Genomic DNA, 115,343 nt, shown 5'->3' with positions numbered 1-115,343 from the left:
GCAACGAAGCTGTAGGAGCTAATGTCGTGGGCAATTTTGAAGCCTTCACGCGTTACGGCGTTAACATAGTCGCCATCCAGCTGATCGCCAGGTGCAAAACCAATAGAGTGTACGAAACCGTCAAATTTCGGCCAAACTTTACCCAGTTCAGCGAACATGGTGTCGATGCTGGCATCTTCGGCAACATCGCACTGCAGAACGATGTCAGAACCTAATTGAGCGGCAAATTCTTCTACGCGGCCTTTCAGTTTGTCGTTCTGGTAGGTGAATGCCAGTTCAGCTCCTTCGCGGTGCATCGCCTGAGCGATACCGTAGGCGATGGACAGTTTGCTGGCAACACCGGTTACCAGAATGCGCTTACCGGAAAGAAAACCCATAGCTTTAATCCTTATTGTTGATGCTTGTTGTGCCTGAAAATCAGGCGATTCGTCGTTTTAGTAAACAGTACGAACAGATAAACGGTTATTATAATCAACCTGGCTGTGGGTGGCTATAGTTGCGCTTTCTGTACCGGAGAGAATCAGCAGTCCAGAGCATTTTGCGACGCCTGCAAGGGGCCGATTGTGGAAATATCTTATAGCGTCTGGCTTTAAAACTATTCGTATTACTTCCGGTAAGTTTGATGATAAAACAGACGCGGATTTATCAGGTCCGGCGTTTGTTGTGTCATCGGCGATTAATAATCTGGCGCCAATCAGTCGCTGTCTTATCTCTGACAAATAGCCCCAATTTAATATTGTCAACTATCTTCACAGAATCTCCACAATCTCTTCATTATCAGAATATACACCATGAATAAGATAAAAATACTTTCCCTCACTTTGGAGAAATGTATAATTGGCAAAAATGAGAATGATCGTTCTCACTAAGTGGAAGGACAGGAGACAGAAATGACCAGCAAGCTGGAGATACGTCACAAACAGCGTCAGGATGAAATCATCAACGCCGCCCGTCGGTGTTTTCGTCGCTGCGGTTTTCACGCCGCCAGTATGTCGCAAATTGCCAGCGAAGCTCAGCTTAGCGTGGGTCAGATATATCGTTACTTCGCCAATAAAGACGCCATTATTGAAGAGATGGTTCGCCGTATCATCGACTTTCGTATTGCCCAGATGGACATTGACGCGCGTACCGATCACTTCCCGGAAGTTCTTGCTTTGCGGAAATCCTTAAATGAGGACGACGACGCGTTGATGCTGGAAGTGGCTGCAGAAGCCACACGCAACCCACGGGTGATGGCGATGCTCGAGGAAGCTGACGCCAGAATGTTCGCTAACGGTTGTGCACATATGAAAAGAATGCATCCCCATCTTAGCGATGAGCACATTCGTTGCTGCGTTGAAGTGCTTGCCACCATGATGGAAGGTACGGTTTATCGTCGCTTAACACCGCAAAAAAGCGATCCCCAACGTCTGCAAAAAATATATCAGGACATTGTTAGCATGTTGATAAATTAATAAGAAAAGAATTAACCGATAGTGGGGGATATTAATCCCCCTTATTTCATTGCGAAATTCATTTCGCGATGCGGGTCGTTATATCTGAATATCCCTGGCATATCCTCATTGATTTTAATGGGGAGGGTATTGTTCACCCTGGAGAAAATAATGAAGTATATAGCAACGTCTGTAGTGGCAATGCTACTCTTATCTGGTTGTGATAATACGCAAAATAACAATTCATCCCCGTCGGAAACAGAAGTGGGCGTTGTTACGCTCAAATCTCAACCGGTTTCGGTAGTCAGTGAATTAACCGGGCGCACCAGTGCGGCACTCAGTGCTGAAGTACGTCCGCAGGTTGGGGGAATTATCCAGAAACGCCTATTTACTGAAGGCGATTTAGTTAAGGCCGGACAACCATTGTACCAAATTGATGCGGCCAGTTATCGGGCGGCATGGAATGAAGCCCAGGCAGCATTACAACAGGCACAGGCACTGGTAAAAGCCGATTGCCAGAAAGCGCAGCGTTATGCCCGACTGGTGAAAGATAACGGTGTGTCACAACAGGATGCTGATGATGCTCAGTCTACCTGCGCACAAGATAAAGCCAGTGTTGAAGCGAAAAAAGCCGCACTGGAAACCGCGCGCATTAATCTTGACTGGACCACGGTAACCGCGCCGATTTCGGGGCGTATTGGCATTTCGTCGGTGACCCCTGGCGCACTGGTGACCGCGTCGCAGGATACGGCGTTAACGACTATTCGTGGTCTGGATACAATGTATGTCGACCTCACTCGCTCCAGTGTCGATTTATTACGTCTGCGTAAACAGTCACTGGCGACCAACAGTGACACCATGAGCGTCTCACTTATTCTGGAAGATGGCACAACCTACAGCGAAAAAGGGCGTCTGGAACTCACCGAAGTCGCTGTGGATGAGTCTACCGGCTCGGTGACATTACGGGCGATTTTCCCCAATCCACAACAACAGTTATTACCAGGCATGTTTGTTCGCGCTCGTGTCGATGAAGGCGTGATGGAAGACGCTATTCTCGCGCCTCAACAGGGCGTCACGCGCGATGCTAAAGGCAATGCAACTGCGCTGGTGGTGAATAAAGACAATAAAGTAGAGCAGCGAACGCTCGAAACGGGAGAAACGTATGGTGATAAATGGCTGGTGCTGAACGGCCTGCATAACGGCGACCGACTGATTGTTGAAGGTTCTGCAAAAGTCACTTCAGGGCAGACGGTCAAGGCTGTTGAAGTTCAGGCTAATGGAGGCAACGCCTGATGTTTTCGCGCTTTTTTGTTCGTCGTCCGGTCTTTGCCTGGGTTATCGCCATTTTGATTATGTTGGCGGGTATTCTGGCCATTCGCACATTACCCGTCGCGCAATATCCTGACGTTGCGCCGCCGACCATAAAAATTTCAGCCACTTATACCGGTGCTTCAGCCGAAACGCTGGAGAACAGTGTGACCCAGGTTATCGAACAGCAACTCACCGGGCTGGATAATTTGCTCTATTTCAGCTCAACCAGCAGCTCTGATGGTTCGGTCAGTATTAATGTGACCTTTGAACAAGGTACCGATCCCGACACTGCACAGGTTCAGGTGCAGAATAAAATTCAGCAGGCTGAGTCACGCTTACCGAGTGAAGTGCAGCAAACGGGCGTCACAGTGGAAAAATCACAAAGCAACTTTTTGCTGATTGCTGCCGTGTATGACACCACTGACAAAGCCTCCAGTTCGGATATCGCCGACTGGTTGGTCAGTAACGTTCAGGACCCGCTGGCGCGCGTTGAAGGTGTGGGGAGTCTGCAAGTTTTTGGAGCTGAATATGCTATGCGCATTTGGCTTGACCCGGCCAAACTGGCGTCTTACTCGCTGATGCCTTCAGACGTGCAAAGTGCTATCGAAGCGCAAAACGTGCAGGTTACTGCCGGGAAAATTGGGGCATTGCCCTCGCCGAATACTCAGCAACTGACGGCGACAGTACGTGCGCAGTCTCGTTTGCAGACGGTGGATCAGTTCAAAAATATTATCGTGAAAAGCCAGTCAGACGGCGCAGTTGTTCGCATAAAAGATGTGGCTCGCGTCGAGATGGGCAGTGAAGATTATACCGCGATCGGCAAACTTAACGGTCACCCGTCTGCCGGGGTTGCTGTAATGCTTTCGCCCGGTGCGAATGCGCTGAATACGGCGACGCTGGTCAAGGATAAAATTGCAGAGTTTCAGCGGAACATGCCGCAGGGATACGACATCGCATACCCGAAAGACAGCACTGAATTTATTAAAATCTCCGTAGAGGACGTAATTCAGACACTGTTTGAAGCCATCGTACTGGTGGTTTGCGTGATGTATTTATTCCTGCAAAACCTGCGTGCCACACTGATTCCGGCGTTAGCTGTCCCCGTCGTTTTGCTGGGCACATTCGGCGTTCTTGCGTTGTTTGGTTATTCGATTAATACCCTGACGTTGTTTGCAATGGTGCTGGCGATCGGCTTGTTGGTGGACGATGCCATTGTGGTGGTGGAGAACGTCGAACGCATTATGCGTGACGAAGGGTTGCCCGCGCGTGAAGCCACGGAAAAATCAATGGGCGAGATTTCTGGCGCACTGGTTGCTATTGCGCTGGTGTTGTCAGCCGTATTCCTGCCGATGGCCTTCTTTGGGGGATCTACGGGAGTAATTTATCGTCAGTTTTCGATAACCATTATCTCCGCAATGCTGCTTTCCGTGGTGGTGGCATTGACCTTGACTCCCGCGCTGTGCGGTTCCGTCCTTCAGCATGTTCCGCCGCATAAAAAAGGCTTTTTCGGCGCATTTAACCGCTTTTACCGCCGTACTGAAGATAAATATCAGCGAGGCGTAATTTATGTCCTGCGCCGTGCTGCCCGAACGATGGGTGTTTATGTCGTGCTGGGTGGCGGAATGGCCCTGATGATGTGGAAACTGCCGGGCAGTTTCTTACCCACTGAAGACCAGGGCGAAATCATGGTGCAGTACACGCTGCCAGCTGGGGCGACCGCGGCTCGTACAGCAGAAGTGAATCGCAAGATTGTTGACTGGTTCCTGGTAAACGAAAAAGCAAATACCGATGTCATCTTTACCGTTGATGGTTTCAGTTTTAGCGGCAGCGGACAGAATACCGGGATGGCGTTTGTCTCGTTGAAAAACTGGTCACAACGTAAAGGGGCAGAAAATACCGCCCAGGCTATCGCCTTACGGGCAACCAAAGAGTTGGGGGCAATTCGTGATGCAACGGTATTTGCCATGACGCCGCCTGCAGTTGATGGTCTGGGGCATAGCAATGGCTTTACGTTTGAATTAATGGCAAGTGGTGCGACTGACCGCGAAACCTTGCTTAAAATGCGTAATCAGTTGATTGAGCAGGCTAATCAAAGCCCTGAGCTGATTTCTGTACGTGCCAATGACCTGCCGCAAATGCCGCAATTGCAGGTAGATATCGATAACAATAAAGCCGTATCGCTGGGGTTGAGCTTAAGTGATGTCACCGACACGCTGGCAAGCGCGTGGGGCGGTACTTATGTGAATGACTTTATTGACCGTGGTCGTGTGAAGAAAGTCTACATTCAGGGCGACAGTGAATTTCGTTCTGCGCCGTCAGATTTAGGAAAATGGTTTGTGCGCGGTAGCGATAACGCCATGACACCGTTCTCTGCTTTTGCCACTACGCGTTGGATCTATGGCCCGGAAAAACTGGTGCGCTACAACGGTTCTGCGGCCTATGAAATTCAGGGCGAAAACGCGACTGGCTTTAGTTCCGGCGATGCAATGACAAAAATGGAGGAACTGGCAAACAGTCTTCCTGCGGGAACGACCTGGGCCTGGAGTGGTTTGTCATTGCAGGAGAAACTGGCCAGTGGTCAGGCATTAAGTCTGTACGCAGTCTCTATTCTGGTGGTTTTCCTCTGTCTTGCAGCCCTGTACGAAAGCTGGTCAGTTCCGTTCTCGGTCATTCTGGTGATCCCACTGGGGCTTCTTGGCGCGGCGCTGGCGGCCTGGATGCGTGATTTAAACAACGATGTTTACTTCCAGGTGGCGCTATTAACCACTATCGGCTTGTCGTCGAAAAACGCCATTCTGATTGTGGAATTTGCTGAAGCGGCAGTTGCTGAGGGCCATTCCCTGAGTCGGGCGGCATTACGCGCGGCGCAGACTCGTTTACGCCCAATCATCATGACCTCGCTGGCGTTTATTGCGGGGGTAATGCCGCTGGCGATGGCGACCGGCGCAGGTGCGAACAGCCGTATCGCCATTGGTACGGGCATTATTGGCGGTACGCTGACCGCTACGTTGCTGGCTATTTTCTTTGTTCCTCTGTTTTTTGTACTGGTGAAACGTTTGTTTGCCGGTAAACCGCGCCGTCAGGAGTAAGTTATGTTGCGTCGTTCTCTTATTTTTCTGGTGCTGTTGAGTGCGGGATGTGTCTCGCTCGATCCTCACTACAGCACGCCTGAATCCCCAATCCCGGCGACCTTGCCGGGAGCACAGGGCCAGGGAAAGGCAATCAGCCATGACTGGCAGCAGGTGATCCACGATCCCCGATTGCAGCAGGTGGTGACCATTGCTCTGAACAGTAACCGCGATGTGCAAAAAGCGATAGCTGATATTGACTCCGCACGGGCGCTCTATGGGCAAACTAATGCGTCGTTATTCCCGACGGTGAATGCGGCCTTAAGTTCGACCCGCAGTCGTTCGCTGACGAATGGTACGGGAACCACTGCCGAGGCTGACGGCACGGTGTCCAGTTTTACGTTAGATCTGTTTGGTCGTAATCAGAGTTTATCTCGGGCGGCGCGGGAAACCTGGCTTGCCAGTGAATTTACAGCCCAGAACACCCGTTTAACGCTGATTGCTGAAATCAGCACCGCCTGGCTGACCCTGGCGGCTGATAACAGCAATCTGGCCCTGGCAAAAGAAACGATGGCCAGTGCAGAAAACTCATTGAAAATTATCCAGCGCCAGCAACAGGTTGGCACGGCGGCAGCGACAGATGTCAGTGAGGCGATGAGTGTTTATCAGCAAGCGCGCGCCAGCGTTGCCAGCTATCAGACACAAGTGATGCAGGATAAAAATGCACTGAACTTACTGGCAGGTACAACGCTTGCGGAAAATCTGCTACCGGGAACACTGGAAAGCCTGCCGGAACAGATGATAAGCCTGGTTCCTGCGGGAGTGTCATCTGACGTTCTGCTGCGTCGCCCGGATATCCAGGAAGCGGAACATAATCTGAAGAGCGCCAATGCCGATATTGGCGCCGCGCGGGCTAACTTTTTCCCGACGATTTCGCTGACTGCCAGCGCTGGTGTTGGCAGTGACGCATTGTCATCGCTGTTCAGCCACGGAATGCAGGTCTGGTCATTTGCGCCATCGGTCACATTACCGCTGTTCACCGGCGGTAGTAATCTGGCGCAGCTTCGTTACGCAGAAGCACAAAAGCGCGGGCTCATTGCCACCTATGAGAAAACCGTTCAGAGCGCATTTAAAGATGTCGCTAACGCACTGGCGCGGCGGACCACGCTTGAAGAGCAACTGGATGCACAGCGCCAGTATGTTAAAGCTGAACAACAAACGGTCGATGTTGGCTTGCGTCGCTATCAGGCGGGTGTTGGTGATTACCTGACCGTGTTGACGGCACAGCGCAGCTTGTGGAGCGCACAGCAGGAGCTGCTGGCATTGCAACTGACTGATTTTACGAACCGGATCACGATCTGGCAGTCGCTGGGCGGCGGCATGTCATCACTCAAGTAAGGAATAGTATGGCTAGAGTCTCTCTTTCATGGGCGTTGATTCTTGGTCTTTTAGCCGGTATCGGCCCGATGTGTACCGATCTTTATTTGCCGGCATTGCCGGAGATGTCTGAGCAACTGGCGGCAACCACGACCATAACGCAATTAACGCTGACTGCATCACTGATCGGTCTTGGCGTCGGACAACTGTTATTTGGCCCTCTGAGCGACAAAATAGGGCGTAAACGTCCGTTAATCTTGTCGTTGCTATTATTTATTGTTTCTTCCATTTTGTGCGCGACAACGAACAATATTTACTGGCTGGTGGTCTGGCGTTTTATTCAAGGGATCGCGGGGGCAGGTGGTTCGGTGCTCTCTCGTTCTATTGCTCGTGACAAATATCAGGGAGTAACGCTGACCCAGTTCTTTGCGCTGTTAATGACGGTGAATGGCCTGGCACCGGTGTTGTCGCCAGTGCTGGGCGGTTATATTGTCAGCACGTTTGACTGGCGCACTTTATTCTGGGTGATGGCTGAAATTAGCACCGTACTGTTGCTGGGCTGCCTGTTATTTATCAATGAGACATTGCCAGAAAATAAAAGGGGCTCTTCATTGCTATTAACCGGACGAAGCGTGGTGCAGAACCGCCGTTTTACGCGCCTTTGCCTGATTCAAAGTTTTATGCTGGCAGGCTTGTTTGCGTACATCGGCTCTTCGTCGTTCGTGTTGCAGAAGGAATTTGGCTTTAGTCCAATGCAATTTAGCCTGGTGTTTGGCCTTAACGGCATCGGACTTATCATCGCTTCATGGATCTTCTCGCGCCTGGCGCGACGAGTTAACGCGATTATATTGCTGAGAGGTGGCCTGATAGCGGCAATTTTGTGTGCATTGCTCACGGTCTTATGCGCATGGATACAATTGCCCATTCCGGCACTGGTGGCATTATTTTTCACCATCGCATTTTGTAGCGGCATCGGCACTGTTGGCGGGGCAGAGGCTATGAGTGCAGTAGGGACGCAGGAATCTGGAACGGCGTCTGCGTTGATGGGGATGAGCATGTTTGTCTTCGGCGGTATAGCCGCGCCATTGTCGGGGCTTGGCGGAGAAACACTGTTAAAAATGAGCCTGGCAATTACGGTGTGTTATACGCTGGCATTGCTGGTTGCTCTCACCAGAATCGACAATCAAAAGTAATGAATACCTCATTCTGACGGGGATTTCCCCTGTCAGAATGAGGTGCCGAATACTAACGATCTTTACGCCACGCATCCGCCGTCAATGCTTCGCCAAAATGACCGGCGATCAGCCGTTTGGTGAGTTCATGCAGCGGCGATGCCAACACATCCGCAGTGCTACCGCGTTCGACAACTTCTCCCTGATGCATGACCAGCACCTGGTCGCTGATGTGCTTCATCATTCCGATATGCTGGGTAACATAAATATAAGAAATACCCTGTTTCTCTTGTAGCTCCAGCATCAGGTTAATTAGCTGCGAACGCATCGACATATCCAGCGAGGCGAGGGCTTCATCGGCAATAATCACTTTTGGGCGCAATATCAGCGCGCGCGCCAGACCAAGACGCTGTTTTTGCCCGGGGGCCAACATATGCGGATAGTAACTGACGTGATCCGGCAGCAGTCCGACCATACGCATTGTTTCAATAATCTGTTTGCGGCGCTGTTCTGGTTCCAGGTCTGTGTTCAAACGCAGTGGAAAATCAAGGATCTGCGAAATACGTTGACGTGGATTCAATGAAGTCGACGGATCCTGAAAAATCATGCGAATACGCTGACTGCGGAAGGAATAATCGCCAAAATGCAGCGGATGATCGTCAATCAATAACTCGCCGCTGGTTGGCTCAATCATTCCTGCCAGCATCTTTGCCAGCGTCGATTTACCGGAACCGTTCTCACCAATAATCGCCAGTGTCTGGCGTTCACGCAGCGTAAAGCTCAATGGTTTTACCGCTTCGACTGTCTGACGGCGAAACCAACCGGTCCTGTAGCGGAACGTTTTGCTTAAATTACGCACTTCGAGCAGAGTTTCTATCATCTCACTCTTTCTCCATGTTCAGCGGGAAATGACAGGCATAGAGATGATTTTTCGCCCCCATCAAACGTGGCGTCACAATGCATTCTCGTTGTGCATAAGGGCAACGCGGCCCCAGACGACAACCAATCGGTAATTGTTCCAGCAGCGGGATTGCGCCCGGCAGGGTATTGAGGCGGCTTTTATGCGGCATCGCACTGCCAAAGTCCGGTATTGCACGGATTAGTGCCTGGGTATAAGGATGATGTGGCATTGTCACCAACTCCTTACTTGGCGCGGTTTCCACTGTCTGGCCACAATAAAGCACGTTGATTTTATCCGCCCATTGGCTAAGCATTTGTAAGTCATGGCTGATAAGCAAAATAGTGGTGTTGCTGTTTTGGTTGAGACGCGTCAACAAGCGGAAAATTTGCGCCTGCGTTGTTGGCTCCATCGAGTTGGTCGGTTCGTCGGCAATCAGCAGACGCGGTTGATTTGCCAGTGCGATGGCAATCATCACTTTCTGGCATTCACCTTCGGTCAACTCGTACGGGAAACTGCGCATCGCATCTTTATGATCTTTAATCCCCACGCGGTGTAGCAACTCAATGGCGCGACGTTTGCGCCAGCCAAAACGCTGCCACCAACGGCCTTTATAGGTCCAGGCCGGGATGTTCTGCATCAACTGGCGACCCACACGTTCTGAAGGGTCAAGACACGATTGCGGTTCCTGAAAGATCATCGACACGTTGTGTCCAACCAGTTTGCGCCGTTCGCGTGCGGAGAGACGCAGCAAATCGATATCATCAAAACGCATTCGGTCAGCGGTAACACGCCAGTTATCTTTATTCACCCCACAAATCGCTTTCGCAATCAAACTTTTGCCGGAGCCGGATTCGCCAACAAGACCGCGAATCTCGCCTTCGGTTAAGGTCATACTCACGCGGTCGACGGCTTTAACCCACTCATCACCGGTTTTAAATTCAATGGTCAGGTTACGAATATCCAATAATGGCATTATTCCACCCCCGCAATAATCGCACGACGAACGCCATCGCCAAGGAGGTTAACCAACAACACGCTAATCATAATTGCCGCACCTGGCAGCATTACGGTCCACGGGGCGACATAAATCAGTTCCAGCGCGTCACCAAGCATCGCGCCCCATTCAGGCGAGGGGAGTTGCGCGCCGAGGTCAAGAAAGCCCAGCGCGGCGATATCGAGAATTGCCATCGACAATGCGCGAGTGATCTCGGTGACCAGTCCGGCGGTGATGTTAGGCATCACCGCAAACCAGAGAATATTCAGCGTCGTTGCGCCATCCAGACGGGCGGCGATAACGTACTCTTTTTCCAGTTCGTCATGAACCATGCTGTAAATCGAACGTACCATACGCGGCAGCAGTGCCAACCAGACGGCAAACATGGCGTGCGATAAACTCGGTCCGGCAAATGCTACTACGATAATCGCCAACAGCAGGGACGGAATCGCCAGCAAAGTATCCAGAATATGGTTTAGCACCGCTGACCGCAGACCGTGCGTTGCACCGGCGAAGGTGCCAAGTACCAGACCACAAATCGTCGCGGCGAGCGTCACCACAAATGCGCCCCCCACGGTAGGTGCTGCGCCACTCAATAAACGGCTTAAAACGTCGCGTCCCAGGTCGTCGGTCCCAAGGAAGAACGAGACTTCGCCATAGCGTGACCATGACGGCGGCAACAATTGATAACCAAGAAATTGCTGGTCGATGCCGTAAGGCGCAAACCAGCTACCAAAAATACACAGCACCGCCAGCCCCGCGCAGCCGTACAGGCCGACCATCGCAGCGGCGTCTCCATAGAATTTGCGCCAGGCAGTACGCAGCGTGCCCGGCGGGCGCTTTTCGCTGTATACGCTATCGTAAGGCATACCATTCCTTATGTTTCAGAGGGTTAGCCATGGCACCCAAAATATCAGATATCACGTTAATAATAATGACCAATGAACCACACACCATCACTCCGGCGGAAATGGCTGCGTAATCCTGCTGGCGGATGGCGTTAATTAACCAGCGCCCTAAACCCGGCCAGCTAAAAACCATTTCGGTGATCATCGCCAGCGTCAGCATGGTGGAAAACTGCAAGCCCAGGCGAGGAATAACCGGAGGTAACGCGTTATGCAGCACGTGGCGACGCAAAATAGTAAAGCGCGACAAACCGCGAGTCGCCGCCGCTTTCACATAGTTTTGGTCATAGACTTCGATGGTGCTGATACGCATCAATCGGATCACTTCAGTTGTTGGCGCAACCGACAGGGTAATCACCGGTAGCACCATATGGCGAAGTGCGCTCATGATCATTTCGTCCCGCCACGGTGAGTCCGAAAGCCAGGCATCAATTAACGCAAAGCCGGTAATTGGTTTCACTTCATAGAGCAGATCGAAACGCCCTGAAACGGGCAGCCAACCTAGCGTGAGTGAACAAAACAGCGTCAACAGAAGCGCCAGCCAGAACACCGGGATGGAAAAGCCCAGCAAGGCGATGGCGTTGATCAAGTTATCCTGCCACTTATGGCGTGTAATCCCGGCAATCATGCCCACCGGGATCCCGACAATCAGCGCAAAACCGAAGGCGAGGATGCACAACTCCATCGTTGCCGGAAAGACTTCTTTTAACTGTTCGGCAATAGGCTGGCCGTTAATGCTGGAAACACCAAAATCCCAGTGGATCAGGCCATTAAACCAGAACACCCAGGCATTCCACAGTGACGCGCCTTGTAACGGCGCGTGTGGCGTGAAATAGCTCAAACTGAAGCCAACAAAGGTCAGCAGGAATAAGGTGACGATTAATAACAAAATACGACGTAAGGTGAAGATAATCATGGTTTTTTCACCTCTTCTTGCTTCTCGCGATACACCCCCGCGAAGGAGGCGTTACCGAACGGGCTCAGTACCAGACCTTTAATATCGTAACGGTAGGCCTGCAAGCGCAGTGATGAGGCCAGCGGCAGAATGGGCAGTTCCTGCGCCAGAATGCTTTGCGCTTCATCATAGGCTTCAATACGCGCCGCCAGTTGCTGCGAGGAGAGGGCATTACGCAACACACTGTCGAATTTCGGATCGCACCAGTGGGCAAGGTTGGTTTGCGAGTGAATAGCCGCGCAGCTCAGTAACGGACGGAAGAAACTGTCCGGGTCGTTACTGTCCGTCGCCCAACCAGATAACGTCAGATCATGGCTCATATCCATCAACCGCGCCTCCTGAAAACGACCTTCTACCGGCACAATCACCACTTTCACGCCAACCTGCGCCATATCCGCCTGAATCAGTTCGGCAGTTTTCAGCGGACTGGGGTTCCATGCCTGCGATCGTGTCGGTACCCACAGTTTCAGCGTTAAGTTTTCCAGCCCCAACGCTTTCAGTTGTTCGCGCGATTTCGCTGGGTTGTATTCAGTAATTTTAGCCTCGTTGTCATAAGCCCACGAGGCACGCGGTAAAATAGAGGCCGCAGTTTCAGCCGTACCATAATAGATGGATTGCATCAGGCGCTGGTTATTGATTGCCAGTGCCAGCGCATGGCGGACAGCGGGATTATTTAGCGGCGGTTTGGCGGTATTAAACGCCAGATAGGCGACGTTCATCCCCGGGCGCAGCGTTAAACGCAAACGCGGGTCGTCGCGCAAAATGGATAACTGGCTGGCGGCAGGCCAGGCCAGAACGTCGCATTCACCGGTCAAGAGTTTCGACAATCGTCCGGTACCGCCGGAGCCTAAATCCACCACCACCTGCGGCATCAACGGTTTGCCACGCCAGAACTCATCATGACGTTGTAAGCGAATATATTGCCCGGCGCGGTATTCCGACAATTGATACGGCCCGGTACCGACCGGTTGACGGTCGAGTTGTTCCTGGCGATCTTCTTTCTCTAATTTCTGGGCGTATTCTGCAGACATTACCGACGCATAGTGGGTCGCCAGGTGCCATAAGAAGGATGCATCCGGCTGGGCGAGACGGAACTCAACGGTATGATTATCCAGCTTGCGGACACTTTTAACGTTATCGGCAAATTGCAGACTGTCGAAATAGGGGAAGTTACTGCCGTTGACGTTATGCCACGGGTTATTGCGGTCAAAAATCCGTTGGAAGGTAAACACCACATCATCGGCATTCATTTTGCGAGTGGGAGTAAACCAGGCGGTTTTTTGAAACGGGACATCGCGACGCAGGTGGAAGCGATAGGTCGCGCCGTTGTCGAGCACTTCCCAGCTTTCGGCAAGTTCCGGCATCAGGCGATAGGTATACGGATCGACATCCAGCAGTCGATCATAAAACTGGGCGGCAAGGGTATCGACAATTAACCCACTGCTCGCTTTGGATGGGTTAAAGGTGTTGACTTGCCCGCTGACGCAATAGACAAAACCGCTGTCGCGGATATCAGCATGCGGGGGGGATTCAGGCGCGGCTATTGCCTGACCACTCACAAGTCCAGCAATCACCAAAAGAGACGATAATACCTGGCGCATAATATTAAGGGATTTTATGTAAAGAGGCTATCTTACTAATATTTAATGACATTTGCCATTACCGTTTGTGTTCAGGGGTCGTAATGAGGGCCGTGTGGTTGGTCGTTGAACAGGTGGCGTCGCCATCTGTTCAACATTCGTACCCGTGATTTCACTATAACTATAACTCACAGAACAACTTAGCGAAGAGCAGAGCGGTACGATCGTGAGAAACCCATTAAAGCAGGCTGCAGTGCATGTCATTTTTAGCCGGATGCGGCGTGAACGCTTTATCCGGGCAACGATACTGACCGAGCGTCTGCAATTAAATAATTATTCATTACCCCATTGATTCAAAAACTCTGCGATTTCATCAATGCGCGCGGGATTAATCCCCGCTTCAGCGGCCATGTCATGCTGGGCTTCTTCGCTGATCTCTTCATTATTCATCAAACGGGTGAGTAGTAACTGGAAGTAGTGGGCCAGCGGTGAGCGTTCTGCGTCTGCGACAGGTTCTGCGCATTCAGTCGCGTATTCATCGGCAATATCAAAATATTTTAATGGGATAAAGTGGTTCATTGTTTGCCCCTGGAGTTAATGCGCTAAGCATAAGGGCGGATGATAGCACTCGTGATCCGGGTCATACATCTTTTTATAGTTAATGGCGCGGCGCATTACCCTCAGGCAGGATAATGCGCCGTGCATCCTGGATATTACGTTTCGCTCACCGGCGTTCTGTCACCTTCGTACAGCGGCACTTTGCGATAGCGGCGGATCAGATACCACAAATATGCGCCGCCTAACGAAGCCCATACCAGACCCAGCGTCAGCGAGGTGGCTTCGAGGTTAATCCACAGCACGCCCACCGTCAGCGCGCCAACCAGCGGCATTAATAAATAGTGGAAGTGTTCCTTCCAGCTTTTATTCATTCCTTTACGCCGCCAGAAGTGGTTGAACACCGACAGGTTAACGAAGGTAAACGCTACCAACGCGCCGAAGTTAATTAACGCTGTGGCGGTAACTAAATCGAAGAACAGCGCCGACATCGCGACAATTCCGACCATGATGACGTTCAGTGCCGGAGTCCGCCATTTCGGATGCACATAGCCAAACACGCGCTCCGGAAACACATTGTCACGCCCCATCACATACAACAGACGCGACACGCTGGCGTGTGATGCCAGGCCAGACGCTAACGTGTTCACAAACGTAGTGCAGAGGAAAATCGACTGGAACAGCTTGCCGCCGACGTACAGCGCAATTTCCGGCAGTGCGGCGTCCGGGTCTTTAAAGCGGCTGATATCGGGGAAGAACAGCTGCATAAAGAACGACGCCGCGATAAAGATAACGCCACCGTAGACCGCCGTCAGGAAGATGGCTTTCGGGATCACGCGTGCGGCGTCTGGCGTCTCTTCCGAAAGTGTGGTCACCGCATCGAAACCGAGGAACGAGAAACAGACAATCGTCGCCCCGGTAATAATCGGGATCAGGTGCGCGTTCTCGCTGATAAACGGCTGAAGTGACCAGACGGTACCAACGCCTTCTCCTTTATGCAGTCCCTGAACCACCAGGAAGATAAACACCACCATGATGGAGATTTGCACCAGTACAAACAGGGTATTGAAGTTAGCAACCAGATTGACGCTCTTCAGGTTCGCGGCAGTTAAGATGGCGACGAAGGTTACCACCCACACCCACGGCGGCACTTCCGGGAAGAGGGCGGAGAGATAGATTTTCGCCAACAAGACGTTGATCATCGGCAAAAAGAGGTAATCCAGCAGCGATGACCAGCCGACCATAAAACCGACGTGCGGGTTAATCGACTTTTGCGCGTAGGTATAGGCCGAACCTGCCTCCGGGAACTGGCGAACCAGTTTGCCGTAGCTGATAGCGGTAAACAGCACGCCCGCCAGCGCCAGCAAATAAGATGCCGGAACGTGACCGTCGCTAATACCGGAAACGATGCCAAACGTATCGAACACGGTCATTGGCGTGAGATAGGCCAGACCCATCATCACCACCTGCCACAACTTCAGTGATTTTCGCAGACGGGTTTTGCCAGGTTGCGCAGCAATATTCAGTGGTGAATTAATAGCCATAATTGCTGCCTCCCCTGCGTAATAAGGTTTGAGGTCGTGTCGACCTGAAATCAAACCTTTTTAGCAAGGGAAGCAAAGGGGGCGGAGTCCAGTCAGTCGCAGGGAGGGCGCACACGCAGCCTCCCTCGCCATGCGGGGATTTAATCATCGGCATCATCTCATTTCCTCGTCACAGTCTTAATCGTTAACGGAAGCCCGTTGCCGCCTGCGCTCCATAACGCGACATCCGGGAAATGTCTGGATTACCAGCAAATGTCAGGCCTGGCTCCGCTCAGGCCGATGAAACAACCCCGCAAGGGGTACTATGCGTTTTTCAACATCCACTCAATTTCTGTTTCTGTGATGAGGCGCTCAAACTGCAACAACTCATCATTTTTACAGGCGTGATACACATGGCAAAAACGCTCGCCTAAATAGCGGCGCAAATGATCGTTCTCGATAAACTCCCACAGGGCATCGCTCTGGCGAATCGGGAAGGGTAAGCCTTCCTGCTCCAGCCCGTTGCCTTCTACTTCTTCCTGCAACGGCAGTTCGTTATCAAGGCCATGCAAAATACCGGCAAAAATCGCCGCCATCACCAGGTACGGGTTGGCATCGGCACCCGCCACGCGATACTCCACGCGGTGATTATGACGATCGCCGCACGGAATACGCAGGGCGACGGTGCGGTTGTTATGGCCCCACGACGCCTGCGTTGGCACATACATGCCTGGCTGGAAGCGGCGATAGGAATTCACGTTCGGCGCCAGCAACGCAATTGATGACGGCATCAGGTCGATCATCCCGGCGAGCATCTTTTTCAGCAGCGGCGAATCTTCGCCTTCTGCGTCAGAAAGCACGTTCTCGCCACGATTATTTTGCATACTGATATGGATATGCATCCCGCTGCCCGCGTGCTCTTCATACGGCTTCGCCATAAAAGTGGCGTGCATCTTATGCTTTTCTGCCATCAGGCGCACCAGGCGTTTTAGTGCCAGCGCATCATCGCAGGCTTCCAGCACGTTATCGGTATGGTAAAGGTTGATTTCAAACTGGCCCGGCGAGGCTTCGGCGACCGCACCATCTGCCGGAATCAGCTGTAACTGCGCCAGTTCATCAATATCATTGAGCACATCGGCGAAGTGGTTGAGGTTATCAACCGAGTAAACCTGGCTTTGTGTATTGCGGTCATCGGTGCCGGGCGCGCAGGGCGGTTGCAGATACCCTTCAGCGTCGCGCTGACGATCCAGTAAATAGAACTCCAGCTCTACCGCTACAACCGGGAACAATCCGCGCTGGCGTAGCTGCTGCCACAGGCGGTTAAGTACGTTCCGCGGCTCAACGTCAAAGGGAGCGCCATCTTCATCGACCATGGTCAGGAGTATCTGACCGATAAACTCTGGATCGGCGGCAGAAGGGGTTAAGGTACCGAGTATTGGCACACAAGTACGATCTGGTTCACCCATTTCCTGACCCAGGCCCGCTTCTTCTACTACATTGCCCAGAATATCCATTGCAAACACCGAGGCCGGGAAGTAACACCCTTTCTCCAGCTTCTGCAGACTTGAAACAGGAATGCGTTTCCCACGGAAGCAACCATTCAAATCAGTAAGTAAAACATCAACATATTGTGTATTCGGGTAGCGCTCCAGGTAGCGTTTCACTTCCTGCGTAAAGGCGCTACCCCGCCTCTCTTCTGACTGCTGAACAAAGTTCTCTACTTCAACGATATTGGTTTCCATGATTCTTCGCCTTTGGTTTGTTTTCCGCTCGTTAGCAAAGCGTAAAATATAATGACCACTATTCGAATCTGTATGCAAACTAAATGTTTGTCAAATGTTAAATTGAGTTTGCAAAAATGAAAACCCACTGCTAGATTGAAAAAATATTGAACATAAAGGTCATTAAAACCGCAGTAATGGCGATAATTTAGTCCACTTTGTGAGATTGAGCATGGAAAATATAATGAACAATCCGGTTATCGGTGTCGTAATGTGCAGGAACAGGCTTAAGGGTCATACGACCCAGACTCTGCAAGAAAAGTACCTGAATGCCATCATCCACGCGGGCGGTTTGCCGATTGCGCTGCCACATGCGCTGGCGGAACCGTCATTACTTGAAGAACTGCTGCCTAAACTCGATGGCATTTATCTTCCAGGTAGCCCCAGCAATGTGCAGCCGCACCTATATGGTGAAAACGGCGATGAGCCTGACGCCGATCCCGGGCGTGATCTTCTGAGCATGGCGTTAATTAATGCCGCACTCGAAAGGCGCATCCCCATTTTCGCCATCTGCCGGGGGTTACAGGAACTGGTGGTAGCAACAGGTGGTTCGTTGCATCGCAAACTGTGCGAACAGCCTGAATTGCTGGAACATCGTGAAGATCCCGAACTGCCGGTGGAGCAGCAATATGCGCCGTCGCACGAAGTTCAGGTTGAAGAGGGGGGATTACTGTCTGCATTGTTACCTGAATGTAGCAACTTTTGGGTAAACTCTCTGCATGGACAAGGGGCGAAGGTCGTTAGCCCGCAGTTGCGTGTTGAAGCTCGCTCGCCGGATGGCCTGGTTGAGGCGGTGAGCGTCATCAATCATCCTTTCGCGCTGGGCGTACAGTGGCACCCGGAATGGAACAGTAGCGAGTACGCGCTTTCGCGTATATTGTTCGAGGGCTTTATCACCGCTTGTCAGAACCATATCGCTGAAAAACAGCGACTCTGACCACTACAGTTAAGGAAATGCAAATATGAGTGATGAGGGACTGGCGCCAGGAAAACGCTTGTCAGAAATCCGCCAGCAGCAGGGGCTTTCACAACGTCGTGCCGCCGAACTCTCCGGGCTGACTCACAGTGCTATCAGTACGATAGAACAAGATAAAGTCAGTCCTGCCATCAGTACGCTGCAAAAGCTGCTGAAGGTGTATGGTCTGTCACTCTCGGAATTCTTTTCCGAGCCGGAAAAACCTGATGAACCGCAGGTCGTCATTAATCAGGACGACTTAATTGAAATGGGCAGTCAGGGTGTGTCGATGAAGCTGGTGCATAACGGTAACCCGAATCGCACGCTGGCGATGATCTTTGAAACGTACCAGCCGGGCACAACCACTGGGGAAAGAATCAAGCATCAGGGTGAGGAAATAGGCACTGTACTGGAAGGTGAAATTGTTCTGACCATTAATGGTCAGGATTACCACCTCGTCGCGGGGCAAAGTTATGCCATTAATACCGGCATCCCGCACAGTTTCAGTAATACGTCGGCAGGCATTTGCCGAATTATCAGCGCCCATACGCCCACCACGTTTTAATCTTTTTGTTCTGTAAGCCGGGTAAGCGCAATGCGCCCGGCAATCCATAAAGAATGTCGCCAGAAATAAACGGGCATGCGGCCCGGGGATCTCTGCGCCCTGACGTTCACAAACTGCATATATCTGATAGACGTGAAACAGGAGTCATAATGAATTTTCATCATCTGGCTTACTGGCAGGATAAAGCGTTAAGTCTCGCCATTGAAACCCGCTTATTTATTAACGGTGAATATTCCGCTGCGGCGGAAAATGAAACCTTTGAAACGTTTGACCCCGTCACTCAGGCACCGCTGGCGAATATTGCGCGCGGCAAGAGTGCCGATATTGACCGTGCGGTGAGTGCGGCGCGCAGCGTATTTGAACGCGGTGACTGGTCGCAGGCCGCCCCGGCAAAACGTAAAGCAGTGCTGAATAAACTCGCCGATTTAATGGAAGCCAACGCCGAAGAGCTGGCGCTGCTGGAAACTCTCGACACCGGCAAACCGATTCGCCACAGCCTGCGTGATGATATTCCCGGCGCGGCGCGCGCCATTCGCTGGTACGCCGAAGCGATCGACAAAGTGTATGGCGAAGTGGCGACCACCAGTAGCAATGAGCTGGCGATGATCGTGCGTGAACCGGTCGGCGTGATTGCTGCCATCGTCCCGTGGAACTTTCCGCTGTTGCTGACTTGCTGGAAACTCGGCCCGGCGCTGGCGGCGGGGAACAGCGTTGTCCTGAAACCGTCTGAAAAATCACCGCTTAGCGCGATTCGTCTCGCCGGGCTGGCGAAAGAAGCAGGCTTGCCGGATGGCGTGCTGAACGTGGTGACGGGGTTTGGTCATGAAGCGGGGCAGGCGCTGTCGCGTCATAACGATATCGATGTTATCGCCTTTACCGGATCGACCCGTACCGGGAAACAGCTGCTGAAAGATGCGGGCGACAGCAACATGAAACGCGTCTGGCTGGAAGCGGGCGGCAAAAGCGCCAACATCGTTTTCGCCGACTGCCCGGATTTGCAAAAAGCGGCGAGCGCGACAGCCGCAGGTATCTTCTACAACCAGGGCCAGGTGTGCATCGCCGGAACGCGTTTGTTGCTGGAAGAGAGCATCGCCGATGAATTCTTAGCCCTGTTAAAACAGCAGGCGCAAAACTGGCAGCCGGGGCATCCGCTTGATCCTGCGACCACCATGGGCACCTTAATCGACTGCGCTCACGCCGACTCGGTGCATAGCTTTATTCGGGAAGGCGAAGGCAAAGGGCAACTGCTGCTGGATGGTCGTAATGCCGAACTGGCTGCGGCCATCGGCCCGACCATCTTTGTGGATGTGGACCCGAATGCGTCCTTAAGTCGCGAAGAGATTTTCGGCCCGGTGCTGGTGGTCACGCGTTTCACATCAGAAGACCAGGCGCTACAGCTTGCCAACGATAGCCAGTACGGGCTCGGCGCGGCGGTGTGGACGCGCGACCTCTCCCGCGCGCACCGCATGAGCCGCCGCCTGAAAGCCGGTTCCGTCTTCGTCAATAACTACAACGACGGCGATATGACCGTGCCGTTTGGCGGCTATAAGCAGAGCGGCAACGGTCGCGACAAATCCCTGCATGCCCTTGAAAAATTCACCGAACTGAAAACCATCTGGATAAGCCTGGAGGCCTGAAATGACCGAACATACCAGTAGTTATTACGCCGCCAGTGCGAATAAATATGCGCCTTTCGACACGCTGAATGAGTCAATCACCTGTGATGTTTGCGTGGTTGGCGGCGGCTATACCGGGCTTTCCTCCGCGCTGCATCTGGCAGAAGCGGGCTTTGACGTGGTGGTTCTCGAAGCCTCACGCATCGGCTTCGGCGCCAGCGGACGCAACGGCGGGCAGCTTGTAAACTCCTACAGCCGCGACATCGACGTTATCGAAAAAAGCTATGGCATGGACACTGCCCGTATGCTCGGCAGCATGATGTTTGAAGGCGGCGAGATCATTCGCGAGCGCATCAAACGTTATCAGATTGACTGCGACTACCGCCCCGGCGGCCTGTTTGTGGCGATGAATGATAAACAGCTCGCGACTCTGGAAGAGCAGAAAGAGAACTGGGAACGCTACGGCAATAAACAGCTGGAGCTGCTGGATGCCAACGCCATTCGTCGTGAAGTCGCCAGCGATCGCTATACCGGCGCGCTGCTGGATCACAGCGGCGGGCATATTCACCCCCTGAACCTCGCTATTGGTGAAGCCGATGCCATTCGTCTCAACGGCGGGCGTGTGTATGAGCTTTCTGCGGTCACGCAGATCCAGCACACTACGCCCGCCGTGGTGCGCACTGCCAAAGGCCAGGTGACGGCGAAGTATGTGATTGTCGCCGGGAATGCTTACCTGGGTGATAAAGTGGAGCCGGAACTGGCGAAACGCAGTATGCCGTGCGGCACTCAAGTGATCACTACCGAACGGCTTTCCGATGAGTTAGCCCGTTCGCTGATCCCGAAAAACTACTGCGTTGAAGACTGTAATTATCTGCTTGATTACTACCGTCTTACCGCCGACAACCGCCTGCTGTACGGCGGCGGCGTGGTCTACGGCGCGCGCGACCCGGATGACGTTGAGCGTCTTGTGGTGCCGAAACTGCTGAAAACCTTCCCGCAGCTGAAGGGCGTCAAAATCGACTATCGTTGGACGGGCAACTTCCTGCTGACCCTGTCACGGATGCCGCAGTTTGGTCGCCTTGATACCAACATCTATTACATGCAGGGCTACAGCGGCCACGGCGTGACCTGTACCCATCTTGCAGGGCGCTTGATTGCCGAACTGCTGCGCGGTGACGCTGAGCGTTTCGACGCCTTCGCCAATCTGCCGCATTATCCGTTCCCCGGCGGGCGTACGCTTCGCGTGCCGTTTACCGCGATGGGCGCGGCTTATTACAGCCTGCGCGATCGTCTGGGCGTTTAATTTCCGATTAACCGTGAAGAGTCAAAAGGTGTGAAACATGAGCAACAATGAATTCCATCAGCGTCGTCTTTCTGCCACCCCGCGCGGGGTTGGCGTGATGTGTAACTTCTTCGCCCAGTCGGCAGAAAACGCCACGCTTAAGGATGTTGAGGGCAACGAGTACATCGATTTCGCCGCAGGCATTGCGGTGCTGAACACGGGGCATCGCCACCCTGAACTGGTCGCAGCGGTGGAGCAGCAACTGCAACAGTTTACCCACACCGCGTATCAGATTGTGCCGTATGAAAGCTACGTCACCCTGGCGGAGAAAATCAACGCCCTTGCCCCGGTGAGCGGGCAGGCTAAAACCGCGTTCTTCACCACCGGCGCGGAAGCGGTGGAAAATGCGGTGAAAATCGCCCGCGCCCATACCGGACGCCCTGGCGTGATTGCGTTTAGCGGCGGCTTCCACGGTCGCACGTATATGACCATGGCGCTGACCGGAAAAGTCGCGCCGTACAAAATCGGCTTCGGCCCGTTCCCCGGTTCGGTGTATCACGTGCCGTATCCGTCAGAACTGCATGGCATTTCGACGCAAGATTCCCTTGATGCCATCGAACGCTTGTTTAAATCGGACATTGAAGCGAAGCAGGTGGCGGCGATTATTTTCGAACCGGTGCAGGGCGAGGGCGGATTCAACGTGGCGCCAAAAGAGTTGGTTTCTGCGATTCGCTGCCTGTGCGACGAGCACGGCATTGTGATGATTGCCGATGAAGTACAAAGCGGTTTTGCGCGTACAGGTAAGCTGTTTGCGATGGATCATTACGCCGATAAGCCAGACTTAATGACGATGGCGAAAAGCCTCGCGGGCGGCATGCCGCTTTCGGGCGTGGTCGGTAACGCGAATATTATGGACGCGCCCGCGCCGGGCGGGCTTGGCGGCACCTACGCCGGGAACCCGCTGGCGGTGGCTGCCGCGCACGCGGTGCTCAACATTATCGACAAAGAATCACTTTGCGAACGCGCGAATCAACTGGGCCAGCGCCTGACAAACACGCTGATTGAGGCCAAAGAAAACGTTCCGGCGATCGCGGCAGTACGTGGTCTGGGGTCGATGATTGCAGCAGAGTTTAACGATCCGCAAACGGGCGAGCCGTCCGCGGCAATTGCACAGAAAATCCAGCAACGCGCGCTGGCGCAGGGGCTGCTACTGCTGACCTGCGGCGCGTATGGCAACGTGATTCGTTTCCTGTATCCGCTGACCATCCCGGATGCGCAATTCGATGCGGCAATGAAAATTTTGCAGGATGCGCTGAGAGATTAATACGCATAAGCAGGGTCAACACAATAAGGCCTGATGCGCTGCGCTTATCAGGCCTACAAACGACGTATTGATTATGTAGGCCGAATAAGGCGTTCACGCTGTATCCGGCAAGTTGTATTGCCCAACTCCGCTAAATCTGGTGCTTTTTCAACAACGCGCGGAACTGATGATAGGTTAACCCCAGCAATTCAGCCGCGCGTTTCTGGTTATATTTCCCCTGTTGCAAACTGAGTTGCAGCAACTCTTTTTCCTGCTGCATCTGAAACTCACGTAAATCCAGCGGCAGCGTCGGAAGCGAAGTGGTTTCTGAAACGGCAATGGCTTCTTCAGGTGGACGCCGTTTAAAGGGATCAATAATGATGTCATCAAGCGGATAATCGCTGGTGCCGTGGCGATACACCGAACGTTCCACCACGTTTTTCAATTCACGAATATTTCCCGGCCAGCGATAATTCAGCAATGTTTCTCTGGCGTGCTCGGTAAAACCCGGGAACAGAGGCAGCTTGATTTCCCGACACATCTGGATGGCAAAGTGCTCTGCCATCAACATAATGTCGCTTTCGCGCTCGCGCAGTGGTGGCAGTTGCACTACATCGAAAGCCAGCCGGTCGAGCAGATCAGCGCGAAAAGTACCTTCATTGACCATCGCCGGGAGATCGGCATTCGTCGCGCATACCAACCGCACATTCACCTGCAATGGCTGGCTGCCGCCAACGCGCTCCAGTTCACCGTACTCAATCACGCGCAATAATTTTTCCTGCACCATCATCGGTGCTGTAGCGAGTTCATCAAGAAATAGCGTACCGCCGTCGGCACGTTCAAATCGCCCCGGATGTCGTTTTTGCGCACCGGTAAACGCACCCGCTTCGTGACCAAACAGTTCGGAATCCAGCAGATTTTCATTTAACGCCGCGCAGTTAAGGGAAATAAACGGCCCTTGCCAACGGGAGGAGAGATAATGCAGACGGCTGGCGATCAGCTCTTTACCGGTGCCGCGCTCGCCGATGATGAGCACCGGTTTGTCCAGCGGTGCGAGATGCGAAACCTGTTCCAGCACTTCGAGAAAGCTGTTCGCCTCACCGAGTAAATTATCTTTGTATTCTGCCATGATGAAATTCGCCACTTGTTAGTGTAATTCGCTAATTCATCCTGGCATGTTGCTGTTGAATCTTCAATCAGATCTTTATAAATCAAAAAGATAAAAAATTGGCACGCAAATTGTATTAACAGTTCAGCAGGACAATCCTGAACGAAGAAATCAAGAGGACAACATTATGGGTATTTTTTCTCGCTTTGCCGACATCGTGAATGCCAACATCAACGCTCTGTTAGAGAAAGCGGAAGATCCGCAGAAACTGGTGCGTCTGATGATCCAGGAAATGGAAGACACGCTGGTTGAAGTGCGTTCTACTTCGGCGCGTGCGCTGGCGGAAAAGAAACAGCTGACTCGCCGTATTGAACAAGCGTCGGCGCGTGAAGTTGAGTGGCAGGAAAAAGCCGAACTGGCGCTGCTGAAAGATAGAGAAGACCTGGCGCGTGCGGCGTTAATTGAAAAACAGAAACTGACCGATCTGATTAAGAGCCTGGAACATGAAGTGACGCTGGTGGACGATACGCTGGTGCGTATGAAGAAAGAGATTGGCGAGCTGGAAAACAAATTGAGCGAAACTCGTGCTCGCCAGCAGGCATTGATGTTGCGTCATCAGGCCGCAAACTCGTCGCGCGATGTGCGTCGTCAGCTGGACAGTGGCAAACTGGATGAAGCGATGGCCCGTTTCGAATCTTTCGAGCGCCGTATCGACCAGATGGAAGCAGAAGCAGAAAGCCACAGCTTCGGTAAACAAAAATCGCTGGACGATCAGTTTGCCGAGCTGAAAGCTGATGATGCAATCAGCGAGCAACTGGCACAATTAAAAGCCAAAATGAAGCAAGACAATCAATAATAACATCCAGGCGGCGTCCGAACACGCCGCCGCTCATCCCTTAAGGAGTACTTATGAGCGCGCTATTTCTGGCTATTCCGTTAACCATCTTTGTGCTGTTTGTTTTACCGATTTGGTTATGGCTGCATTACAGCAACCGCTCCAGTCGTGGAGAGCTTTCGCAAAGCGAACAACAGCGATTAGCGCACCTGGCTGATGAAGCAAAACGGATGCGCGAGCGTATTCAGGCGCTGGAATCCATTCTTGATGCTGAACATCCGAACTGGAGGGATCGCTAATGGCGGGTATTAATCTCAATAAAAAATTATGGCGTATTCCACAACAGGGCATGGTTCGCGGGGTCTGTGCCGGGATTGCTAACTATTTTGATGTACCGGTAAAACTGGTACGTATTCTGGTGGTGCTATCGATTTTCTTCGGTCTGGCGCTGTTTACCCTGGTTGCTTACATCATTTTGTCATTTGCGCTTGATCCAATGCCTGACAACATGGCGTTTGGTAAACAACAACCTTCCAGCAGCGAATTGCTGGATGAAGTCGACCGTGAACTGGCGGCCAGTGAAACGCGTTTACGCGAGATGGAACGTTATGTCACTTCCGATACTTTCACGTTACGTAGCCGTTTCCGTCAACTGTGAGGAAAGTTATGAATACTCGCTGGCAACAGGCCGGGCAAAAGATGAAGCCTGGTTTCAAATTAGCAGGCAAGCTGGTACTTCTTACCGCACTGCGCTATGGCCCGGCGGGTGTGGCTGGTTGGGCGATAAAATCAGTTGCTCGCCGACCGCTTAAAATGTTGCTGGCTGTGGCGCTGGAACCGCTGTTAAGTCGGGCTGCCAATAAACTGGCGCAGCGTTATAAAAGGTGAGGGGAGTTCCGCAAAAATTGTTAGATCTCAGGCGTATAATGGATGGCAATTTTCATCCATAGAAGGATACTTATATGTTTAAAAAAGGCTTACTTGCTCTGACTCTGGTGTTTTCACTGCCTGTTTTCGCCGCTGAACACTGGATAGATGTTCGTGTTCCAGAGCAGTATCAGCAAGAGCACGTTCAGGGGGCCATCAATATTCCCCTGAAGGAAGTGAAAGAACGCATTGCCACCGCCGTTCCGGATAAAAATGACACCGTGAAAGTGTATTGCAACGCCGGACGCCAGTCCGGGCAGGCAAAAGAGATCCTCAATGAGATGGGATATACCCACGTTGAGAACGTCGGTGGCCTGAAAGACATCGAAATGCCGAAGGTCAAAGGTTAATAAATTATTGCCTGAGCGGTGTAAATAACGCCGCTTATTCATTTGATAAATCAAAATTAACCCACATTATTATCTCCAGTATCTAATCCTTTCTACGGCTTTCTGGCACAGGACAGCAATGAAGCGACTTAAAAATGAACTTAATGCGCTGGTGAATCGGGGTGTCGACAGACACCTGCGACTGGCCGTTACTGGACTTAGCCGCAGTGGCAAAACGGCGTTTATTACCGCGATGGTAAATCAGTTGCTCAATATTCATGCCGGAGCACGTTTGCCGCTATTAAGTGCGGTGCGTGAAGAGCGCCTGCTGGGCGTAAAACGCATTCCCCAGCGTGACTTTGGCATTCCGCGCTTCACCTATGATGAAGGGCTGGCGCAGTTATATGGCGATCCTCCCGCCTGGCCGACGCCAACGCGCGGCGTCAGTGAAATCCGCCTGGCGCTACGTTTTAAATCGAATGATTCACTGCTGCGTCACTTCAAAGACACCTCCACGCTGTATCTGGAGATTGTGGATTATCCCGGCGAATGGCTGCTCGACCTGCCGATGCTGGCGCAGGATTACTTAAGTTGGTCGCGCCAGATGACGGGCTTACTTAATGGTCAGCGCGGCGAATGGTCGGCGAAATGGCGAATGATGTGCGAAGGTCTGGATCCGTTAGCGCCTGCCGACGAAAACCGGCTGGCAGACATTGCCGCCGCGTGGACCGATTATCTCCACCACTGTAAACAGCAGGGGCTGCACTTTATTCAGCCAGGGCGCTTTGTTTTGCCTGGCGATATGGCAGGAGCGCCCGCGCTGCAATTTTTCCCGTGGCCTGATGTCGATGCCTGGGGCGAGTCCAAACTGGCGCAGGCCGATAAACACACCAACGCCGGAATGCTGCGCGAGCGGTTTAATTATTACTGTGAGAAAGTGGTGAAGGGGTTCTATAAGAATCATTTTCTGCGCTTTGACCGCCAGATTGTGCTGGTGGATTGCCTGCAACCTCTCAACAGTGGGCCACAGGCATTTAATGATATGCGTCTGGCGCTGACGCAGCTGATGCAAAGTTTCCACTACGGGCAGCGTACCCTGTTCCGGCGTTTGTTTTCGCCGGTTATCGATAAGCTATTGTTTGCTGCCACTAAAGCGGACCATGTGACCATCGATCAGCACGCCAATATGGTTTCATTACTGCAACAACTGATTCAGGATGCCTGGCAAAATGCGGCGTTCGAAGGGATCAGCATGGACTGCCTGGGGCTGGCGTCAGTTCAGGCGACCACCAGCGGCATGATTGAAGTTAACGGTGAGAAAATCCCGGCGCTGCGCGGTAATCGACTCAGCGATGGCGCACCGCTCACTGTCTATCCTGGCGAAGTTCCCGCACGTTTGCCCGGTCAGGCGTTCTGGGATAAGCAAGGCTTCCAGTTTGAAGCGTTTCGTCCGCAGGTAATGGATGTCGACAAACCGCTACCGCATATTCGTCTTGATGCTGCGCTGGAATTTTTAATAGGAGATAAATTGCGATGACCGAACCGTTAAAACCACGTATTGATTTCGACGGTCCGCTGGAGGTCGATCAGAGTCCAAAATTCAGGGCGCAGCAGACCTTTGACGAAAGTCAGGCGCAAAATTTTGCCCCGGCCACGCTCGACGAAGCGCAGGAAGAAGAGGGGCAAGTTGAAGCGGTAATGGACGCCGCGTTACGTCCGAAACGCAGTCTGTGGCGCAAAATGGTGATGGGTGGGCTGGCTCTGTTTGGCGCAAGCGTTGTCGGTCAGGGCGTGCAGTGGACAATGAACGCCTGGCAAACTCAGGACTGGGTGGCGCTGGGCGGTTGTGCCGCTGGGGCATTGATTATCGGCGCTGGCGTGGGTTCTGTGGTAACAGAATGGCGGCGCTTATGGCGCTTGCGCCAGCGTGCGCACGAACGCGACGAAGCACGCGATTTGTTGCACAGCCACGGCACGGGTAAAGGCCGCGCATTTTGCGAAAAACTGGCGCAGCAGGCGGGAATCGATCAGTCACATCCGGCGCTGCAACGCTGGTATGCCTCAATCCATGAAACGCAGAACGATCGTGAAGTGGTTAGTTTGTATGCTCACCTGGTCCAGCCGGTTTTAGATGCCCAGGCGCGGCGCGAAATCAGCCGTTCGGCGGCGGAATCGACGTTGATGATTGCGGTCAGCCCGCTGGCGCTGGTGGACATGGCGTTTATCGCCTGGCGCAATCTGCGTTTGATTAATCGCATCGCCACGCTGTATGGCATTGAACTGGGGTATTACAGCCGTCTGCGCCTGTTTAAACTGGTCTTGCTGAATATCGCTTTCGCGGGTGCCAGCGAACTGGTGCGTGAAGTGGGGATGGACTGGATGTCGCAGGATCTCGCCGCGCGCTTGTCTACTCGCGCCGCTCAGGGAATAGGTGCCGGGTTACTGACCGCACGACTGGGGATCAAAGCGATGGAACTTTGCCGCCCGCTGCCGTGGATTGACAATGACAAACCACGTTTGGGTGATTTCCGTCGTCAGCTCATCGGTCAGGTAAAAGAGACGTTACAAAAGAGCAAAACGTCCGGCGAAAAATAGTGCACATTCGGGCGCTGATCGGATAGCTTTACGCCGAAGTGCCCGTTTATCCATCGTTGTGTCAATGTTTGTTGACAGAAACCTTCCTGCTACTCGAATAGTGTCATATCATCATATTTATTGTTCTTTTTCATGTGAAGGTTCCCATGCGTCTGGAAGTCTTTTGTGAAGACCGACTCGGTCTGACCCGCGAATTGCTCGACCTACTGGTGCTAAGAGGCATCGATTTACGCGGTATTGAGATTGACCCAATCGGGCGGATTTACCTGAATTTTGCCGAACTGGATTTTGACAGTTTCAGCAGTTTGATGGCGGAAATACGCCGTATTGCGGGCGTTACCGATGTGCGCACTGTGCCGTGGATGCCTTCCGAGCGAGAACATCAGGCGTTGAGCGCATTGCTTGAAGCATTGCCTGAACCCGTGCTTTCTGTCGATATGAAAAGCAAGGTGGACATGGCAAATCCGGCGAGCTGTCAGCTATTCGGGCAAAAACTGGAGCGCTTACGCAATCATACCGCTGCGCAATTGATTAACGGATTTAATTTTTTACGTTGGCTTGAGAGCGACCCGCAGGATTCACATAACGAACATGTAGTGATTAATGGACAAAATTTCCTGATGGAAATAACGCCTGTCTATCTTCAGGATGAAAACGACCAGCATGTCCTGACTGGTGCGGTAGTGATGCTGCGCTCAACAATCCGTATGGGCCGTCAGTTGCAAAATGTGGCCGCCCAGGATGTCAGCGCTTTCAGTCAGATTGTTGCCATCAGTCCTAAAATGAAGCATGCGGTAGAGCAGGCGCAAAAGTTAGCAATGTTAAGCGCACCGCTGCTGATCACGGGTGATACCGGCACGGGTAAAGATCTCTTTGCTTACGCTTGTCATCAGGCAAGCCCGCGTGCGAGTAAACCTTATCTGGCGCTGAACTGTGCTTCTATTCCAGAAGATGCTGTTGAGAGCGAACTCTTCGGGCATGCGCCGGAGGGGAAAAAAGGATTCTTTGAACAGGCGAACGGCGGTTCGGTTTTGCTGGATGAGATTGGCGAGATGTCGCCACGAATGCAGGCAAAATTATTGCGTTTTCTCAACGATGGCACTTTCCGTCGAGTAGGGGAAGACCACGAAGTGCATGTGGATGTGCGGGTAATTTGCGCGACGCAGAAGAATCTGGTCGAGCTGGTGCAAAAAGGCGTGTTCCGCGAAGATCTCTATTATCGTCTGAACGTGTTGACGTTAAATCTGCCGCCGCTGCGGGACTGTCCGCAGGACATCATGCCGTTAACCGAGCTGTTCGTCGCACGATTTGCTGACGAGCAGGGAGTGCCGCGTCCGAAATTAGCTGCGGATCTAAATACCGTGCTTACGCGTTATGCATGGCCGGGTAACGTGCGGCAGTTGAAAAACGCCATTTACCGCGCACTGACGCAACTGGAAGGTTATGAACTGCGTCCGCAGGATATTTTGCTGCCGGATTATGACGCTGCAACTGTAGCCGTTGGTGAAGATGCAATGGAAGGTTCGCTGGACGAAATCACCAGCCGTTTTGAACGTTCGGTATTAACCCAGCTTTATCGCAATTACCCCAGTACGCGCAAACTGGCAAAACGTTTGGGCGTTTCACACACCGCGATTGCCAATAAATTGCGGGAATATGGATTGAGCCAGAAGAAGAACGAAGAATAAGTGAGATAAATGCCTGATGGCGCAATACCATCAGGCATAATAATTTACGCTTTCAGTACCGAGAGAGCTGCTTCGTAATCCGGCTCGGTGGTGATTTCATTTACCAGCTGGCTGAAAATCACATTATCATTTTCATCAATTACGACAACCGCACGTGCCGCCAGACCTTTCAGTGGACCTTCAGCGATCTCAACGCCGTAAGCTTGCAGGAATTCAGCGTTACGGAAAGTGGAGAGAGTGATAACGTTGTTCAGACCTTCCGCGCCGCAGAAACGAGACTGGGCAAACGGCAGATCGGCGGAGATGCACAGCACAACCGTGTTGTCGATTTCGGTTGCCAGTTGGTTAAACTTACGTACTGATGCGGCGCAAACACCGGTATCAATGCTCGGGAAAATGTTCAGCACTTTGCGTTTACCTGCAAACTGACCGAGGGTGACGTCAGACAGATCTTTTGCCACGAGAGTAAAAGTCTGCGCTTTGCTACCCGCTTGCGGGATGGAATTGGCGACTGTAACCGGGTTGCCCTGGAAATGAACGATTTGTGACATGATTATCTTTCCTGTTTACATATAGTTAACGTCACGCCTAGTTTATGCTAACTGTCAATAACACAGCAATCGCTATTTGCGCTTAATCCGCAGACCACCGCAGCAACAAGGAGTAAAGATGAGAACCGTTAAGGTATTTGAGGAAGCCTGGCCGTTACATACCCCGTTTGTTATTGCGCGGGGAAGCCGCAGTGAAGCGCGCGTGGTGGTGGTTGAACTGGAAGAAGATGGCGTTAAAGGTACGGGCGAATGTACGCCTTATCCGCGCTATGGCGAAAGTGATGCCTCAGTTATGGCGCAAATAATGAGCGTAGTCCCACAACTGGAAAAAGGGCTGACGCGCGCAGAGTTGCAAAAAGTTCTGCCTGCCGGTGCGGCGCGTAATGCGCTGGATTGTGCGCTGTGGGATCTGGCCGCAAGACAACAGCAGCAGACGCTGGCTGTATTTACCGGTATCTCTCTTCCTGAAACGATCACCACTGCGCAGACGGTAGTGATCGGTACGCCGGATCAGATGGCAGGCAGTGCCGCAGCACTATGGCAGGCTGGGGCTAAGCTGCTAAAAGTGAAGCTGGACAATCATCTTATCAGCGAGCGGATGGTGGCGATTCGCGCGGCAGTGCCGGATGCGACGTTAATTGTTGATGCTAATGAATCCTGGCGTGCGGAAGGACTGGCGGCTCGATGCCAGTTGCTGGCCGATTTAGGCGTCGCAATGCTGGAGCAACCTCTCCCGGCTCAGGACGATGCGGCGCTGGAGAATTTTATCCATCCATTGCCTATTTGCGCGGACGAAAGTTGTCATACCCGCAGCAACCTGAAGGCGCTGAAAGGGCGCTATGAGATGGTTAATATCAAGCTTGATAAAACCGGCGGCCTGACGGAAGCGTTGGCGCTGGCAACAGAAGCGCGTGCACAAGGTTTCAGCCTGATGTTGGGCTGCATGTTATGCACCTCACGCGCCATTAGCGCAGCATTACCGCTGGCGCCGCAGGTCAGCTTCGCCGATCTCGACGGGCCGACCTGGCTGGCGGTGGATGTGGAACCGGCTCTTCAGTTTACGACCGGCGAATTGCATCTTTAGGATGCCAGCGCAGTAAATTCGCCATCGCAAAAAGATATTTTTCGCTGGCTTCATCGGCGGAGATGGGGGGAAACTCAGCAGTGATACAGTGCAAGTTCAGGTCTGCACACCAACTGCCAAAGGATCCGGGGGTGTCGTAGCCGACGCTGGTTACCAGCGGCAATTCAAACGCCTGGGCCAGCCATTCACCTAATTCGCTGTGTCTGGGATCTTCAATACACGCCAGCGGATCGTGGAACGAGACGACCCAGGCGGGCTGAATGCGGTGAATGAGTTGGCATAACGCCTGGGTTTCAGGTTCGGAGCCGGGTTTATCTCCGGTCAGCAAGACAACGTCGCGCTCTTCGGCGGCACTGTTCCAGCGATAAACCGTTTCACCTTCCTTCCAGTTCGCCGCGGGAAAGTTTCGGTTTAAATCCACACCATTAGCATTGGCACGTAGACCCAACTGGCAACCGTCGGGATTCACACACAGCACCACATGATGACGGCGCAAAGACGGTGTTAATGTGCGTAATGCGCAGGAGAGGGCGACGACGGAAGAATTCTCATCGCCGTGGGTACCAGCAAGAATCAAACCACTTTCGCTGCTGGCGGCATGGGCGGGAAACCAGAGCAGCGGCGCACCCAATAATGAACGTCCGTAATGTTCAGTTCCTGGGGGGAAAGCGCCCCGTTCGGCGCGTGGGCGAGTCACGGTCATAATCGTCTCTGACAATAGAAGTATTACAGGCAGTGTTGTGCAAATTTTGTGGATTATCAAATCCTTTTCGACAACGATATGTTATCGATCTTTTATCACTTTTTTGCCGGAAGTTATTTGCATTTCTTCAAGGAGAAACAAATAATTACGCATCAATATTAACGTCGGTTTGAGGGTAACTTATGAAGCACTCTGTTTCAGTAACTTGTTGTGCGCTGTTAGTCAGCAGCATTTCTCTTTCGTATGCTGCTGATGTTCCGAGCGGCACAGTACTGGCAGACAAGCAGGAGCTGGTGCGTCATATTAAGGATGAGCCTGCATCATTGGATCCCGCGAAAGCGGTTGGTTTGCCGGAGATTCAGGTGATTCGCGATTTGTTTGAAGGACTCGTGAATCAGAATGAAAAAGGGGAGATTGTCCCAGGCGTCGCCACCCGGTGGAAAAGTAATGACAACCGTATCTGGACCTTTACCCTGCGCGATGATGCTAAATGGGCAGATGGCACACCGGTTACAGCGCAGGATTTTGTCTATAGCTGGCAACGTCTGGTAGACCCGAAAACGTTGTCCCCATTTGCCTGGTTTGCCGCGCTGGCGGGGGTAAACAATGCTCAGGCGATTATTGATGGTAAAGCCACGCCTGACCAACTTGGCGTCACTGCCGTTGATGCCCATACCCTGAAAATCCAGCTTGATAAGCCATTGCCGTGGTTTGTTAATTTGACGGCCAACTTTGCCTTCTTCCCGGTGCAAAAAGCCAACGTTGAAAGCGGTAAAGATTGGACGAAACCAGGGAAACTTATCGGCAACGGCGCATATGTGCTTAAAGAACGCGTGGTGAATGAAAAGCTGGTGGTTGTACCGAATACCCATTATTGGGATAACGCAAAAACGGTACTGCAAAAAGTGACTTTCCTGCCGATTAACCAGGAGTCCGCTGCCACGAAACGTTATCTTGCAGGTGATATTGATATCACTGAATCCTTCCCGAAAAATATGTATCAAAAGCTATTGAAGGATATTCCTGGACAGGTTTATACGCCGCCGCAGTTGGGGACTTATTATTATGCCTTCAATACGCAAAAAGGGCCGACGGCAGATCAACGCGTTCGTTTGGCATTAAGTATGACGATTGACCGCCGCCTGATGACGGAAAAAGTATTAGGCACAGGTGAAAAACCAGCATGGCATTTTACGCCAGATGTTACTGCCGGATTTACGCCGGAGCCTTCGCCGTTTGAACAAATGAGTCAGGAAGAACTGAATGCGCAGGCAAAAACTTTGTTGAGCGCAGCCGGTTATGGTCCGCAAAAACCGCTGAAGCTTACGCTGTTGTATAACACTTCAGAAAACCATCAGAAAATTGCGATTGCCGTAGCGTCGATGTGGAAAAAGAATCTTGGTGTGGACGTCAAATTGCAAAATCAGGAATGGAAAACTTATATCGATAGCCGTAACACCGGTAATTTTGACGTTATCCGCGCATCATGGGTAGGGGACTATAATGAACCGTCTACCTTCCTGACGCTGTTAACGTCAACGCACTCGGGAAATATTTCACGGTTTAATAATCCGGCATACGATAAAGTGCTGGCCCAGGCATCGACTGAAAATACCGTTAAAGCGCGCAATGCCGATTACAACGCGGCAGAGAAAATTCTCATAGAACAAGCGCCTATTGCACCGATTTACCAGTATACCAATGGGCGATTAATCAAACCGTGGTTGAAAGGTTATCCAATTAATAACCCGGAAGATGTGGCCTATAGCCGCACAATGTATATTGTGAAGCATTAATATGATGTCATCTGGCGCGTTTATGCGCGCCAGATTTAACAACCCCGATAAAATACCTTCTTTTTTAAAATCCCCCCTATAAAAATCACACCCAAGATAATTATTTGAATTTTTCTGCTAATGTCCAGCATAAATAATAATCAAATATTTTATTTAAAAGGTGTATTACATACTCCCAATATAAGCTGTGCTTTACTTTTCTTTACAACGCAAGACGTATTGCGTTCCTTGTAAAAATTTTCATTCACAAACAGACATACAGCTAAAATGGGGTGGTAAAATGAAAAAATCCTTAGCTATTCCTTTAGTTATCTCGTTATTACTCCTTCATTATCCTTCTTTAAGTCTGGCCGCAGAATCACTGCCCGATGCCACGTCGTTAGGGCTGGAAAACTTAACGAATGATCTCTCACGACAAGAATTGTTTGTAAAAATACTGGAGTCGGATCCTTCTCGTGATAAAGAGTTTGATTCCTTTGCGGTAAAAAAATATTTTAAATTTCCGGCTGATGTTGCTTACGATTCGGTATTGAATCAACCACGACCCAGTTCTTTATTTGGTGTGGATATCAGCCATCATAACGGTAAAAACTTCCCGATCGAACTGTTGGCAAAAAATAAGTCTGTGTTCTTGTATATGAAGTCCAGTCAAGGAACGCGTTATATTGATCCCGAATTTGCCGGTTTCTGGCAACGGGCCGGGGCTACGGAACGGGGAGTAAAATTACACCGTGGAGCATATCATTTTCTTTCCAGCGGCACTCCGGCAGACGACGCTGAAACATGGGGACGCAAGCAGGCGATGACGTTTGTTAAAATTATTAAAGCTAACGGGGGATTACGTGCAACGGATATGCCACCGGCGGTGGATGTTGAGTGGGATGTAGATTCATCAACGGGTAAGGACCGCTGGCAGAAGCGTAAACCCACTGAAATAATCACGATGATCAAGGCATTCACCGCGCAGGTAGAAGCCGATTTAGGCCGTAAACCGGTTATCTACACTGCGCGGGCGTGGTGGAAAGATGCCGTCGGCGGAGAAAAAAGTTTTGCCCAGGTTGCAGAACATAATCTGTGGCTGGCTGATTATTCTAATCAGGCACAGGCCAGCGAAACGCCGCGTTCAATTAACCAGACAAAATGGGCAATCTGGCAGTTTACCGATGCTGCGCAGCTTAATTTGGGATCAAGTCAGAAATTCGATGCCAGTATATACAAGGGCCCAACCGCTGAGTTTTATTCCACTCTGGGTGTGCAGGAGTTTTAAATCATGAACAGGCGATGGCCAAATTTATGTAAAACGGTCCTGGGGCTGTTAATTGCAGGAATATCACTGGGAATGAATGATGTCCGCGCAGATGACATTTGCAAAAATGGCGCAATGGTCCCTGATGAATATTGTCATTTTTTTGTCCACTATGGGCCAGAGAACCCAGGGAAACTGGATATCCGGATCAGTGATGCGTTAAAAATACCCGATCAGGATGCAGCGAAAACTCGCTCCATCGGGTTGATTATTGCAATTTCAAAATATCCACTATTACACGCAGATATTCCGGCAGCCGCGGTGGATGGCCAAAGAATGGCTGATTTTCTGATCAACGGACAGAAGTTTGATGAGGTTATTCTACTAAGAGATCAGGAAGCTTCATTAGATAATATTAATTATTTTTTAAAGGAATATTTACCTGCCAGAGGGATGATGTTTGATAAGAAAGCTCGCTTGTTAATTGCTTATTCAGGTCATGGTCGTTTTGGCACTCAAAATGGTAATTCTGATAAAGCCCCTGCATTTGTATTGAGCAACGCTACGGATATTGATGGTTCAAAAGGGATGTATGAAATGCCAGCTCTGAACACACAACTTAATATTCTGGCAAAGCGTTATTTCCATGTTCTGACTTTAGTCAATGCTTGCTTTGGTTCTGGCTTGTATGGCATGACTATCGGCGCGGGTAATTCTAACTCGTACAGTAATCCTGGTGCCTATGCAATAGCTGCCGGTGATGATAAAACAGAGGTTTACTCACTGGAGGCAAAGCGCGGTAGTGTCTTTTTCGATACAATTATCAAAGGAGTAACGAATGGCGTTGCCGACGAACGTTTTGGTAAGTCGTATATGGTAAAGGTAGATGGAAAAAAGGAATACTACGCAGGAATAACCAGAACGTTGAGTTTATTTATCTATGTTAATGATCAATATTCAGATATTAATGAAAAACTGGATGAACAAGGTAAGGGATTACATTTAAGCGATGCCTGGATAGGTGCAACAGAAATGCCCGCGGGTCCTGGGGGATTCTTCTTCATCAATGAACCTGCGGCAAATCGTCTGGATAATAAGACTCAGCTGGCTGCGGGTAAAGCAGGGGAGTTTACGAATATTGATGTGGCCTCATTCTCGATTGATAAGTCAGCCCCTGTCCCCGCAGATAATCAGGAAAAAGATAATAAATCGATTGAGATTCCTTATGGCCCCGTAAGTGCAATTCCCAACCGTCCTGACATACGTATTTTTAAAACGCCGGAAATTTACCCGATTCACGGGCATGATATTTCTTCTAACGATGGTGAAATAGACTGGAAATTATTCCAGGAAAAATCGTCTGCGCGTTTTGTTTATGCGAGAGTGGTTGGCTGGAGAGGCCCCGATTCATCATTTAAGTCTCACTGGAAACAATTAGCTGATTCCAAATTTGACCGTGGAGGTTATTTCAAATTTGATTTTTGTCGCACACCTGAGGCGCAATTGGAAACAGCAAAAAGTCTCCTGCCCGCAGAGCCGAAAATGTTACCGCCCGGTATTTTGTTGGTAAATCCTGAAGGTGAAGATACAACTCAACTAAACTGCTTTAAAAAATCGGGAATGGCTAATGCACGGAATGATATTTTACGTTTTGCCGATTTAATCTACCAAAATTATCATAAAATACCCATATTTTATGGAAATCATAATAATCTGTCACATTTTATGGATAGCCGATTCGAGCAGTATATGGTGTGGATGGGGTATTGGGGACAAGCTGGTGTGAAGCTTGAAGGACGCAATCCCTGGACGCTTTGGCAATATTCAGGGAATGAAACGGTGCCGGGGATCGGTCACAGCACGGAGTCTGAAGTTTTCTTTGGTACTGAGGAACAATATGTTCAGTTTAAAGCTGGCGAGAATAATGTCGCGCTGGCTGCTGTTAATTGAATAATAAATAAGACTGGATGGCGAATAAACATATCGCCATCCAGTTTCTGCAGGTTATTACTTCACCTGTTCTGGTAGTGTGTTATTCTCCATATACAATGTCTGGCTGGGGAAGGCAAAATCTGCGCCATGCGACTGTACAATATCGATAATTTTCAAATATACGTCCTGCTGGGCAGCAAGCCATTCGGCCCAAACCGTGGTTTTGGTAAAACAATAAACCATAATATTTAGCGACGAATCGGCAAACTGGTTGAAATAAACCAATAGGGTTTGCTGCTGGTCGATGGCGGGATGATTTTTAAGCATTTCGCGTACCGCTTCGACAATAACGCCCACTTTAGCCGCATCTTCATAACGTAAACCAATGGTCGTAGTAATACGACGGTTGGTCATTCGTCCTGGGTTTTCTACGCTGATCGACGAAAACAGTGAGTTCGGCACGTACAGCGGACGATGATCAAATGTGGTGATTTTAGTCATTCGCCAGCCAATTTCTGCCACCGTTCCTTCGATATTTCTGTCAGGAGAACGGATCCAGTCGCCAATACTAAAGGGGCGATCAAAATAGAGCATAATGCCGGAAAAGAAGTTACTCAGAATGTCTTTACCGGCCATACCCACTGCAAGGCCACCAATACCGCCAAAAGTCAGCAAGCCTGAAAGGCTCATGCCGAAATGTTCGCCATAGAGCAGAACAATGACGATGATAATGCTGATTTTAATGATCCGCGACATAATCCGTGCACTGGTAATATCGCGGCCTTTTTTAATCTGCTTCCGTTCAAACTGATTGATTAGAAGGAATAACTTAACCGTCAGGATAAGGGCTATCAGCGACGTACAGATAAAATCAACGGCGTCCGGTGTGATAAATTTGAGTTTGTAGTTTTCGATGACATAATTAATGATGCTACCAACAGCACTGATAATTATGGTGTAGATTAAAAATTGCACTGCGTGGAATAAGAATCCTTTTCTTTTATGATTTCCACGGCGAAACCAAAAGCTCATAAGAATCAATGCTGCGCAACTACCGAAAATAATGACCAGATTAAGCGCATTATTTGTAAACAGTTCAGCGATCATTGTTTTATCAGGCTCCTCCAGATTGTTGACGTCATGCCGGAAACCCCTGGCGGGGTTATTTTATCGCGATAATTCATGCATATCATCAATAGACAGGGAAGGAAGTAGCAACATTAGCTAATTTATCAACGAGTTGATGATATGTTACGCGACAATCTATTGCTTTCAGAGCAGACAACACCAAAATGTCATGGTATTGTTACACACAAGTAACAAAGGGTTTATCTGCAAAAGGATTACATTATGATCATGGCGAAACTGAAGTCAGCGAAGGGGAGAAAGTTTCTCATAGGTTTGTTGGCGGTTTTCATTATTGCGGCGTCGGTAGTGACTCGCGCGACTATCGGTGGTGTTATTGAACAATACAATATCCCGCTGTCCGAATGGACGACATCAATGTATGTGATTCAGTCATCGATGATTTTTGTCTATAGTCTGGTCTTTACCGTGTTACTGGCAATCCCGCTGGGTATTTATTTCCTTGGCGGAGATGAGAAGTAAGTAAAAGAAAAGGCCCGTAACTTCGGGCCTTGAAAGCAAGTGACGAACGATTAATCGTCGTCTTCGTCATCCAGTTCGACAGGTGTCTGGTATTGGTCGGGTTTAATCACCAGCAGGTCGCAGCGAAGATGATCAATCACTTGTTCCGCCGTATTGCCAAGGAATGCCGCAGAAATACCAGTGCGTCCTACGGTTCCCAGAACCACAATCCCTGCCTGTAAATGCTCCGCTAAATCGGGAATCACTTCTTCCGGTAGACCTTTTTCGACATGCGTCATTTTCTCGTCAATGCTGAATTTCTGCCGCAGGGCTTTCATCGCCAGTAAATGTTGCCCGCGAATAGCATCGTTATAAACGCTTGGATCAAATTCCGGCAGTTCAATCGCAATATTGATGGGGGTTACTGGATAAGCACCAACCAGATGTACCTCGGTGTGGTTGACCTGGTCCGCCAGTTCGATCGTCTCCTTCACCAGTTTTTCATTGAGCGCATTATGATACGGCTCTTCGCTGGCGAGATTCACCGCCACCAGTGCCTTACCCCCTTCCGGCCACGGTTGGTCTTTCACCATCCACACCGGGCTCGGGCATTTGCGTAACAGGTGCCAGTCTGTTGGAGTAAAAATCACCGCTTCCAGGCGGTCATGTTGGTGCGCCATTTTTAGCACCAGATCGTGCCCACCGCTAAGTACTTCCTGAATGATGGCTTCGAAAGGACGGTTATGCCAGACCACTTTAATTTCAATGGGAACGCCAGCGTTAAGATAATATTTCGCCTGCTCGTGGATCCACGCAGTACGCTGACTAATGACGCCCTGACGCATGGCGGTCCGCTCGTCCGGGGAGAGTAGGGTAGTCATCTCGTATGAGAAGTCATAAATAGGCAAAAAGGCTTTAATTTTGCCACCAATCCGTTGATGCAAATAAACAGCTCGCCGTAATGCGGGTTGATCGTCCTGATTAGGATCGATAACAACAAGCATGTTCTGATACATAGCCATACAGAGTCTCCTTACAACAACTGTCAATGCAGTTTGTATTAAAAGAGTAACCTGGATCTGGTGAATGAAACAGTGATGAACCTTCTGCCAGATCAATAAATGAGAAAAATTTAATGATATGACAGAAGGATAGTGACTTATGCGGAAAAATCAGGCGACGTTGCGTGTATGACCGGCTAGTTGGGCCAGCGCATCGTTATTTTCGATGGTGATATATTTACCTTTAACTGCCAGCATGCCGCTTTTCTGGAAGCGCCCCAGCAGACGGCTGATGGTTTCTACCGTCAGGCCCAGATAGTTACCGATATCGCCACGAGTCATCGTCAGGCGGAATTCACGAGGGGAGAAGCCGCGTTGGGCAAAACGACGGGACAGATTATAGATAAATGCAGCCAGACGTTCTTCGGCATTTTTCTTCGACAACAGCAGGATCATGTCCTGATCGCCTTTAATTTCGCCGCTCATCAGACGCATCATTTGTTGGCGCAAATTTGGCATTTTACCGGACAGATCGTCCAGCGTTTCGAACGGAATTTCACACACCATCGAGGTTTCCAGTGCCTGGGCGAAGCTTGGATGATGACCGCTGCCTATGGCATCGAAACCCACCAGATCGCCTGCTAAATGAAAGCCAGTGATTTGCTCGTCGCCTTGCTCTGTAATGGTATAACTTTTAATCGTACCGGAGCGGATGGCATAAAGCGATTTAAGTTCATCACCAGCCTTAAACAGCGTCTGGCCTTTCTGAATAGGCTTCTTTCGCTCAATGATATTATCAAGCTGATCAAGCTCATGTTCGTTGAGTGTGAACGGGATGCAAAGCTGACTGATGCTGCAATCCTGGCAATGGATAGCACAACCGCCAGACTGAATGCGCCGTATAATTCGCTTTTCCGGGATCATAGGTCTGCTCAAGCCGTAATTGATATTTGTCAATTTTAACATCTTTTTAGGGAGCAAGTAAGTCTAAGCAAACCTTAACAGCGGAGAATTCCGATAATAGATGTAAATTTATGTCTATCTAATTGAAAAACCTTAGATTGTTAAGGGTAACTTTACGTAAAACTGTGAGCAAGCAGGCACAAATTGCTTAATGTTTACAGTAAAAGATAACCTTCATGGCGCAATAGCCACTCTTTTCGCTGCACTCCGCCTGCATATCCTGTCATCGTGCCGTTTCGGCCAATGACCCGGTGACAAGGCACCACAATACTGATCGGGTTTGCACCGTTGGCTGCGCCGACGGCACGCGCGGCCCCTGGGCGGCCTAGTTGTTCTGCCAGTTGACCGTAATGCATTACCTGTCCACACGGGATAGTCCGTAGCGTTTTCCATACTTCCCGTTGAAATGGCGTACCGCCGGTGGCAGTGGGTAGGGAATCAATAATGCTTAGATTACCGGCAAAATAATCACGAAGTTTATCGCTTAACCCGCCGGGATTGGTGGCGGAAATACGCTCATAACCTTCTTTGCGATAATGGATGTCCAGCAATTGCACCATGCGATCGCTATACTCTTCCCACTCAACCGCCCGCAGACGAAATTGTTCATCGCAAATAACCCACAGAGGACCCAGTGGCGTGGCAATTTTTTCTTCAAGTAATCTCAGCATCCGTTCTCTCTTAAGATAAATGTGGGTAAACCCCCGGACTAATCAGCAGACCGACAAGATACCACGCAAGCAACATTAGCAGCCATACCACAAGAAGATAAGAGGGTACGGTACGACTAATGAATAGTAGGTACCTGGATTAGTTTCCGGTTTGAACGATAGCGCTGAAGTGGATTTCCGGGCTAAATGCGTCTGCCGCTTCGTTACTTCTCCCGACACCAGCGAGAATGTGGTTTTCTGCAATGCAGACAAATGAATAAAAAAATAGAGTCTGTCGACATCCGCCAGACTCTACAGTACACACAGCAGTGCATCCGCGTCTTGAATCCGGCCTGCTTCCTGTCAGCCGGTGACAGTGTTATAACGGTTTTGCCCATCAGTTGCCAATTTTCTTCAGTGACAGATTTCACGAAAATATAAGTTAAAACGTTCATCTCGTGATTGAATAATCATGCATCGTTAATCGACTGGTGAATTTAGCGGGTGATTAACCTGTGCGGCGTTTAAACATATTGCAGAATGATTTGCTTAAGTATATTTCAGGCGAAGTGCAACAAATTGCCGTCATCATATATTGGTTGCTTGATGGACAAATCGCCTTAATTAGGGCCTGTGCAGGCTCACTCCCGGCCTAAACTGTTCGATACTGCAACCAGGCTGGTATAAAATGCCCCGCCTGCGGAGACACTAGCCTGTATGGAGCAAGATGTTGCTTCAACTTGCGAAGTGAACAATGCAGCAAGCATCAGATATATGAACAATTAACTCGTCCGGATCACGACGTGCGAAGGTACATAGGAGGTTACATGAACCTTGACGACAAATCGCTGTTTCTTGACGCCATGGAAGATGTCCAACCACTGAAACGCGCTACTGATGTCCACTGGCATCCTGTGCGTAACCAACGCGCGCCACAGCGTATAGACACGCTGCAACTTGATAATTTCCTCACCACAGGATTTCTCGACATCATCCCGCTAAATCAGCCCCTGGAATTTCGTCGGGAAGGTTTGCAACATGGGGTGATCGATAAGCTACGCAGCGGCAAATATCCGCAACAGGCTAGCCTGAATTTACTTCGGCAGTCGGTGGAAGAGTGCCGCAAAATGGTGTTTAGTTTTATTCATCAGGCGCGGGCGGATGGTTTGCGTAATGTACTTATTATTCACGGCAAAGGCAGAGAAGATAAGTCTCACGCCAACATTGTCCGTAGTTATGTCGCACGTTGGCTGACAGAGTTTGATGATGTACAGGCTTATTGCACCGCGCTACCGCATCATGGCGGCAGCGGGGCGTGTTACGTTGCACTGCGTAAAACAGCGCAGGCGAAACAAGAAAACTGGGAGCGTCACGCTAAACGCAGTCGATAATTCATTGACGCTTCCGCGCTAGTGAAAATATCAAGCCGCCAGTACGCGGTTGCGTCCGTCATTTTTCGCCCGATACAACGCATCATCTACGCGTTTAAACAGTTCATCGATGCCTTCATTGCCTTCGTGATGTGCCACGCCAATGCTGACCGTAAAACGCGGTAAGCCAGAAATACTCACTTTTGCCACGCTCAATCGGATAGTTTCAGCGAGAGAAATTGCGGTATCCAGCGGAGTTCTGGGTAATAACAAGACGAACTCTTCACCTCCCCATCGAAACACCATATCGCCTTTGCGAGCGCAGCTTTCGAGCGTACGTGCCAGAGTGCATAAAACTTCATCACCTTTCTGATGACCGTACAGGTCATTAATATGCTTAAAACGATCGGTGTCGATAAGCAGCAAACTGTAATCCTGAGCGATTGCGAGATGCTGCATCTGGCCTTGCTCGGTGATGTGATAAAATTGTCGGCGGTTAAGTAACCCCGTCAACGCGTCATGGTGAGCCGCGTGTTCCAGTTGTTGTTCCAGCCTTTTTTGCTCGGTAATGTCATGCACGATGCATAACATTAACTTGTCGCCATAAATCTCAATTGGCCCGGCATAAGTTTGCACATGGCGAGTGGAACCATCTGCCAGCTTATGGACAAAGTTAAGAGGTTTATGTCCGCCGGGTAAACGTGAAATTTCATGCATGACAGGCATCACACGACGCCCAAGAATATTAATTTCCCAGGTGTGTTTCTGACAGATTGTTTCATGGTTATAGCCATAGAAATTGAGTGCGGCCACATTGGCGTCGACAATTTGGCCATCACGCGAGGGATCTATCAACAGCATTGGCGCGGAATTAGTCAGAAAAAAACGCGCATAAAACCCTTGTTTTTTACGCTGATAATTTGCAGATCGGCTGGCTTTTAAGCCCAGACTTGCGGGTGTCTCCATCCCTTCAAATATGATCACTTCCCCAGTATCACTAATCTCTTTGAGGGTTAACCGACAGCTTAGTGCTGTCTCTTCACCATTACGCTTGACCGTGAGAATTTCTACAATATCGAGTTGGTTATGCAGGTCTACGAGATATTTTGGTAGTTCGTTTTGGGAGGAGACGGAATAGAGGCCGGTTCGTAGCTGACTAAAAGTGAGTTCTTGCATCAACAGTTGCGCAGCGCTATTGGCATAAATTAACCGTTCCTCGAAGGGGGAAACGATCCAGACAGGACTGGTTAATAAGTCCAGGGTATTGAAGTTGTGCGTAGTCATTGAAATCCCGTTATTTTTATCAATTTTCTATTGTTATCTGATCGCAAAAATGCCACCACAAATGATCAGATAATTCTGATAATGATAGACGCTATTTAACACTTTACCCCTTTTCTAATCATGAAAAGTATTTTGCTTTCTGTATTTAGTTTTGACAGGATTTTATTAATCATTTCAGGGTAATGGGGTGAGGAGATGTTGCGTAAGATAACCAGAAGACTAGACTACAAAATAAAGCATTGATAATGGAGGCACTGTGGAAACGATTAAGGGAGCGGACATAAATGTACCGGATGCAGTATTTGCCTGGATGTTGGATGGTAAAGGCGGCGTTAAACCGCTGGAAAATACAGATGAGATAGATGAAGAGCATCCCTGCTGGCTCCACCTTAATTATGTGCACCATGACAGCGCGCAGTGGCTGGCAACGACGCCATTGCTCCCAAATAACGTGCGTGACGCGCTGGCAGGGGAAAGCACGCGACCCAGAGTCAGCCGTCTTGGTGAAGGGACGTTGATTACGTTGCGCTGCATTAATGGCAGTACTGATGAACGTCCCGACCAGCTGGTTGCCATGCGTGTTTATATGGACGGTCGGTTCATTGTCTCGACCCGACAACGTAAAGTACTGGCGTTAGACGATGTAGTTAGCGATCTGGAAGAGGGGACCGGCCCGACTGATTGCGGAGGCTGGCTGGTGGATGTGTGTGATGCATTAACCGATCACTCCAATGAGTTTATAGAGCAACTGCACGATAAAATTATCGACCTGGAAGATAATTTACTTGATCAACAAATTCCGCCGCGCGGTTTCCTGGCACTACTACGAAAACAACTCATTGTTATGCGTCGCTATATGGCGCCGCAGCGAGATGTTTATGCTCGCCTTGCCAGTGAGCGCCTGCCCTGGATGAATGACGATCAACGGCGCCGAATGCAGGATATTGCTGACCGTCTTGGGCGCGGTCTGGATGAGATTGACGCGTGCATTGCGAGAACTGGCGTGATGGCGGACGAAATCGCCCAAGTGATGCAGGAAAATTTAGCCCGCCGTACTTACACAATGTCATTGATGGCAATGGTCTTTTTACCCAGTACATTTTTAACCGGGCTATTTGGCGTTAACCTCGGCGGTATTCCCGGTGGAGGATGGCAATTTGGTTTTTCGCTTTTTTGTATTCTGTTAGTTGTTCTTATTGGTGGTGTTGCTTTATGGTTGCATCGTAGTAAATGGTTGTAACAAAAGCAATTTCTCCGGGTTTCTGTATACAAAAACGCCGTAAAGTTTGAGCGAGGTCAATAAACTCTCTACCCAATCAGGGCAATATCTTTCACGCAGGTGAATGCAACGTCAAGCGATGGGCGTTGCGCTCCATATTGTCTTACTTCCTTTTTTGAATTACTGCATAGCACAATTGATTCGTACGACGCCGACTTAGATAAGTCGGCTTTTTTTTGTCTGTTATCTGTCAACGTCTACCCTTTAAGAGTCTACCCAATGACCAAAGGGAAATATGATGACACTCATTTATTTGCAAATTCCTGTCCCTGAACCGATTCCTGGCGATCCCGTCCCAGTCCCCGATCCAATCCCTCGTCCACAACCTATGCCCGACCCGCCGCCCGATGAAGAACCGATTAAATTGTCGCAACGTGAGCGTAGATCTGCGAGGATACGCGCCTGCTAACTTTGCGCTGATGACCACGAGAATAGATTGTGACCGCTTTTTCTACCCTGAACGTTTTGCCTCCCGCCCAGCTCACTAACCTTAATGAGTTGGGTTACTTAACCATGACACCGGTGCAGGCCGCCGCACTTCCGGCGATCCTTGCTGGAAGAGATGTTCGCGTGCAGGCGAAAACCGGCAGCGGAAAAACCGCGGCATTTGGCCTCGGGTTGTTACAGCAAATTGATGCGTCGCTGTTTCAGACTCAGGCTTTAGTGCTGTGTCCGACTCGTGAACTGGCGGATCAAGTCGCAGGGGAGTTACGTCGGCTTGCGCGTTTTCTACCAAATACCAAGATCTTGACCTTATGCGGCGGTCAGCCGTTTGGCATTCAGCGCGATTCACTGCAACACGCGCCGCATATCATCGTGGCAACGCCGGGGCGTTTGCTGGATCACCTGCAAAAAGGCACTGTTTCGTTAGATGCGTTGAATACGTTGGTGATGGATGAAGCCGACCGTATGCTGGATATGGGTTTTAGCGACGCAATTGATGAAGTCATCGGTTTTGCGCCAACTTCTCGCCAGACGCTTCTCTTCTCTGCCACCTGGCCGGAAGCGATCGCCGCGATTAGCGGTCGTGTACAACGAGATCCCCTGGCGATTGAAATAGACACAACAGATGCTCTGCCGCCTGTTGAACAACAATTTTATGAGACATCCAGCAAGGGCAAAATTCCGTTGTTGCAACGGTTATTAAGTTTGCATCAGCCAGCGTCTTGTGTGGTGTTTTGTAACACCAAAAAAGATTGCCAGGCTGTGTGTGACGCACTGAATGAAGTAGGGCAAAGTGCATTGTCGTTACATGGCGATCTGGAACAGCGCGATCGCGACCAGACGTTGGTTCGTTTTGCCAACGGTAGCGCTCGTGTGCTGGTAGCGACCGATGTCGCTGCGCGTGGTCTGGATATTAAATCGCTTGAACTGGTGGTGAACTTTGAGCTGGCGTGGGATCCTGAAGTTCATGTGCATCGTATCGGGCGTACGGCGCGTGCCGGGAATAGCGGTCTGGCAATCAGTTTCTGTGCGCCAGAAGAAGCACAGCGCGCCAATATCATTGCCGACATGTTGCAGATGAAACTTAACTGGCAAACGTTACCAGCCAGCAGGGACATTGTGTCGCTGGAGGCAGAAATGGCAACGTTGTGTATCGATGGCGGGAAAAAAGCCAAAATGCGTCCGGGTGATGTATTAGGCGCGCTGACAGGAGATATCGGGCTTGATGGTGCGGATATTGGCAAAATCACCGTGCACCCAGCGCATGTCTATGTCGCAGTGCGACAGGCGGTTGCTCATAAGACATGGAAGCAGTTACAGGGCGGCAAGATTAAAGGAAAAACTTGCCGGGTACGGCTGTTAAAATAACGAAATGTTGAATTGCCTGATGCAAGGATAAACATCTTCTTCGGCATTGCCGGATGCGACGCGGACCGCGTCTTATCCGGCCTACATGAGTAGCCCGATAAGCTTGCGTATCGGGCGCTATTCTGATTATTTCACTTCAACCACATTCAGGCGCAGTTCATCCAGCTGATTTTCGTCTTCTTCAGGCTGCCAGCCCGCCGGTTGTAGTGGGAGCTCTTCGCGATCAAACGCCAGATCACCGCCGTTAACCACTTCTGAACCGTGGGTAATGCCTTTGAAATCGAAAAGACTGGTATCGCACAGATGAGACGGCACCACATTCTGCATCGCGCTGAACATGGTCTCGATACGTCCCGGATAACGCTTATCCCAGTCGCGGAGCATATCGGCAATCACCTGACGTTGCAGGTTAGGCTGTGAACCGCACAGGTTACATGGAATAATCGGGAACGCTTTCGCATCGGCAAAACGCTGAATATCTTTTTCGCGGCAGTAGGCCAGCGGACGAATCACGATATGTTTGCCATCATCGCTCATCAGTTTCGGTGGCATCCCCTTCATCTTGCCACCGTAGAACATATTTAAGAACAGCGTTTGCAGGATATCGTCGCGGTGGTGACCCAGTGCGATTTTCGTGGCTCCCAGTTCTGTTGCGGTGCGATAAAGGATACCGCGACGCAGACGAGAGCAGAGCGAGCAGGTGGTTTTTCCTTCAGGGATTTTCTCTTTTACGATCCCGTAAGTATTCTCTTCAACAATCTTATACTCAACGCCCAGCTTATCGAGATACTCCGGCAGGACGTGTTCCGGGAAACCTGGCTGTTTCTGGTCGAGGTTAACGGCAACCAGCGAGAAATTGATTGGCGCGCTTTGCTGCAAATTACGCAGGATCTCCAGCATGGTATAGCTGTCTTTGCCCCCGGAGAGGCAAACCATAATGCGGTCACCATCTTCAATCATATTGAAGTCAGCAATGGCTTCGCCCACGTTACGACGCAGACGTTTTTGCAATTTGTTCAGGTTGTATTGTTCTTTCTTACTAATTTCTTGATTTTGCGACATTTAATAGCGACTCAATTCGTTATATGGCATCAGAAAAGTATGCGTCATGCCGGAACGCCCAGCATAAGAAATCTGATATAAAAACTGTGGCGTGTATGGTACGGATTAGAGGGGAAAATGTCAGCACATTTGCGAAATGAATCAAAAAGCCCGCAGCGGTCTGCGGGCGTTAGTGTTAGCGCACGACCAGCACTGAGCACTCTGCGTGACGTACTACGGCAGCGGCGTTAGAGCCGAGCAGGTAGGTGGTGATATCCGGTCGATGAGAAGCAATGATTATCATGTGAGCAGGGATTTTTTTCGCCATTTCCAGAATACGGTCTTTTGGCGAACCTTCTTCAACATGGACATGCACTCTGTCAGTCGGCAGTTTGAATTTTTTAATGACTTCTTCCAGTTGCGATTTGGCTTCCGCTTTCAGGTCATCCATTGCCGGTAACTCTGCGGAATACGCTAATCCCAGAGAGGCATAGTAGGGTAGCGAAGGTATTACCGTCAGGAAATGAACCTCTGCATCATCAATCTTTGCCTCTGCCTCAACGTGGCTAATCACACGTTGAGTTAATTCTGAATCTGAAATATCGATAGGGACAAGAATCGTTCTGTTCATAAAACCTCCTGTTTTAGTATCCGCATAAAGTGTAACGCCAGATGACTCATTTTGTGTAATGACGGAGTTCACATTTTTAATTTAGATCAAGGGAGGATAAATATGAAGAAAATGCCCGCCAAACGGCGGGCAGGCAAGATTAAAACTGGTATACCAGACCTAAAGCAACGATATCATCGGTAGAGATACCGTTCGCAGCGTAGAAGCTGTCATCCTCATCTAGTAGGTTGATTTTATAATCAACATAGGTGGACATGTTTTTGTTGAAATAATATGTTGCGCCAACGTCGGCGTATTTAACCAGATCTTTATCGCCATCAGTACCGACCAAATCGTTGCCTTTAGACATCAGGAAGGAGACTGCCGGACGCAGGCCAAAATCAAACTGATACTGGGCAGTAACTTCAAAGTTCTGGGTTTTGTTGGCAATCGTATTTGCTGAATTGCCGTAAGGCGTCATGTTACGGGTTTCAGAGTACATGGTTGCAAGGTAGATATTGTTAGCATCGTATTTTGCCCCTGCCGTCCATGCGTCAGCCTTATCGCCTTTTGCAGTAGAGAATTCAGCCTGTTGGTTGGTACGATCAGAACTGGTATACGCAGCACCAATGCTCACCCCCATACCTAAGTCGTAGGTAGAGGAGATACCGAAACCGTCGCCATTGGCATTCTTAATATTACGACTGCCACCGTTTGCAGTACCTTCTTGCTCATGACTAACCTGGTTTTCGTTCGCTCCCTGATACTGCAACGCAAAGTCCAGGCCATCAACCAGACCGAAGAAATCGGTGTTACGGTAGGTCGCGACGCCGTTTGCACGACCGGTCATATAGTTATCGGCTTTGGTATAAGAGTCGCCACCGAATTCAGGCAGCATATCTGTCCAGCCTTCGATGTCGTACATCACACCATAATTACGACCATAGTCAAATGAACCGAAGTCACCAAATTTCAGACCGGCAAATGCCAGACGAGTCCAGGAGTCGCCTTTATCATTTTCAGAGCCATTAGCCTGAACGTTATATTCCCACTGACCATAACCGACCAGTTGATCGGTAATTTGAGTTTCGCCTTTAAAACCAAAACGCACATAAGTTTGATCGCCATCACTATTCGCATTATCAGAAAAATAATGCAGGCCATCGACTTTGCCGTACAGGTCTAATTTATTGCCGTCTTTATTATAAATTTCTGCTGCATGTGCAGCACCTGCGGCGAGCAGGGCAGGGATTAAGAGCGCCAGTACTTTGCTTTTCATTGAATAAATCCTTTAGTTATTTTATTTGCCTTAATTTCCCCTGTTTGGGGAATGAAAACATCCTAAAGGAGAAGTTCAGTTAGCAGATAAATATCATTTGTTACGCCTTAAGTAAAACCTTAATCAAATAATTCTATGGAAATAGTAATAAGTTTGATGAATGTATCGCTGGGGAATCATGCAAAATAAAAATTATACATTTAATAAAGCATGGGTTATTCTGCGCGGGTTATATGCCTTTATTGTCACAGATTTTATTTTCGGTTGGGTCATTGCATTACTAATGTTTTTCCAACGAATAAAAAGACAAGCCCGAACTTTCGTTCGGGCTTTTTTTTGAATTGGATAATAGTTATCCAGAAAGGTTACTCGGTGCTATTTTTTTCCGCCTTTCCGGCCATTTGTGCCAGGAAGTCATAACGTTTTTGCAAATCAGCGGCGGCATCCTTCCATAACTGTTCTGCCACTTCCGGCTGTTGCGTGTTCAGACGGCGGAAACGCTGCTCATGAAGAAGCGTTTCTTCCAGAGCTTCTGAAGGCGGGCGGGAATCCAGCGCCAGCGGCAGTTTACCTTCATCGGCTCGACGCGGATCAAAGCGATACAGCGGCCAGAAGCCCGTTGCGGTGAGTTGACGCATCTGGTCGTGACTTAATGCCAGGTCATAACCGTGCTCTTCACATGGGCTGTAAGCAATAATCAGCGATGGCCCCGGATACGCTTCCGCTTCCTGTATCGCTTTCACCGTCTGGTTGAGTTGTGCGCCCAGAGAAATCTGCGCGACATAAACATGACCGTACATCATCATGCTAACACCAAGATCTTTGCGTGCTTTGCGTTTGCCATGTTCACCAAACTTAGTTACCGCGCCAAGCGGGGTAGCTTTCGACGCCTGACCACCGGTATTGGAATAGCATTGCGTATCCAGCACCAGGATGTTGACGTTCTCCGTCAGACTCAACACATGATCCAGACCGCCAAAGCCGATGTCGTAAGCCCAGCCGTCACCACCAATCAGCCAGATTGATTTCTCCACCAGCGCATCTGCGTCACGCAGCAGTTCATGCGCTTCAGCCACATCTTTGAGTTGCTGGCGCAGAGCCGCGACTTGTTCGCGACGAACGTCTGGCGTGGCGTCTGATTTCAACGCAGTCAGTAACTCAGCAGGGATTTTGTCAGCAAATTGCTCCAGCAGACGCAGCACGCGGACACGGTGTTGATCGACCGTCAGGCGGAAACCAAGGCCGAATTCGGCATTATCTTCAAATAGCGAGTTCGCCCATGCCGGTCCACGACCGTTGGCATCAGTGGTATATGGCGTGGAGGGCAGGTTGCCGCCGTAAATAGAAGAACAACCAGTAGCGTTGGCAATCAACATCCGATCGCCATAGAGCTGAGTGAGCAATTTGATATACGGCGTCTCACCACAACCGGAGCAAGCGCCAGAATATTCAAACAGCGGAGTGATCAACTGCGAAGTACGAATATCAATACGTTCCAGTTTGCTGCGGTCGATTTCTGGTAAATTCAGGAAGAAGTCGTAATTGATTTTCTCTTCTTCCACATGTTCCAGACGCGACATCATATTGATGGCTTTGATCTCTGGATTTTGTCGGTCTTTCGCCGGGCAAACTTCTACGCACAGGTTACAACCGGTGCAATCTTCCGGTGCCACCTGCAACACATATTTCTGCCCGCGCATATCACGAGATTTTACATCCAGTGAATGCAGGCTGGTCGGAGCGTTTTCCATCGCTTCGGGCGGTACGACTTTCGCGCGAATGGCAGAGTGTGGGCAAGCGGCGACGCAGTGGTTACATTGAGTACAGAGTTCCTCTTTCCAGATAGGAATCTCTTCGGCAATGTTGCGTTTTTCCCAGCGAGTAGTGCCCATCGGCCAGGTGCCGTCTGGTGGTAGCGCTGAAACGGGGAGGGCGTCGCCAAGTCCGGCGAGCATCGCAGCGGTAACCGTTTTGACAAAATCAGGTGCGGCATCAGATACGACTGGTGGACGGTTGGCACTTTGCGGATTTACCGGTTGCAGTGGTACTTCTTCAACGGACTCGCGCGCCAGCGCCAGAGCTTGCCAGTTGCGTTCCACCAGATCCTGGCCTTTGCTGCTGTAACTTTTGGCAATGGCGCCCTGCAATTCTGCGAGGGCGCTGTCGCCAGGCAGAATTTGCGTCAGGTGGAAGAAAGCCATCTGCATGACGGTGTTAATGCGAGCTGCCAGCCCACATTCACGGGCGATTTTCGCCGCGTTAATCACATAGAAACGCGCTTTTTTCTGATTCAACACAGCCTGAACTTCTTGCGGCAGTCGCGACCACACTTCATCTGCGCTGTACGGCGTGTTGAGCAGGAAAATGCCGCCAGGTTTTAAACGCTCAGCCATTTGATATTTGTCGATAAACTGCAACTGGTGGCAGCCAACAAAATCAGCCTGGGAAATGAGATAAGCGGAACGAATCGGCTGCTCGCTCACGCGAAGGTGAGAAACCGTCAGGCCGCCCGCCTTTTTGGAGTCGTAAACAAAATAGCCCTGTGCGTACCACGGCGTGGAATTACCGATAATTTTGATATTGTTTTTAGTTGCGGAAACGCTGCCGTCGCTACCCAGCCCGTAAAAGAGTGCTTCCAGTTTTGCGGAATTCGGCAGAGTATTTTCCGGCAATGGCAGCGACAAATTGGTCACATCGTCATAAATACCAACCGTAAAGCGCGCTTTCGGTTTAGCTGCGTTGAGTTCGGCGAATACCGCCAGTACACAGTCTGGGCCAAATTCTTTGGATGAAAGACCATAGCGCCCGCCAATGACGCGTGGCAGTGTTTCGCGCTCGCCATTATTAAAGGCTTCAGCCAGCGCCGTCATTACATCCAGATACAGGGGTTCTGCCTGCGCACCAGGCTCTTTGGTGCGATCCAGCACCGCCACAGTACGTACAGAGTTCGGCAATGCTTGCAGTAAGTGTCTGGCGGAGAAAGGGCGGTAAAGTCGCACTTTTAGTACGCCCACTTTTTCGCCATGGGTCAGCAATTCGTCCACGACTTCTTCACAGGTGCCGATGGCCGACCCCATCAGGATAATTACCCGTTCCGCTTGCGGATGACCATAATACTCAAACGGCTGATACTGGCGACCTGTAGCGGCAGCGAAATCAGCCATCGCCTGTTCAACATGGTCATAGACCGCGTTGTACCACGGGTTAGTGGCCTCACGTGACTGGAAGTAAGTGTCCGGATTAGCCGACGTACCGCGGATTACCGGATGTTCCGGGTTAAGTGCGCGAATGCGATGAGCATCAATTTCTGCCTGGGGCATTAGCTCAAGAATAGTGTCGTCAGCCAGTGGGACAATTTTGTTGATTTCGTGGGAAGTTCTGAAACCATCAAAGAAATGAATAAATGGTACGCGGCTTTTCAGCGTTGCGATGTGCGAAATGAGAGCAAAGTCTTGGGCTTCCTGCACGTTTGCTGCACACAGCATGGCGCAACCCGTCTGGCGCACCGCCATCACATCTGAATGATCGCCAAAAATAGAGAGCGCATGAGTGGCCACAGTACGCGCTGCCACATGCAGTACAAACGGCGTTAGCTCACCTGCCAGTTTATACAGCGTCGGGATCATCAGCAGTAAACCCTGCGACGATGTAAATGATGTCGAAAGAGCGCCTGTTTGCAAAGCACCATGCACAGTTGCGATAGCGCCAGCTTCTGACTGCATTTCAACCACACGAGGTGTATCTCCCCATACGTTCTTCAGGCCGTTTCCGGCCCAGGCATCAGCCTGTTCAGCCATCGTGGAACTCGGGGTAATAGGGTAAATGGCGATAACTTCACTGGTGCGAAATGCCACCGAAGCTACCGCGCCATTTCCGTCAATTGTGATCATACGACACCCTTACATTGCGCAAATGAGGGGCGCACGAAAAAGCTGCGCGCCCAGTAGTAATCTTTTAATTTTAGCAAATGGCTTTCTGCTGCATTTTCGCTTTTGTGTTCTCTATATCAGCGTAATGAATGTTTTGATCAAATCCCGGGCAAAAAAATAGCCACAAAATAGTAAAAAAACGTTGCAATTCACATACAGTTCTCGACGTAGCCGCCTGAGCTGCCTATTATTACGGCGGTTTCGTTGGACTTAAAGATTTGAGGAAGTAAAGATGCGAGTAATGTTGTGCGTAGGGGCTGCCGTTTTATTGTTGTCGGCGTGTAGTAGTGAACCTGTTCAGCAGGCGACCGCGGCGCATGTGGCCCCAGGTTTAAAAGCGTCAATGTCGAGTAGTGGAGAGGCAAATTGTGCAATGATTGGCGGTTCGCTTTCCGTTGCCCGTCAACTGGATGGTACAGCGATCGGGATGTGTGCATTGCCCAACGGCAAACGCTGTAGCGAACAGTCGCTTGCCGCCGGAAGTTGTGGTAGTTATTAATTCATTAAATCCGCCAGCTTATACGTTAATGTCTGTTTTGCGGTCGCCAGCGTTAACTGATTCGCGGTCAGATCCACTTGCGCACCTTCTTTCAGCATTTCGCGGATGGTGTTATCGAGTTCGTTAAGCTGTGGATTGGCACACATCATACGAGTCATTGCCAGTCCTTTAACTTTTAGTTCTCCGTCCGAAAGTTTACCTTCGCCGCTAAAGCGGTTGCACATGTTGCCAGAAATCATCATCTTTTCACCAAAGCTGATTTCTGGCGGGTTTTTCTCGCTGGCAACAGGTTGACCATTTACACTTTCCAGTACGAAACGGTGATGTTGTAACTGTTCTGGCGTTACAGCAATTTTGTCATTACTTACACATCCCGCCATCAGCAGGCTTAGCGCGACTAGCGCGGCAACTTTCTTCATTTTAGTTCTCTACTTAAGGTATAAATTTGGTGCTGTTTGCCGGATGCAACGCTGATTGCGTCTTATCCGTCCTTAAAACATATTTTAAGAATAGAAGATCAAATATCTTTGAGGATTATCTGAATAAGCTCCCCTGTATGACAGGGGAGCAGTGAGATTAAACCAGTTCGTTCGGGCAGGGTTCGCCTTTTTCCAGATTGCTCAAGTTTTGCAGCGTTGTCTGGGAAATACTGGTCAGGGCTTCTGCCGTCAGGAACGCCTGGTGTCCGGTGAACAGTACGTTATGGCAGGCTGACAGACGACGGAAAACATCATCCTGAATCACATCGTTGGATTTATCTTCAAAGAACAGATCGCGTTCATTCTCATACACGTCCATTCCCAGCGAGCCAATTTTCTGGTTTTTCAGTGCTTCAATCGCGGCTTGTGAATCAATCAGCGCACCACGGCTGGTGTTGATGATCATTACGCCATTTTTCATCTGATCGAACGCCGCCTCATTCAGCAGGTGGTAGTTCTCCGGCGTCAGCGGGCAGTGCAGGGAGATAACGTCTGATTCAGAGAACAAGGTCGGCAGATCGACATATTCCACGCCGAGTTCCAGCGCCGCCGCACTTGGATACGGATCGAATGCCAACAGACGCATACCAAAACCTTTCAGTATACGCAGCATTGCCACACCGATTTTACCGGTGCCAATCACCCCCGCCGTTTTACCGTACATAGTAAAACCAGTAAGCCCCTCCAGAGAGAAGTTGGCGTCACGGGTACGCTGATACGCGCGGTGAATACGACGGTTCAGCGTCATCATCATACCAATCGCATGTTCAGCGACGGCTTCCGGATCGTAAGCCGGGACACGCACCACTTTGAACCCCAGTTCTTTTGCCGCATCGAGGTCGACGTTATTGAAACCGGCACAGCGCAGGGCGATATACTTAACGCCGTGCTTTTTCAGCTCTTCCAGCACCGGACGGCTGCCGTCGTCGTTTACGAAAATACATACTGCTTCGCAACCATTGGCGGTTTTTGCCGTTTTTTCCGTCAGCAGAAAGTCAAAAAATTCCAGCTCAAAGCCAAAGGACTCGTTCACCTGTTGCAGGTACTTTTTGTCGTACTGTTTTGTGCTATATACGGCGAGTTTCATAAGACTTTCTCCAGTGATGTTGAATCACATTTAAGCTACTAAAAATATTTTACAAAATTTAAAATTTAATTGAAAGTTATGGCGATATTGAAAATTCCAGGAACATCTATGCTTAGTGTAGGCGCAACCTTCAACTGAACGGTTAAACATGCCACAATACCTGTATTGACTGCTTAATTTTTCGCTAAATCAGGATATTAACTACCCATGTTGGGTAAATATAAAGCCGTTCTCGCGCTGCTATTACTGATTATTCTTGTGCCGTTGACGCTGCTGATGACGCTCGGGCTGTGGGTTCCCACGCTGGCGGGTATCTGGCTACCGCTCGGTACACGCATTGCATTGGATGAAAGCCCACGCATTACGCGTAAAGGTTTAATTATTCCCGATCTCCGTTATTTGGTGGCGGATTGCCAGTTGGCACACATCACCGATGCCAGCCTTTCGCATCCCAGCCGCTGGTTATTGAACGTCGGTACAGTAGAACTTGACTCCACTTGCCTGGCGAAATTGCCACAGGAAGAACCCTCGCCAGCCGCGCCGAAAACTCTTGCGCAGTGGCAATCCATGCTGCCTAACACCTGGATCAATATTGATAAACTGATTTTTTCACCCTGGCAGGAATGGCAGGGAAAACTCTCTCTATCGTTGACCTCCGATATCCAGCAACTCCGTTATCAGGGCGAAAAAGTTAAATTTCAAGGCCAACTTAAAGGGCAGCAACTCACGGTCAGTGAACTGGATGTTGCCGCCTTTGCAAATCAGCCTCCAGTAAAACTGGTGGGAGAATTTACCATGCCGCTTGTGCCGGATGGGCTTCCGGTAAGTGGTCATGCTACAGCAACGTTGAACCTGCCGCAGGAACCGTCACTGGTGGATGCCGAGCTGGAGTGGCAGGAAAATAGTGGGCAATTGATTGTAATGGCTCGAGATAACGGCGATCCGTTGCTCGATTTGCCGTGGGAAATTACCCGTCAACAGTTGACCGTTAGCGATGGTCGCTGGAGCTGGCCGTATGAAGGTTTTCCCCTGAGTGGGCGGCTGGGTATCAAAGTCGACAACTGGCAGGCAGGGCTTGAGAACGCGTTGGTTAGTGGTCGACTGAGTGTGCTGACCCAGGGGCAAGCGGGCAAGGGTAACGCTGTGCTTAATTTCGGCCCAGGAAAATTAAGCATGGATAACAGTCAGATGCCGCTGCAACTGACCGGTGAAGCGAAGCAGGCAGATCTCATTTTATATGCTCGCTTACCTGCTCACTTAAGCGGAAGTCTGGCTGACCCAACGCTGGCCTTTGAACCGGGCGCATTATTACGCTCTAAAGGGAGAGTCATTGATTCGCTGGACATTGACGAAATCCGCTGGCCGTTAGCAGGTGTTAAAGTGACGCAACGTGGTGTGGACGGTCGCTTGCAGGCCATTTTGCAGGCTCATGAAAATGAATTGGGCGACTTTGTGCTTCATATGGATGGGCTGGCGAATGATTTTCTCCCTGACGCAGGCCGCTGGCAGTGGCGTTACTGGGGCAAGGGCAGTTTTACCCCAATGCACGCCACCTGGGATGTTGCAGGAAAAGGTGAGTGGCAGGACAGCACGATTACGCTGACCGATCTCTCAACCGGGTTCGATCAGTTGCAATATGGCACGATGACAGTGGAAACACCGCGCTTAATTCTTGATAAACCCGTTGTCTGGGTGCGCGACGCCCAGAATCCGTCTTTTAGTGGCGCGCTTTCGCTGGATGCAGGACAAACACTTTTCACGGGCGGCAGTGTGTTACCGCCATCAACGTTAAAATTTAGTGTCGATGGGCGCGATCCGACGTATTTCCTCTTCAAAGGGGATTTACATGCTGGTGAGATTGGTCCGGTACGGGTGAATGGTCGCTGGGACGGTATTCGCCTGCGCGGCAACGCCTGGTGGCCTAAACAATCACTGACCGTATTCCAGCCGCTGGTGCCACCAGACTGGAAGATGAACTTACGCGATGGCGAGTTGTATGCCCAGGTGGCATTTTCTGCTGCGCCTGAGCAGGGCTTCCGTGCGGGTGGGCATGGCGTGTTGAAAGGTGGCAGCGCGTGGATGCCAGACAACCAGGTCAACGGTGTCGACTTTGTTTTGCCATTTCGTTTTGCCGACGGTGCGTGGCACCTGGGAACGCGGCGGCCTGTGTCATTACGTATTGCTGAGGTGGTTAACCTGGTGACGGCAAAAAATATCACTGCCGATCTTCAGGGCCGTTATCCGTGGACCGAAGACGAACCCTTGTTACTGACCGATGTGAGTGTTGATGTTTTGGGCGGTAACGTGCTGATGAAACAATTACGTATTCCGCAACACGATCCGGCGCTGTTGCGACTGAATAATCTCTCTTCCAGTGAACTGGTTAGCGCCGTCAATCCGAAGCAATTCGCGATGTCAGGGGCATTTAGTGGTGCATTGCCGCTATGGCTTAACAATGAAAAATGGATTGTGAAAGATGGCTGGCTGGCAAACGCAGGTCCCATGACTTTGCGCCTGAATAAAGACACCGCCGATGCAGTGGCAAAAGACAATATGACCGCAGGAACTGCCATCAACTGGTTGCGCTATATGGAAATTAGTCGTTCATCGACAAAAATTAATTTAGATAATCTCGGCGTGTTAACCATGCAGGCGACGATCAGTGGTAATAGTCGCGTCGATGGTAAAACCGGTACGGTAAATCTCAATTACAGCCATGAAGAGAATATTTTCACGCTGTGGCGCAGTTTACGCTTTGGCGATAATCTCCAGGCATGGCTGGAACAGAATGCCCGACTCCCGGAAACTGGCTGCCCATCAGGAAAAGAGTGTGAGGAAAAACAATGAAAATAGTGATAGCCGCGTTCGTGTCCTCTTTTATATTGGTTGGCTGTACGCCGCGCATTGAAGTGGCTGCACCGAAAGAGCCAATCACCATTAATATGAACGTTAAAATTGAGCACGAGATCATCATCAAAGCGGACAAAGATGTTGAAGATTTGCTCAAAACCCGTAGCGATCTTTTTTGAGGTAATGATGAAAAGAACATTACTCATAGCGTTATGGATTATTGGTCTGGTGAGCAGTAGTGCGATGGCATTAACCCTGAATGAAGCCAGAAGTCAGGGGCGGGTAGGTGAAAGGCATAATGGCTACCTTGCGGCTATAAGCACTGATCCGGAAACACGCGAGCTGGTAGCAAATATCAACCAGGCACGGAAAGAGAGTTATCAGAAGCTCGCTGAAAGCCATAATATCCCATTGGAGGAAGTGGCGAATCTGGCAGGGACGAAGCTGGTGGAAAAGGCAAAACCCGGTGAATACGTGCAGGGCATAAATGGTATGTGGGTACGGAAATAACATGCAACGGTAGTTCAAACACCATTTGGTAGTAGTCGGTGAAAAATAGGGTATTAGTTCACAAGATCATAGTGCACTGTGTCGCTGCAAAGGAGAACATCGATTACACCGACATTCCTGAGAAAAAGATGAATGTCTTAAAAGAGATGCGTTCGCAACTATAGTGAATTGCTTCTTATCAAATAAATAATTTAAATAAATATTAAATATTAATAATATTCTCCGCATGAATTTGATCTCGAGATTATTATTGCCATTGCGATGATTTTTAATCATACATAAATATTATTTTTATGTTGTCGATATATTCATGATATCTATATTTAGGTGATGTCGATGAAATAGGTTGAATAATCTTCCGCTGACAATATAGAATGCCTCTCATATATTTTTTGAATATTTTATGGTCAGATATTTGTAAGGGTTGTTGATTTCAATAATCTTTATGGATTCTGGCATTCTTTATATTTGTCAGAAGGATTTATTATGCAAAGGAAAACCCTATTATCAGCCTGTATCGCATTAGCTCTGAGTGGTCAGGGTTGGGCGGCTGATATTACAGAGACAGAAACGGCTACAGGCGAAAAGAAAAATACAAATGTGACTTGTCCGGCAGACCCTGACAAGCTGACTCCGGAAGCGTTAAAACAAATCCCTCCCGAATGTTCTCCACAAGTACAACAAAACCTTATGCCGTGGGTTGCCTCAGGTGCCTTTGCGTTAATCACCGCGCTGGCGGTCGTCGAACTAAACGACGATGGTAATCATCATCATCGCAACAATGCCCCTGTACCGCCAACACCACCCGATGATGATTCCAACGAGACTCCCGTTCCGCCAACGCCTGGCGGAGATGAGATAATCCCGGACGATGGTCAAGATGATCCCCCACAGCCTCCTAAACCCATTTCGTTTAATAATGACGTTATCTTCGATAAAACAGCAAAAACGTTAACGATTCGCGATACCGTTTTTACTTACAGCGAGAATGCCGATGGGACTATTTCTCTGCAAGATAGCAATGGGCGTAAGGCAACGATTGATCTTTGGCAGATTGATGAAGCAAATAATACCGTAGCCCTTGAAGGGGGGAGCCCAGATGGCGCAATAACGTGGCAATATAATCACAATGGTGAACTCATTATTACGGGTGATAATGCTACGATACATAACACCGGTAAAACTACCGTTGACGGAAAAGACTCCACTGGCACAGAAATCAACGGCAATAACGGAACCGTTATCCAGGACGGCGATCTGGACGTCAGCGGCGGCGCACACGGGATTGATATCACTGGCGACAGTGCGACGGTGGACAACAACGGCACCATGACCGTGACCGATCCGGAATCCATCGGTATCCAGATTGACGGCGACCAGGCGGTTGTTAATAACGAAGGCGACAGCACCATCACCAACGGCGGCACCGGCACACAGATTAACGGTGACGACGCCACGGCGAATAACAGTGGTAAAACGGTCATTGATGGTACCGACTCCACTGGCACAGAAATCAACGGCAATAACGGCACCGTTATCCAGGACGGCGATCTGGACGTCAGCGGCGGCGCACACGGGATTGATATCACTGGCGACAGTGCGACGGTGAACAACAAGGGTAACATTACTGTCACAGATGAAAAATCTGTTGGTATACAGATTGACGGCGACAAAGCGACTTTTGTTCAGACTGGGGATGTTGACGTAACAAACTTTGCTACAGGGTTTAATATTACAACCAATGATGGAGACGTCTCACTGGCTGGCGATATGCAGATCGGTGATTTCTCCACGGGGCTTGTGCTCAATGGTGACAGTAACCAATTAACGCTGGCTACAGCTGATCTGAATGTTACCGGGCAGTCAGCCTCTGGGGTCAATGTTATCGGTGATAACAATAATATTGATATTACCGGCAATGTTCGTGTCGATAAAAATCAGTTGGCTGATAATGGTGCTGAAAGTTTTTACGATGACTCCACTGGTATCAATATTAAAGGCAATAATAACAAGGCAAATCTGGACGGAAAGTTAACGGTTGTCGTAGACAGCGAAATGACTACTCGTGGCTACTCAAAATATGATGGCAGTCAGGAAAATATCTCTGGCCTGGTTGTCTCTGGTGATGATAACGTTATTAATTTGAATAACGGCATTCACCTTGTGGGTGAAGTCAATCAATTAGCGGATGGTTCTGTTATTGCATCAGAACGTAAAGGCTCTGGGAATATACCAGTTATTAGTGTTGATGGTAAGTCATCGGTGTATTTGAAAGGCGATTCAACAATTAGTGGTGATTTTCCATTAGGTTATGAAAATATTATCCGGTTAAGCAATAATGCGGTGTTGGAAGTCGATGCAGATGCCTCGATAAGTATGGGGGATATTCATTCCTATAACCATTATAACATGGCTGAATCACGAATTGTTGATGTTAAATCAGGTGCCAAAGCTGTCAATAATGGCGATATTGATCTATGGAATATAGGCTTTGCTACGGTTTCTGATGTGGGTTCAACAAGTATTAATAATGGCAGTATTACGCTTTCGCAATATTATTATGGCTCAGTAGAGACTGGCGGGGCTGGTTTCTTTGTAACGAGAAACGGTGAGGCTAGTAATAATGGTGTAATTACCGGGAAAGTAATGCAGCAACAAAGTGTGATGAATATATATTCCACACTTGGCGGCACTGTGCCTAATATTTTCTACAATAAAATATCCAGTATTACAGGAATGGAATCATTTGTTAATGGTTCTGTTGTCAACAGTATTGATGGAATTATTGATTTGTATGGGCGTGGTGTTATAGGCATGTTGGCTATTAATAACTCCACCGCCGATAATGCGGGGCAGATAAAATTAGACACGTTATGGGTTGATGTAAATGACACGACTACACTGGATGGTAAAATAATTTCAACCAATGCCAGAGATTTTGGTGTGGGTATGGCGGTTGGTACAGATACGACGAGCGGTGCGAAAATCAATGCCACATCGACAAACCTGTTGGGTGGCATTATTACTGTCTATAACGCCGGTGCCGGAATGGCGGCCTATGGTACTGATAATACAGTTATTAATCAGGGTATTATCAATCTAGAGAAAAATGAAAATTATGATGATAGCCTGGGGGCGAACACACTGGTAGGTATGGCTGTATATCATGAAGGCACGGCTATCAATGATAAAACGGGCATAATTAACATTAATGTGGATCATGGTCAGGCATTTTATAATGATGGTACAGGAACAATTCTGAATTACGGCTCCATTAATTTGTTTGGTTCACCAATGGATGATGCTGATTCTCATATGGGAGCAGCAACAGAAAGTGGAGAATTATTGACAAAATTGAGTAAAAGCGGTGAGTCAATTACTACTACATCAGCTATAAATGAGTTTGTGACTGCAAAATCATTAGCCAATTACGGCAATGAAACTATTAACAGCAATTTAAATGCAACGAAATGGCTTTACAATGAAGATAATGCCAGTCTGACAATTAATGGTAATTTGAATATTGTGCAAGGACTGGAAAACAGTGGAGTGCTGGATTCTGATACCATTAATGCCAACGCCAGTATTTACAATCGTGCGACAGCAAGCATGACAACTGATCTGCTGACCCTGAATGGTGGAGTTAATTTCTACAACGAAGGGAAATTCAGCGGTGTTATTGAGGGAACCAGTTACAGACAAAACGTTGTCAACACTGGTGAAATGACAGTTACTGCTGGTGGTAAATCATTAATGAACGGCAGTTTCGTACTGTATAACGAAGCGGGTTCAACGCTCAGCAATAGCGGCAATGCTATTGCAGGTGGTGAAAATGCCATTGTTAATGTAACGCGTACTGGTGATTCGCTTGCGCAGGTTAACCGTGGCACGATTACCGCCACTAACGGTTACAGTGCTATTAAAACAGCAAGTACAGGATCAAACAGTAACGGTAAATGGATCTGGAATACGGAAACAGGTGTTATTAATGGTATTAATCCAGATGCTCCGTTGATTGATTTAGGCCGTGGGTATAATTTCGCAAATGCCGGGGTAATCAATATTCAGGGTGATGGGGCAGTTGCTATTAGCGGCGGAACGACCAGTTATACTGTCCAGTTGGTGAACAGTGGTACGATTAATGTCGGCACCGAGCAGGGTCAGGCTGATGGAACTAATGGTGAGGGGCTGATTGGTATCAAAGGAAATGGTTCTGCAACGACGATTAATAATACTCAAGAGGGCGTTATTAATGTTTACGCAGATAATTCATGGGCGTTTGGTGGCTCGACTAAAGCGATTGTGAATAATGGGATTATCAACCTGCTGTGTAATATTGATTGCGATATTTATGCACCAAATACAACAGGGACGAGAAATGATCATGATGGTACTGTTGATATCACTGTACCGAATGCTTCTGCGACACCAGGACAGGGCAACGTACCTGCTGCGCCTGTTGAGTCAGTTACCCAGCAAAAACTCACCAATTACACCATTGGTACCAACAGTGACGGAAGTTCCGGCACGCTGAAAGCCAATAATTTGGTCATAAGTGACAACGTCACGGTTAATACTGGATTCAGTGCCGGTACTGCTGATACCAGCGTAGTGATTGATGATGTTTTCAAAGGTGAAAATATCAGCGGCGTGGAGAATATCACTTCCTCCACAGTTGTCTGGAACGCTAAGGGCAGCACCGATGCCAACGGCAACGTTGACGTCACCATGAGTAAAAACGCCTACACCGAGGTAGCAACTGATTCTTCGGTGAATGATGTCGCGAAGGCACTGGATGCGGGTTACACCAACAACGAACTGTTTACCAGCCTGAACGTAGGCACGACTGCCGAACTGAACAGCGCACTTAAGCAAATTAGTGGCAGCCAGGCGACCACGGTATTCCGGGAAGCGCGCGTGTTAAGCAACCGCTTTAGTATGCTGGCGGATGCCGCGCCGAAAGTGGGTAACGGTCTGGCGTTCAACGTTGTCGCGAAAGGCGATCCGCGTGCCGAGTTAGGTAATAATACTGAGTATGACATGCTGGCATTGCGTAAAACCATTGACCTGAGTGAAAGCCAGACGATGAGTCTGGAGTACGGTATAGCTCGCCTCGATGGCGACGGTGCTCAGAAAGCGGGTGATAATGGCGTAACCGGTGGCTACAGCCAGTTCTTTGGCCTGAAACATCAGATGTCCTTCGACAATGGCATGAACTGGAATAACGCATTGCGTTATGACGTTCACAACCTTGACAGCAGTCGTTCGATCGCATTTAGCAGCACGAACAAAACGGCTGATACCGACGTGAAGCAGCAGTACCTGGAGTTCCGCAGCGAAGGGGCGAAGACTTTCGAACCGAGCGAAGGGCTGAAGATCACGCCATATGCGGGTGTAAAACTGCGTCACACACTGGAAGGTGGCTATAAGGAACGCAATGCCGGAGACTTTAACCTGAGCATGAACAGCGGCAGCGAAACGGCGGTAGACAGCATCGTCGGGCTGAAACTGGACTACGCAGGAAAAGACGGCTGGAGTGCGAGCGCTACGCTGGAAGGCGGGCCAAACCTGAGCTACGCGAAGAGCCAGCGCACGGCAAGCCTGGCAGGCGCTGGCAGCCAGCACTTTAACGTCGATGACGGGCAGAAGGGCGGCGGTATCAACAGCCTGGCAAGCGTCGGCGTGAAGTACAGCAGCAAAGAAAGTTCACTGAATCTGGATGCGTACAACTGGAAAGAGGACGGCATCAGCGACAAAGGTGTGATGCTGAACTTCAAGAAAACGTTCTAATTTTTAGCATGTGATACATAAACCGCAACGCTGATACAGGTTGCGGTTTTTTTATTGCCGGATGCGGCGCTTGACGCGTTTTGTTTTGGTGTCTTTCAGGACAATAGAGCAACTCATCCAGTAATCTTGTTTACGCCTTCGCATTATTTATCTCTTTTCATTTCTATACTGATTTTCTTAATCCGTTTTATTACAGGGCAGGGTGCGATGAGCAGCAACACATTTACTCTCGGTACAAAATCCGTTAACCGTCTTGGTTATGGCGCGATGCAACTGGCAGGTCCTGGGGTTTTTGGCCCCCCAAGGGATCGCCATGTTGCTATAACTGTGCTGCGCGAGGCGCTGGCATTGGGCGTCAATCACATTGATACCAGCGACTTTTATGGCCCGCACGTCACCAATCAGATTATCCGAGAAGCTCTTTATCCTTATTCTGATGACCTGACAATTGTCACTAAAATTGGTGCGCGGCGTGGAGAGGACGCTTCCTGGTTGCCCGCCTTTTCTCCGGCAGAGCTGCAAAAAGCGGTACACGATAATCTACGTAATCTCGGCCTGGACGTACTGGATGTGGTTAACCTGCGCGTTATGATGGGTGATGGTCACGGCCCAGCGGAAGGATCGATTGAAGCCAGCCTGACCGTGCTGGCAGAGATGCAACAACAAGGCCTGGTAAAACATATTGGCCTGAGCAACGTCACACCGACGCAGGTTGCAGAGGCGCGTAAGATTACCGAAATTGTCTGTGTGCAAAACGAATACAACATTGCTCATCGTGCTGATGACGCAATGATTGATGCTTTGGCCCGCGATGGCATTGCCTACGTGCCGTTCTTCCCGCTCGGAGGCTTTACGCCGCTGCAATCCTCCACTCTTTCGGATGTAGCAGCGAGCCTGGGTGCAACACCAATGCAGGTGGCGCTGGCTTGGCTGTTACAGCGTTCACCGAATATTTTGCTGATCCCAGGGACGTCTTCTGTAGCGCATTTACGGGAGAATATGGCTGCTGAAAAATTGCATCTTTCTGAGGAAGTGTTGTCTACGTTGGATGGTATTTCGCGAGAATAACGAGCCAGACGCTCGCATATTGTGCTTAAGGAAGAGCACAAAGCGATGCTGAAATTATGGGAAAATAGGTAAGTGGATTGAGATGTGGACTGAACTACAGTCCACATCAAGATCGTGTCCGGTTATGCGGCAACAATGCTGTCGATGGCTGCTTTCGCGTCAGACTGCGCTTTCGCTGCCATTTCCGGACCGTATGCGATCCCTTCGGCGAAGACGAATTTCACATCGGTAATGCCGATAAAGCCGAGGAACGTGGACAGATACGGCGTCACCAGGTCCGTTGGTCCATCTTTATGGATCCCGCCGCGGCTGGTAATAACGATGGCTTTTTTACCCGTTACCAGACCTTCCGGACCGTTCTCGGTATAGCGGAAAGTAACGCCTGCGCGTGCAACCAGGTCAAAATAGTTTTTCAACTGAGTCGAGATGTTGAAGTTGTACATCGGTGCCGCAATAACGATAACGTCGTGGGCTTTCAGCTCGGCAATCAGCTCATCGGAAAGCGCCAGAGCTTCCTGCTGACGCGGAGTCAGCGGCGCATCGCTCGGACGCAGAGCGCCAACCAGTTCGCCATCCAGTACCGGAATTGGATTTGCAGCCAGGTCGCGAACGGTGATTTCATCAGCGGAGTGCTTTTCGCGCCATTGTTCAACAAAATAATCGGACAACTGATTAGACTGAGAGTACCCTGCCAGGATGCTGGATTTAAGAACTAATACCTTGCTCATGGTGTTTCCTTATAGATATTTGAATGGGCGATGCCCCGTTGCTTGTTGACACTTTATTCACAATCCTGCCACAGAGATAGCGCAATAAATCGAAGCCTATGTTCGAATTTATTGAACAACGCATAGAAAGCCGCGATGTGGTACTCTATATCTATCATTTAAAAGAAAATTAATCAGGCAGCCTACTGCCCACTAACGTTATGACAGAACAACAAAAATTGACCTTTAACGCCTTACAGCAACGGCTGGATTCGCTGATGCTGCGTGACAGACTGCGTTTTTCTCGCCGTCTGCACGGTGTGAAGAAGGTTAAAAATCCTGATGCACAACAGGCCATTTTCCAGGAGATGGCGAAAGAAATTGACCAGGCGGCAGGGAAAGTCCTGCTGCGTGAAGCGGCACGTCCGGAAATCACTTATCCGGACAATTTGCCGGTTAGCCAGAAAAAACAGGACATTCTCGAAGCGATTCGTGATCACCAGGTGGTGATCGTCGCCGGGGAAACGGGTTCTGGTAAAACGACTCAGCTACCGAAAATCTGTATGGAGCTGGGGCGCGGGATTAAAGGGCTGATCGGCCATACCCAGCCGCGTCGCCTGGCGGCAAGAACGGTGGCGAACCGTATTGCGGAAGAGCTGAAAACGGAGCCGGGCGGTTGCATCGGTTACAAAGTGCGTTTCAGCGATCACGTCAGCGACAACACGATGGTCAAGCTGATGACCGACGGTATCCTGCTGGCGGAAATCCAGCAAGATCGCCTGTTGATGCAGTACGACACCATCATCATCGACGAAGCGCACGAACGTAGCCTGAACATTGATTTTCTGCTCGGCTATTTGAAAGAGTTGCTGCCGCGGCGTCCTGACCTAAAAATCATTATCACTTCCGCGACTATCGACCCGGAACGCTTTTCGCGCCACTTTAATAATGCGCCGATTATTGAAGTCTCCGGTCGGACCTATCCGGTGGAAGTGCGCTATCGCCCGATTGTTGAAGAAGCCGATGACACCGAGCGCGACCAGTTGCAGGCTATTTTCGATGCCGTAGATGAACTGAGCCAGGAAAGCCTTGGCGACATTCTGATCTTTATGAGCGGCGAGCGAGAAATTCGCGATACCGCCGATGCGCTGAACAAGCTGAACTTACGCCATACCGAAATCTTGCCGCTTTATGCACGGCTTTCCAACAGCGAACAGAACCGCGTGTTCCAGTCGCACAGCGGGCGACGCATTGTGCTGGCGACCAACGTCGCGGAAACGTCGCTGACCGTACCGGGGATTAAATACGTTATCGACCCAGGTACGGCGCGTATCAGCCGCTACAGCTATCGCACCAAAGTGCAGCGATTGCCGATTGAGCCCATTTCGCAGGCTTCAGCCAATCAGCGTAAAGGCCGCTGTGGTCGTGTGTCAGAAGGGATCTGTATTCGTCTCTATTCCGAAGACGATTTCCTCTCGCGCCCGGAATTTACCGATCCGGAGATTCTGCGTACCAACCTGGCCTCGGTTATTTTGCAGATGACCGCGCTGGGGTTGGGCGATATCGCCGCATTCCCGTTTGTCGAAGCACCGGATAAACGCAATATCCAGGATGGCGTGCGTCTGCTTGAAGAGCTGGGCGCGATCACCACTGATGAACAGGCCAGCGCCTATAAACTGACGCCGCTCGGTCGCCAGCTCTCGCAGTTGCCTGTCGACCCACGTCTGGCGCGTATGGTGCTGGAAGCGCAAAAACATGGCTGCGTGCGTGAGGCGATGATTATCACGTCCGCGCTCTCCATTCAGGATCCGCGCGAACGTCCGATGGACAAACAGCAGGCATCGGACGAAAAACATCGTCGCTTCCACGACAAAGAGTCTGACTTCCTGGCGTTTGTGAATCTGTGGAATTATCTTGGCGAGCAGCAAAAGGCGCTTTCTTCAAACGCCTTCCGTCGCCTGTGTCGTACCGATTATCTCAACTATCTGCGCGTGCGCGAATGGCAGGATATCTACACTCAGCTGCGCCAGGTAGTGAAAGAACTAGGCATTCCGGTTAACAGCGAACCGGCGGAGTATCGCGAAATTCACATCGCCTTACTGACCGGTTTGCTTTCCCATATCGGCATGAAAGATGCCGATAAACAAGAATATACCGGCGCACGTAACGCGCGTTTCTCCATCTTCCCCGGTTCCGGTTTATTCAAAAAGCCGCCGAAATGGGTGATGGTGGCGGAACTGGTAGAAACCAGCCGCCTGTGGGGGCGCATTGCGGCACGCATCGATCCGGAATGGGTGGAACCTGTCGCTCAGCATTTGATTAAACGCACCTACAGCGAACCGCACTGGGAACGGGCGCAGGGCGCGGTGATGGCAACGGAAAAAGTTACTGTTTATGGTTTGCCGATTGTTGCCGCGCGCAAGGTCAACTACAGCCAGATTGATCCGGCGTTATGTCGTGAGCTTTTTATTCGCCACGCGCTGGTGGAAGGTGACTGGCAGACGCGTCACGCATTCTTCCGTGAAAACCTGAAACTGCGGGCGGAAGTAGAAGAGCTGGAACACAAAACCCGTCGCCGCGATATTCTGGTTGATGACGAAACGCTGTTTGAGTTCTACGACCAGCGCATCAGCCATGATGTGATCTCTGCACGCCACTTCGACAGCTGGTGGAAAAAAGTCAGCCGCGAAACGCCTGATTTGCTCAACTTTGAAAAAAGTATGTTGATCAAAGAAGGTGCGGAAAAAATCAGCAAGCTGGATTACCCGAACTTCTGGCATCAGGGCAATCTCAAGCTGCGTTTAAGCTATCAGTTTGAGCCCGGCGCGGATGCTGACGGTGTGACCGTACATATTCCGCTGCCGTTACTTAACCAGGTTGAGGAAAGCGGGTTCGAGTGGCAGATCCCCGGTCTGCGCCGCGAACTGGTGATTGCTCTGATTAAATCGTTGCCAAAACCGGTACGCCGTAATTTTGTACCCGCGCCAAACTACGCCGAAGCGTTTTTAGGCCGCGTCACACCGCTGGAGTTACCGTTGCTCGACAGCCTTGAGCGCGAGTTACGGCGGATGACCGGCGTTACCGTTGACCGCGAAGACTGGCACTGGGATCAAGTGCCCGATCACCTGAAAATCACCTTCCGCGTGGTGGATGACAAAAACAAGAAGCTAAAAGAAGGGCGCTCATTACAAGATCTGAAAGATGCGCTGAAAGGCAAAGTGCAGGAAACGCTGTCTGCGGTGGCGGATGACGGTATCGAGCAGAGCGGCTTACATATCTGGAGTTTTGGTCAGCTGCCGGAAAGCTACGAACAGAAGCGTGGCAACTACAAAGTGAAGGCGTGGCCGGCGCTGGTGGATGAGCGCGACAGTGTGGCGATCAAACTGTTTGATAACCCGCTGGAGCAAAAGCAGGCAATGTGGAACGGTCTTCGCCGTCTACTGCTGCTGAATATTCCATCGCCAATCAAGTATTTACATGAAAAGTTACCGAACAAAGCCAAGCTGGGACTGTACTTTAACCCGTATGGCAAAGTGCTGGAGCTGATTGACGACTGTATCTCCTGCGGTGTGGATCAACTGATCGACGCCAATGGTGGTCCGGTCTGGACGGAAGAAGGCTTTGCTGCGCTGCATGAAAAAGTGCGCGCTGAACTGAACGACACGGTGGTGGATATTGCGAAGCAGGTCGAGCAAATCCTCACTGCGGTGTTCAATATCAACAAACGCCTGAAAGGGCGGGTGGATATGACGATGGCGCTGGGACTGTCGGATATCAAAGCGCAGATGGGCGGGCTGGTTTATCGCGGTTTTGTCACAGGTAACGGCTTCAAACGCCTGGGCGACACGCTGCGTTATTTGCAGGCGATAGAAAAACGACTGGAAAAATTGGCGATTGATCCACATCGCGACCGTGCACAGATGCTGAAAGTCGAAAACGTCCAGCAGGCGTGGCAGCAATGGCTCAACAAACTGCCGCCTGCACGTCGTGAGGATGAAGACGTGAAAGAGATCCGCTGGATGATAGAAGAACTGCGCGTGAGCTATTTCGCCCAACAGCTCGGTACGCCGTATCCGATTTCAGATAAGCGTATTTTGCAGGCGATGGAGCAGATTAGCGGTTAACGCTGCTATTTGCCTGATAAATCTAAAACCCGGTAAGCATTTAGCGCCGGGTTTTTTATTAATTCTAAAAACGGTAAGGGCAAAAAATTGGGGAATTCAGAAAAATACAATTCTCTGCTGCAAGATGAATAATGTTTATCTACAGCTATTCCGTAAAAGATATGTCAGGCTTGCGGAGAGGTGGTTAAGGGAATACGGCTTCCTCCTTTCAGAGTGCTCCGCTTCTCTTTATTATCTCACGCAGTATTCTTAAGGGAACGATAAGGAGGGACCATGAATATTAACCCGTTTCCGACGCTTTCAGCGTCAACCATTGATGCTATAAACGTTATCGGTCGATGGCTGGCGCAGGATGATTTCTCCGGTGAGGTGCCGTATCAGGCAGATTGCGTGATCCTTGCAGGCAATGCTGTCATTCCCACTATCGATGCCGCTTGTAAGATTGCAAGAGATCAGCAAATTCCTTTACTGATTAGTGGTGGTATTGGTCACTCGACAACTTTTTTGTATAGCGCCATTGCACAGCATCCGCACTACAACACTATCCGCACCACTGGCAGGGCAGAAGCTACCATCCTGGCGGATATCGCTCATCAGTTCTGGCACATTCCGCAGGAAAAAATCTGGATTGAAGACCAGTCAACTAACTGTGGAGAAAATGCCCGTTTCAGTATCGCATTATTGAATCAGTTAGCAGAGCGAGTCCATACCACGATTGTCGTCCAGGATCCCACTATGCAACGCCGAACCATGGCGACGTTCCGTCGTATTACAGGAGATAATCCTGATGCACCTCGCTGGCTAAGTTATCCGGGATTCGTACCACAGTTGGGAAATGATGCAGGCAGCGTGACGTTTGCTAATCCGCTGACAGGACTATGGCCAGTTGAGCGATATTTGTCCCTACTTACTGGCGAGCTGCCACGCTTGCGCGATGACAGCGATGGCTATGGACCGCGCGGACGCGATTTTATCGTTCACGTCGATTTTCCGTCAGAAGTTACGCAGGCATGGCAGCTATTACAGCATGACGCAGTGCTTATTGAGGCAATGGAGAGTCGCTCACTGCGCTAATAATTGCCCGTTTGTGAACAAATGATTGCAAACGGGTAATAATCTGATCTTTTTCTTCCTCTCTTTATTCCCGTCGTATCTCTTTTTATGAAGCCTTTCACAAAATTGCACATCCACGATGCCTTCTCTGCTGTGATTGATGTTAATTAACATGTGAATTACAAAATATAAACATATCAATCGCAGGAGTAGCCCATGTCTGTACCCGTTCAACATCCTATGTATATCGATGGACAGTTTGTCACTTGGCGCGGCGACGCATGGATTGATGTGGTTAACCCCGCAACAGAGGCAGTGATTTCCCGCATTCCTGATGGTCAGGCTGAAGATGCTCGCAAAGCAATCGATGCAGCAGATCGTGCACAGCCAGAATGGGAAGCATTACCCGCGATTGAACGAGCGAACTGGTTACGGAAAATCTCTGCGGGGATCCGCGAACGGGCCAGTGAAATTAGCTCATTGATCGTCGAGGAAGGCGGAAAAATTCAACAGCTGGCCGAAGTCGAAGTCGCTTTTACTGCTGACTATATCGATTACATGGCGGAATGGGCTCGTCGCTACGAGGGCGAGATTATTCAAAGTGATCGTCCTGGGGAAAACATCCTGCTGTTTAAACGTGCTTTAGGCGTAACGACCGGTATCCTACCGTGGAACTTCCCGTTTTTCCTGATCGCTCGCAAAATGGCGCCAGCTCTTCTCACAGGCAATACCATCGTCATCAAACCGAGCGAATTTACGCCAAACAATGCGATCGCATTTGCTAAAATCGTCGACGAAATCGGCCTACCACGCGGCGTGTTTAACCTTGTGTTAGGACGCGGTGAAACGGTTGGTCAGGAGTTGGCGGGTAATCCAAAAGTCGCTATGGTCAGCATGACAGGCAGCGTCGCTGCCGGAGAAAAAATCATGGCGACCGCGGCGAAAAATATCACCAAAGTGTGTCTGGAGCTGGGGGGCAAAGCCCCTGCTATCGTGATGGATGACGCCGATCTTGAATTGGCCGTCAAAGCCATTGTTGATTCACGCGTGATAAATACCGGGCAGGTGTGCAACTGCGCGGAACGTATCTATGTGCAGAAAGGTATTTACGATCGCTTTGTTAATCGACTGGGCGAGGCAATGCAGGTGGTTCAATTTGGTAACCCCGCCGAACGTAACGACATTGCAATGGGGCCGCTGATTAACGCTGCGGCTCTGGAAAGGGTGGAACAAAAGGTAGCGCGAGCAGTAGAAGAGGGCGCGAGAATCGCGTTGGGTGGTAAGGCTGTAGAAGGGAAAGGTTATTATTATCCGCCAACGTTGCTTTTGGATGTCCGCCAGGAAATGTCCATTATGCACGAAGAAACCTTTGGGCCAGTGCTGCCAGTAGTCGCTTTTGACACGCTGGAACAGGCTATCTCCATGGCCAACGACAGCGATTATGGCCTGACGTCATCGATATATACCGAGAATCTTAACGTGGCGATGAAAGCCATCAAAGGACTCAAGTTTGGCGAAACCTACATCAACCGAGAAAACTTCGAAGCTATGCAAGGTTTCCATGCTGGATGGCGTAAGTCGGGTATTGGCGGCGCAGATGGCAAACATGGTTTGCATGAGTATCTACAGACTCAGGTGGTCTATTTGCAGTCGTAAGATATGAAAGAGGCGGAGGTTTTTCCTCCGCCAGCGCGGGTCAGAGTTTGGCGAATTTTTCCAGAGTACGAATGAGTTGAGTGACAAAACCATACTCGTTATCGTACCAGGCGACGGTCTTCACCAGTTGTAAATCGCCCACTGCGGTGATTTCCGTTTGGGTCGCATCAAACACCGAACCAAAATGGCTGCCAATGATATCGGAAGAGACAATTTCTTCGTCAGTATAACCAAATGACTCGTTATTGGTCGTTGCTTTTTTAAGTGCGTTATTCACCTCTTCAGCAGTCACTTTTTTCCCCAGGATAGACACCAGCTCGGTCACTGAACCGGTTTTCACCGGCACGCGTTGCGCATGACCTTTAAGTTTGCCGCTAAGTTCCGGGATCACCAGACCAATGGCTTTTGCCGCACCGGTAGTGTGGGGGATGATATTTTCCGCCGCCGCCCGCGATGCACGTAAATCTTTACCACGCGGACCATCCACCAGAGACTGGGTGCCGGTATAGGCATGGATCGTTGTCATTGTGCCAACTTCTATCCCAAAACTGTCATGCAATGCTTTGGCCATAGGCGCAAGACAGTTAGTGGTGCATGACGCCACGGAAATAATGGTGTCGTTGCCATCCAGAGTTCCATCATTGACGTTATAAACGATGGTTTTCATTTCTCCTGCCGGGGCGGAAATCAACACCTTCTTCGCGCCAGCGTCCAGATGCGCCTGGGATTTTTCTGCGGAAGTATAAAAACCGGTACATTCAATGACAATTTCAGCCCCTTTTACTTTCCAGGGGATATTTTTCGCGTCTTTTTCGGCGTAAACCGCAATACTTTTTCCATCAACAATAAGTGAATCCTCTGTGAAATCGACGCTCCAGGGGAAAGGACCGTAGTTTGAATCGTGCTTTAGTAGGTAGGCGAGAATTTTCGGAGACGTAAGATCATTAATGGCGACAACGTCAATGTTACTTTTAATCTCAAGTAGCCGACGTAATACCAGTCGGCCGATACGACCAAAACCGTTAATGCCAACTTTGCTCATGGTTTTCTCCAGTCAAGAACTTGTGGGTAAAAATTAGTCCTTTCCAGGCTTAGACCAGGATGACAGGATGGGCAATCTAGATTTTTGCCATGAAACGTAACGTACTGAAAACGGGTGAACAATATTTAATGAAATTTTAAGAAAAGCTCGTTATGTTAACGGCAAATTGTGTTAAAGCAGGAAATGTTATGGGAATTAGATATTCAAGGTTACAAATTGGCATTCACTGGCTGGTCTTTTTGCTGGTTATTGCAGCCTATTGTGCAATGGAGTTTCGTGGTTTTTTCCCGCGTAGCGATCGTCCGGTGATCAACATGATCCACGTTTCATGTGGCATCTCAATTCTCGTGCTGATGGTGATTCGTCTGTTACTCAGATTGAAATACCCAACGCCGCCCATTGTACCGAAACCCAGGCCCATGATGACGGGACTCGCTCATTTGGGACATTTGGTGATCTATCTCCTGTTTATTGTATTGCCAGTGATTGGTTTGGTGATGATGTATAACCGGGGTAATCCGTGGTTTGCGTTTGGTCTGACGATGCCTTACGCGTCAGAGGCTAATTTTGACCTGGTGGATAGATTAAAGTGGTGGCATGAAACGTTGGCCAATCTGGGATATTTCGTTATCGGGCTTCATGCGGCTGCAGCTCTGGCGCACCACTATTTCTGGAAAGACAACACGCTTCTGCGCATGATGCCGCGTAAGCGCTCCTGAGGGTATTAGAAGAAAGCGCCTGTACTAAACCAGACCCGTGGTACAGGCGAAGAATACGGGCCTACATCGGAAGCGCCTATTATATTTATTTGTATGATAAATAAAACCATAATCCGAGTTTATATGTTCAACGGGTTGATATTTAATCAACATATCTACTGTTAAGATTGAAATTCAATTTCCCCAATCCTTGATCTCCCTAAGTGAAATAAAGACTGCACAGCGTATAACTTTTATACCGAACATAAGATTCGGCAAGTCATGAAGGTTGTATGAAAAAGTTGCTCTTTATTTTACTGATGGGATTACTGATGTCTTTTTATGTTGATGCCGGGCGCAAACCCTGTTCTGGTGCGAAAGGGGGTATCTCTCACTGTCCAGCTGGCGGCAAATTTGTCTGTAATGATGGTTCTATCAGCGCATCGAAAAAAACATGCACTAATTAAATGGGGCGCCATGAGAAAATGAACTCGTCAACCAGATACGCGGGGAATGCTCCCCGCGCAGGCCCTTACCTGGACTGACAGGCCATGAGAGCCGCCACCTCCTTATTACCGTCCCGGAATCGCAGTTCGTAGAGCGTTTGTCGGGTCAGGAGGGTGAATGCCAGAATCGTGATACAGATAATGAGCAGACACACCACCAGGGGGTTGCGCTTCATAGCCTTTCTCCTTGCCGGATGGCAGGTAAGAGGCTAACATCTGAATTGCTAGGTTCATTCGTCGGCCTCGGTTGATAGAAATATCGGTCGGGGCCTTCGTCTTTCTGATTCCCGGTAAGCCTGAAACCAGAAAGTCTCAGGCGCCCGCAAACATCCTATGCAATTACCCTTACCAGCGAAATAATCACTTCACGAAATTGCGTGGAGGCTTCCGGTAAATCGTTATCAGAGAACACTCGCGGCAAGACTCTATGCGAGCGAGCTTCCAGTTGAGGCATGAATAAGGGGCGCCATGAGAAAATGAACTCGTCAACCAGATGCGCGGGGAATGCTCCCCGCGCAGGCCCTTACCTGGACTGACAGGCCATGAGAGCCGCCACCTCCTTATCACCGTCCCGGAATCGCAGTTCGTAGAGCGTTTGTCGGGTCAGGAGGGTGAATGCCAGAATCGTGATACAGATAATGAGCAGACACACCACCAGGGGGTTGCGCTTCATAGCCTTTTCTCCTTGCCGGATGGCGGGTAAGAGGCTAACATCCGAATTGTGTGGTTCATTCGTTGGCCTCGGTTGATAGAAATATCGGTCGGGGCCTTCGTCTTTCTGATTCCCGGTAAGCCTGAAAACAGAAAGTCTCAGGCGCCCGCAAACATCCTATGTAATTACCCTTACCAGCGAAATAATCACTTCACGAAATTGCGTGGCATTTTCCAGAATTTTTCGTAATACGCCTTACAAGGTATAACTACTCGTAAGTCTCTTTATTCCGATGGTAATAATCTCTCATCGCAAAAATTGTTGTAAAAATGTGATATGAACAGGTTTTTGCCAGTAAGCAATTACCATCGATTGCCGATGACTCTCTATCGGGAGTAACCAGGAAGAGAGACAACGGTCATGAATACAACATCCTCACACCGCTTAGGCTTTTTACATCACATCAGGCTGGTTCCATTATTTGCCTGCATTCTTGGCGGCATCCTGTTTCTGTTTGCCTTGAGTTCATCCCTGTCGGGGTATTTTCTCTGGCAGGCAGACCGCGATCAGCGCGACGTCAGCGACGAGATCCAGATACGCACGGGTTTAGCAAACAGCTCTGATTTATTGCGTTCAGCCCGGATCAATATGATTCAGGCCGGGGCAGCAAGTCGTATCGCTGAAATGGAAGAGATGAAGCGAAATATTGCGCAAGCGGAATTGCAAATAAAGCAATCGCAACAAGGCTATAACGTTTACCGTACTCGTCTGGTGAAAACTCCCGCTGACGATGCGCTGGACGGGGAATTAAATCAGCGTTTCCTGGCTTATATTTCCGGCCTGCAACCCATGTTGAAATATGCCAAAAATGGCATGTTTGAAGCCATTATCAATCATGAAAGTGAGCAGATCAGAACGCTTGATAATGCCTATAACCAGCAGTTAAGCAAAGCCATTGAGATACGTAGCGCCAGAGCTAACCAGCTAGCGGAACAGGCGCATCAGCGTACTCGTCTGGGAGGGATGTTTATGATTGGCGCATTTATACTTGCGCTGGTAATGACGCTGATAACCTTTATGGTGTTACGCCGGATTGTCATTCGTCCACTGCAACATGCTGCCCAACGGATTGAAAAAATTGCCAGTGGCGATCTGACTCTGGTTGACGAACCCACTGGCCGCAGTGAAATTGGCCGCTTAAGTCGCCATCTACAGCAAATGCAGCATTCGCTGGCGCTGACGGTGGGAACGGTGCGTCAGGGGGCTGAAGAGATCTATCGTGGCACCAGTGAGATTTCTGCCGGTAATGCTGACCTTTCCTCACGCACCGAAGAACAAGCGGCGGCAATTGAACAAACCGCCGCCAGCATGGAGCAACTCACCGCAACAGTGAAACAAAATTCTGATAACGCACATCATGCCAGCAAACTGGCGCAAGAGGCCTCAAGTAAAGCCGGTGATGGCGGACAAACAGTTTCCGGTATAGTGCGGACAATGGGGAATATCTCCAGTAGCTCAAAGAAAATTTCTGAAATCACGGCTGTTATCAATAGTATTGCCTTCCAGACCAATATCCTGGCGCTCAACGCCGCTGTTGAAGCCGCACGAGCCGGTGAGCAAGGGCGGGGATTTGCCGTTGTCGCCAGCGAAGTGCGTACACTTGCAAGCCGTAGCGCCCAGGCGGCGAAAGAGATTGAAGGCTTGATCAGTGAGTCCGTCAGGTTAATTGGTCAGGGGGCCGATGAAGTGGCAACGGCAGGGAAAACCATGAGCGCTATTGTTGATGCCGTGGCGAGCGTCACACATATCATGCAAGAAATAGCTGCTGCCTCAGATGAACAAAGCAGAGGTATCACACAAGTTAGCCAGGCGATTTCTGAAATGGATAGAGTGACGCAACAGAACGCTTCTCTGGTGGAAGAGGCTTCAGCTGCGGCGGTATCTCTTGAAGAACAGGCGGCGCGGTTAACTGAAGCCGTGGATGTGTTCCGTCTGAAGAAACAACCAGTTCAGGCGGATCAACAAGGAACAGGGAATTCAGTGAGTTTGGCAACGGTGTGATAAAAAAGGGATCGTAAGATCCCTTACTTTTCAGAACGGCATTGATTTTCGAATGGCGTTAATCATCAACTGACAACCGGAAGAGAGTGTTGCATCTACGCGGGTCAGTATTCCAATAGGTTCGCCTGCGCCATGCCCCGGAACAGGCAGGGCCACCAGTGTGGCATGACGCAGGTCGTCTTTCACAGCGCCAGAAGGAACAAACCACACATAGTCGTATTCAACCGTAAGCTGACGTGAAAGTGATGCAGACAACGTTTCAATACAGCCTGAAGGAATTTTACATCCCTGGCTTTTTACTAATGCCTCTGAATGCTGCCGTGGCGCGGTGCCTTCTGGTGATACGACAACAGGCCATTCCAGTACCCGACTTAACGTTACGTTCTCCTGAAGCAGGGGGTGATTAGGCCTAACAACTAACTTAAGTGATTCGAGAAACAGCAGCTCGTAATTAAGTCCGGTCATCAGTTCAGGATCTGACATCCGACCAACACCAATATCGATTTCCCCTGTTTTTAATCCCGCCAGGATCATCGTGTTACTCATGGTGGCAACTTGCAGTGTGGTTTCTTTTTGTTGCTGATGAAACTGACCTATAACCGAAGGTAATATCCCTAGTGCCGCGGTAGGTAGCGCGCCCACTCTGACGACATCATTGTTAAGACCTTCTTTACGATTAAGTGATTGTCCTGCGGTGTTGATGGCGTCAAGAACTCTGACTGCGTGAGTTAAAAATTGCTCGCCAGGTAAGGTGAGCTGTGCGCCTTGACGTCCTCGGTCGAACAGGCGAGCCCCCGTCAATTGTTCCAGCTCATTCAATGTCTTAGAGAGTGCCGGTTGACTCAGGTTAAGGGTTTCAGCCGCGCGCCCCAAAGTTCCTTGTTGTGCGACAGCTACGAATGTATGAAGGTGGCGCAAACGGATGCGCTGACTAAACAGACTATTTTTTTCCATAAGCGATGTTAAAAACGAAGCGGTGCCGCTGACAAGTGATGTTGTTTGATTATGATAACTTGATTGCAAAATATTATTAACATTTAAAGTGATTATGTTACATCGAAATCGATAATATTGATGATTTCGCGGCGAGATCACAGTTTGTAAATTCTTCCCACCAGAGTGAATGCGGTTACCTACACTCGAGATAATTGACCACTGGGGGTAGGCATTATGGCGAACAGCATCACAGCGGATGAGATTCGGGAACAGTTTTCGCAGGCAATGTCAGCCATGTATCAACAAGAAGTTCCACAGTACGGTACGTTGCTGGAACTGGTCGCTGACGTGAATCTGGCTGTGCTGGAAAATAATCCCCAACTGCATGAAAAAATGGTGAATGCGGATGAACTGGCGAGGCTTAACGTTGAACGTCATGGGGCGATACGTGTGGGAACCGCGCAGGAACTTGCCACATTAAGGCGGATATTCGCCATTATGGGAATGTATCCGGTGAGTTATTACGATCTCTCGCAGGCTGGCGTGCCGGTACATTCTACGGCATTTCGGCCCATCGATGATGCCTCGCTTGCGCGTAATCCTTTCCGCGTTTTTACCTCATTGCTCCGCCTTGAGCTTATCGAAAACAAAACATTGCGCCAAAAGGCGGCGGAGATTTTACGCCAGCGCGATATCTTTACCCCACGTTGTCGGCAACTGTTAGATGAATATGATCGGGAGGGCGGTTTTAGCGAAGCGCAAGCGCGGGAGTTTGTGCGGGAGGCCCTGGAGACATTTCGTTGGCATCAGTCAGCAACGGTAGATGAAGAAACCTATCACGCATTGCATAACGAGCATCGGCTGATCGCTGATGTAGTCTGTTTTCCGGGCTGTCATATCAATCACCTGACGCCACGCACGCTGGACATTGATCGGGTGCAGTCGATGATGCCCGAGTGCGGTATCGAACCAAAAATTCTCATCGAAGGGCCGCCGCGCCGCGAGGTGCCGATTTTATTGCGTCAAACCAGCTTTAAGGCACTGGAAGAAACGGTTCTGTTTGTGGGGCAACAGCAGGGGAGGCATACCGCGCGATTTGGTGAGATAGAACAGCGCGGAGTGGCGTTAACGCCGAAAGGGCGGCGACTGTATGATGAACTTCTGCGTAATGCCGGAACTGGACAGGATAATCTCACTCATCAACTGCATTTGCAGGAAACCTTTCGCGCTTTCCCGGACAGCGAATTTTTGATGCGCCAGCAAGGGCTGGCATGGTTCCGTTATCGACTGACACCATCGGGTGAAGCGCATCGTCAGGCGATACATCCTGGGGACGATCCGCAACCTTTGATCGAACGTGGCTGGGTTGCCGCACAACCTATTACCTATGAGGATTTTTTGCCGGTGAGTGCGGCGGGGATCTTCCAGTCCAATCTCGGTAACGAAACGCAGACGCGCAGTCATGGTAATGCCAGTCGTGAGGCATTCGAGCAGGCGCTGGGCTGCCAGGTTTTTGATGAATTTCAGTTATACAAGGAAGCGGAAGAACGCAGTAAACGCCGCTGTGGATTGCTTTAAAATCGGGCCATCCTGCTTTGCAAAAATTTGCCTGATTTTACAAATGAATCAGGCTCTTCCCATCGACATAAAAAAATTGCCGATTTATGCATATTCTCTGAGTTCAACAATTGGATTATTAATAAATATTGTCTAGAGTGAGCGGTCATAAATAAGCACTTTCTTGCCGCTGAAAACGACCAGCGCGGGACCATTCACAACACCAGAAGGACTCACTTTCAGGTATGGATCGTAGACGATTTATTAAAGGTTCAATGGCTATGGCCGCCGTGTGCGGTACCAGCGGCATTGCTTCTCTTTTTTCTCAGGCGGCATTCGCGGCAGATTCTGATATTGCCGACGGGCAAACCCAGCGTTTTGACTTCTCCATTCTACAGTCAATGGCGCACGACTTAGCGCAAACAGCGTGGCGTGGTGCCCCGCGTCCGTTACCTGACACTCTGGCGACAATGACGCCGCAGGCTTATAACAGTATTCAATACGACGCCGAAAAATCGCTCTGGCATAACGTCGAGAACCGCCAGCTTGACGCTCAGTTCTTCCATATGGGGATGGGATTCCGTCGCCGCGTTCGTATGTTTTCTGTTGATCCAGCAACACATCTGGCGCGTGAAATTCACTTTCGCCCGGAGTTGTTCAAATACAACGATGCGGGTGTTGATACCAAACAATTAGAAGGGCAAAGCGATCTCGGCTTTGCCGGTTTTCGCGTGTTTAAAGCCCCCGAACTGGCGCGGCGTGATGTAGTATCATTCCTCGGAGCGAGTTATTTCCGCGCCGTTGATGACACGTATCAATACGGTTTGTCGGCCCGCGGCCTGGCGATCGACACTTATACCGACAGCAAAGAAGAGTTCCCCGACTTTACCGCTTTCTGGTTTGATACCGTAAAACCAGGCGCAACCACCTTTACCGTTTATGCCTTACTCGATAGCCCCAGTATTACCGGTGCCTACAAGTTCACCATCCAGTGTGAAAAGAGTCAGGTGATTATGGATGTTGAAAACCATCTGTATGCGCGTAAAGAGATCAAGCAATTGGGTATTGCGCCGATGACCAGTATGTTTAGTTGCGGCACTAACGAACGTCGTATGTGCGATACTATTCATCCGCAAATCCATGATTCCGACCGTCTTTCCATGTGGCGGGGCAACGGTGAGTGGATCTGCCGTCCGCTAAATAATCCGCAGAAATTGCAGTTCAATGCCTACACCGACAATAACCCGAAAGGCTTTGGTTTATTGCAACTGGATCGTGATTTCTCCCATTATCAAGACATCATGGGCTGGTACAACAAACGACCAAGTTTGTGGGTAGAGCCTCGTAATAAATGGGGCAAAGGCACCATCGGCCTGATGGAAATCCCAACAACGGGTGAAACGCTGGATAACATTGTCTGCTTCTGGCAGCCAGAAAAAGCAGTAAAAGCAGGGGACGAGTTTGCATTCCAGTATCGTCTGTACTGGAGCGCACATCCCCCTGTTCAATGTCCATTGGCTCGTGTTATGGCGACGCGTACCGGCATGGGAGGTTTTCCGGAAGGTTGGGCGCCGGGTGAGCATTATCCAGAAAAATGGGCGCGTCGTTTTGCCGTCGATTTTGTTGGTGGTGACCTGAAAGCGGCTGCGCCTAAGGGGATTGAACCTGTTATTACGCTCTCCAGCGGTGAAGCGAAGCAAATCGAAATTCTCTACATTGAACCGATTGATGGTTACCGTATTCAATTTGACTGGTATCCGACTTCGGACTCTACTGATCCGGTTGATATGCGGATGTATCTCCGCTGTCAGGGCGATGCCATCAGTGAAACATGGCTGTATCAGTATTTTCCACCAGCTCCGGATAAGCGCAAATACGTTGACGATCGCGTGATGAATTGATCGTCATTTTTTTCGGCACCTTCTGACGGAAGGTGCCGTCTGGTAAACTCGATCCCGCTCGCATTTTTCCCCAAACTATCTGAGTAATCTGATGATGTGTATTTCATGTACACTTTGTCAGCCACTAACAGGGAGTGCGTATGTTTCCAGAATACCGAGATTTAATATCCCGCCTGAAAAACGAAAATCCTCGCTTTATGTCCTTGTTCGATAAGCACAACAAACTTGATCATGAGATTGCCAGAATGGAAGGATCTGATGGTCGTGGATACAATGCGGAAGTGGTTCGCATGAAAAAACAGAAGCTCCAGTTGAAAGATGAGATGCTCAAAATCCTGCAACAGGAGAGCGTCAAAGAGGTGTAAACTTTCTTAAGCCGCCTGCCAGGCGGCTTTTTAAATTGCCGCGCAGATTGACCGGAGGTGACATGACCGAGACGATAAAAGTTAGTAACTCAATTGAATTACGTTCCGTTGCAGAAAATCACATCACGCCGCTTCATCACTTAATCTGTAAAAATAAAAGCTGGTTACAGAATTCGCTAAACTGGCCACAGTCTGTTAATACCGAAGATGACACGCGAAAAACGGTGCAGGGTAATATGATGTTGCATCAGCGTGGATATGCCAAAATGTTCATGATCTTTAGTGAAGATGAACTTGTTGGCGTCCTGTCTTTTAACCGTATTGAACCGCAGAACAAAGCCGCAGAAATCGGTTACTGGCTGGATGAATCCCATCAGGGGCAGGGGATTATTTCGCAAGCTTTGCAGGCATTTATTCACCATTACGCAAAGCGTGGAGAAATTAGACGCTTCGTCATCAAATGCCGGGTAGCTAACTTACAAAGCAATCAGGTGGCGCTGCGTAATGGCTTCACGCTTGAAGGATGTCTGAAACAGGCTGAATTTCTCAACGACACTTATGATGATGTAAATATATACGCGCGCATCATTGATTCACAATAGTCCCGCCAGCGGTGTTCTGGTTATGCGTTCTTCACCGTTAATGACTTTTGGACCACGGACATGAACCGTGTCGCCATCAAAGGCTGCAACGACGGCGTGGTCGGTTAACTCCACATGGTTTTCAATCATCACCGCACCTGTAATGCGGCTGTTCCCCTGTATGGTGACGTGATTGTCGAGTAAAATCGGGCCACCACCTACGATTGCATGACCACCCACCAGAACATGATGTTTTAACACACAATTGCCTTCCACCGAGGCATGTTCCGCTACCTGCGAACTGTAATGAAGCGTGGGAATGGCATCTTCTTCTGTTCCGGCGATCACACGTGCGTGTCCGTAGACTTTCGCGCAGTCACACAGCCAGACGTTGTTCTCTTCATTACCTTCAATACTTGCAAAATCAAAAACTTCGGCGCGATGCTCAATGAACGCAAATTTCACAATGGCATCACCATATATTTGCGCCTGATGAACAATGCGCGAGGCGCTGACTCTTGCGCGATCATAAATTTGCAACTGAAGATGGTGGTCGGGCGTTAAACCTTGCGCAGCGACAACCATTGAGTTCTGATCAATGCAGACATGACCAGAAATCCTGCAATTTCCGCATATTAATGAATCATTGATTGTGACGTTGTCACTTATCAGGGCACCCTGACTGATTTTGCTATTATCGATCCAGACGTTATCCTTCGCGCAAACATCGCCCCATAGCTCGCTGCTTCCGGTGATGCGTGTATTACCGGATATCACTGTTCCGGCAAACGCGATGGCATTCTGGTCATAGATCCAACAATTTCCGTCCTGGGCCAATACGGTTTCATTATCAATCCAACCGCCAGGCGTTCCGGCTATTACGTCATTAAAATCAGCGATGGCAATAATCTGCCGCAATAAAACACTCTTTTTATCGCTATCTTCCTGATAACTAAAAGCTCGTTGTTCTTCACTAAGACGATATTTGCGCATAGTGTTTTCCCGCAGGTGACCTACTATAACCGTAGCAAATTCTGTGACTCTGGCTATGTTTAGCAAATTTCCATAAAATGCATTTCAAATATACTTTATAAATTAAACAAAATGAGTAAGAAGATGCAGAGCGATAAAGTGCTCAATTTACCGGCAGGTTACTTTGGCATTGTGTTGGGGACGATAGGGATGGGATTTGCCTGGCGCTATGCCAGCCAGGTTTGGCAGGTCAGTCACTGGTTGGGCGATGGGCTGGTGATTCTGGCGATGATCATTTGGGGATTACTGACTACGGCATTTATCACCCGACTGGTACGTTTTCCTCACAGCGTGCTGGCGGAAGTGCGTCATCCTGTGATGAGCAGTTTTGTGAGTTTGTTTCCGGCAACAACGATGCTGGTGGCAATTGGTTTTGTCCCCTGGTTTCGTCCGCTGGCGGTGGGCCTGTTCAGTATTGGTGTGGTGGTACAACTGGCTTATGCCGCCTGGCAAACAGCCGGTTTATGGCGCGGTTCCCATCCTGAGGAAGCTACGACACCCGGACTTTATTTACCTACTGTTGCCAACAACTTCATCAGTGCAATGGCCTGTGGAGCATTGGGCTACACCGATGCCGGTCTGGTATTTTTAGGGGCTGGTGTTTTCTCCTGGTTAAGTCTTGAGCCGGTGATCCTTCAGCGTCTGCGCAGCTCGGGAGAATTGCCCACGGCACTGCGTACATCGTTGGGTATTCAGCTTGCACCGGCGCTGGTGGCCTGTAGTGCCTGGTTGAGCGTCAACGGTGGCGAGGGCGATACGCTGGCGAAAATGCTTTTCGGTTACGGTCTGCTGCAACTTCTTTTTATGTTACGCCTGATGCCGTGGTATCTCTCCCAGCCGTTTAATGCCTCATTCTGGAGTTTCTCGTTCGGCGTATCTGCACTGGCAACCACTGGTTTGCATTTAGGAAGCGGTAACGACAATGGCTTTTTCCATACCCTGGCTGTGCCGTTATTTATTTTTACCAATTTTATTATCGCATTACTGCTCATCCGTACTTTCGCGCTTCTGATGCAGGGAAAATTGTTAATCAGAACCGAGCGCGCCGTTTTAATGAAAGCTGAGGACAAAGAATGATCATTCGTGATGAAAACTACTTCACTGATAAATATGAATTAACCCGCACACACTCTGAAGTTCTGGAAGCGGTGAAAGTGGTTAAGCCGGGTAAAACGCTGGATCTGGGCTGTGGTAATGGCCGTAACAGCCTTTACCTGGCAGCCAATGGTTATGATGTCGACGCATGGGATAAAAATGCCATGAGTATTGCCAACGTCGAACGCATCAAATCCATTGAAAAACTGGAAAATTTGCGCACCCAGGTTGTTGATCTAAATAGCCTGACGTTTGATGGACAATACGATTTTATTCTTTCTACCGTGGTACTGATGTTCCTGGAGGCGAAAACCATTCCTGGATTGATTGCCAATATGCAGCGTTGCACCAAACCCGGTGGTTATAACTTGATTGTGGCAGCAATGGACACCGCTGATTTTCCATGTACCGTCGGGTTCCCCTTTGCCTTTAAAGAAGGGGAGTTACGTCAATATTACGAAGGCTGGGAGATGCTGAAATACAATGAAGACGTGGGTGAACTCCACCGCACCGACGCTAACGGCAATCGCATTAAACTACGTTTCGCCACGATGCTGGCACGTAAAAAATAAGCTAACAGGGCAAGGCGCATGAAAATGCCCACGTGAGATGTTTAACTGTTTTTTTCGGTAAACATATTTTTTATCGAGGTGATGTGAAATATATCACAGTGGTTGAAGTTTTTTATTGGCTTAACTGCCTGAAATTTAACAACTGATGATTGACTCTGCCCCCTTTTCGTCATTGACTATATTGTCAGAAAAGGGGCTGGAAAATTTATTTTCACCAACACTTTTTTTGCCACAACACGAAGCGGTACTTTTTGCTATAACTTAAAAAGTAATATAATCATCTCAGGAAACTATTCATGCGTACCACATCAATTGCGAAAGTTGCGGCTTTATGCGGCTTGTTGGCTCTGTCAGGTTGTGCCTCTAAAATCACCCAGCCAGATAAATATTCTGGTTTTTTAAACAATTACTCCAACCTTCAAGAAACAACTTCAGCAACGGGCAAACCGGTATTACGCTGGGTTGATCCAAATTTTGATCAAAGTAAATATGACAGCATCGTCTGGAACCCAATCACCTATTATCCGGTGCCTAAACCTTCTACTCAGGTAGGGCAAAAAGTTCTGGATAGAATTTTGAGCTATACCAATACTGAAATGAAAGAAGCCATCTCACAGCGTAAACCACTGGTTACTACCGCTGGGCATCGTAGTCTGATTTTCCGTGGTGCTATTACTGGTGTAGATACCAGCAACGAAGGGTTACAGTTCTATGAAGTTGTTCCTGTCGCATTAGTGGTAGCGGGGACGCAAATGGCGACGGGTCACCGTACCATGGATACCCGCCTGTACTTTGAAGGTGAGCTGATTGATGCGGCTACCAACAAACCGGTTATCAAAGTGGTTCGTCAGGGCGAAGGTAAGGACCTGAACAACGAAAGCACCCCAATGGCTTTCGAAAATATTAAGCAAGTTATTGATGACATGGCGACCGACGCGACCATGTTTGACGTTAACAAAAAGTAATGCCAGTCGCGCCATCGCAAGATGGCGCTTCTGATTATCGGCTTCTGTCAGCGATCAAATTCAATACTACATAACAGACACCACCGGCAATTAATCCCCAAAACGCCGAGCCAATACCGACCAGCGTCAGCCCACTTGCCGTTACCAAAAAAGCCACCACAGCAGCATCGCGCTCACGCTCATTATGCAAAGCCTGATACAAACTGCCTCCGATGGTACTTAACAGCGCCAGACCAGCCAGCATCTGGATCCAACTTACAGGCAGGGCAGCCATCATCCCGGTAATGGCACTGCCAAACAGACCCGCCAGTAAATAAAAAACGCCAGCCGCAGCGGCAGCCAGCCAACGCTGATCTTTGTCCGGGTGCGCCTCCGGGCTCTGGCAAATAGCCGCAGTGATAGCCGCAATACCTACGGAATAGACGCCGAAAGGAGAAAACAGAAGCGCCAGTAATCCAGTAAATACAATCAATGGCGAAACAGGAGCTGAATACCCGGCGGCTTTCATCGCCGCAATCCCTGGCGCATTTTGCGATGCCATCGTCACCAGAAAAAGGGGGAGTGCAACGCTCAAACTGTGAGCAAACGAAAATTCAGGGGCGAGATAAGCGGGGAGAACGGGTTTGAAAACGATATCTTTTGTGACAACGTCACCTTGTGCGATAACGACCACGATCCCAACAATCATCGCCGCAATTACCGCATAACGCGGCGCAAAAGCCTTTGTCGCCAGCCACGCCAGCAACATACTACCGCATAACATAAACTGACCATCCAGGCTGGCAAACGCCTGTAAACCAAAGCGTAACAAAATTCCGGCCAGCATTGCCGCTGCCAGCGAGTGCGGAATAATACGCATCAGACGGGCGAATAATCCTGTCACACCACAGAGAACAATTAGCGCATTCGTGACAATAAAAACGCCGATGGCCTCGTTTAGCGTTAGTCCCTGTAACCCGGTGACCAGCAACGCAGCACCGGGTGTTGACCATGCGGTAAGAACAGGCACGCGATACCATAATGTCAGGGCAAGAGTACTGACGCCCATCGCCAGTCCCAGCGCCGTCATCCATCCGGAAATTTGCTCTGTGGTGGCTCCAGCGACGATCGCCGCTTGCCAGATTATTGCCGCAGAGCTGGCATAGCCAATCAGGACCGCAAGAAACCCTGCAAGCAGTGTGGGAGGAGGAATGGAAAACAGACGCATAGTTACCTCGTGCGTTATAGCGGACAGGCACCGTAGCATTTGTCCGTTATAACGCACAAGTGATAAACTCCCGTTTTGCAGGAGGAGTCGCATGGAAAATCTCGCTCGCTTTTTATCCACTACGCTTAAACATCTTCGTCAGCAGCGGGGCTGGAGTCTTTCGCGACTGGCAGAAGTGACGGGCGTTTCAAAAGCGATGTTAGGGCAGATTGAACGTAATGAATCCAGCCCGACGGTCGCAACATTATGGAAAATAGCTACCGGAATGAACGTACCGTTTTCGACGTTTATTTCGCCGCCGCAGACCGCTACGCCATCCGTTTATGATCCACAACAGCAGGCCATGGTGATCACTTCTTTATTTCCTTATGATCCGCAACTCTGCTTTGAACATTTCTCGATCCTGATGGCTCCCGGTGCAATAAGCGAATCGACGCCGCACGAAAAGGGTGTTATCGAGCATGTTGTCGTCATTGATGGGCAGCTTGACCTGTGCGTTGGTGGTGAGTGGCGAAGCCTTAAAAGTGGAGAAGGTGAACGCTTTGCCGCAGATGTTGCCCATGCCTATTGCAACCGTGGCGAGCAAACCGTGCATTTTCATTCCATTATCCATTACCCGCGTAGTTGAACAGGAAAACTATTTCGCAACGTCGCGCTTGTGGCTAAAATAACCGCCTTTTTTCAGCTACTGGATAAGAAAGTGACCGTATCTTCTCATCGTCTTGAACTGTTAAGCCCGGCACGCGATGCTGCCATTGCCCGCGAAGCTATTTTGCACGGTGCCGATGCTGTTTATATCGGCGGCCCTGGTTTTGGTGCCCGTCATAACGCCAGTAATAGTCTGAAAGATATCGCCGAACTGGTGCCATTTGCCCACCGTTATGGTGCAAAAATTTTCGTCACGCTTAACACCATTTTGCATGACGACGAACTGGAACCGGCGCAACGACTGATTACCGATCTTTACCAGACAGGCGTAGATGCGCTGATTGTTCAGGACATGGGGATTCTGGAACTTGATATTCCGCCGATTGAACTGCACGCAAGTACGCAGTGTGATATTCGTACTGTAGAGAAAGCGAAGTTCCTCTCTGACGTTGGCTTTACCCAGATTGTGCTGGCGCGTGAACTTAACCTGGAGCAGATTCGTGCGATTCATCAGGCCACGGACGCGACTATTGAGTTCTTTATTCATGGCGCATTGTGTGTGGCATATTCCGGTCAGTGCTACATTTCTCATGCACAAACGGGACGTAGCGCCAACCGTGGTGATTGCTCCCAGGCGTGCCGTTTGCCATACACGTTGAAAGACGATCAGGGGCGGGTGGTTTCCTATGAAAAACATCTGCTGTCGATGAAAGATAACGATCAGACTGCCAACCTGGGCGCGTTGATCGATGCGGGCGTGCGTTCTTTCAAGATTGAAGGGCGTTACAAAGATATGAGCTACGTGAAGAATATCACCGCCCATTATCGCCAGATGCTGGATGCCATTATTGAAGAGCGCGGCGATCTGGCTCGTGCTTCATCAGGTCGTACTGAACATTTCTTTGTGCCATCGACGGAAAAGACTTTCCACCGTGGTAGCACAGATTATTTTGTGAATGCCCGTAAAGGCGATATTGGCGCGTTCGATTCGCCGAAATTTATCGGCCTGCCGGTGGGTGAAGTATTGAAAGTGGCGAAAGATCATCTCGATGTTGCCGTCACCGAGCCACTGGCAAATGGCGATGGCCTGAACGTAATGATTAAACGTGAAGTGGTTGGCTTTCGTGCCAATACGGTAGAGAAAACCGGAGAAAATCACTACCGCGTCTGGCCAAATGAAATGCCAGCAGATTTGCATAAAATTCGCCCACATCATCCGCTTAACCGTAACCTTGACCATAACTGGCAACAGGCACTGACGAAAACCTCCAGCGAGCGTCGGGTAGCGGTAGACATTGAACTGGGTGGCTGGCAAGAACAACTCATTCTGACGTTAACCAGCGAAGAGGGCGTGAGCATCACTCATACCCTGGATGGGCAGTTCGACGAAGCGAATAACGCCGAAAAAGCGCTGAATAACCTGAAAGATGGCCTGGCAAAACTGGGGCAAACCATCTATTACGCCCGCGATGTGCAAATTAATTTGCCGGGGGCGCTGTTTGTGCCAAACAGTCTGTTAAATCAGTTCCGCCGTGAAGCCGTCGAAATGCTGGATGCTGCACGTCTTGCCAGCTACCAGCGCGGCAGTCGTAAACCGGTTGCTGAACCTGCGCCGGTTTATCCGCAAACGCATTTGAGCTTCCTTGCTAACGTCTACAACCATAAAGCACGCGAGTTCTATCATCGCTATGGCGTACAACTGATTGATGCGGCGTATGAAGCGCATGAAGAGAAGGGTGAAGTCCCGGTGATGATCACCAAACACTGCCTGCGCTTTGCTTTCAATCTGTGTCCGAAACAGGCGAAAGGTAATATTAAAAGCTGGAAGGCAACGCCGATGCAACTGGTTAACGGTGATGAAGTACTAACGCTGAAGTTTGATTGCCGCCCGTGTGAGATGCACGTCATCGGTAAAATCAAAAATCACATTCTGAAAATGCCGTTACCGGGAAGCGTTGTCGCATCTGTAAGCCCGGATGATCTGCTGAAAACATTGCCGAAGCGGAAAGGATAAAACGCAAGCTTTCAGGGGTATTCACAACTCATTGAATCTGCATGATATTGTTGCCGGATAAGGCGTTCATGCCGCATCCGGCAACAAACGACTCAACGTTGTCCCGTTTCTGGTTTGCGTGATTTTTGCCAGTAATAATGCTCGCGCAAACCTTCCGCCGACTCTTCCGCCACAGCACGCAATTCATCGCTGTCCGCTTCATGACGTAGTTGATGATCCACATTCTTCACCCACAAAAATTCATGTCCTTTGTGTCCTGCCATCAGCTGTCCTGAGAACAGCGCACACGTTAATAAGACAACCGATAACGCTTTCGTAAACATCCCGCCACCCGTTTATTACACTTTGCCGCTATGATGCCGATAGTTTCTTTGAGTTATTATTCTGTTTTGCAAATTAGCGCAAAGAATTTCTGGAACCTGCCTTCCTGATTTGGCACTGCTTTCCACCGTTGCGGCGAATTAGTGCTATTTTCGAGCAAATTAAAAAAGGATGTAAACATTAATGTTTACTTTGTTGATATACTCAGCGGCAGGGAGGCGATGTGAAACAAAGCGAGTTCAGACGTTGGCTCGAATCTCAGGGCGTCGATGTGGCGAATGGCAGCCACCATTTGAAACTCAGGTTTCAGGGGCGACGTAGTGTCATGCCGCGTCCCCCCAGTGACGAGATAAAAGAACCATTGCGTAAAGCAATCCTGAAACAACTCGGTTTGAATTAATCGCCATCAGAAGGTTAATGACATGCGAGAGACAGTCAAAATTATGCGTTATCCCGTCACTCTTACACCTGCGCTGGAAAGCGGTTATGTGGTTTCTTTTGTAGATATCCCTGAAGCGTTAACGCAGGGAGAAACTGTTGCTGAAGCGATGGAAGCAGCAAAAGATGCCTTACTCACCGCATTTGATTTTTATTTTGAAGATAACGAGCTAATCCCGTTGCCTTCGCCATTAAATAACAACGATCACTTTATTGAAGTGCCTTTAAGTGTCGCTTCTAAGATATTGCTGTTAAATGCTTTTTTACATTCAGATATCACCCAGCAAGAGCTGGCGAGGCGGATTGGTAAACCCAGGCAGGAGATCACTCGCTTGTTTGATTTGCATCATGCGACAAAAATCGACGCCGTCCAGCTTGCGGCTAAAGCCCTGGGCAAAGAGTTATCGCTGGTGATGGTTTAATTACAGTTAACGTAAAGTTGTCATTTTTAACAACTGATATAGACTGCCGGATCACCTGCACATAATAACGATCCAATTAATGAAAAAATACCAGCAGCTCGCAGAACTATTACGTGAGCAAATTGCGTCAGGCATCTGGCAACCTGGCGATCGCCTGCCTTCTCTACGTGAACAGGTTGCGCTTTCTGGCATGAGCTTTATGACTGTCGGTCATGCTTATCAGTTGCTCGAAAGTCAGGGATATATTATTGCGCGGCCGCAGTCAGGTTATTACGTTGCGCCGCGCACGGTGAAATCACCGCAGGCACCTGCTATTCCGGTAACGCGTGATGAAACGGTCGATATTAACACCTATATTTTTGACATGTTGCAGGCCAGTCGCGATCCGTCGGTAGTACCGTTTGCTTCAGCCTTTCCCGATCCGCACCTGTTTCCGCTACAGCAACTGAACCGCTCACTGGCGCAGGTGAGTAAAACCGCCACGGCGATGAGCGTGATTGAAAACTTGCCGCCAGGGAATGCAGAACTGCGTCAGGCTATTGCTCGTCGCTATGCCTTACAAGGCATCACTATTTCTCCTGATGAAATTGTCATTACCGCCGGGGCGTTAGAGGCATTAAACCTCAGTTTGCAAGCGGTAACCGAACCGGGCGATTGGGTGATTGTCGAGAATCCTTGTTTCTACGGCGCGTTGCAGGCGCTGGAGCGGCTACGGTTGAAAGCGTTATCGGTGGCGACGGACGTTAAAGAAGGGATCGATCTTCAGGCGCTGGAACTGGCGTTACAGGAGTATCCGGTCAAAGCCTGCTGGCTGATGACTAATAGCCAGAATCCACTCGGATTTACCTTAACGCCACAGAAAAAAGCGCGGCTGGTAGCGTTGCTCAATCAGTACAACGTGATGTTAATTGAAGATGACGTTTACAGTGAGCTTTACTTTGGTCGGGAAAAACCGCTACCCGCGAAAGCGTGGGATCGTCACGATGGTGTACTGCTTTGCTCATCATTTTCTAAATGTCTGGTGCCAGGTTTTCGCATTGGTTGGGTCGCCGCCGGAAAACATGCACGCAAAATCCAGCGATTGCAGTTGATGAGCACGCTTTCCACAAGTTCACCAATGCAGCTTGCACTGGTGGATTACCTTTCTACTCGTCGTTACGATGCCCATCTTCGTCGTCTACGTCGCCAGCTTGCGGAACGTAAACAACGTGCCTGGCAGGCGCTGCTGCGTTATCTGCCTGCGGAAGTCAAAATTCATCACAATGACAGCGGTTATTTTCTCTGGCTGGAGCTTCCCGAACCGTTAGATGCGGGTGAATTAAGCGTTCAGGCATTGGCGCATCACATCAGTATTGCGCCGGGTAAAATGTTTTCTACTGGCGAAAGTTGGTCACGTTTTTTCCGTTTTAATACTGCATGGCAGTGGGGCGAGCGCGAAGAACAAGCGGTTAAACAATTAGGTCACCTTATTAAAGAATACCTGAAATAGATCCTCATTTAATTTCTCTCAGGTTGGGTAATATGAATTTCGAATAGAAGCTATATTTCCTAACCCATTGTCTATACTCCAGAAGATAGCCTCACAAACGCCATAATGCGCGTTAGCTCACATCCTGATTAAATTTTCTCGGGGGCGAGGGTGCGCCTGCAAGCCGCCGACTATGGTTAAACAAGGAGATATTTTTACGGCACGGCGGCTGAACAATTAATTACAACAGGAGTAAGACTTTATGAGCAAGACATTTGCCCGCAGCAGCCTGTGTGCGCTTACCATGACATTAATGACCGCCCACGCCGCCGAACAGCCTACCAATTTAGATAAACCGGAAGGACGACTGGATATTATCGCCTGGCCGGGATACATCGAACGCGGACAAACCGATAAACAATACGACTGGGTGACGCAATTTGAAAAAGAAACAGGTTGCGCGGTCAATGTGAAAACTGCGGCGACTTCCGATGAAATGGTCAGCCTGATGACCAAAGGAGGTTACGATCTGGTCACGGCGTCCGGCGATGCCTCGCTGCGTTTGATTATGGGTAAACGCGTGCAGCCGATTAATACTGCATTGATTCCCAACTGGAAAACGCTCGATCCGCGCGTGGTTAAAGGCGACTGGTTTAACGTGGGCGGCAAAGTCTATGGCACGCCATATCAATGGGGTCCGAACCTGTTGATGTACAACACCAAAACCTTCCCGACACCACCAGATAGCTGGCAAGTGGTTTTTGTTGAGCAGAATCTACCGGACGGTCAGAGTAATAAAGGCCGCGTACAGGCTTATGACGGCCCTATCTACATTGCGGATGCTGCGCTGTTCGTCAAAGCGACTCAGCCGCAGTTGGGTATCTCCGATCCATACCAACTCACCGAACAACAATATCAGGCGGTACTGAAAGTGCTGCGCGATCAACATGGCTTGATCCATCGCTACTGGCATGACACCAGCGTGCAAATGAGCGATTTCAAGAACGAGGGAGTGGTCGCTTCCAGTGCCTGGCCGTATCAGGCCAACGCATTGAAAGGCGAAGGCCAACCGATCGCCACCGTCTTCCCGAAAGAGGGTGTTACCGGCTGGGCAGACACCACCATGCTACATAGCGAAGCGAAACATCCGGTTTGCGCCTACAAATGGATGAACTGGTCATTAACGCCAAAAGTGCAGGGCGATGTGGCGGCCTGGTTTGGTTCGCTGCCGGTAGTACCGGAAGGCTGCAAAGCCAGTCCGTTGCTGGGCGATAAAGGCTGTGAAACCAACGGCTTTAACTATTTCGATAAAATTGCCTTCTGGAAAACGCCTATAGCCGAAGGGGGCAAGTTTGTTCCCTACAGTCGCTGGACGCAGGATTACATTGCCATTATGGGCGGTCGCTAACTTCGCTGGGGTGTTATATGACGTACGCAGTGGAGTTTGACAACGTCTCGCGGTTGTACGGCGACGTGCGCGCGGTAGATGGCGTCAGTATTGCGATAAAAGATGGTGAGTTCTTCTCTATGCTGGGGCCGTCCGGCTCCGGCAAAACCACCTGCCTGCGCCTGATTGCTGGCTTCGAACAGCTTTCCGGCGGGGCGATTGCTATCTTCGGCAAACCGGCCAGTAATCTACCGCCGTGGGAGCGGGACGTGAATACCGTCTTCCAGGACTACGCGCTGTTTCCCCATATGTCGATTCTCGAGAATGTGGCCTACGGGCTGATGGTTAAAGGCGTGGATAAAAAGCAGCGCTACGCAATGGCGCAAGAGGCGCTGGAGAAAGTGGCGTTGGGGTTTGTACAGCAACGTAAACCGTCACAGCTTTCTGGTGGTCAGCGCCAGCGAGTCGCCATCGCCAGAGCACTGGTGAACGAACCGCGCGTGTTGTTGCTGGATGAACCGCTCGGCGCGCTGGATCTCAAATTGCGTGAGCAAATGCAGCTTGAGCTGAAAAAGCTGCAACAGTCTCTCGGTATCACTTTTATTTTCGTTACCCACGATCAGGGCGAAGCGTTGTCGATGTCCGATCGTGTGGCGGTTTTCAATAATGGACGCATTGAGCAGGTCGATTCCCCGCGCGATCTCTATATGCGCCCGCGCACGCCGTTTGTTGCGGGATTCGTCGGGACATCCAACGTTTTTGATCCGCTAATGGCCGAGAATCTTTGCGGCATGATGGGCAGTTTTGCCCTGCGGCCGGAACATATTCGCCTGAATACACCTGGTGAAGTGCAGGCCAATGGCACGATTCAGGCGGTGCAATATCAGGGGGCAACCACACGTTTTGAACTGAAACTTAACAGCGGTGAAAAACTGCTGGTTAGCCAGGCAAATGTAACGGGCGAAGACTTACCCAACACGCTCACGGCGGGTCAACAGGTGATGGTTTCCTGGGCGCGTGATGTGATGGTGCCACTGGTTGAGGAGAGGTGAATGGTGATGAACGTCTTGCAATCACCTTCACGTCCTGGTCTGGGTAAGGTGTCCGGTTTCTTCTGGCGTAATCCGGGGCTGGGGCTGTTTTTGCTGCTGTTTGGCCCGCTAATGTGGTTTGGTATCGTCTATTTCGGCTCGCTGCTGACGCTGTTATGGCAGGGCTTTTATACCTTTGACGATTTCACCATGTCGGTAACGCCGGAACTGACGCTGGCGAATATCCGTGCGCTGTTTAATCCGGCGAATTACGACATCATTCTCCGCACACTGACAATGGCTGTGGCAGTCACTATCGCCAGTGCTATTCTGGCCTTTCCGATGGCGTGGTATATGGCGCGCTATACCAGCGGCAAAATGAAAGCGTTCTTTTACATTGCGGTGATGTTGCCCATGTGGGCAAGCTACATTGTTAAAGCCTATGCCTGGACCTTATTGCTGGCTAAAGACGGTGTGGCGCAGTGGTTTTTACAACATCTGGGGCTGGAGCCACTACTCACGGCATTTCTCACACTACCGGCAGTGGGTGGTAATACGCTGTCAACTTCCGGGCTGGGGCGCTTTCTGGTGTTTCTCTATATCTGGCTGCCGTTCATGATCCTGCCCGTGCAGGCGGCGCTTGAGCGTTTGCCGCCGTCATTGTTGCAGGCGTCGGCCGATCTTGGCGCGCGTCCACGGCAAACCTTTCGCTATGTGGTGCTGCCGCTGGCGATCCCGGGTATTGCCGCTGGCTCTATCTTTACCTTCTCACTCACACTGGGCGACTTTATCGTCCCGCAGCTGGTTGGCCCGCCAGGGTATTTTATCGGCAATATGGTCTACTCCCAGCAGGGGGCGATTGGCAATATGCCGATGGCTGCGGCTTTTACTCTGGTGCCGATAGTCCTTATCGCACTCTATCTGGCGTTCGTGAAACGTCTGGGAGCGTTCGATGCACTCTGAACGCGCACCGTTTTTCCTCAAACTGGCGGCCTGGGGCGGCGTGGTTTTCCTACATTTTCCCATCCTGATTATCGCAGCCTATGCGTTTAACACTGAAGATGCGGCGTTTAGTTTTCCACCGCAAGGTCTGACGCTGCGCTGGTTTAACGTGGCAGCACAACGTAGTGATATTCTTGATGCCGTGACACTGTCACTTAAAGTGGCGGCGCTGGCGACATTAATTGCGCTGGTGTTAGGGACGCTGGCAGCTGCCGCGCTGTGGCGACGAGACTTTTTCGGCAAAAACGCCATTTCGCTGTTACTGCTGCTGCCCATTGCGCTGCCGGGCATTGTCACGGGTCTGGCGCTATTAACCGCGTTTAAAACCATCAATCTGGAGCCTGGCTTTTTCACCATCGTCGTCGGTCATGCGACTTTTTGTGTTGTGGTGGTGTTTAACAATGTCATCGCCCGTTTTCGCCGCACCTCGTGGAGTCTGGTTGAGGCGTCAATGGATCTTGGGGCCAATGGCTGGCAAACCTTTCGTTATGTGGTGTTGCCGAATCTTAGTTCGGCGCTACTGGCAGGAGGGATGCTGGCGTTTGCCTTGTCGTTCGATGAAATCATCGTTACGACCTTTACGGCAGGTCATGAACGAACGTTACCGTTGTGGTTGCTCAATCAGCTTGGGCGACCACGTGATGTACCGGTAACCAACGTGGTGGCACTGCTGGTTATGTTGGTAACAACCTTGCCGATCCTGGGAGCCTGGTGGCTAACCCGCGAAGGCGACAATGGTCAATAACCACTGATACAGGAATATGCTATGCAACATAAGTTACTGATTAACGGAGAACTGGTTAGCGGCGAAGGGGAAAAACAGCCTGTCTATAATCCGGCAACGGGGGACGTTTTACTGGAGATTGCCGAGGCATCCACAGAGCAGGTCGATGCTGCTGTTCGCGCGGCAGATGCAGCATTTGCCGAATGGGGGCAAACCACGCCGAAGGTGCGCGCAGAATGCCTGCTTAAACTGGCTGATGTTATCGAAGAAAATGGTCAGGTGTTTGCCGAACTGGAGTCCCGTAACTGTGGCAAACCGCTGCATAGTGCGTTCAATGATGAAATTCCAGCGATTGTCGATGTTTTTCGCTTTTTCGCCGGTGCGGCGCGCTGTCTGAATGGTCTGGCGGCAGGTGAATATCTCGAGGGACATACTTCTATGATCCGCCGCGATCCGTTGGGCGTTGTGGCTTCTATTGCACCCTGGAACTACCCATTGATGATGGCAGCATGGAAACTGGCTCCGGCACTGGCGGCGGGGAACTGCGTGGTACTTAAACCATCAGAAATCACGCCGCTGACCGCACTAAAACTTGCAGAGCTAGCGAAAGATATCTTCCCGCCGGGCGTGATCAACGTACTGTTTGGCCGGGGCCAGACCGTGGGCGATCCGCTGACCGGGCATCAAAAAGTGCGCATGGTTTCGCTGACGGGGTCCATCGCCACCGGTGAGTACATCATCAGCCATACCGCGCCATCCATTAAGCGTACCCACATGGAGTTAGGCGGCAAAGCGCCTGTCATTGTTTTTGATGATGCTGATATTGAAGCTGTGGTCGAAGGTGTACGCACGTTTGGTTATTACAACGCAGGGCAGGATTGCACCGCAGCTTGTCGAATCTACGCGCAAAAAGGCATTTACGATGCGCTGGTGGAAAAACTCGGCGCCGCTGTCGCAACCTTGAAATCGGGCGCGCCGGATGACGAATCAACAGAACTGGGGCCGTTGAGTTCCCAGGCTCATCTCGACCGCGTCAGCAAAGCAGTGGAAGAGGCGAAAGCGACGGGACACATTAAAGTGATCACCGGCGGGGAGAAACGAAAAGGTAACGGTTATTACTATGCGCCGACGCTGCTGGCAGGTGCGTTGCAAGAAGATGCTATCGTTCAAAGAGAGGTATTTGGTCCAGTGGTGAGCGTGACTGTCTTCGATAATGAAGAACAGGTAGTGAACTGGGCAAATGACAGCCAGTATGGTTTAGCCTCTTCAGTGTGGACGAAAGATGTAGGTCGGGCGCATCGCGTTAGTGCACGTCTGCAATATGGCTGCACGTGGGTCAATACCCATTTCATGCTGGTAAGTGAAATGCCGCACGGTGGTCAGAAACTTTCAGGTTACGGCAAGGATATGTCACTTTATGGGCTGGAGGATTACACCGTTGTCCGCCACGTAATGGTTAAACATTAAGGATAATATTGTAGCCAGGGAGAGTGTGAGAAGATCTAACGCACTGTCAGAGAGTTGATATCTCTCTGACAGTGTGTACTGCGTGCAATATCGCTACATCAAATAAACCAACCAAATCTCATAGAGATAAGAGCAAACAATCCAACAGCAGCAAAGAGATTTATAAGCACTACAGTTCTACTGGAAACATTCATATTTTGCCACCTTTCGTCATAGCCCCTATGTGTATAGTACGGGTTAAGTAAATCCGCAATAATACTCATTCTGAAGATGGACAAGGGCAGCTCCCGGGTTATGGAAATATCTCAAATGGGTTGTAAAACTTGATGTACATCAAAAAATAACGCATATTTGCGCGCGTTTTATTCCTCTGGCTGGACGCCCGTACATGTCTCTTTATCAATACCTGCTTGTTTTTTATGCTGTTATGGCAGCTATCGCGTTTGTTATTACCTGGTTTCTTTCCCACGAGAAGAAGCACATTCGTTTTCTGAGCGCCTTCCTGGTGGCGGTGACCTGGCCGATGAGTTTTCCAGTGGCGCTGCTGTTTTCGCTGTTTTAAATCTTGAGCACTAGCTTGACGGCACAACGCAGACTTATATCATTTGGGAGAATCGATAATTTTCACAAGTGGCTAAGGAGAAAGTATGTCGCATCTGGAAGAGGTCATCGCACGCGTGGATGCAGCGATTGATGAGAGCGTCATTGCCCATATGAACGAATTATTAATCGCCCTGAGCGATGATGCAGAGTTAAGCCGGGAGGAACGTTACACTCAGCAGCAACGTTTGCGTACAGCAATCGCTCATCACGGGCGTAAGCATAAAGAAGATATGGAAGCTCGCCACGAACAGTTAACCAAAGGCGGCACTATCCTGTGATTAAAACGAGCGTCTGGCCACCAACCAGGCGCCAACTACAAGTAAAATTGCGCCACAAATTGGGCCGATCAACGCCCGTAATGGCACGCCATGGCTACGCAAAATATCCAGCACCAGCCCTCCAATCAACTGACTGGCGATCAGTACTGCAATGGTCGTTGCCGCGCCAACGTTTTGATATCCGCTGATACTGGCAAAGACAAAAAATGATCCCAGCAAGCCAGGAATTAGTGTCCACCAACGGACGCTGGAAACCAGTTCGCCAAACCCTGCCATCCCTTGTTTAAACCATAAAATGGAGACGAATAGCACAATCCCCACCAGGGAGTTCAGCAGCATGGCGATGAGAATGGTTGAGGACGTCTGGGTGATGCGCACCATCAGCGTGTTTTGCACCACCAGGCCAATTCCGGCGGCAATCAAAAAGGCAAGGGTGAGCGACTGATTCATCCAATCGCGTCCGGTTCAGTGCGCTCGTCGAGTTGCAACTGCATAAATGTCAGATCCAACCAACGACCAAATTTAGTGCCTACCTGCGGCATTTGTGCGGTGACGACAAATCCCAGCGACTGGTGGAGATGCAGCGAGGCCTGATTTTGCGATTCGATCCCGGCGACCATGACATGCTTCCCGCAATCCCGCGCTTCATCAATCAATCGGCTTAACAATTTACGCCCAAGACCTTTGCCCTGATGATCGGGATGGACATAAACCGAATGTTCCACGGTATGGCGAAAACCGTCGAAACTACGCCAGTCGCCAAACGAGGCATATCCAGTCACTACGCCGTTTTCCTCGCTCACCAGCACCGGATAACCTGCTAAAGTCCGCGCTTCAAACCAGGCAATGCGGTTATCTGCATCCACTGTTTGGTCATTCCAGATAGCCGCCGTATACAACACGGCGTGGTTATAAATTTCCGCAATAGCAGCACAATCGGCTTTGCAGGCAAAACGGATGGACATATCTGGCCTCGATTAAATATTGATGATGATGTTATCAATACTATCGAAAACAGCCCGAAGCAACGGATTCCTTGATGAAATTATCACGTGTCGCAGAGGGGATGTGACGGCTGCAAACAAAACCAATCCCGTGAGCCTGCTACTATTGATGGATTCATGCCAAAAGCACAGGAGAGCATTATGGGGCAACAAAAGCAGCGTAACCGCCGTTGGGTTCTGGCCTCGCGTCCGCATGGCGCGCCGGTTCCGGAGAATTTCCGTCTTGAAGAAGATGATGTCGCCACACCGGGTGAAGGACAGGTGTTATTGCGTACAGTTTATCTGTCACTGGACCCGTATATGCGTGGACGTATGAGCGATGAGCCATCTTATTCACCGCCCGTTGATATTGGCGGGGTGATGGTCGGCGGTACGGTGAGCCGTGTCGTGGAGTCGAATCATCCTGATTACCAGCCTGGCGACTGGGTGCTGGGCTACAGTGGATGGCAGGACTATGACATATCCAGTGGCGATGAACTGGTGAAACTTGGCGATCATCCAGAAAATCCTTCGTGGTCACTGGGTGTGCTGGGGATGCCTGGCTTTACCGCTTATATGGGCCTGCTGGATATCGGTCAGCCCAAAGAGGGCGAAACGTTGGTGGTTGCTGCAGCGACAGGACCAGTGGGTGCGACGGTGGGGCAAATCGGAAAACTTAAAGGTTGTAGGGTAGTTGGGGTGGCCGGTGGCGCGGAAAAATGCCGCCATGCTACCGAGGTGCTGGGCTTCGATGTTTGCCTTGACCACCACGCGGATGATTTTGCCGGGCAGCTGGCGAAAGCGTGTCCGAAAGGGATTGATATCTATTATGAAAACGTTGGCGGGAAGGTGTTTGATGCAGTGCTACCTTTACTTAATACATCCGCGCGTATTCCCGTCTGCGGCTTAGTGAGCGGCTATAACGCCACAGAACTACCGTCCGGTCCGGATCGTTTACCCCTGTTGATGGCAACAGTGCTGAAAAAACGCATTCGCTTGCAAGGGTTTATTATTAGTCAGGATTATGGACACCGCATCCATGAGTTTCAGCAAGAGATGGGGCAGTGGGTAAAAGAGGGAAAAATTCACTATCGTGAACAAGTTACCAACGGTTTGGAGAACGCCCCACAGACGTTTATTGGCCTGCTGAACGGCAAAAACTTCGGTAAAGTTGTTATTCGCGTCGCGGGTGATGACTAAAGATACGACGGCGGCGTAAAGCCGCCACAAAAATCCAGGCAAAAATCTTATTTCCAGCTTTAATTAACTAACCACATCACTGTTCGACGGCTAATAACAATAAAGATGAGTGGATAATGATTATTCAGCTTCATACACCAGGTAAACGACTTCTGCTATACCGGCAGAGTTGGAACGAATACACGTGAAGGAAATAACATGCCTGGAACGGAAAAAATACCGCATATCAGTTTGACTATGCAGGTTGAGAACGACCTAAAACATCAGCTTAGTATTGGCGCACTGAAACCTGGCGCACGCTTGATCACTAAAAATCTGGCGGAGCAATTAGGCATGAGTATTACACCTGTACGTGAAGCACTATTACGACTGGTTTCGGTTAATGCGCTCTCTGTCGCACCTGCACAAGCATTTACAGTACCGGAAGTGAGGCAAAGTCAATTAGACGAAATCAATCGGATCCGCTACGAACTGGAATTAATGGCAGTTGCCCAGGCTGTTGAAAACATTTCCTCGCAAGACATAGCGGAACTACAGGAATTGCTCGAGAAATTACAGCAGGCGCAAGAAAATGGCGATATGGAACAACTCATTAATGCAAACAGACTATTCCGCTTAGCGATTTATTATCGCTCAAATATGCCCATCCTGTGTGAAATGATTGAGCAATTATGGGTCAGGATGGGACCTGGTTTACATTATCTTTATGAAGCGATTAATCCAGCGGAATTACGTGAGCGTATAGAAAGCTATCATGTACTATTCGCCGCGTTAAAAGCAAAAGACAAAGAGGGATGCAGACATTGTCTTGCTGAAATTATGCAAAAAAACGTTGCTATGTTGTGCCAGCAATACAGCCGTTAAATTAAAAATGCCCGGCAAATACCGGGCATCAATGTGGTTATTCAAACCGCCAGGCGAAATTTACTCCAATACCATAATTACGCCCGGGAGCTGGTTCGTAATATCGACCATTTGATTCATTAACAATCACCGAACCGACATATTCTTTATCGAATAAATTATCGACACGACCAAATAAATCCACAGTTAAATTGTGGTAATTATATTTGTAGCCGGTGAATAAGCCGACGAGAGTATAAGACGGCGCTTTGGCTGTATTTTCATCATCTGCCATAATATCGCCCATATAACGCGCTTCCGTGCCTGCATACCAGCCTTCTTCCGGCACATACTCCAAAGACGCAAAGCCCATATTACGGGCGATCCCTGGCATCCGGTTACCGTTACAATCCTGTTCATTGCACACATTGCTGCGATATGTGGCATCAAGCCAGGTCCAGGACGCTTTTACGCGGAAATCTCCTGCGAAACGTTGATCCCATGCCAGTTCAGCGCCTTGACGACGGGTCTTTCCGGCATTTTTATACGTGGTGCGTCCACCGCTGCTGCTATCGACAACAATTTCATCATCGGTGTCGGTCTGGAACAATGCGAGACTAAGCAACCCATCACCAATACGCGTTTTACTGCCGATCTCAATTGTATCGTTGGTGGAAGGTTTTAAACCAAAGTTCATACCGCTTTGCCCATCAGCGCGATAAGACAACTCATTAATCGTCGGCGTTTCAAAACCACGCCCGGCTGCCAGATAGATATTCCAGGCATTGGTCATTGCATATTTTAGCGATCCGGCTGGTAGCCATTTGTGATAACTGGCATCACCGCTGTCATCGCCGTTACCCGGAGTAACGTAATAATCATTGGAATCAAACCATACGGAGCTGTAGCGCACGCCAGCATCCAGCGACAGTTTTTCGCTCAGCTGCCACTGCGTCTGTAAATAGGGATCGACGTTCCACATCAGATTGCGTTCGTCGCGGCGCAACTCACCTTTTTGACCGTATTCCGGCACGCCGCTATTCAGTCGGAAGTTATTGTAGCCTTTGCGGTTTTCGCTCATGTTTTCGTAGTTCAGGCCGGTAGTGAACGTGACCGGAACGCCCAGCTCGCCACGGTGTGTCCAGCGGCTGTCTATCCCCTGATAATGGCGTTGCAGAGTAATCACGCCGCCCGCATGCGACGGGTTAAGTTGGGGGGCCATCGGGATTGACTGGTACTGGGTCGTTTCTCGCTCCCCGGCATACATCATCACACTCATATCATCTTGCGCGCTCAGGCTACGTTCATAGCGCAACCCAGCCTGAGTTTGCTTGATGGTTTTTCGTGTGTCGTACTGTTCAGCGCGTGGCGCTTGTTGCGGATTCGCCTTCCATTCTGCTTCGGTTAATCCACCAGGATCATCTGCTTTGATATCCACGCTATTGAAAATCAGGCTTACTTTGCTGGCGTCATCAATGCGTACGCCCAGTTTGGCATTGGCTAAATTTTTCTGTGCACCACTATGGTCACGATAGCCGTGGGTCGTAAAACGCGTGGTTGAGACGGTGTAATCGACATCGCCAGGCTGTGTGCCGTCGCCCGTTGCGCCCGTTGCTTTCAGCCCATAGCGCCAGCTGCCAAAACTGCCATAGTAACTACTGGCTTCAATGGTTGGCGGTTGCTGTCCGGTTTGAGTAGTGACATTCATCACCCCACCAGACGCGTTGCCATACAGGGCAGAGAAGGGGCCACGCAGCACTTCCACATTTTGCACACTGCTTAAATCGATGTTGGATGTTTGCCCTTGTCCGTCGGGCATGGTGGCGGGAATACCGTCCACATACAGGCGAATACCGCGAATTCCGTAAGTGGAACGGGAGCCAAATCCGCGAATCGACAGCTGTAAATCTTGCGCATAGTTCTGCCGGTTTTGTACCTGCAAACCAGGCACGCTGGTCAGTGATTCAGACAGATTGATGCGCGGTGTTGCCAGGCGCATCTCCTCGCCATCCACCACGCTCACGGCTGCTGGCGTATCCAGCTCGGAAATCACTTGTGGCGCGGCACTGACAATCATGGTTTGTTCATTGGTTGCAAAAGCGGAAGGGGAAAGGGCAATCAGTGCGGGCAAAACGGTCTGTCGAACGAAAACAATGTTCATGAAAAAAGCCAGGTTAAGAATGGGAAAACGTCGTCATGGTAATAAAATTGTAAATTTATGGAAAACAAAACGGCATAATACGTTAAGTAATTGAGAAAATTGTAGTCGTAACGGCAAGAAATACTCCACATTTGAGAAAATAATGATTACCATTCCCATTTATAACAAGAGTGTAACGATGATTACGCTTAGCGAAGCATTGTGAAGCAGCAAAAATATCGGTTCATCAAAGGGAGTCGTCATGCATTTACGTCATCTGTTTTCATCGCGCCTGCGTGGTTCATTACTGTTAGGTTCATTGCTTGTTGCTTCATCATTCAGTACGCAGGCCGCAGAAGAAATGCTGCGTAAAGCGGTAGGTAAAGGTGCCTACGAAATGGCTTATAGCCAGCAAGAAAACGCGCTGTGGCTCGCCACTTCGCAAAGCCGCAAACTGGATAAAGGCGGCGTGGTTTATCGTCTCGATCCGGTCACTCTGGAAGTGACTCTGGCGATTCATAACGATCTCAAGCCATTTGGCGCCACCATTAACAACGCTACTCAAACGTTGTGGTTTGGTAACACCGTAAACAGCGCGGTCACGGCGATAGATGCCAAAACGGGCGAAGTGAAAGGGCGTCTGGTGCTGGATGATCGTAAGCGCACGGAAGAGGTGCGCCCGCTGCAACCGCGTGAGCTGGTAGCTGACGATGCCACGAACACGGTTTACATCAGTGGTATTGGCAAAGAGAGCGTGATTTGGGTCGTTGATGGCGAGAATATCAAACTGAAAACCGCCATCCAGAACACCGGTAAAATGAGCACTGGTTTAGCGCTGGATAGCAAAGGCAAACGTCTTTACACCACTAACGCTGACGGCGAATTGATTACCATCGACACCGCAGACAATAAAATCCTCAGCCGTAAAAAGCTGCTGGATGACGGCAAAGAGCACTTCTTTATCAACATCAGCCTCGATACCGCCAGGCAGCGTGCATTTATCACCGACTCTAAAGCGGCAGAAGTGTTAGTGGTCGATACCCGTAATGGCAATATTCTGGCGAAGGTTGCGGCACCGGAATCACTGGCTGTGCTGTTTAACCCGGCGCGTAATGAAGCCTACGTGACGCATCGTCAGGCGGGTAAAGTTAGTGTGATTGATGCGAAAAGCTATAAGGTGGTGAAAACGTTCGATACGCCGACTCATCCGAACAGCCTGGCGCTGTCTGCCGATGGCAAAACGCTGTATGTCAGTGTTAAACAAAAATCAACTAAACAGCAGGAAGCTACCCAGCCGGACGATGTGATTCGTATTGCGCTGTAATCGACACAGGGGAGTTTGTCTTTCGTAGGCCGGATGCGGTGCTAGCGCCGCATCCGGCAAGCGGAGCACAATGCCTGATGCAACGCTGTCGCGTCTTATCAGGCCTACAATACGCATAATTATTTGATTTATTTATAGTTTGTTGGCCGGATGAGGCATTTACGCCGCATCCGGCTTTAAACTGGGAATTTTTGCAATTAACTCGCCGTTTCAGGCTTAAACACAATTTCCTGTTTTTCTTCATCTTCCTCGATGACTGGCGCAGTGCTGTGAATTTCGGCAACGCGTTTGCGCACACCAAACCAACCCACAACCAGCAAAATACCGATAATCGGCAGCGCCGCGATGGTATAAGTCCCGTTCGGGTAATCGAACGCCATCAGCACCAGGACACTCAGTAAAAACAGTAATGTCAGCCAGGAAGTGAAGGGCGCGCCAGGCAGTTTAAAACTGACATCCGCTGCTTTGCCTTCTTTAATCGCTTTACGCAGGCGCATCTGGCACACGATGATAAACGCCCACGAGGCGATAATTCCCAGCGACGCGAAGTTCAGGACAATCTCAAATACGCGAGACGGCACCAGATAGTTGAGGAATACGCCAACAACATAAACGACCAGCGTCGCCAGAATCCCGGCATACGGCACATGCTGACGGCTCATTTTCGCCATAAAACTCGGTGCGGAACCGCCCATCGCCATCGAGCGCAGAATACGCCCGGTGCAGTACAGACCAGAGTTCAGGCTGGAGAGGGCAGCGGTCAGCACCACAATGTTCATAATGCTGCCGATATATGGCACACCCAGTTTAGAGAAAAACGTCACGAACGGACTTTGCCCCGCCTGATACGCGCTCCACGGCAATAACATAACCAGCAACACCACGGAGCCGACGTAAAACAGGCCAATACGCCAAATCACACTGTTAATCGCTTTAGGCACCATGGTCTGCGGATCTTTACATTCTCCGGCCGCTGTACCCACCATTTCAATGGAGGCAAAAGCAAACACTACGCCCTGAATCAACACCAAAGCAGGCAGCAGACCGTGGGGGAAGAAACCACCGTTATCGGTAATCAAATGAAAGCCAGTCGTGTTGCCATCCAGCGGCTGACCGCTACCGAGGAACACTGTACCCACGACCAAAAAGGTCACAATGGCGAGCACTTTAATAAGCGCAAACCAGAACTCCATCTCCGCAAACCATTTCACACCGATCATATTCATTGTGCCAACGATAGTCAGTGCGCCAAGTGCAAAGACCCACTGCGGCACGCCACCAAATGCGCCCCAGTAATGCATATACAGTGCGACGGCGGTGATATCGACAATCCCCGTCATCGCCCAGTTGATGAAGTACATCCAACCGGCAACATAAGCGGCTTTCTCTCCTAAAAACTCACGGGCATAGGAGACAAAGCTGCCACTGGAAGGGCGATGTAATACCAACTCACCCAGCGCGCGCAGAATAAAAAACGAAAACAGGCCGCAGATTAAATAGACCAGTGCCAGCGCTGGCCCTGCCATTTGCAGTCGGGCTCCCGCGCCTAAAAACAAACCAGTACCAATCGCGCCGCCAATGGCGATCATCTGCACCTGACGATTGCCCATCGCTTTGTGATACCCCTCTTCGTGGGCATTAAGCCAGCGGCGTTTCGCGGCGTGTTGATCTGAAGTGTCGGTGTCGTGTTTACTCATTGCTCTCCCTGATTGCTTTAATGAAAACGTCATATAAGTTGCCATGAACAATGTTTATTCATCCTGGCGATGACAAGATTCACCATTATTCTTTATGGGTATAACTGTCGGCGCAGAATCCTACCCGTTATCGTGTAACGATGCAAAACATGCCCTTGCATCTTTAGTGGGAATTACTGCAACTGGTGAAAAACCGGCCGCAAAATCGTGTGTGTTTGGTGAGCTACTAATCCTCGTGGACTGCTGTCTATGCATTATGAGGACATGGAGTGGGGCATGAATGGTTTCAGGATAATGCGCTGAATATCAGTGCAGTTGCTCATTTGCCGAAACTACAGGTGGAAATTATTTCACCCATCGATTTCGCCCATTTTCTTTCGCCCGGTATAACGCGGCGTCGGCATCTGAAACAATTTGTTCAGCCGTTTTTGCGGGAGCAGAACAGGCAATCCCCTGACTAACCGTAACAAATGCACTAACAGCAGATGCCTGATGCGAGATAGCTGCCAATTTAAGTTCTTGCTTCACTCTGGCTGCTACCGCCTCAGCTTCCGGCAATGTTGCATTAAAAAGTAGGATGGCAAACTCTTCGCCACCATAACGAGCGACTATATCTTCAGGCTGGCGTATTGCTCGTTGCAGGGTGTCGGCAACTTGTATCAAACATTTATCGCCCGCTGGGTGCCCGTAGGTGTCGTTGTAGCGTTTAAAAAAATCAACATCCAGCATAATTAGGGAAAATGACGTCTCTTGTTCTACGGCATCGCGTAAAATACTATCCAGCGCCCGCCGGTTTGCCACTCCCGTTAAAGGATCACGATGTGCTAATGCATCAAGGCGATTAATTAACTGGTTGTTGTACTTGTTTTGTTGCCATGCTTCTTCAAACCAACGTAATAAAATAAGTCGCCCACCATATAGCGCCAGTGAAAAAAGGCTCCAGATAACAGCGAAATGAACATTCACATGCTGATTGAGAACAAGACTGGCTAACGGGATGCTAAACCATAATGGAGTGATGAATGCGAGTAATGATGGCGTGTGAAAATACAGCGCAACAACGGCACTAAGCATTAACAATACACACAGAGGATAAGCAAAAGGTAGCGTCCAGTGTGCAATGAAATAAAAGCAACACCATGACCATAACAGGCTTAGAATGACCAATAGTTGCTGAATATACAGCACTTTTTTTCGGGAGATGAGCAATAAAAGGCCACTAATCAGCAGAATGCCGAAAGATGAAATATCAATAGTATGTACAAGGTTTTTCTCATTAAACCCTGAAGTCATGTCCTCATTAAACAAAATACCACGCAGCAAAATCATCGATGAAAAACAGATGTTAATCAAGGCAAACCACGGCAGGCTAATCGACATTCCGCGAATAACCATATCCTGGCGATTTTTCCACGAACAATGAGCGTTTTTTCTTTTAGCAGAAACCATTTCTTATAACCAGAAAAGGGCAGGAAACCTGCCCGATTTATACTGAATTTATGGTGTCACTATATTGAACCAAAACTCAAAATTATCCATATAACCTAACAGCTCGTTGAGTTTTTCCGCATTGCCAGTAATTTTGACATCTCCTTTGTCTGTGGCTTCTTTCAGCGTCTCTTCTTTCAATACAATTTTGTTCAATACATCACGAGACAGAGTGATAGTGGCATCAGCATCCGAAGCCTCTACACCAGCGGTATGATTGAGAACACCATTTTCAAGCTCCACTTTATAGGTGCCGCCATCTTCACCAAAATCGAAATTCAACACGGCTTTGGCGTCTGCCGCTTTCTCACCATTAATATGGACGGCAAGATAATCAAAGAACATCTCTGGCGTCATTGCACGCACAGTGTCAGGGCTGGCAGTATTTGGTGTTGGTAATTTTTGTACGCCGTTACGCAATTCCTGTGCGCCAGTGAGATAGAAATTACGCCACGGCCCAGATTCAGCCTGATAGCCTAACTGCTCAAGCGCATCAGCTTCCAGATTTCTCGCTGCCTGGTTGTTTGGATCGGCAAACACCACCTTACTGACAACCTGAGCAACCCAGCGGAAATTACCCTGGTCATAATCCTGTTTGGCTTTTTGTAAAATGGCATCAGCACCGCCCATATACTCGACAAATTTCTTTGCGCCTTCTTCTGGCGGCAGTTCATCAAGCGTTGCGGGGTTACCATCAAACCAGCCGAGATAAAGCACATAAGTTGCTTTCACATCATGGCTCACCGAACCGTAATAGCCGCGATTCGCCCAGGTGTTAGCCAGTGAAGAGGGCAGTTTAAAGTTTGCGGCAATTTCATCACGGGTCATCCCCTGATTTGCCATACGCAGAGTTTGATCATTGATGTAACGATACAAATCACGCTGGCTTTTAAGCAGTTTGACCACGTTATCGTTGCCCCACGTTGGCCAGTGATGTTGAGCGAGAATAATCTCGGCTTTATCACCCCATAAATTGAGTGCTTCGTTAATATATTTTGACCACGGCAGCGGTTGGCGAATTTTGGCACCACGCAGCGAATAAGTGTTGTGAAGGGTGTGCGTGACATCTTCTGCTGTTTCGATCAGTTTCTTTTCTTCAATAAACCACAGCATTTCAGAAGGCGCTTCGGAACCTGGCGCCATCAGAAAATCATAGGTCAACCCGTCAATAGTTTCTTTTTGCCCGGTTTTGGTGATGTAGTTAGTAGGAGCAATCAACGTGACCGTTCCTGCTGAAGTGGTTGTTCCCAGTCCCGCGCCGACCTGGCCTTTAACATCAGGTTTCAATAAGTTGCCATACATATAGCTGGCTCGTCGGCTCATCACATTGCCAGCCATAATATTTTCGGAAACGGCCTCCTCCAAAAATCCGGCTGGTGCGTAGATTTTAACTTTGCCTGATTTAACGTCAGCTTCATCAATTACGCCGCGAACACCACCGTAGTGATCGACATGACTGTGTGTGTAGATAACCGCCACTACCGGTTTCTGGCCGCGATTTTTGTAATAGAGATCCATCCCAACTTTGGCTGTTTCTGCTGAAACAAGTGGATCAACGACGGTAATACCCTCTTTGCCTTCAATGATGGTCATATTTGATAAATCAAGGTTACGAATCTGATAGACACCTTCAGTCACTTCAAATAATCCGCTGATATTTATCAGTTGCGCCTGACGCCATAAACTTGGATTCACCGTATCAGGGGCTTTATCGCCTTCTTTGATAAAAGCGTATTGTTGTGGATCCCATATAACATTTCCTTGTTCGCCCTTAATCACGTCCTGAGGAATAGGGGCAATAAAACCTTTATGGGCATCAGTAAAGTCAGTGTTATCGGAAAACGGCAACTGGTTATAGAGTAAATTGTTTGCTTGCTGCGTGGCTGCGGTGGCGTTTTTAGGGGCTTCCGCCGCGAGGAGAGGTAAGGAACTGGTGGTGAATAATCCCGTTATTAGCAGACTTTTAACAATATGATTAAGCTGCATCTTAAGTGTCTCCAGAATGGATTTTTATTGGGGGTAATTACGGATGAAAATTTTTAGTGAGGGCAAGAATAACTATAATGGGCGTTAACAAATTGGCAAGCCGGGAACTTGATGTTTTCTTAATGGCATGTTGGCGAAGAATATATTCTGCAAGTTAACGTTTTCATTGGCGCTTTATTTAAAAGTGTGTAGTACAAATATGTACAATTTCAAGTAGGCATTATTGCCGTAAAAACGCATTACCGGACACACGACATTCACAACGTGTGTTAATTTTACTGACATCTTTCAAAAGGAGCACAATCATGCCGCACATAGACATTAAATGTTTTCCGCGTGAACTGGACGAACAACAAAAAGCAGCGCTTGCTGCAGATATTACCGACGTTATTATTCGCCATCTGAACAGTAAAGACAGTTCGATAAGCATTGCGCTACAGCAAATTCAACCAGAATCATGGCAAGCTATCTGGGACGCCGAAATCGCGCCCCAAATGGAGACTTTGATAAAGAAACCTGGTTACAGCATGTAATGCTTAACCAGCCGTAACACGCTTGCCGCTGGTAACAAACGTGCCAGCGCCTAAATGATGCAACGTATTGAGCTTATCATCATCAAACTGCCAGCGGCCTTCGACAAATACCCGTGCGTCTGCCGCTGCTGATACCACTTCGCCGAACAGCGTGTCGTATTTCTCTTGCGCGGAAGTCGCTGGTAGCAATCGGCACTCCATCCACGCCAGACATTTCTCTTCAACAAGTGGCAAACCAAGCACCGGACCTTTCACCACCGGAATGCCATAGCAATTAAATTTATCTTCTTCACGCCCAGATACACTTCCCACTGCCCACGTCCAGTTAGTCGCTGCAACGCCCGGGATAACGATGCCAAATTTACCGTTACGTTCAATCAACTCCCTCGTCCATGTCGATTTATCTACTACAATCGCCACGCGTGGAGGTTCAAACTCCACCGGCATTGACCAGGCTGCCGCCATAATGTTACGCCGCTGGGATTGCTCATCTAAACTGGTGATCAGGACAGTAGGGCCATGATTTAACAGACGGCTGGCATGGTGTAATTCGACGGGGATGAATCGGCTCACGGTATCGCCTCGCTATGAAGGGTGTTTTAAAAGCGTAGCTCGTAACGCAATAAGCAACGAAATTAACGGGATCGGCGATTTGCGAACGTGATGCATGTCCGCGATCGCACAAAATAGCCTGTGCGGCGTCTATTCCAGGTTTTGACATCCTCCACGCCCTGAATGACGAGGATCCCTGCTACGTTCAGGCTGTCGCCTGAATCATTTCGGTGGGTTCCTGCTTCAACGGGCGGCCTGACTGCACCATCCCTCCACAGGCAAGAACGGCGTGCCCCGCCGCTAAAATGTTACGAGCGCCGTTTACATCGGCGTTCGCTGTATATCCACATACCTGGCATCTGAATTTACTTTGTGACAGGCGATTTTCTTTCGCTGTATGACCACAGCACGCGCAACGCTGGCTTGTGTACGCTGGCGGAACCGCAAGCACCTGACCGCCACGCCAGAGCTCTTTGTACTCAAGCTGGCGGCGTATTTCATACCAGCCCTGATCCAGTATCGAACGGTTTAAACCTGATTTTGCCCGGACACTGCGCCCCGGCTGGCTGACCGTACCCGCTGCTGACTTTGACATGTTGCTGACCTTCAAATCCTCAATGGCTATCATTGCGTGGTTTTTGCTGACGGTCGTTGTGACTTTGTGAAGGTAGTCCCTGCGGATATTTGCGATACGGGAATGCAGACACTGTATTTTGCGTTTCTGCTTCTGCCAGTTGTTGCTGAATTTGACCTTGCGGCTTAACTGTCGCTGAAGTCTCGCCAGCTTTTTCTGGTTTTTCTGAAAACTGTTTACAGGCTCAAAGACTGTGCCATCTGACAGGGTGGCAAGTTTAGCCACGCCAGCATCCAGTCCGACCATTGATACTGAAGGATGAACAGGAGTAGATACTTCACTTTCAGTCTGA

At 49.7% G+C, this 115,343-nt stretch carries 103 protein-coding genes and 4 pseudogenes (1 of these 107 running past the window's edge); 64 read left to right on the top strand and 43 right to left on the bottom strand.

The window, feature by feature from the left end; all coding sequences use genetic code 11:
* Window positions 1-377, bottom strand: the beginning of a protein-coding gene (gene fabI / locus D9597_RS12670) for an enoyl-ACP reductase FabI (RefSeq protein WP_000506490.1). 412 nt of this gene lie to the left of the window's left edge; only the first 377 of its 789 coding nucleotides appear in the window; the start codon lies at window positions 375-377; the stop codon falls past the left edge of the window.
* A gap of 513 nt (window positions 378-890) precedes the next feature.
* Here fabI and D9597_RS12660 point away from each other — a divergent pair.
* The 5 genes from D9597_RS12660 to D9597_RS12640 all read left to right on the top strand — a co-directional run bounded on the left by D9597_RS12660 (window position 891) and on the right by D9597_RS12640 (window position 8,382).
* Window positions 891-1,454, top strand: coding sequence for a TetR/AcrR family transcriptional regulator (locus tag D9597_RS12660; protein ID WP_130208821.1), 564 nt, complete (start codon window positions 891-893; stop codon window positions 1,452-1,454).
* Between the two features lie 150 nt (window positions 1,455-1,604).
* Complete coding sequence (locus D9597_RS12655; RefSeq protein WP_130222757.1) at window positions 1,605-2,726, top strand: efflux RND transporter periplasmic adaptor subunit; 1,122 nt, start codon at window positions 1,605-1,607, stop codon at window positions 2,724-2,726.
* The gene (locus tag D9597_RS12650) at window positions 2,726-5,833 is read left to right on the top strand and encodes an efflux RND transporter permease subunit (protein WP_165383546.1); all 3,108 of its coding nucleotides are present in this window, start codon (window positions 2,726-2,728) and stop codon (window positions 5,831-5,833) included. Before D9597_RS12655 ends, D9597_RS12650 begins: the two co-directional genes overlap by 1 nt.
* Before the next feature lie 3 nt (window positions 5,834-5,836).
* A complete protein-coding gene (locus tag D9597_RS12645) occupies window positions 5,837-7,210 on the top strand; it encodes a TolC family protein (RefSeq protein ID WP_130222755.1) in 1,374 nt (457 codons plus the stop codon).
* Between the two features lie 8 nt (window positions 7,211-7,218).
* Window positions 7,219-8,382 carry a multidrug effflux MFS transporter gene (locus D9597_RS12640; protein ID WP_130222754.1) on the top strand — a complete coding sequence of 388 codons (1,164 nt, stop codon included), beginning with the start codon at window positions 7,219-7,221 and terminating at the stop codon, window positions 8,380-8,382.
* Window positions 8,383-8,434: 52 nt separating this feature from the next.
* On the opposite strand, the gene sapF is transcribed toward D9597_RS12640, so the two are convergent.
* From sapF to puuA, 9 genes are all read right to left on the bottom strand, one after another.
* Window positions 8,435-9,241, bottom strand: a complete 807-nt coding sequence (gene sapF, locus D9597_RS12635) for a peptide ABC transporter ATP-binding protein SapF (RefSeq protein ID WP_130222752.1) — start codon at window positions 9,239-9,241, stop codon at window positions 8,435-8,437.
* A gap of 1 nt (window position 9,242) precedes the next feature.
* A complete protein-coding gene (sapD, locus tag D9597_RS12630) occupies window positions 9,243-10,235 on the bottom strand; it encodes a peptide ABC transporter ATP-binding protein SapD (protein WP_039020816.1) in 993 nt (330 codons plus the stop codon).
* Window positions 10,235-11,125 carry a peptide ABC transporter permease SapC gene (gene sapC, locus D9597_RS12625; protein ID WP_130208813.1) on the bottom strand — a complete coding sequence of 297 codons (891 nt, stop codon included), beginning with the start codon at window positions 11,123-11,125 and terminating at the stop codon, window positions 10,235-10,237. The genes sapD and sapC overlap by 1 nt, the downstream gene beginning before the upstream one ends.
* Complete coding sequence (gene sapB / locus D9597_RS12620; RefSeq protein ID WP_064527260.1) at window positions 11,112-12,077, bottom strand: putrescine export ABC transporter permease SapB; 966 nt, start codon at window positions 12,075-12,077, stop codon at window positions 11,112-11,114. The genes sapC and sapB overlap by 14 nt, the downstream gene beginning before the upstream one ends.
* Window positions 12,074-13,717: an ABC transporter substrate-binding protein SapA gene (gene sapA, locus D9597_RS12615; RefSeq protein WP_130208811.1), complete on the bottom strand. Its 1,644-nt coding sequence runs from the start codon at window positions 13,715-13,717 to the stop codon at window positions 12,074-12,076. The genes sapB and sapA overlap by 4 nt, the downstream gene beginning before the upstream one ends.
* Window positions 13,718-14,029: 312 nt before the next feature.
* Window positions 14,030-14,275 (bottom strand): YmjA family protein, encoded by a 246-nt coding sequence (locus tag D9597_RS12610; protein WP_130222750.1) that lies wholly within the window; start codon window positions 14,273-14,275, stop codon window positions 14,030-14,032.
* A gap of 134 nt (window positions 14,276-14,409) precedes the next feature.
* The gene (puuP, locus tag D9597_RS12605) at window positions 14,410-15,795 is read right to left on the bottom strand and encodes a putrescine/proton symporter PuuP (protein ID WP_000996861.1); all 1,386 of its coding nucleotides are present in this window, start codon (window positions 15,793-15,795) and stop codon (window positions 14,410-14,412) included.
* The gene (locus tag D9597_RS12600; protein ID WP_130216151.1) at window positions 15,785-15,949 is read right to left on the bottom strand and encodes a hypothetical protein; all 165 of its coding nucleotides are present in this window, start codon (window positions 15,947-15,949) and stop codon (window positions 15,785-15,787) included. Before D9597_RS12600 ends, puuP begins: the two co-directional genes overlap by 11 nt.
* Before the next feature lie 148 nt (window positions 15,950-16,097).
* Window positions 16,098-17,516 carry a glutamate-putrescine ligase gene (puuA, locus tag D9597_RS12595; RefSeq protein WP_130222748.1) on the bottom strand — a complete coding sequence of 473 codons (1,419 nt, stop codon included), beginning with the start codon at window positions 17,514-17,516 and terminating at the stop codon, window positions 16,098-16,100.
* 211 nt (window positions 17,517-17,727) lie between these two features.
* On the opposite strand from puuA, the gene puuD reads away from it, so the two are divergent.
* The 5 genes from puuD to puuE all read left to right on the top strand — a co-directional run bounded on the left by puuD (window position 17,728) and on the right by puuE (window position 23,297).
* On the top strand, window positions 17,728-18,492 hold the full coding sequence (gene puuD, locus D9597_RS12590; protein WP_064527272.1) for a gamma-glutamyl-gamma-aminobutyrate hydrolase: 765 nt from the start codon (window positions 17,728-17,730) through the stop codon (window positions 18,490-18,492).
* Between the two features lie 25 nt (window positions 18,493-18,517).
* A complete protein-coding gene (gene puuR / locus D9597_RS12585) occupies window positions 18,518-19,075 on the top strand; it encodes an HTH-type transcriptional regulator PuuR (RefSeq protein ID WP_001278727.1) in 558 nt (185 codons plus the stop codon).
* A gap of 149 nt (window positions 19,076-19,224) precedes the next feature.
* Complete coding sequence (puuC, locus tag D9597_RS12580) at window positions 19,225-20,712, top strand: aldehyde dehydrogenase PuuC (RefSeq protein ID WP_130222746.1); 1,488 nt, start codon at window positions 19,225-19,227, stop codon at window positions 20,710-20,712.
* 1 nt (window position 20,713) lies between these two features.
* The gene (gene puuB, locus D9597_RS12575; protein ID WP_130216082.1) at window positions 20,714-21,994 is read left to right on the top strand and encodes a gamma-glutamylputrescine oxidase; all 1,281 of its coding nucleotides are present in this window, start codon (window positions 20,714-20,716) and stop codon (window positions 21,992-21,994) included.
* A 37-nt stretch (window positions 21,995-22,031) separates the two neighbouring features.
* Entirely contained in the window at window positions 22,032-23,297 is a 1,266-nt protein-coding gene (gene puuE / locus D9597_RS12570; protein ID WP_130222744.1) for a 4-aminobutyrate transaminase, read from the top strand.
* Between the two features lie 130 nt (window positions 23,298-23,427).
* Here puuE and pspF read toward each other — a convergent pair whose 3' ends face one another.
* Window positions 23,428-24,405, bottom strand: coding sequence for a phage shock protein operon transcriptional activator (pspF, locus tag D9597_RS12565; RefSeq protein WP_023154543.1), 978 nt, complete (start codon window positions 24,403-24,405; stop codon window positions 23,428-23,430).
* A gap of 166 nt (window positions 24,406-24,571) precedes the next feature.
* Here pspF and pspA point away from each other — a divergent pair, with 166 nt between their 5' ends.
* From pspA to tyrR, 8 genes are all read left to right on the top strand, one after another.
* Window positions 24,572-25,240 carry a phage shock protein PspA gene (gene pspA / locus D9597_RS12560; RefSeq protein WP_000511019.1) on the top strand — a complete coding sequence of 223 codons (669 nt, stop codon included), beginning with the start codon at window positions 24,572-24,574 and terminating at the stop codon, window positions 25,238-25,240.
* Between the two features lie 53 nt (window positions 25,241-25,293).
* Window positions 25,294-25,518 carry an envelope stress response membrane protein PspB gene (pspB, locus tag D9597_RS12555; protein ID WP_130222742.1) on the top strand — a complete coding sequence of 75 codons (225 nt, stop codon included), beginning with the start codon at window positions 25,294-25,296 and terminating at the stop codon, window positions 25,516-25,518.
* Window positions 25,518-25,877 (top strand): envelope stress response membrane protein PspC, encoded by a 360-nt coding sequence (gene pspC / locus D9597_RS12550; protein ID WP_130222740.1) that lies wholly within the window; start codon window positions 25,518-25,520, stop codon window positions 25,875-25,877. Before pspB ends, pspC begins: the two co-directional genes overlap by 1 nt.
* An 8-nt stretch (window positions 25,878-25,885) precedes the next feature.
* Window positions 25,886-26,107 carry a phage shock protein PspD gene (pspD, locus tag D9597_RS12545; protein ID WP_096839698.1) on the top strand — a complete coding sequence of 74 codons (222 nt, stop codon included), beginning with the start codon at window positions 25,886-25,888 and terminating at the stop codon, window positions 26,105-26,107.
* A gap of 74 nt (window positions 26,108-26,181) precedes the next feature.
* Window positions 26,182-26,496: a thiosulfate sulfurtransferase PspE gene (gene pspE / locus D9597_RS12540; protein ID WP_064527288.1), complete on the top strand. Its 315-nt coding sequence runs from the start codon at window positions 26,182-26,184 to the stop codon at window positions 26,494-26,496.
* Between the two features lie 118 nt (window positions 26,497-26,614).
* Window positions 26,615-28,012, top strand: a complete 1,398-nt coding sequence (locus tag D9597_RS12535; RefSeq protein WP_130222738.1) for a YcjX family protein — start codon at window positions 26,615-26,617, stop codon at window positions 28,010-28,012.
* Complete coding sequence (locus D9597_RS12530) at window positions 28,009-29,070, top strand: YcjF family protein (RefSeq protein WP_130222736.1); 1,062 nt, start codon at window positions 28,009-28,011, stop codon at window positions 29,068-29,070. Before D9597_RS12535 ends, D9597_RS12530 begins: the two co-directional genes overlap by 4 nt.
* 146 nt (window positions 29,071-29,216) lie before the next feature.
* Window positions 29,217-30,758 carry a transcriptional regulator TyrR gene (gene tyrR, locus D9597_RS12525; RefSeq protein ID WP_130216092.1) on the top strand — a complete coding sequence of 514 codons (1,542 nt, stop codon included), beginning with the start codon at window positions 29,217-29,219 and terminating at the stop codon, window positions 30,756-30,758.
* Between the two features lie 44 nt (window positions 30,759-30,802).
* Here tyrR and tpx read toward each other — a convergent pair whose 3' ends face one another.
* Window positions 30,803-31,309 (bottom strand): thiol peroxidase, encoded by a 507-nt coding sequence (gene tpx / locus D9597_RS12520; protein WP_130216094.1) that lies wholly within the window; start codon window positions 31,307-31,309, stop codon window positions 30,803-30,805.
* A 118-nt stretch (window positions 31,310-31,427) separates the two neighbouring features.
* Between tpx and ycjG the strand changes: the two genes are divergently transcribed.
* A complete protein-coding gene (ycjG, locus tag D9597_RS12515; RefSeq protein WP_130216096.1) occupies window positions 31,428-32,393 on the top strand; it encodes an L-Ala-D/L-Glu epimerase in 966 nt (321 codons plus the stop codon).
* On the opposite strand, the gene mpaA is transcribed toward ycjG, so the two are convergent.
* Window positions 32,368-33,096 carry a murein tripeptide amidase MpaA gene (gene mpaA, locus D9597_RS12510; RefSeq protein ID WP_064527321.1) on the bottom strand — a complete coding sequence of 243 codons (729 nt, stop codon included), beginning with the start codon at window positions 33,094-33,096 and terminating at the stop codon, window positions 32,368-32,370. The genes ycjG and mpaA overlap by 26 nt on opposite strands.
* Window positions 33,097-33,278: 182 nt before the next feature.
* Between mpaA and mppA the strand changes: the two genes are divergently transcribed.
* From mppA to D9597_RS12495, 3 genes are all read left to right on the top strand, one after another.
* Window positions 33,279-34,892, top strand: coding sequence for a murein tripeptide ABC transporter substrate-binding protein MppA (mppA, locus tag D9597_RS12505; RefSeq protein WP_130222734.1), 1,614 nt, complete (start codon window positions 33,279-33,281; stop codon window positions 34,890-34,892).
* Window positions 34,893-35,079: 187 nt separating this feature from the next.
* On the top strand, window positions 35,080-36,159 hold the full coding sequence (locus D9597_RS12500; protein ID WP_240780430.1) for a GH25 family lysozyme: 1,080 nt from the start codon (window positions 35,080-35,082) through the stop codon (window positions 36,157-36,159).
* Window positions 36,160-36,162: 3 nt separating this feature from the next.
* Complete coding sequence (locus D9597_RS12495) at window positions 36,163-38,088, top strand: GH25 family lysozyme (RefSeq protein WP_130222732.1); 1,926 nt, start codon at window positions 36,163-36,165, stop codon at window positions 38,086-38,088.
* 57 nt (window positions 38,089-38,145) lie between these two features.
* Here D9597_RS12495 and ynaI read toward each other — a convergent pair whose 3' ends face one another.
* Window positions 38,146-39,177, bottom strand: a complete 1,032-nt coding sequence (ynaI, locus tag D9597_RS12490; protein WP_130222730.1) for a low conductance mechanosensitive channel YnaI — start codon at window positions 39,175-39,177, stop codon at window positions 38,146-38,148.
* Window positions 39,178-39,420: 243 nt separating this feature from the next.
* Here ynaI and D9597_RS12485 point away from each other — a divergent pair, with 243 nt between their 5' ends.
* Window positions 39,421-39,678, top strand: coding sequence for a DUF2534 family protein (locus tag D9597_RS12485; RefSeq protein WP_130222728.1), 258 nt, complete (start codon window positions 39,421-39,423; stop codon window positions 39,676-39,678).
* Between the two features lie 50 nt (window positions 39,679-39,728).
* Here D9597_RS12485 and uspE read toward each other — a convergent pair whose 3' ends face one another.
* The 5 genes and pseudogenes from uspE to D9597_RS23585 form a co-directional block, all read right to left on the bottom strand.
* Complete coding sequence (gene uspE / locus D9597_RS12480; protein WP_130208771.1) at window positions 39,729-40,679, bottom strand: universal stress protein UspE; 951 nt, start codon at window positions 40,677-40,679, stop codon at window positions 39,729-39,731.
* Window positions 40,680-40,829: 150 nt separating this feature from the next.
* Window positions 40,830-41,582 carry a fumarate/nitrate reduction transcriptional regulator Fnr gene (fnr, locus tag D9597_RS12475; RefSeq protein WP_000611911.1) on the bottom strand — a complete coding sequence of 251 codons (753 nt, stop codon included), beginning with the start codon at window positions 41,580-41,582 and terminating at the stop codon, window positions 40,830-40,832.
* Window positions 41,583-41,776: 194 nt separating this feature from the next.
* Window positions 41,777-42,292 (bottom strand): methylated-DNA--[protein]-cysteine S-methyltransferase, encoded by a 516-nt coding sequence (gene ogt / locus D9597_RS12470; protein WP_130208908.1) that lies wholly within the window; start codon window positions 42,290-42,292, stop codon window positions 41,777-41,779.
* A 10-nt stretch (window positions 42,293-42,302) separates the two neighbouring features.
* Window positions 42,303-42,448, bottom strand: a pseudogene (locus tag D9597_RS23180) (AbgT family transporter); the annotation flags it as partial.
* Window positions 42,449-42,722: 274 nt separating this feature from the next.
* Window positions 42,723-42,827, bottom strand: a pseudogene (locus tag D9597_RS23585) (AraC family transcriptional regulator); the annotation flags it as partial.
* 271 nt (window positions 42,828-43,098) lie between these two features.
* On the opposite strand from D9597_RS23585, the gene smrA reads away from it, so the two are divergent.
* Window positions 43,099-43,662: a DNA endonuclease SmrA gene (gene smrA, locus D9597_RS12465; protein ID WP_130208769.1), complete on the top strand. Its 564-nt coding sequence runs from the start codon at window positions 43,099-43,101 to the stop codon at window positions 43,660-43,662.
* Window positions 43,663-43,692: 30 nt separating this feature from the next.
* On the opposite strand, the gene D9597_RS12460 is transcribed toward smrA, so the two are convergent.
* Window positions 43,693-44,925: a sensor domain-containing diguanylate cyclase gene (locus D9597_RS12460; RefSeq protein ID WP_130216110.1), complete on the bottom strand. Its 1,233-nt coding sequence runs from the start codon at window positions 44,923-44,925 to the stop codon at window positions 43,693-43,695.
* Between the two features lie 256 nt (window positions 44,926-45,181).
* Between D9597_RS12460 and zntB the strand changes: the two genes are divergently transcribed.
* The 3 genes from zntB to dbpA all read left to right on the top strand — a co-directional run bounded on the left by zntB (window position 45,182) and on the right by dbpA (window position 48,016).
* Window positions 45,182-46,165 carry a zinc transporter ZntB gene (gene zntB / locus D9597_RS12455; RefSeq protein ID WP_130208765.1) on the top strand — a complete coding sequence of 328 codons (984 nt, stop codon included), beginning with the start codon at window positions 45,182-45,184 and terminating at the stop codon, window positions 46,163-46,165.
* A gap of 274 nt (window positions 46,166-46,439) precedes the next feature.
* Complete coding sequence (gene ynaL / locus D9597_RS23520) at window positions 46,440-46,613, top strand: protein YnaL (RefSeq protein ID WP_276319618.1); 174 nt, start codon at window positions 46,440-46,442, stop codon at window positions 46,611-46,613.
* A 29-nt stretch (window positions 46,614-46,642) separates the two neighbouring features.
* Entirely contained in the window at window positions 46,643-48,016 is a 1,374-nt protein-coding gene (gene dbpA / locus D9597_RS12450; protein WP_130222726.1) for an ATP-dependent RNA helicase DbpA, read from the top strand.
* Window positions 48,017-48,142: 126 nt separating this feature from the next.
* On the opposite strand, the gene ttcA is transcribed toward dbpA, so the two are convergent.
* The 4 genes from ttcA to nifJ all read right to left on the bottom strand — a co-directional run bounded on the left by ttcA (window position 48,143) and on the right by nifJ (window position 54,836).
* Window positions 48,143-49,078: a tRNA 2-thiocytidine(32) synthetase TtcA gene (ttcA, locus tag D9597_RS12445; protein ID WP_130216114.1), complete on the bottom strand. Its 936-nt coding sequence runs from the start codon at window positions 49,076-49,078 to the stop codon at window positions 48,143-48,145.
* Window positions 49,079-49,253: 175 nt separating this feature from the next.
* Window positions 49,254-49,688 (bottom strand): universal stress protein UspF, encoded by a 435-nt coding sequence (gene uspF / locus D9597_RS12440; protein ID WP_130216116.1) that lies wholly within the window; start codon window positions 49,686-49,688, stop codon window positions 49,254-49,256.
* A gap of 139 nt (window positions 49,689-49,827) precedes the next feature.
* Window positions 49,828-50,946: a porin OmpC gene (gene ompC / locus D9597_RS12435; protein ID WP_130222724.1), complete on the bottom strand. Its 1,119-nt coding sequence runs from the start codon at window positions 50,944-50,946 to the stop codon at window positions 49,828-49,830.
* Window positions 50,947-51,311: 365 nt separating this feature from the next.
* Window positions 51,312-54,836 carry a pyruvate:ferredoxin (flavodoxin) oxidoreductase gene (gene nifJ, locus D9597_RS12430; protein ID WP_130222722.1) on the bottom strand — a complete coding sequence of 1,175 codons (3,525 nt, stop codon included), beginning with the start codon at window positions 54,834-54,836 and terminating at the stop codon, window positions 51,312-51,314.
* A 271-nt stretch (window positions 54,837-55,107) separates the two neighbouring features.
* On the opposite strand from nifJ, the gene D9597_RS12425 reads away from it, so the two are divergent.
* Window positions 55,108-55,374, top strand: a complete 267-nt coding sequence (locus tag D9597_RS12425; protein ID WP_064527363.1) for a DUF333 domain-containing protein — start codon at window positions 55,108-55,110, stop codon at window positions 55,372-55,374.
* Here D9597_RS12425 and hslJ read toward each other — a convergent pair.
* Window positions 55,371-55,793, bottom strand: coding sequence for a heat shock protein HslJ (hslJ, locus tag D9597_RS12420; RefSeq protein ID WP_130208751.1), 423 nt, complete (start codon window positions 55,791-55,793; stop codon window positions 55,371-55,373). The two genes, D9597_RS12425 and hslJ, sit on opposite strands and share 4 nt — an antisense overlap.
* A 157-nt stretch (window positions 55,794-55,950) precedes the next feature.
* Complete coding sequence (ldhA, locus tag D9597_RS12415) at window positions 55,951-56,940, bottom strand: D-lactate dehydrogenase (protein WP_064527367.1); 990 nt, start codon at window positions 56,938-56,940, stop codon at window positions 55,951-55,953.
* A 207-nt stretch (window positions 56,941-57,147) separates the two neighbouring features.
* Here ldhA and D9597_RS12410 point away from each other — a divergent pair, with 207 nt between their 5' ends.
* The 6 genes and pseudogenes from D9597_RS12410 to D9597_RS23325 form a co-directional block, all read left to right on the top strand.
* A complete protein-coding gene (locus D9597_RS12410; protein WP_130222720.1) occupies window positions 57,148-59,787 on the top strand; it encodes a YdbH family protein in 2,640 nt (879 codons plus the stop codon).
* Window positions 59,784-59,969: a YnbE family lipoprotein gene (locus D9597_RS12405; RefSeq protein WP_130222718.1), complete on the top strand. Its 186-nt coding sequence runs from the start codon at window positions 59,784-59,786 to the stop codon at window positions 59,967-59,969. Before D9597_RS12410 ends, D9597_RS12405 begins: the two co-directional genes overlap by 4 nt.
* 7 nt (window positions 59,970-59,976) lie before the next feature.
* Entirely contained in the window at window positions 59,977-60,300 is a 324-nt protein-coding gene (locus D9597_RS12400; protein ID WP_130222921.1) for a YdbL family protein, read from the top strand.
* Between the two features lie 486 nt (window positions 60,301-60,786).
* Window positions 60,787-66,090: an autotransporter domain-containing protein gene (locus tag D9597_RS12395; RefSeq protein WP_130222716.1), complete on the top strand. Its 5,304-nt coding sequence runs from the start codon at window positions 60,787-60,789 to the stop codon at window positions 66,088-66,090.
* 207 nt (window positions 66,091-66,297) lie between these two features.
* Window positions 66,298-67,158, top strand: a complete 861-nt coding sequence (gene pdxI, locus D9597_RS12390; protein WP_000097816.1) for a pyridoxine 4-dehydrogenase — start codon at window positions 66,298-66,300, stop codon at window positions 67,156-67,158.
* Window positions 67,159-67,230 (top strand): annotated as a pseudogene (locus D9597_RS23325) (hypothetical protein); the annotation flags it as partial.
* A 50-nt stretch (window positions 67,231-67,280) separates the two neighbouring features.
* On the opposite strand, the gene azoR reads toward D9597_RS23325, so the two are convergent.
* Window positions 67,281-67,886 carry an FMN-dependent NADH-azoreductase gene (gene azoR / locus D9597_RS12385; protein WP_000048948.1) on the bottom strand — a complete coding sequence of 202 codons (606 nt, stop codon included), beginning with the start codon at window positions 67,884-67,886 and terminating at the stop codon, window positions 67,281-67,283.
* A gap of 200 nt (window positions 67,887-68,086) precedes the next feature.
* Here azoR and hrpA point away from each other — a divergent pair, with 200 nt between their 5' ends.
* The 3 genes from hrpA (at window position 68,087) to aldA (ending at window position 74,698) form a co-directional block, all read left to right on the top strand.
* Window positions 68,087-71,989 (top strand): ATP-dependent RNA helicase HrpA, encoded by a 3,903-nt coding sequence (gene hrpA, locus D9597_RS12380; protein ID WP_130222714.1) that lies wholly within the window; start codon window positions 68,087-68,089, stop codon window positions 71,987-71,989.
* A gap of 273 nt (window positions 71,990-72,262) precedes the next feature.
* A complete protein-coding gene (gene ydcF / locus D9597_RS12375) occupies window positions 72,263-73,063 on the top strand; it encodes a DUF218 domain-containing protein YdcF (protein WP_130222712.1) in 801 nt (266 codons plus the stop codon).
* A 195-nt stretch (window positions 73,064-73,258) separates the two neighbouring features.
* Window positions 73,259-74,698, top strand: coding sequence for an aldehyde dehydrogenase (gene aldA, locus D9597_RS12370; protein WP_130222710.1), 1,440 nt, complete (start codon window positions 73,259-73,261; stop codon window positions 74,696-74,698).
* Between the two features lie 40 nt (window positions 74,699-74,738).
* On the opposite strand, the gene gap is transcribed toward aldA, so the two are convergent.
* Window positions 74,739-75,740 (bottom strand): type I glyceraldehyde-3-phosphate dehydrogenase, encoded by a 1,002-nt coding sequence (gene gap, locus D9597_RS12365; RefSeq protein ID WP_130210237.1) that lies wholly within the window; start codon window positions 75,738-75,740, stop codon window positions 74,739-74,741.
* Window positions 75,741-75,928: 188 nt separating this feature from the next.
* Between gap and cybB the strand changes: the two genes are divergently transcribed.
* Both cybB and D9597_RS12355 read left to right on the top strand, forming a co-directional pair.
* Window positions 75,929-76,459: a cytochrome b561 gene (gene cybB, locus D9597_RS12360; protein ID WP_130222708.1), complete on the top strand. Its 531-nt coding sequence runs from the start codon at window positions 75,929-75,931 to the stop codon at window positions 76,457-76,459.
* Window positions 76,460-76,731: 272 nt separating this feature from the next.
* Window positions 76,732-76,905 (top strand): hypothetical protein, encoded by a 174-nt coding sequence (locus D9597_RS12355; RefSeq protein ID WP_130222706.1) that lies wholly within the window; start codon window positions 76,732-76,734, stop codon window positions 76,903-76,905.
* 65 nt (window positions 76,906-76,970) lie between these two features.
* Here the strand turns inward: D9597_RS12355 and D9597_RS12350 are convergent, their stop codons facing one another.
* Together D9597_RS12350 and D9597_RS12345 are read right to left on the bottom strand one after the other, a co-directional pair.
* Window positions 76,971-77,120 carry a type I toxin-antitoxin system Hok family toxin gene (locus D9597_RS12350; RefSeq protein WP_130222704.1) on the bottom strand — a complete coding sequence of 50 codons (150 nt, stop codon included), beginning with the start codon at window positions 77,118-77,120 and terminating at the stop codon, window positions 76,971-76,973.
* A 347-nt stretch (window positions 77,121-77,467) separates the two neighbouring features.
* Window positions 77,468-77,617 carry a type I toxin-antitoxin system Hok family toxin gene (locus D9597_RS12345; protein ID WP_064527420.1) on the bottom strand — a complete coding sequence of 50 codons (150 nt, stop codon included), beginning with the start codon at window positions 77,615-77,617 and terminating at the stop codon, window positions 77,468-77,470.
* Window positions 77,618-78,016: 399 nt separating this feature from the next.
* On the opposite strand from D9597_RS12345, the gene D9597_RS12340 reads away from it, so the two are divergent.
* Window positions 78,017-79,657: a methyl-accepting chemotaxis protein gene (locus D9597_RS12340; protein WP_130222702.1), complete on the top strand. Its 1,641-nt coding sequence runs from the start codon at window positions 78,017-78,019 to the stop codon at window positions 79,655-79,657.
* Window positions 79,658-79,687: 30 nt separating this feature from the next.
* Here the strand turns inward: D9597_RS12340 and D9597_RS12335 are convergent, their stop codons facing one another.
* Window positions 79,688-80,611: a LysR substrate-binding domain-containing protein gene (locus D9597_RS12335; protein WP_130210229.1), complete on the bottom strand. Its 924-nt coding sequence runs from the start codon at window positions 80,609-80,611 to the stop codon at window positions 79,688-79,690.
* 216 nt (window positions 80,612-80,827) lie between these two features.
* On the opposite strand from D9597_RS12335, the gene D9597_RS12330 reads away from it, so the two are divergent.
* The 4 genes from D9597_RS12330 to rimL all read left to right on the top strand — a co-directional run bounded on the left by D9597_RS12330 (window position 80,828) and on the right by rimL (window position 85,018).
* Window positions 80,828-82,171, top strand: a complete 1,344-nt coding sequence (locus D9597_RS12330; protein WP_130222700.1) for a VOC family protein — start codon at window positions 80,828-80,830, stop codon at window positions 82,169-82,171.
* Between the two features lie 224 nt (window positions 82,172-82,395).
* Window positions 82,396-84,051, top strand: a complete 1,656-nt coding sequence (gene opgD, locus D9597_RS12325) for a glucan biosynthesis protein OpgD (RefSeq protein ID WP_130219280.1) — start codon at window positions 82,396-82,398, stop codon at window positions 84,049-84,051.
* 140 nt (window positions 84,052-84,191) lie between these two features.
* Entirely contained in the window at window positions 84,192-84,416 is a 225-nt protein-coding gene (locus D9597_RS12320) for a YdcH family protein (protein ID WP_064527431.1), read from the top strand.
* A 62-nt stretch (window positions 84,417-84,478) separates the two neighbouring features.
* Window positions 84,479-85,018, top strand: a complete 540-nt coding sequence (gene rimL / locus D9597_RS12315) for a 50S ribosomal protein L7/L12-serine acetyltransferase (protein WP_130222698.1) — start codon at window positions 84,479-84,481, stop codon at window positions 85,016-85,018.
* Here the strand turns inward: rimL and ydcK are convergent.
* Entirely contained in the window at window positions 85,010-85,990 is a 981-nt protein-coding gene (gene ydcK / locus D9597_RS12310; RefSeq protein WP_130222696.1) for a YdcK family protein, read from the bottom strand. The genes rimL and ydcK overlap by 9 nt on opposite strands.
* 123 nt (window positions 85,991-86,113) lie before the next feature.
* Here ydcK and tehA point away from each other — a divergent pair, with 123 nt between their 5' ends.
* From tehA to D9597_RS12295, 3 genes are all read left to right on the top strand, one after another.
* Complete coding sequence (tehA, locus tag D9597_RS12305) at window positions 86,114-87,106, top strand: dicarboxylate transporter/tellurite-resistance protein TehA (protein ID WP_074399471.1); 993 nt, start codon at window positions 86,114-86,116, stop codon at window positions 87,104-87,106.
* The gene (tehB, locus tag D9597_RS12300; protein ID WP_130219288.1) at window positions 87,103-87,696 is read left to right on the top strand and encodes a tellurite resistance methyltransferase TehB; all 594 of its coding nucleotides are present in this window, start codon (window positions 87,103-87,105) and stop codon (window positions 87,694-87,696) included. Before tehA ends, tehB begins: the two co-directional genes overlap by 4 nt.
* Before the next feature lie 296 nt (window positions 87,697-87,992).
* Window positions 87,993-88,661 (top strand): DUF3313 domain-containing protein, encoded by a 669-nt coding sequence (locus tag D9597_RS12295; protein WP_130222694.1) that lies wholly within the window; start codon window positions 87,993-87,995, stop codon window positions 88,659-88,661.
* A 34-nt stretch (window positions 88,662-88,695) separates the two neighbouring features.
* Here D9597_RS12295 and ydcO read toward each other — a convergent pair whose 3' ends face one another.
* Complete coding sequence (gene ydcO / locus D9597_RS12290; RefSeq protein ID WP_130222692.1) at window positions 88,696-89,907, bottom strand: BenE family transporter YdcO; 1,212 nt, start codon at window positions 89,905-89,907, stop codon at window positions 88,696-88,698.
* A gap of 52 nt (window positions 89,908-89,959) precedes the next feature.
* Between ydcO and D9597_RS12285 the strand changes: the two genes are divergently transcribed.
* On the top strand, window positions 89,960-90,496 hold the full coding sequence (locus tag D9597_RS12285; protein WP_130222690.1) for an XRE family transcriptional regulator: 537 nt from the start codon (window positions 89,960-89,962) through the stop codon (window positions 90,494-90,496).
* A 72-nt stretch (window positions 90,497-90,568) separates the two neighbouring features.
* Window positions 90,569-92,530 carry a 23S rRNA 5-hydroxycytidine C2501 synthase gene (rlhA, locus tag D9597_RS12280; protein ID WP_130219334.1) on the top strand — a complete coding sequence of 654 codons (1,962 nt, stop codon included), beginning with the start codon at window positions 90,569-90,571 and terminating at the stop codon, window positions 92,528-92,530.
* A 92-nt stretch (window positions 92,531-92,622) separates the two neighbouring features.
* Here the strand turns inward: rlhA and D9597_RS12275 are convergent, their stop codons facing one another.
* The gene (locus D9597_RS12275) at window positions 92,623-92,853 is read right to left on the bottom strand and encodes a YncJ family protein (protein ID WP_130219296.1); all 231 of its coding nucleotides are present in this window, start codon (window positions 92,851-92,853) and stop codon (window positions 92,623-92,625) included.
* Window positions 92,854-93,074: 221 nt separating this feature from the next.
* On the opposite strand from D9597_RS12275, the gene D9597_RS12270 reads away from it, so the two are divergent.
* The 8 genes from D9597_RS12270 (at window position 93,075) to patD (ending at window position 100,790) form a co-directional block, all read left to right on the top strand.
* Entirely contained in the window at window positions 93,075-93,251 is a 177-nt protein-coding gene (locus tag D9597_RS12270; protein WP_130222688.1) for a type II toxin-antitoxin system HicA family toxin, read from the top strand.
* 43 nt (window positions 93,252-93,294) lie between these two features.
* Window positions 93,295-93,711: a type II toxin-antitoxin system HicB family antitoxin gene (locus D9597_RS12265; protein WP_130222919.1), complete on the top strand. Its 417-nt coding sequence runs from the start codon at window positions 93,295-93,297 to the stop codon at window positions 93,709-93,711.
* Between the two features lie 79 nt (window positions 93,712-93,790).
* On the top strand, window positions 93,791-95,200 hold the full coding sequence (locus D9597_RS12260; protein WP_130222686.1) for a PLP-dependent aminotransferase family protein: 1,410 nt from the start codon (window positions 93,791-93,793) through the stop codon (window positions 95,198-95,200).
* Window positions 95,201-95,441: 241 nt separating this feature from the next.
* Window positions 95,442-96,587, top strand: a complete 1,146-nt coding sequence (gene ydcS, locus D9597_RS12255) for a putative ABC transporter substrate-binding protein YdcS (RefSeq protein ID WP_130222684.1) — start codon at window positions 95,442-95,444, stop codon at window positions 96,585-96,587.
* Between the two features lie 17 nt (window positions 96,588-96,604).
* Window positions 96,605-97,618, top strand: a complete 1,014-nt coding sequence (locus tag D9597_RS12250) for an ABC transporter ATP-binding protein (RefSeq protein WP_130222682.1) — start codon at window positions 96,605-96,607, stop codon at window positions 97,616-97,618.
* Window positions 97,619-98,560, top strand: coding sequence for an ABC transporter permease (locus D9597_RS12245; RefSeq protein WP_130222680.1), 942 nt, complete (start codon window positions 97,619-97,621; stop codon window positions 98,558-98,560).
* A complete protein-coding gene (locus tag D9597_RS12240) occupies window positions 98,550-99,344 on the top strand; it encodes an ABC transporter permease (RefSeq protein ID WP_130222678.1) in 795 nt (264 codons plus the stop codon). Before D9597_RS12245 ends, D9597_RS12240 begins: the two co-directional genes overlap by 11 nt.
* 21 nt (window positions 99,345-99,365) lie before the next feature.
* The gene (gene patD / locus D9597_RS12235; RefSeq protein WP_130222676.1) at window positions 99,366-100,790 is read left to right on the top strand and encodes an aminobutyraldehyde dehydrogenase; all 1,425 of its coding nucleotides are present in this window, start codon (window positions 99,366-99,368) and stop codon (window positions 100,788-100,790) included.
* A gap of 98 nt (window positions 100,791-100,888) precedes the next feature.
* Here patD and yncL read toward each other — a convergent pair whose 3' ends face one another.
* A complete protein-coding gene (gene yncL, locus D9597_RS12230; RefSeq protein WP_074399477.1) occupies window positions 100,889-100,984 on the bottom strand; it encodes a stress response membrane protein YncL in 96 nt (31 codons plus the stop codon).
* Between the two features lie 194 nt (window positions 100,985-101,178).
* Between yncL and D9597_RS12225 the strand changes: the two genes are divergently transcribed.
* Entirely contained in the window at window positions 101,179-101,352 is a 174-nt protein-coding gene (locus tag D9597_RS12225) for a GhoT/OrtT family toxin (RefSeq protein ID WP_130219308.1), read from the top strand.
* An 85-nt stretch (window positions 101,353-101,437) separates the two neighbouring features.
* A complete protein-coding gene (gene ydcY / locus D9597_RS12220) occupies window positions 101,438-101,671 on the top strand; it encodes a DUF2526 family protein YdcY (RefSeq protein ID WP_113649882.1) in 234 nt (77 codons plus the stop codon).
* Here ydcY and D9597_RS12215 read toward each other — a convergent pair whose 3' ends face one another.
* Both D9597_RS12215 and mddA read right to left on the bottom strand, forming a co-directional pair.
* Window positions 101,672-102,121, bottom strand: a complete 450-nt coding sequence (locus D9597_RS12215) for a DMT family transporter (RefSeq protein ID WP_130222674.1) — start codon at window positions 102,119-102,121, stop codon at window positions 101,672-101,674.
* Window positions 102,118-102,636: an L-methionine sulfoximine/L-methionine sulfone acetyltransferase gene (gene mddA, locus D9597_RS12210; RefSeq protein ID WP_130222672.1), complete on the bottom strand. Its 519-nt coding sequence runs from the start codon at window positions 102,634-102,636 to the stop codon at window positions 102,118-102,120. The genes D9597_RS12215 and mddA overlap by 4 nt, the downstream gene beginning before the upstream one ends.
* A gap of 180 nt (window positions 102,637-102,816) precedes the next feature.
* Between mddA and curA the strand changes: the two genes are divergently transcribed.
* A complete protein-coding gene (curA, locus tag D9597_RS12205) occupies window positions 102,817-103,854 on the top strand; it encodes an NADPH-dependent curcumin/dihydrocurcumin reductase (RefSeq protein ID WP_130222662.1) in 1,038 nt (345 codons plus the stop codon).
* Window positions 103,855-104,052: 198 nt separating this feature from the next.
* Entirely contained in the window at window positions 104,053-104,718 is a 666-nt protein-coding gene (mcbR, locus tag D9597_RS12200; protein WP_130222660.1) for a colanic acid/biofilm transcriptional regulator McbR, read from the top strand.
* A 37-nt stretch (window positions 104,719-104,755) separates the two neighbouring features.
* Here mcbR and pqqU read toward each other — a convergent pair whose 3' ends face one another.
* Window positions 104,756-106,858, bottom strand: coding sequence for a TonB-dependent receptor PqqU (gene pqqU, locus D9597_RS12195; RefSeq protein WP_130222658.1), 2,103 nt, complete (start codon window positions 106,856-106,858; stop codon window positions 104,756-104,758).
* 241 nt (window positions 106,859-107,099) lie between these two features.
* On the opposite strand from pqqU, the gene D9597_RS12190 reads away from it, so the two are divergent.
* Window positions 107,100-108,161: a YncE family protein gene (locus tag D9597_RS12190; RefSeq protein ID WP_130219320.1), complete on the top strand. Its 1,062-nt coding sequence runs from the start codon at window positions 107,100-107,102 to the stop codon at window positions 108,159-108,161.
* 197 nt (window positions 108,162-108,358) lie between these two features.
* On the opposite strand, the gene ansP is transcribed toward D9597_RS12190, so the two are convergent.
* Entirely contained in the window at window positions 108,359-109,858 is a 1,500-nt protein-coding gene (gene ansP / locus D9597_RS12185) for an L-asparagine permease (protein WP_130222656.1), read from the bottom strand.
* Window positions 109,859-110,072: 214 nt separating this feature from the next.
* On the opposite strand from ansP, the pseudogene D9597_RS12180 reads away from it, so the two are divergent.
* Window positions 110,073-110,196 (top strand): annotated as a pseudogene (locus D9597_RS12180) (glutathione S-transferase); the annotation flags it as partial.
* A 7-nt stretch (window positions 110,197-110,203) separates the two neighbouring features.
* On the opposite strand, the gene D9597_RS12175 reads toward D9597_RS12180, so the two are convergent.
* The gene (locus D9597_RS12175) at window positions 110,204-111,253 is read right to left on the bottom strand and encodes a GGDEF domain-containing protein (protein WP_130222917.1); all 1,050 of its coding nucleotides are present in this window, start codon (window positions 111,251-111,253) and stop codon (window positions 110,204-110,206) included.
* 102 nt (window positions 111,254-111,355) lie between these two features.
* Window positions 111,356-113,332 carry an alkyl sulfatase dimerization domain-containing protein gene (locus D9597_RS12170; protein ID WP_130222654.1) on the bottom strand — a complete coding sequence of 659 codons (1,977 nt, stop codon included), beginning with the start codon at window positions 113,330-113,332 and terminating at the stop codon, window positions 111,356-111,358.
* 305 nt (window positions 113,333-113,637) lie between these two features.
* Here D9597_RS12170 and pptA point away from each other — a divergent pair, with 305 nt between their 5' ends.
* Window positions 113,638-113,865, top strand: coding sequence for a tautomerase PptA (gene pptA / locus D9597_RS12165; RefSeq protein WP_001120144.1), 228 nt, complete (start codon window positions 113,638-113,640; stop codon window positions 113,863-113,865).
* 3 nt (window positions 113,866-113,868) lie between these two features.
* Here the strand turns inward: pptA and D9597_RS12160 are convergent, their stop codons facing one another.
* Window positions 113,869-114,438: a flavin reductase family protein gene (locus D9597_RS12160; RefSeq protein WP_130217588.1), complete on the bottom strand. Its 570-nt coding sequence runs from the start codon at window positions 114,436-114,438 to the stop codon at window positions 113,869-113,871.
* Between the two features lie 184 nt (window positions 114,439-114,622).
* Window positions 114,623-115,343, bottom strand: a 721-nt coding sequence (locus D9597_RS12155; RefSeq protein ID WP_130222652.1) for an RNA-guided endonuclease TnpB family protein, incomplete at its 5' end; no start/stop codon positions are given.

This window comes from Escherichia sp. E13S3 (assembly GCF_004212325.1).
Lineage (GTDB): Bacteria > Pseudomonadota > Gammaproteobacteria > Enterobacterales > Enterobacteriaceae > Escherichia.
This window is presented reverse-complemented; position numbering and strand designations above follow the sequence as displayed.

Excerpts from the sequence above, each read along its gene's own strand:
- D9597_RS12660 (WP_130208821.1), top strand. The coding sequence starts at position 891 with ATGACCAGCAAGCTGGAGATACGTCACAAACAGCGTCAGGATGAAATC.
- D9597_RS12655 (WP_130222757.1), top strand. The coding sequence starts at position 1,605 with ATGAAGTATATAGCAACGTCTGTAGTGGCAATGCTACTCTTATCTGGT.
- D9597_RS12650 (WP_165383546.1), top strand. The coding sequence starts at position 2,726 with ATGTTTTCGCGCTTTTTTGTTCGTCGTCCGGTCTTTGCCTGGGTTATC.
- D9597_RS12645 (WP_130222755.1), top strand. The coding sequence starts at position 5,837 with ATGTTGCGTCGTTCTCTTATTTTTCTGGTGCTGTTGAGTGCGGGATGT.
- D9597_RS12640 (WP_130222754.1), top strand. The coding sequence starts at position 7,219 with ATGGCTAGAGTCTCTCTTTCATGGGCGTTGATTCTTGGTCTTTTAGCC.
- sapF (WP_130222752.1), bottom strand. The coding sequence starts at position 9,241 with ATGATAGAAACTCTGCTCGAAGTGCGTAATTTAAGCAAAACGTTCCGC.
- sapD (WP_039020816.1), bottom strand. The coding sequence starts at position 10,235 with ATGCCATTATTGGATATTCGTAACCTGACCATTGAATTTAAAACCGGT.
- sapC (WP_130208813.1), bottom strand. The coding sequence starts at position 11,125 with ATGCCTTACGATAGCGTATACAGCGAAAAGCGCCCGCCGGGCACGCTG.
- sapB (WP_064527260.1), bottom strand. The coding sequence starts at position 12,077 with ATGATTATCTTCACCTTACGTCGTATTTTGTTATTAATCGTCACCTTA.
- sapA (WP_130208811.1), bottom strand. The coding sequence starts at position 13,717 with ATGCGCCAGGTATTATCGTCTCTTTTGGTGATTGCTGGACTTGTGAGT.
- D9597_RS12610 (WP_130222750.1), bottom strand. The coding sequence starts at position 14,275 with ATGAACCACTTTATCCCATTAAAATATTTTGATATTGCCGATGAATAC.
- puuP (WP_000996861.1), bottom strand. The coding sequence starts at position 15,795 with ATGGCTATTAATTCACCACTGAATATTGCTGCGCAACCTGGCAAAACC.
- D9597_RS12600 (WP_130216151.1), bottom strand. The coding sequence starts at position 15,949 with ATGCCGATGATTAAATCCCCGCATGGCGAGGGAGGCTGCGTGTGCGCC.
- puuA (WP_130222748.1), bottom strand. The coding sequence starts at position 17,516 with ATGGAAACCAATATCGTTGAAGTAGAGAACTTTGTTCAGCAGTCAGAA.
- puuD (WP_064527272.1), top strand. The coding sequence starts at position 17,728 with ATGGAAAATATAATGAACAATCCGGTTATCGGTGTCGTAATGTGCAGG.
- puuR (WP_001278727.1), top strand. The coding sequence starts at position 18,518 with ATGAGTGATGAGGGACTGGCGCCAGGAAAACGCTTGTCAGAAATCCGC.
- puuC (WP_130222746.1), top strand. The coding sequence starts at position 19,225 with ATGAATTTTCATCATCTGGCTTACTGGCAGGATAAAGCGTTAAGTCTC.
- puuB (WP_130216082.1), top strand. The coding sequence starts at position 20,714 with ATGACCGAACATACCAGTAGTTATTACGCCGCCAGTGCGAATAAATAT.
- puuE (WP_130222744.1), top strand. The coding sequence starts at position 22,032 with ATGAGCAACAATGAATTCCATCAGCGTCGTCTTTCTGCCACCCCGCGC.
- pspF (WP_023154543.1), bottom strand. The coding sequence starts at position 24,405 with ATGGCAGAATACAAAGATAATTTACTCGGTGAGGCGAACAGCTTTCTC.
- pspA (WP_000511019.1), top strand. The coding sequence starts at position 24,572 with ATGGGTATTTTTTCTCGCTTTGCCGACATCGTGAATGCCAACATCAAC.
- pspB (WP_130222742.1), top strand. The coding sequence starts at position 25,294 with ATGAGCGCGCTATTTCTGGCTATTCCGTTAACCATCTTTGTGCTGTTT.
- pspC (WP_130222740.1), top strand. The coding sequence starts at position 25,518 with ATGGCGGGTATTAATCTCAATAAAAAATTATGGCGTATTCCACAACAG.
- pspD (WP_096839698.1), top strand. The coding sequence starts at position 25,886 with ATGAATACTCGCTGGCAACAGGCCGGGCAAAAGATGAAGCCTGGTTTC.
- pspE (WP_064527288.1), top strand. The coding sequence starts at position 26,182 with ATGTTTAAAAAAGGCTTACTTGCTCTGACTCTGGTGTTTTCACTGCCT.
- D9597_RS12535 (WP_130222738.1), top strand. The coding sequence starts at position 26,615 with ATGAAGCGACTTAAAAATGAACTTAATGCGCTGGTGAATCGGGGTGTC.
- D9597_RS12530 (WP_130222736.1), top strand. The coding sequence starts at position 28,009 with ATGACCGAACCGTTAAAACCACGTATTGATTTCGACGGTCCGCTGGAG.
- tyrR (WP_130216092.1), top strand. The coding sequence starts at position 29,217 with ATGCGTCTGGAAGTCTTTTGTGAAGACCGACTCGGTCTGACCCGCGAA.
- tpx (WP_130216094.1), bottom strand. The coding sequence starts at position 31,309 with ATGTCACAAATCGTTCATTTCCAGGGCAACCCGGTTACAGTCGCCAAT.
- ycjG (WP_130216096.1), top strand. The coding sequence starts at position 31,428 with ATGAGAACCGTTAAGGTATTTGAGGAAGCCTGGCCGTTACATACCCCG.
- mpaA (WP_064527321.1), bottom strand. The coding sequence starts at position 33,096 with ATGACCGTGACTCGCCCACGCGCCGAACGGGGCGCTTTCCCCCCAGGA.
- mppA (WP_130222734.1), top strand. The coding sequence starts at position 33,279 with ATGAAGCACTCTGTTTCAGTAACTTGTTGTGCGCTGTTAGTCAGCAGC.
- D9597_RS12495 (WP_130222732.1), top strand. The coding sequence starts at position 36,163 with ATGAACAGGCGATGGCCAAATTTATGTAAAACGGTCCTGGGGCTGTTA.
- ynaI (WP_130222730.1), bottom strand. The coding sequence starts at position 39,177 with ATGATCGCTGAACTGTTTACAAATAATGCGCTTAATCTGGTCATTATT.
- D9597_RS12485 (WP_130222728.1), top strand. The coding sequence starts at position 39,421 with ATGATCATGGCGAAACTGAAGTCAGCGAAGGGGAGAAAGTTTCTCATA.
- uspE (WP_130208771.1), bottom strand. The coding sequence starts at position 40,679 with ATGGCTATGTATCAGAACATGCTTGTTGTTATCGATCCTAATCAGGAC.
- fnr (WP_000611911.1), bottom strand. The coding sequence starts at position 41,582 with ATGATCCCGGAAAAGCGAATTATACGGCGCATTCAGTCTGGCGGTTGT.
- ogt (WP_130208908.1), bottom strand. The coding sequence starts at position 42,292 with ATGCTGAGATTACTTGAAGAAAAAATTGCCACGCCACTGGGTCCTCTG.
- smrA (WP_130208769.1), top strand. The coding sequence starts at position 43,099 with ATGAACCTTGACGACAAATCGCTGTTTCTTGACGCCATGGAAGATGTC.
- D9597_RS12460 (WP_130216110.1), bottom strand. The coding sequence starts at position 44,925 with ATGACTACGCACAACTTCAATACCCTGGACTTATTAACCAGTCCTGTC.
- ynaL (WP_276319618.1), top strand. The coding sequence starts at position 46,440 with ATGATGACACTCATTTATTTGCAAATTCCTGTCCCTGAACCGATTCCT.
- ttcA (WP_130216114.1), bottom strand. The coding sequence starts at position 49,078 with ATGTCGCAAAATCAAGAAATTAGTAAGAAAGAACAATACAACCTGAAC.
- uspF (WP_130216116.1), bottom strand. The coding sequence starts at position 49,688 with ATGAACAGAACGATTCTTGTCCCTATCGATATTTCAGATTCAGAATTA.
- ompC (WP_130222724.1), bottom strand. The coding sequence starts at position 50,946 with ATGAAAAGCAAAGTACTGGCGCTCTTAATCCCTGCCCTGCTCGCCGCA.
- nifJ (WP_130222722.1), bottom strand. The coding sequence starts at position 54,836 with ATGATCACAATTGACGGAAATGGCGCGGTAGCTTCGGTGGCATTTCGC.
- D9597_RS12425 (WP_064527363.1), top strand. The coding sequence starts at position 55,108 with ATGCGAGTAATGTTGTGCGTAGGGGCTGCCGTTTTATTGTTGTCGGCG.
- hslJ (WP_130208751.1), bottom strand. The coding sequence starts at position 55,793 with ATGAAGAAAGTTGCCGCGCTAGTCGCGCTAAGCCTGCTGATGGCGGGA.
- ldhA (WP_064527367.1), bottom strand. The coding sequence starts at position 56,940 with ATGAAACTCGCCGTATATAGCACAAAACAGTACGACAAAAAGTACCTG.
- D9597_RS12410 (WP_130222720.1), top strand. The coding sequence starts at position 57,148 with ATGTTGGGTAAATATAAAGCCGTTCTCGCGCTGCTATTACTGATTATT.
- D9597_RS12405 (WP_130222718.1), top strand. The coding sequence starts at position 59,784 with ATGAAAATAGTGATAGCCGCGTTCGTGTCCTCTTTTATATTGGTTGGC.
- D9597_RS12400 (WP_130222921.1), top strand. The coding sequence starts at position 59,977 with ATGAAAAGAACATTACTCATAGCGTTATGGATTATTGGTCTGGTGAGC.
- D9597_RS12395 (WP_130222716.1), top strand. The coding sequence starts at position 60,787 with ATGCAAAGGAAAACCCTATTATCAGCCTGTATCGCATTAGCTCTGAGT.
- pdxI (WP_000097816.1), top strand. The coding sequence starts at position 66,298 with ATGAGCAGCAACACATTTACTCTCGGTACAAAATCCGTTAACCGTCTT.
- azoR (WP_000048948.1), bottom strand. The coding sequence starts at position 67,886 with ATGAGCAAGGTATTAGTTCTTAAATCCAGCATCCTGGCAGGGTACTCT.
- hrpA (WP_130222714.1), top strand. The coding sequence starts at position 68,087 with ATGACAGAACAACAAAAATTGACCTTTAACGCCTTACAGCAACGGCTG.
- ydcF (WP_130222712.1), top strand. The coding sequence starts at position 72,263 with ATGAATATTAACCCGTTTCCGACGCTTTCAGCGTCAACCATTGATGCT.
- aldA (WP_130222710.1), top strand. The coding sequence starts at position 73,259 with ATGTCTGTACCCGTTCAACATCCTATGTATATCGATGGACAGTTTGTC.
- gap (WP_130210237.1), bottom strand. The coding sequence starts at position 75,740 with ATGAGCAAAGTTGGCATTAACGGTTTTGGTCGTATCGGCCGACTGGTA.
- cybB (WP_130222708.1), top strand. The coding sequence starts at position 75,929 with ATGGGAATTAGATATTCAAGGTTACAAATTGGCATTCACTGGCTGGTC.
- D9597_RS12355 (WP_130222706.1), top strand. The coding sequence starts at position 76,732 with ATGAAAAAGTTGCTCTTTATTTTACTGATGGGATTACTGATGTCTTTT.
- D9597_RS12350 (WP_130222704.1), bottom strand. The coding sequence starts at position 77,120 with ATGAAGCGCAACCCCCTGGTGGTGTGTCTGCTCATTATCTGTATCACG.
- D9597_RS12345 (WP_064527420.1), bottom strand. The coding sequence starts at position 77,617 with ATGAAGCGCAACCCCCTGGTGGTGTGTCTGCTCATTATCTGTATCACG.
- D9597_RS12340 (WP_130222702.1), top strand. The coding sequence starts at position 78,017 with ATGAATACAACATCCTCACACCGCTTAGGCTTTTTACATCACATCAGG.
- D9597_RS12335 (WP_130210229.1), bottom strand. The coding sequence starts at position 80,611 with ATGGAAAAAAATAGTCTGTTTAGTCAGCGCATCCGTTTGCGCCACCTT.
- D9597_RS12330 (WP_130222700.1), top strand. The coding sequence starts at position 80,828 with ATGGCGAACAGCATCACAGCGGATGAGATTCGGGAACAGTTTTCGCAG.
- opgD (WP_130219280.1), top strand. The coding sequence starts at position 82,396 with ATGGATCGTAGACGATTTATTAAAGGTTCAATGGCTATGGCCGCCGTG.
- D9597_RS12320 (WP_064527431.1), top strand. The coding sequence starts at position 84,192 with ATGTTTCCAGAATACCGAGATTTAATATCCCGCCTGAAAAACGAAAAT.
- rimL (WP_130222698.1), top strand. The coding sequence starts at position 84,479 with ATGACCGAGACGATAAAAGTTAGTAACTCAATTGAATTACGTTCCGTT.
- ydcK (WP_130222696.1), bottom strand. The coding sequence starts at position 85,990 with ATGCGCAAATATCGTCTTAGTGAAGAACAACGAGCTTTTAGTTATCAG.
- tehA (WP_074399471.1), top strand. The coding sequence starts at position 86,114 with ATGCAGAGCGATAAAGTGCTCAATTTACCGGCAGGTTACTTTGGCATT.
- tehB (WP_130219288.1), top strand. The coding sequence starts at position 87,103 with ATGATCATTCGTGATGAAAACTACTTCACTGATAAATATGAATTAACC.
- D9597_RS12295 (WP_130222694.1), top strand. The coding sequence starts at position 87,993 with ATGCGTACCACATCAATTGCGAAAGTTGCGGCTTTATGCGGCTTGTTG.
- ydcO (WP_130222692.1), bottom strand. The coding sequence starts at position 89,907 with ATGCTACGGTGCCTGTCCGCTATAACGCACGAGGTAACTATGCGTCTG.
- D9597_RS12285 (WP_130222690.1), top strand. The coding sequence starts at position 89,960 with ATGGAAAATCTCGCTCGCTTTTTATCCACTACGCTTAAACATCTTCGT.
- D9597_RS12275 (WP_130219296.1), bottom strand. The coding sequence starts at position 92,853 with ATGTTTACGAAAGCGTTATCGGTTGTCTTATTAACGTGTGCGCTGTTC.
- D9597_RS12265 (WP_130222919.1), top strand. The coding sequence starts at position 93,295 with ATGCGTTATCCCGTCACTCTTACACCTGCGCTGGAAAGCGGTTATGTG.
- D9597_RS12260 (WP_130222686.1), top strand. The coding sequence starts at position 93,791 with ATGAAAAAATACCAGCAGCTCGCAGAACTATTACGTGAGCAAATTGCG.
- ydcS (WP_130222684.1), top strand. The coding sequence starts at position 95,442 with ATGAGCAAGACATTTGCCCGCAGCAGCCTGTGTGCGCTTACCATGACA.
- D9597_RS12250 (WP_130222682.1), top strand. The coding sequence starts at position 96,605 with ATGACGTACGCAGTGGAGTTTGACAACGTCTCGCGGTTGTACGGCGAC.
- D9597_RS12245 (WP_130222680.1), top strand. The coding sequence starts at position 97,619 with ATGGTGATGAACGTCTTGCAATCACCTTCACGTCCTGGTCTGGGTAAG.
- D9597_RS12240 (WP_130222678.1), top strand. The coding sequence starts at position 98,550 with ATGCACTCTGAACGCGCACCGTTTTTCCTCAAACTGGCGGCCTGGGGC.
- patD (WP_130222676.1), top strand. The coding sequence starts at position 99,366 with ATGCAACATAAGTTACTGATTAACGGAGAACTGGTTAGCGGCGAAGGG.
- yncL (WP_074399477.1), bottom strand. The coding sequence starts at position 100,984 with ATGAATGTTTCCAGTAGAACTGTAGTGCTTATAAATCTCTTTGCTGCT.
- D9597_RS12225 (WP_130219308.1), top strand. The coding sequence starts at position 101,179 with ATGTCTCTTTATCAATACCTGCTTGTTTTTTATGCTGTTATGGCAGCT.
- ydcY (WP_113649882.1), top strand. The coding sequence starts at position 101,438 with ATGTCGCATCTGGAAGAGGTCATCGCACGCGTGGATGCAGCGATTGAT.
- D9597_RS12215 (WP_130222674.1), bottom strand. The coding sequence starts at position 102,121 with ATGAATCAGTCGCTCACCCTTGCCTTTTTGATTGCCGCCGGAATTGGC.
- mddA (WP_130222672.1), bottom strand. The coding sequence starts at position 102,636 with ATGTCCATCCGTTTTGCCTGCAAAGCCGATTGTGCTGCTATTGCGGAA.
- curA (WP_130222662.1), top strand. The coding sequence starts at position 102,817 with ATGGGGCAACAAAAGCAGCGTAACCGCCGTTGGGTTCTGGCCTCGCGT.
- mcbR (WP_130222660.1), top strand. The coding sequence starts at position 104,053 with ATGCCTGGAACGGAAAAAATACCGCATATCAGTTTGACTATGCAGGTT.
- pqqU (WP_130222658.1), bottom strand. The coding sequence starts at position 106,858 with ATGAACATTGTTTTCGTTCGACAGACCGTTTTGCCCGCACTGATTGCC.
- D9597_RS12190 (WP_130219320.1), top strand. The coding sequence starts at position 107,100 with ATGCATTTACGTCATCTGTTTTCATCGCGCCTGCGTGGTTCATTACTG.
- ansP (WP_130222656.1), bottom strand. The coding sequence starts at position 109,858 with ATGAGTAAACACGACACCGACACTTCAGATCAACACGCCGCGAAACGC.
- D9597_RS12175 (WP_130222917.1), bottom strand. The coding sequence starts at position 111,253 with ATGGTTATTCGCGGAATGTCGATTAGCCTGCCGTGGTTTGCCTTGATT.
- D9597_RS12170 (WP_130222654.1), bottom strand. The coding sequence starts at position 113,332 with ATGCAGCTTAATCATATTGTTAAAAGTCTGCTAATAACGGGATTATTC.
- pptA (WP_001120144.1), top strand. The coding sequence starts at position 113,638 with ATGCCGCACATAGACATTAAATGTTTTCCGCGTGAACTGGACGAACAA.